This window comes from Bacillus sp. BR3(2024) (genome assembly GCF_039134555.1).
GTDB classification, from domain to species: domain Bacteria; phylum Bacillota; class Bacilli; order Bacillales; family Bacillaceae_G; genus Bacillus_A; species Bacillus_A cereus.
Map to the genome: position 1 here is coordinate 5095360 of NZ_CP152433.1, position 115343 is coordinate 5210702.

Below are 115343 nucleotides of genomic sequence, written 5' to 3' on the forward strand. Positions count from 1 at the left end.
ATCAACTACTTTTAACTTTCTATTACCGTTCACCGTAATTTGATCATCGTTCGTTTCAACTTGAACACCAGCTTCTCTTAGCTTTGCAGTAACTGATTCTAAATGCTGAGGAATAACGTTATCAACCGTTACTTCTCCTCCTGATGCAGCTCCTAGAATCATATACGTACCAGCTTCAATACGATCTGGGATGATAGTATGGTGACAACCATGTAAAGAGTCAACACCATCTATTCGGATTACGTCAGTACCAGCACCTTTAATACGTGCTCCCATGCTTGTTAACAATGTAGCTACATCAATGATCTCAGGCTCTTTCGCTGCATTTTCAATAACAGTTCTACCTTTCGCTCGTACAGCTGCTAGCATAATATTAATCGTAGCTCCTACACTAACAACATCTAAATAAATACGTGCCCCGCGTAGCTCATCTGCTCTTAAATAGATGGCACCTTGTTCATTCGTAACATGTGCACCTAGCGCTTCAAACCCTTTAATATGCTGATCAATCGGCCTCGGTCCTAAATGACATCCACCCGGAAGCCCAATAACAGCTTTTTTAAAACGGCCAAGCATTGCACCCATTAAATAATAAGAAGCGCGCAATTTTTTCACTTTTCCATTTGGCAAAGGCATTGCAACCATGTTAGAAGGATCGACTACCATCTCTTCCTCCTGTCCATAAGTTACTTTCCCTCCAATTTCCTCTAGTAAGTCTCCTAACATTTTCACGTCCGAAATATTAGGGACACCACCAATAGTTACTGGAGTATCTGCTAAAATTGTCGCTGGAATTAATGCAACGGCACTGTTCTTTGCACCACTTACTCGAATTGTTCCATTTAAAGCTCTTCCGCCTTCAATTAGCAATTTTTCCATATTGAGCTCCCTTCTTGTGAATGTATTTACTTTCTATCTTTTTATAGAAAGCTCCCCTTAAGAATCTCAATTACTCTTTCCATCCCAAAACTCAATAAATAGGAAACCATTATCTTCATTTCTCCTGTAGCACGAATAGATAAAGATCAACTATTCATCGAATTTACTTTATCAATTTAGATACGTTATCACATTTATTAATAGGACTATGCACATTATTTTCTATTTAAAAACCAAAAATGATAAAATCTTTAGACTTGTTCACGCTTTCATTATACAACGAAAGGAAACCGTCTAAAAGACTAGACGGTTTCCAAAACGGAATTTTATTCTTACGCTTTACCGTTAGAACCGAATTCGCGAATTTTACCAATAACAGTTGCTTTGATAGCGTCGCGGCCAGGTCCGATAAATTTACGAGGATCGTAAACTTCTTGGTCTTTGTTTAATACTTCACGAACAGCTTTTGTAAACTCGATTTGGTTCTCAGTGTTTACGTTGATTTTTGAAGTACCTAAAGAGATAGCTTTTTCGATATCAGCAGTTGGGATACCAGTACCACCATGTAATACTAAAGGTACGCCAGTGAAGTCACGAACTTGTTCCATTTCAGCGAATCCTAAGTTAGGCTCACCTTTGTAAGGACCGTGTACAGAACCTAAAGCTGGAGCTAGGCAATCGATACCTGTTGCTTCAACAAGGTGCTTACACTCTGCTGGGTCAGCGTAAATTACGCCTTCAGCGATTACGTCGTCTTCTTGTCCGCCAACTGTTCCAAGCTCAGCTTCAACAGATACGTTACGAGCGTGTGCGTATTCTACTACTTGTTTAGTAGTTTCAACGTTTTCTTCGAATGGGTGGTGAGAAGCGTCGATCATTACAGATGTGAAACCTGCATCGATTGCTTCTTTACATTTTTCGAAGCTTGAACCATGGTCAAGGTGAATCGCTACAGGAACAGTGATGTTCATTTCTTCGATTAAAGCTTTAACCATAGCTACAACTGTTTTGAAACCAGTCATATGACGAGCTGCACCCTCAGATACACCTAGGATTACAGGAGATTTTTCTTCTTCCGCAGCAGCTAAGATAGCTTGAGTCCACTCTAAGTTGTTCATGTTGAATTGACCAACTGCGTATTTTCCTTCTAGTGCTTTGTTTAGCATTTCTTTCATAGAAACTAAAGGCATGGTGAATCCTCCTAAAAAACGTTTTTTGTATCCGATAAGTTCTTATCGCTGGTAGTATGACCAGAATAAGGTAAAATATGTATATCTACATACCGGACTTTTTTCTACACTCAATAGGATAACAACTTGTACTCAAAAACTCAACCGTATTCACCTGCACAATAGTCCATGTAAACGCTTTTTTCCATATTTTTTATAAAAAATTCATTTTTATGCCTCTACAGCGAGCTCATTTCTCACAGCTTGACGAATTTCATCAATATCAAATGGTTTAGCAAAATGCATTAAAGCTCCTAAATCTTTTGCTTCTTGGATCATATCAAGCTCTCCATAAGCAGTCATTAAAATTACTTTAATACTCTCATCAATTTCTTTTACATGCTTTAAAATCTCTATACCATCCATGCCTGGAATTTTCATATCTAACACTACTAAATCTGGATTATCTTTTTTCACGATATCTAAAGCTTGAAATCCATTCGCTGCTTGGAATGTCTGATAACCTTCTTTTTGGAACACTTCATGTAATAACACACGAATCCCATATTGATCATCAACGATTAAAATTTTACCTTCCATAATTCCCAACCTTTCTGTGTAAGTACAAGATTTAAAGCTTCTTATATCTTAACGATTTAATTTCGCTATTCTTTGGCAAATTCCTTCCTATTCTTTCTTATTTTACCGTTTCCTATTTTGTTATGCTACCCTACGATTTCACCTTTCTAAAAAAATAAATTATAATGAAAGCCGGCAAACACGTACGAAGGGAGTAACATTATGTTAAAAATTTTTTCAACTCAATTAAGTGGTTATTTCTCCAGAGTTTCTCAAAAAGAAGAAATGAATATAGAAGATAGCGCTCGTTTACTTGCTCAAGCACTAGTTGGCGATGGTTTCATTTATTTACATGGTACAAATGAAATGGAGGGCGTTGTTGCCGAGGCACTATTCGGTGCTGAACCAATGAAGCAAGCAAAACGCTTATTTAAAAATGGTAAAGAAGCAGAAGTAACCTCTGCGGATCGTGTACTTCTTATTAGCCGTTTTTCAACAGATGAAGCGGTTGTAGAAATTGCAAAAAAACTACAAGAAGAGGGACACTCTATTGTCGGCATTTCTGCTCTTCAAGAAGGTACGGAATCACTCGAACGATATACAGACCTACATATTGATACAAAACTGTTAAAAGGTCTTATTCCAGATGATGAAGGTAATCGCTACGGATTCCCAAGTTTAATAGTAGCCTTATTTGCTTATCACGGGATCAAATTCACAATCGATGAAATGTTAAATGAATATTAAAAAAAGCGCCTTATTTCAGGCGCTTTTTTTATTACTTGCTCTCTTTATTCGTAATAGAAGCTCTTACGAAGTCATGGAACAATGGTTGTGGACGGTTTGGACGAGAAACAAGTTCTGGGTGGAACTGTGCTGCCACGAACCAAGGATGATCTTTTAATTCAATAATTTCAACTAGACGACCGTCTGGGCTTGTACCAGAGAATACAAATCCTTCTTTTTCCATATCCGGACGGAACTGGTTGTTGAACTCATAACGATGACGATGACGTTCATATACAACCGGCTCATTATAAGCATTGTAAGCATTTGTTTCTTCAGCAAGCTTACATGGGTATAGACCAAGACGAAGTGTACCACCTAGGTCCTCTACATCTTTTTGTTCTGGTAATAAGTCGATGATTGCATATGGTGTGTCAGGGTTGATTTCAGAAGAGTTAGCACCTTCTAAACCTAATACATTACGTGCAAATTCGATTGATGCAAGTTGCATACCTAAGCAAATTCCTAAGAATGGAACTTTGTTTTCACGAGCATATTGAATCGCAACGATTTTACCTTCTACACCACGATCACCGAAGCCACCTGGTACAAGGATACCATCTGTATCGCCAACTAATTCTTTTACGTTTTCTGCTGTTACGTGCTCAGCATTTACCCATTTTACTTCTACATCTGTGTCGAATGAGTAACCAGCATGACGAAGTGCTTCTACAACAGAAATATAAGCATCTTGAAGTTCTACATATTTACCAACAAGAGCGATTTTTGTTTTCTTAGAAAGATTACGCACTTTGTTAACTAGAGCAGTCCACTCTGTCATATCTGCAGCTGGATTGTCTAATTTTAAGTGGTCACAAACGATTTGGTCCATGTTTTGTTCTTGAAGAGATAATGGGACCGCATATAAAGTATCTGCATCGCGAGCTTCGATAACCGCTTTTGTATCGATGTCACAGAATAATGCAAGCTTGTCTTTCATATCTTGAGAAACAGGCATTTCTGTACGAACAACGATAATGTTTGGTTGAATACCTAAGCTACGAAGTTCTTTAACACTATGTTGTGTTGGTTTTGTCTTCATTTCACCCGCTGCTTTTAAGTACGGGATTAACGTACAGTGAATGTACATTACATTGTCACGACCGATGTCGCTCTTAATTTGACGGATTGCTTCTAAGAATGGTAGAGACTCGATGTCACCAACAGTTCCACCGATTTCTGTAATAACAACATCCGCATTTGTTTCACGACCAGAACGATATACGCGTTCTTTAATTTCGTTAGTAATGTGAGGAATAACTTGAACTGTTCCTCCTAAATATTCACCGCGACGCTCTTTTTGAAGAACTGAAGAGTAAATTTTACCTGTTGTTACGTTGCTGTATTTATTTAAGTTAATGTCGATAAAACGCTCATAGTGACCAAGGTCTAAGTCAGTTTCTGCGCCATCATCTGTTACGAATACCTCACCGTGTTGATATGGGCTCATAGTCCCTGGGTCTACGTTAATGTATGGATCAAACTTTTGAATCGTTACGTTTAAACCACGATTTTTTAAAAGTCTTCCAAGAGATGCTGCTGTAATACCTTTTCCTAAAGACGATACTACACCGCCTGTTACAAAAATATACTTAGTCATGAAAAAGCTCCCTTCTATTTTGCTGTTATATAATCACCGTTGCAAAGCGCAACGTATGTAGATAACACTGTATCCATCTTATTGTTAGACTCTTTTTATTTTCTAAACAAAAAACAAAAAAGAAAATTGCTCCCCTCATCACAAAAAGTAATAAGTAGGGAGCAATTTTCTTTTATATTTACACTTTAAAAGTATTATCGTCCTTTTTTAAAGAGCCCAAAAATGATTCTACATGGACGATAATGAAAAGTCAAGAACTACAGTTCTTCCTCTTCTTCTTCTTCAGTTTCGTCATACTCAAGTTCTTCTTCAGCGAAGTCGTCGTCATCTTCGTCTAAATCATCAAGATCGTCGTCATCTCCGTCTTCTTCTTCAAGAACCTTGTCCAAATCTTCTACATCATCATCTTCATCTTCATTTACATCTGCATCGTCGAAGTCATCTTCATCTTCTTCAATGTAGTCGTCAAAACCGTCTTCTTCAACTTTACGTTTCTTCTTCGGTTTTGGTTGAGGCAAGATTTCTTCATCAATTTGCTCGTATGGGTACCAGCTGCGTAGCCCCCAACGATTTTCTCCTAAATTAATGAAACGTCCATCGATGTTTAAGTCTGTATAAAATTGTGCGATTTTCGCATTAACTTGCTCTTGAGATAGTCCCAGCACTTGAGCGATTTCTTGAACCAACTCGTTGAATGTCGTTGCTTGTTTTTTATCCCCTAAAACGCTATGTACAACTTCAATCATTGAACATTCTTTTAGCTCTTCTGGTGAATATTGCTTAAAATCCACTTATGCGGCACTTCCTTTCATCAAATATAACCTTATATATAACGGCCTGCTTAAAAAAATCCATACTATTCATTATAAACAAAAGTCGCACAAATATGCTACAAAAAAAACGGGAAACTTTTATAGGGTAGTAAAATTATAATTTGTCTGTTCCTTATTTCGGAAGCATATGGGCCCCTTGCAATACATACCTAATTTGCATTTCTGTATATTCTTCGAGCGTATACAGTTTTTGCAGCGCCCAGCGTCTAAATCCCCACATCTGTCCTTGTATAAAAATATTATGGGCAAGAAGCTGTATTTCTTTTTTATTTAATGTAAATGTTCCATTTTCCGTACACTGTTCTAAAATATTCTCGAACATTCCTACCATTTGAAACTCCTTTTCTAATACATACGGAAGTGATTCTTTCGGTAAAAAGCGTACCTCTTGATACATTATCAATACTTCTTCCTGTAATTCATCCATCACTTTAAAGTAATTCGTTATTGCTATCTTTAAACTTTCTACACTCCCTTTTTCTGTACAAACTACTTCCTCTAATCTTTCTTTTACATGTTCATAAATACTATCACAAACTAAATACAAAACATCATCTTTTGTACGAATGTACTCATAAAGTGTCCCTATACTAAATCCAGCCGCTTTTGCAATTTCTCTCGTTGTTGTACGCGGAAATCCTTTTTGTTTAAACAGTTGCACCGCACCTTTAATCATTTGCTCACGTCTTAACGCAACTAATTTTTCATCTTTCACCGATGCATGTACATTATGTTTAACCATTCCCTTCACCTCTCTCTATTATTTTTTGGAAGGAAAAAGCGTAGGAAAATACCTACGCTTTCGTTCCTACTTCGTTAACATACGAGAAATTACAAGCCTCTGAATCTCTTGTGTTCCTTCATATATTTGTGTAATTTTTGCATCTCGCATATAACGCTCTACTGGATAATCTTTCGTATAACCGTAACCACCAAATACTTGCACCGCTTCAGTCGTCACCCTCATCGCTGTATCTCCTGCAAATACTTTTGACATCGCTGACTCTTTTCCATACGGAAGCCCTTCTGATTCAAGCCAAGCCGCTTGATATGTTAAAAGGCGTGCCGCTTCTACATCTGTTGCCATATCCGCAAGTTTAAAGCCAATCCCTTGCTGCGCCGCAATTGGTTTTCCAAATTGATGGCGCTCCCTTGCATATTCTACAGAAGCATCTAAAGCCCCTTGTGCAATACCAACAGCTTGCGCCGCAATACCGTTACGACCTCCATCTAATGTTTGCATCGCAACTTTAAACCCTTGCCCCTCTTCTCCAAGTAGATTCTCTACAGGAATACGGCAATCTTCAAACATAATTTCAGTCGTTGGTGAAGAGCGAATCCCTAGCTTGCTCTCCTTCTTCCCAACTGAAAATCCCGGTGTATCACTTTCTACAATAAATGCACTCGTACCGCGCTGCTTTGATTCAGGATCAGTTAGCGCAAAAACAACATAAATATCAGCAATACCGCCATTTGTAATGAAAATTTTTGATCCATTTAAAATATAATGGTCTCCATCTCTCTTTGCGATTGTCTTCATTCCACCAGCATCCGATCCAGATCCTGGCTCAGTTAAGCCGTATGCACCAATTTTCTTTCCTTCAGCCATCGGTCGTAAAAACTTTTGCTTTTGCTCTTCCGTCCCAAATTTAAAAATTGGCCATCCCGCAAGTGAAGTATGCGCGGACAGTGTTACGCCTGTTGAAGCACAAACGCGGGATAATTCTTCAATAGCGATTACGTACGCTAAGTAATCGCTTCCAATTCCACCGTACTCTTCAGGCCACGGAATACCGGTTAAACCAAGCTCTGCCATTTGATCAAATAATTCTCGATCAAATCGCTCTTCCTCATCACGCTCAGCTGCTGTTGGTGCCACTTCATTTTTAGCAAAATCTCGAACCATTTTTCTTATCATTTCATGTTCTTCTGATAGTTTAAAATGCATCTCCGTCTCCCCCTCGCCCTTTTATAAAGCACGGCTAATAACAAGTTTCTGTATTTCACTTGTTCCTTCATATATTTGCGTGATTTTCGCATCACGGAAAAATCGTTCTACTGGATAGTCTTTCGTATAACCGTAACCACCAAACACTTGCACCGCCTCAATCGCGACTTCAACCGCTGTCTTAGAAGCAAATAATTTCGCAATAGATGCTTCTTTACCGCATGGTAATCCCTGTGCCCTAAGAGATGCCGCTCTATATACGAGTAACCTTGCTGCTTCGACACTTGTTGCCATATCTGCAAGCTTGAAGCCAATCCCTTGCTGCGCCGCAATTGGCTTCCCGAATTGCTCTCTTTCTTTTGCATAATCAATTGCACAGCCAAGCGCCGCTTCAGCAATTCCTAACGCCTGCGCACCGATTCCAATTCGCCCAACATCTAAATTCGCCATCGCCACCTTAAATCCTTGTCCTTCTTCCCCAAGTAAATTCTCAGCTGGCACTTTCATATCTTCAAAAGTAAGTTGTACTGTACGAGAACCGAGAAGTCCCATCTTATGTTCATCTTTTCCGATGATTAAACCAGTTGTATCTTTCTCTACTATAAATGCAGAAATACCACTTTTTCCTGCCTCTGGATTTGTAGAAGCGAATACAATGTATGTACTTGCTTCACCACCATTTGTAATAAACACTTTCGATCCATTAATAATATAATGATCACCTTTTTTCACAGCTCTTGATTTCAAACTCCCTGCATCTGATCCTGCATTTGGCTCTGTTAAAGCAAATGCACCTAAATATTCCCCGGTCGCAAGTTTAGAAACATATTTTTTCTTCTGTTCTTCTGTTCCGAAATATAAAATCGGATTCATTCCAACTGACGTATGTACAGCTAAAATTACACCAACTGTTGCACTTACCTTTGAGATTTCCTCAATTGCTAGAATGTAAGATATAAAGTCCATTTCTGCCCCACCGTATTTTGCAGGCGCTGGAATACCCATTAATCCAAGCTCACCCATCTTTTGCAAAATCTCTTTCGGGAACACCCCTTGTTCCATACTAGGAACAAAGGGAGCTATTTCCTTCTGTGCAAAATCCCGAACCATTTTCCTCATCATTTGCTGCTCTTCATTAAAACGAAAGTTCATATATTCCGCCTCCATTTGCTATATATCCTTTAAATAATTTGGTAAGACCACTATGTTGTAACAAAGGGGGCATTTATTCGTAAACGTAGAATCCACGACCTGTTTTACGCCCTAACCATCCTGCATTCACATACTTACGTAATAACGGACATGGACGATATTTACTATCTCCTAATCCTTCATGCAACACTTCCATAATGTATAAACACGTATCTAAACCGATAAAATCGGCGAGTGTCAAAGGCCCCATCGGATGGTTCATACCAAGCTTCATGACTTCATCAATTGCTTCTTTCGTCGCTACACCTTCATATAACGTATAAATTGCTTCGTTAATCATCGGTAGCAAAATACGATTTGATACAAAACCTGGGAAATCATTCACTTCAACTGGTACTTTCCCAATTTTTTTCGTAATATCTTCAATTGCTTCATATACCGCATCATCGGTAGCCAAACCACGAATAATCTCAACAAGCTTCATAACTGGAACTGGATTCATAAAGTGCATACCGATTACTTTTTCCGGACGCTTCGTTACCGCTGCAATTTCTGTAATTGGCAGAGATGACGTATTCGTTGCTAAAATTGCGTGTTCTGGAGCAATTTCATCTAGATTCGCAAAGATTTTCTTTTTAATATCCATTTTCTCAACAGCTGCTTCAATAATAAGATCCGCTTCTTTCACACAATCTAAATCAAGCGTTACTGTAAGACGATTTAATGTGGCTTCCTTCTCTTCTTCCTTCATACGTCCTTTTTCTACTTGGCGTGCTAAGTTTTTCGTAATGATAGCCAATCCTCTATCTAATTGCTCTTGCTTTAAATCTTGTACCTTCACGTCATATCCTGCCATTGCACATACTTGTGCAATTCCTGATCCCATTTGTCCTGCACCAATTACAACAATGTTTTGTACACCCATTTTTTCTTCCCCCTTAATTGTTAATAAATTTTATACCCTCGAACTTTAATTAGTGAACTTCAATCATCACTGCGTCCCCTTGACCGCCACCGCTACAAATCGAAGCAATTCCAATTCCACCGCCGCGCTGCTTAAGTGCATGGATTAGTGTAACGATAATGCGCGCTCCGCTTGCTCCAATTGGATGTCCCATCGCTACCGCGCCGCCATTTACATTCAATTTTTCCGGATCAATTCCTGCGATTTCTGTACTTGCAATTGCTACCGCTGCAAAGGCTTCATTAATCTCGAATAAATCAATGTCTTCAATTGTCTTTCCTGTTTTTTCAAGCAATGCGTTAATTGCATAACCTGGAGTTCTTGGGAAATCTTTAGATTCCACTGCAATTGCTGTATGCGCCAAAATTGTCGCTAATGGCTTTCTTCCTTCTTGCTTCGCTCTGTCTTCGCTCATTAATACAAGTGCGGCACCACCATCGTTTAGTCCCGGCGCATTACCAGCTGTCACCGTCGCTGTCTTATCAAATACAGGTTTTAACTTTGCTAACTTTTCAATCGTTGTATCTTCACGTGGCGCCTCATCCTTTGCAACGACAATAGGATTGCCTTTTCTTTGCGGAATCGTTACTGGCACGATTTCCTCTTCAAAACGCCCTTCTTTATGCGCTGAAACCGCACGCTGATGGCTACGATATGCCCATTCATCTTGCGCTTCGCGAGAAATTCCATCTTCCTTTGCAACTTCTCCGCCATAAACGCCCATGTGTGTACCTGAAAATGCGCATGTTAAACCGTCAGCAACGTTTAAATCAATAACTTCGTTGTTGCCCATTCTGTATCCCCATCTTGCTCCACGTAAAATGTAAGGACTGTTACTCATCGACTCCATACCGCCAGCTACAATCAGTGATTGATCGCCAGTACGAATAATCTGATCCGCTAACGTAACCGCACGAAGCCCTGATGCACAAACTTTATTCACTGTTTCCGTCTGCACTTCCCAAGGGATTCCAGCAGCCCTCGCAGCTTGGCGCGATGGAATTTGTCCCTGCCCACCTTGAATAACCGTTCCAAATATAACTTCTTCAACATCACTAGCCGCAACATTTGCTCTTTCAAGCGCTGCTTTAATTGCAATTCCTCCAAGTTCCGTCGCTTTTACATCCTTTAAAGATCCTCCAAATTTTCCAACTGGTGTTCTTGCAGCACTTAAAATAACTGTTTTACTCATGTTTCTTTCCCCCATTTCATTTTTTAACACTGAGCGCTCGCTCGGTATCCCTACGTTGAGAAGAGGTGCAATCATTGCACCTCTTTCTAAAGTTGTATACATTCTTACAAACTACATTGCTTCTTTTTTCTGTCCGATAACAGATCGTTCTAAAATCTCTGTCACATCAAGAGTTTGAACTTTCTCTTCTACTTCTTTCGCTTTCGTTCCATCACTGATCATCGTTAAGCAATATGGACAACCTGTACCGATAATGGATGGCTGTACAGCTAATGCTTGTTCTGTACGAGCAACGTTAATACGAGAACCAGTTGTTTCTTCCATCCACATTAAGCCACCACCTGCGCCACAGCACATTCCAGTTTCACGATTACGTGCCATTTCTACAAGATTCACTCCAGGAATCGCTTTCAAAATGTCACGTGGCGCTTCGTACACTTCGTTGTATCTTCCTAAATAACAGGAATCATGGTACGTAACTGTTTCTTCAATAGCGTGAACAGGCTTTAAGCGCCCTTCTTTCACCCACTGAGCTAACAATTCTGTATGATGATAGACTTCTGCTTGCAAGCCAAAGTCCGGATACTCATTTTTAAATGTGTTATAAGCATGAGGATCAATCGTAACGATTTTCTTCACTCCTGCCTTTTCAAATTCTTCGATATTCTTTGTCGCCATCTCTTGGAATACAAATTCATTTCCGAGGCGGCGTGGTGTATCTCCAGAATTCTTTTCTTTATTACCGAGAATTGCGAATGAAATGCCTGCTTCGTTCATTAACTTCGCAAACGATATCGCAATCTTCTGACTACGATTGTCGTATGATCCCATTGAACCAACCCAGAACAAATACTCGAATTCCTCCCCAGCTTTTGATTTTTCTTTTACAGTTGGAACTGTTACTTCGTCATCACCTTGGCGCCATGTTTCACGCTCTTTACGGTTCAGACCCCACGGATTCCCTTGACGCTCGATATTTGTCATCGCGCGTTGTGCTTCCGCGTCCATTTTTCCTTCTGTTAAAACGAGATATCGACGTAAATCAATAATTTTGTCAACATGCTCATTCATAACTGGGCATTGATCTTCACAGTTACGACACGTTGTACATGCCCAAATCTCTTCTTCTGTAATAACATCTCCGATTAAACTCGGATCGTAAGCGAGCGTTGTAGACGCTGATTCTTGTTGTCCTTTTCCAGCTGCCATCATCGCTAACTGATTTCCTTGTGTATTATTGAAGGCAACTACTGGAACCCACGGTGCTTTTGATGTTACCGCAGCTCCTTTATCAGTTAAATGATCACGAAGTTTTAAAATTAAGTCCATCGGCGATAACATTTTTCCTGTTCCTGTTGCCGGACACATATTTGTACAACGGCCACACTCTACACAAGCGTATAAGTCAATAAGTTGATTTTGTCTAAAGTCTTCAATTTTACCAACACCAAATGTTTCTTGCGTTTCATCTTCAAAATCAATCTTTTCAAGCTTCCCTGGGTTTGAAAGACGACCGAAGAATACATTAGCTGGTCCTGCAATTAAATGCGCATGTTTTGATTGTGGAACATACACTAAAAACGTTAACAAAATTAGTAAATGCACCCACCAAGAAAAATAGAACACTGAAATGGCTACGGTTTCATTTATCCCGCTAAAAACGTAAGCGATTGCAGAAGCAATTGGTTCACTCCATGAAAGCTCCTCGCCATGCCATATAAGTCCCATACCGTTACCAAGTAGCACAGAAATCATTAAGCCACCGATAAAGATAAGAACAAGACCTGATTTGAAGTTACGTTTTAAACGAACAAGCTTTTCTACATAACGTCTATGAAAAGCCCAAAATACTGCAATTAAAATAACAAGTGTGACAATTTCCTGGAAGAATGTAAATGCAGGGTATAGTGGTCCAAGTGGAAGATGTGATCCTGGTGCGAGTCCTTTCCAAACGAAGTCAATTGCTCCAAATTGGACAAGAATAAATCCGTAAAAGAACATAACGTGAATGATGCCGCTTTTCTTATCTTTCAGCAGCTTTTTCTGACCGAAAACATTGACCTTAAGGAGATCCCAACGCTCTTTAAAACGACGGTCAAATTCAATTTTTTTTCCTAATTGTATGTAGGCCATTCTCGTCCGTATAAGATATACAAACAAATATCCTGCATAAGCAATAACAGCAATGGCAGCCAGCCAATTAATGATTAGTAAGCTATTCATTTTTATGCTACCCCTCTCTTTGTAAGCCCTCTTTCTTTTTTGAATCTTCAAAAATATATAATTTTCTGAATTATATCCCCTATCCCCATTATATAATGAGTGAGCATTCAGTCAACAGTTTTTTGTTATAGAACAACACATTTTTTCATAAAGCTGTTTATTTCGGTGAAACTATAAAGTGAAACTTTAATCAGCAGGGGTGGTTCATCCCCCGCTGATTATTAGTTGAACCAATCGGGCTTTTACGGGCAGTTGATTTCCAAACTAGCTTCTGCTTATTCATCAATTTTTGAAATAGGAAGCTTACTGCCCGTTAAAGCGGGGTAAAGTGAAACTTTAATTAGCAGGGGTGGTTCATCCCCCTCTAATTATTAGTTGAATCAATCGGACTTTTACGGGCAGTTGATTTTCAAGCTAACTTCTACTTATTCAACAGTTTTTGAGTCGAAAGGCTTACTGCCCGTTAAAGCGGGATAAAGTGAAACTTTAACCAGTACAAGATCTATCCTCTAAAGAAATTTATAATAACAGCCGTGCTACCCGTATCATTTGTAACACACTGAAGGTGAAAAGAATGCGAAGGAGGGAATTCACTAATGCTCTACTTATCTCTTTTGTTAATATCCGTTGCTCTTTGGATTACAATTGACCTTTCATACGGGAGACTTCTTCATTTAAAACGAGTAAGCTCTCGCACTTTCCCTTTACGTCAAAGTGATTTTCACCTTTATACATACGGGAAAGATTTGTATGACGCTTTATTTACTGATATAAAACAAGCACAGCATCACATTCATATTTTATTCTTCATTGTAAAAAACGATAAAATCAGTCGTGAATTTTTAAAATTGCTGATTGATAAGGCTCAGGAAGGAATTGAAGTACGACTTTTACTTGATCGATTTGGCAGCCATTCTTTATCAAACGAAGCTATTCGCTCCCTGCAAAAACATGGTGTATCTTTTTCATTTTGTCATAAGGTAAAATTTCCTCTGCCTTTCTTTTCTGCCAATCAACGAAATCATAGGAAAATTACAGTGATTGATGGGAAAACCGGCTATATCGGGGGATTTAATATCGGTGAAGAGTATCTAGGGCATAATGAATATTTAGGATTATGGCGAGACTACCATTTACGTCTTACAGGAGAAGGGGTTCAAGATTTACAAAAGCAATTTTTGCATGACTGGTTTGATGATACGAAACAAAATTTATTAGATGCTTCTCTTTATTTTCCAAAACAAAACCCAGGTACCATCCTGCATCAATTTATTCCGACTGATGGGGCTTATTTACAGCATACTTTTTTACATTTAATTAACGCGGCAAAAAAAGAAATCTGTATCGGTACACCATATTTCATTCCTGGAAAAAAAATTATGAATGCCTTATTAAAAGCAAAAGAAAGAGGGGTTCAAATCACAATTCTTGTTCCAGAAAAAGCTGATCACCCTCTTGTTCGAGAAGCCAAATTTCCGTACTGCCGAAAATTAATACAGGCTGGTTGCAATATTTATGCATTTCAACAAGGTTTTTTTCACGCCAAAATTATTATAGTAGACGATGATATTTGCGATATCGGAACAGCAAACTTTGATATGAGAAGTTTATATATTAACCATGAAATAAACTGCCTGTTATATAATAAACATTTCATTCAAACAGTAAAAAAGAAATTCCATGAAGATCTAGAGAATGCATCTGTACTTTCCTATAGCGATGTAAACCCGCCTTCTCTTATCGATAGAGGAAAGGAATGGATTGGAACAATATTTGCTTTCTTTTTATAGGAAAGACAATGAATAAAAGAGGTGTATCTCATATGCTTATACGGTTTGGATATGTCTCACATGCAATGGCACTCTGGGACTGTTCTCCTGCCAAAACAATGACGTTTACAAGCTTTAAGAAACTCAGCAAGCAAGAGCGAGAAGACAAACTGTACCATGTTATAAGGCAAAATTTAGAGCACACAATACGTATCCTTCATTACAATATAGCGCATGAAATCCCACTATATCGCCTATCGTCTTCCATCGTCCCACTTGCAACACATCCCGAAGTCGAGTTTGACTATATTGGGGTATTCACACCACTTTGGCGTAAAATAGGGGCTTTAATTAAAGAACACCATTTACGAATAAGTTTTCATCCAAATCAATTTACGCTATTTACAAGCGACAAGCCACATATTACTACTAACGCTATTACGGATATGACTTATCATTATAAAATATTGGATGCTATAGGCATTGCAGATTCTTCTTACATTAATATTCATGTAGGTGGAGCCTATGGAAATAAAGAAAAGGCAATTGAGCGCTTCCATGAAAACATAAAAAAACTTCCTACACATATAAAAAAACAAATGACTCTTGAAAATGATGATAAAACCTATACAACCGCTGAAACTTTATCAATTTGCCAAAAAGAAAATATTCCATTTGTATTTGATTATCATCATCATATGGCCAATCTTTGCGAGGAACCACTAGAAGAGTTGCTTCCTGCAATTTTTGAAACTTGGTCACATACAAATATCTCTCCTAAAGTTCACATTTCCTCCCCGAGATCGGAAAAAGAATTTAGGGCTCATGCTGAATATATCGATTTAGAGTTTATTAAGCCTTTCTTACACATAGCAAAAAAACACAATCATAATTTCGATATTATGATTGAAAGTAAACAAAAAGACTTAGCATTATTCCAATTAATAGATGAACTTTCTGCTATAAGAGGAATTAAAAGAATAAGTGGTGCAATGTTACAGTGGTAAATTGTAACTTTGCACCATTTTTTCAAAAAAGTAATTTTTATAGTAAAAAACATCCTATTTTATATGCTATTATTTAAATTAGCATTCCCTCGAGATTCAACTTTATTGAAACGGAGTCATAATATGATTAATCAAAAAAAATATGTACAATTTGTCATAATATACATATCTATATTTGCTCTTTGGATACTCTTTATTCCAAATGAGTCGCATATAAAGGAGATTGGAATTCTTTTCTTATTCTGTTTCGCTGCACTTTTTTCTTGTCACTGTTTATATAAAGCTATTAAGAGAATGAAACGCAGTGATAAACTATTTTGGATTTTATTACTATGTACTTGCCTATGTGGATTAGTTATGGAGATAACCCTATTTCTTAGTTCACTTTCTATACATGATCAATCTATATTTTCATATAAAGCATTACCTTTTTTTATCATACAATATATTTTGCTCTTTGTTGGATTTGCTATAAAGTTTATAAAAAATTATTCTATTAAGGGGCTTTCTCAATTTTCATTCGATAGCATCTTTATTATTATTATGAACATTTATTTCACCTTAACTTTTATCTTAGACCTTTCAAGCTTCCGCATGTTAACAAAGGATACTTGGATTTTAATTGGGTATTTCATTGCACAATCATTAGTAATTTACGCCGTTATTAGCCTATATAGAAGAGAACAATATTCTTCTAGTAGAATTGCATTAATTATCGGTTTCACTATTATACTCGTATACGGTTATATTCATCTGTTTCAATTGAATTTTGGGATGAAAACTTCTGCTGAAATTAATTATTTAATACACACTGCTTCTATTTTATTAATTGGACTTTCTTCCATACTATATATTTTAGATAAACCAATGCAGCATGAAACGAAAACAAAATATTATCGATTCGATTATATACGTTTTATACTACCTTATTTTAGTATAATTATTACTTTTTCTTTTATTATCATTCAACCTTGGGATGATAAATTCATGTTAATCGGTCTCGTATTATCACTTATTTTGTTATTCTTTCGGCAACTTTACATGTGGAAAGATAATCAAGCACTAATTCATACATATGAACAGTTGACTACACAACTTGAGGACGAAGTTGAAGAAGGTGCATTTGCATTATCAAAAAGTGAACAACGTTATAAATCTTTATTCGAGGACCATCCCGATGCCGTTTTCTCTTTAAATATGAATGGCATTTTTCAACAATCTAATAAGGCGTGCGAAAGCTTATTTACTGCCTATTATTGCGAAGTGGCAAGCTATTCTCTGGTACACTTCATTGATTCAAAAGACCACGAACTACTAAAGAAGGCTTTACAAATTACAAAGGAAGGTAGGCCACAAACGTTAGAAGTTCGTACAAAAGAACAAGAAGGCTATTATTATTATCTCCATATTACACTTATCCCTACTTTTATAAACAAAGAAGTGGTCGGAATGTTTGGGATAGCACGTGATATTACCACCTTATATGAAAAACAAAAACAAGTAGAACATTTAGCCTTTCACGATGCACTTACTGGATTACCAAATCGTCGAAAGTTCGAAAAAGATTTAAAAGCCATTTTAAATACAGCCCAAACTAACGCAAATGATGTCGCCGTCATATTCCTTGATTTAGATCGATTTAAAAAAATTAACGATAGACTTGGCCATGACGTTGGAGATTTATTATTAATTGAAGTAGCAAAAAGATTACGCGGTTGCTTGCGTTCAAAAGATATCGTCGCTCGCCAAGGTGGCGATGAGTTTACAATTCTATTACCAGAAATGTACTCAGAAAAAAGTGCAATTTTTATAGCTGAACAGATTTTAACTATTTTAAACAAACCATTCTTCATTCAAGGCGAAGAACTCTCTATTACACCAAGTATCGGAATTGCGATGTACCCTGATTATGGAACTGATGTAAATGAGTTAATGAAAAATGCTGATATGGCTATGTATCGTGCGAAAGCAAATGGAAAAAACAGATTTGTTTTCTTCTCAAAAGAAATGAGTATCGCTCAAAATGAAATTCAATTCTTAGAAGGTGAACTTTCAAAAGCATTACAACAAAATGAATTTTTCCTTGAATACCAGCCACAAGTAAGCACAAAAACAAAACAAATTATCGGTTTTGAAGCATTAATACGTTGGAAGCATCCAAAACTCGGTATCGTATCTCCTGCCCAATTTATCCCTCTAGCAGAGGAAACTGGTTTTATTATTGAACTTGGCAATTGGATTTTACGTACTGCTTGTTTAGAGGCAAAAAGATGGCATAATCAAGGTTTCTCTCACTTAAAAGTTGGTGTAAATTTATCTGTTGTTCAATTTAACCATGCAGATTTAATCCCAACTATTTCAAAGGTATTGGAAGAAACAGAACTGAAACCCGAAGCACTAGATATTGAAATTACGGAAAGCATCGCAATTAATCAAAATCAATCTGTAGTTGCAAAACTAGAACAACTTCAAAATCTCGGTATTCAAATTTCAATCGACGACTTTGGAACTGGTTATAGTTCTTTAGCTTATTTAACAAAATATCCAATCAACACATTAAAAATCGCTCGAGAGTTTATTTGTGGAATTACAACTAGCCCTTTAGAAGAAGCAATTGTCTCTTCCATTATTACACTATCAAAAGAACTAAATTTAAAAGTGATTGCAGAAGGTGTAGAAACGGAAGAAGAATGGGAATTTTTACATAAACAAAATTGTGATCACATTCAAGGATTCTTTATTAGCAAACCTGTCTCTAGTAAAGACGTTTGGATGTTACTCCATAAAAAAACAACCGTCTAAGTAAGACGGTTGTTTTTTAGAACTCAAAAGGTACTTCATTAGCTAATTGTACCTCTTGATTATTATGAGAAATTATTTGGTTTTTCTCTAATGCTGTATCTCCTAATGAAATACCCCATGCCATCGCTAACGTTAGTAAACTACCAATAAGTAGTTTTTTCATATTCCATCACCCGCATTTTTTTCTTTAAATATATCATGAAAAATTATCCAGACTTTATGCAATTATGCATATTTGTTCTTTATGTCTTTTTTATTTCTTCATTTTTTTTATAAGTGATTCTTTTAATTCATGGTTTCCTAATATATCAAAAAAGAAGCATGCTTTTTCGTAAGCATCTTCAATTTCTGCTCTATCACACCCAAGTTTTGCTAGGCATTCACCTTTTCGAAAGTATAACTGTCCAATCAATGTCATACTGTTAATTCGACACGATAGGTCAATGGCTTTATTTGCGTGACAAAGCGCTTCTTCGTATTGATTGTCTATGTATAATGCTTTTGCATGATTATGTCTCACCTTCACATCAAACTCTTTATTATCATGCAATGCCTCTAATTGTTTTAATATATTTTCAAACAAATCAATACCCTGCTTCAAATAGCCGTTTTCAGCATAAATGTTTGCAATTGCATTTTCAATATAAAGGTTCTGATATACATCTATTCCTACCAGTTGTTGATTGAGCAATTTCTTTAATTCTAAAATGCAATATTCGTAATCGATTTTTTTCAATACGTAAGCAGCTACATAATATTGCCATTGAAGAAATTGCTGAAGCTCGGGATGATATTCTTCCTTTTTCAATTCATTGCATACTCTATTATAAATTTCTTTATATTTTTTTTGCTTACAAAGTAGAATAATTTGATCTTTTAACTGCTTATTCCTCTCAATATCAGAATAAATGAGTACCTCATAAAAATGAATGATGGGAACTTGTAATTTTGCTGCAATACCTTGCAATATATCCATACTTGGGTATACCGCGCCCGATTCAATTCGACTTACTTCCGATTGATGACATATGTTCTCGGATAACTGTTTTTGTGTTAATCCTCTCATCACCCTAATTTTCTTAATTTCACTTCCTAATTTTTCTGCGTGCATACTTACTCACCATCCCATTATAACAATCTAGTTTTTTAAGTTGTCATACCACTACAATAATGTTAATTCGACAATTTTTGATATGAAATAATGCATAATATATATATAATTCGGCAAATTTTTCATACAATTCATCTCACATACAATAATAGATTAGGAGTGTTATAGATGAATTATAGAAAATTTGCTAGTGCTTTCGTTACGTTCGGTCTCCTTTGTCCTTTATCAACAAAAGCTATTCATGCCCAAGAATTAGATAAAAATGAAGTCAAAGTTGAAATTGCTCAGCCTGGTTTAACAATTGGAAAATTAACAGAACCTCAAAATGATACGAAAGAAAATATTGCGAAAAAGTATTTAAAAGGTGAGGTAAACGGGGCTAAAGCTCAACAAGAACAAGTCACTACTGAAAAAAATGTAGATTTCCAACCTACAAATAAAGAAACCAAAGAAAATCAAACCGAAGTTCGCCTTGCACAAACATATAAAAACTATAAAGTATATGGCCAAGATCTCATTGTAAAAGTAGATAAAAATGGAGTGATCACAACTGTTAGTGGTAAAGTTGTTCAAAATTTAAATCAACAACCTAATCTTACTATAACAAATTTTTTGTCGAAAAATGAAGTAAAATCTAAATTACGCGATATAGTTCAAATTCCAAGTGATGCAGTTGAGACAGAATTCTCTAGCGAAACCGTTGTTTATAAGAAAAAAGATGGCTATTATACATTCGCAACTGTTATTACATTTACTTATGAAAACAATGAACAAATTATAAACGGCAATGCTATCGTTGATTTAAAAACTGGCGAAGTACTTTTCCAAGAAAAATTCATTAAAAACAAAGAGAATAAGACTATAAATCAAGTAACATCACCTAGATTATCCCCTGCAAGTGAGCAAGGAACTGGGAAAAATGCACTTCAAGAAAACATCTCTTTCAATATTGCCAAAGGAACTGATGGGAAGTTTTATTTAGCAGATTTATCACGCGGAAATGGTATTTATATTTATAATGCAAACTACGCCGATTCTCTCGGAGGATATAGTCAAGCTGGTTATCCAGGGACACTAATTTCAAGTAGCAATCCTAATTTTGCAGATAAAGAAGCCGCGGGCGCTATGAAGAACATGAGTGATATTTACGATTACTTTAAGAAAGAACATAATCTAAAAAGTTACGACAATAAAGATTCAAAAGTTGTTGCTAGTGTACACGGTTTTGATTCTACTGAAGTTAGTGATGGTGTAAAAGAAGACTATGTAAATGCATTTTGGCATCCCGCTTGGAACCAAATGGTATTTGGTGATGGTTTAGACGGAAAACTAACATCCGCTCTTGATGTAACAGCTCATGAATTTGGACATGCTGTATTCAGTGGCACGACGAAAAATAAAGTCGTGAGATATCCAAGCGCTGAAACATCTGCACTAAACGAGGGATTAGCGGATTTCTGGGGTACACAAATCGAATATTACGTAAAGAAAGATAAAGGAAACTGGATTATGGGCGATACATTAGGTGGCCTAACAATTCGTGATATCCCAAGGGAAATTGGTGACGGCGGTCATAAACTATATACAAATTTACAAGATTTCTATAACGATGGTAATAATCAAGAATCACACGTGAATTCTGGTATTATCAGTCACGTATTATATCAATTAGCTGAAGGTAAAACATATAACGGTGTTGCTGTTCAAAAACAAGGAAATGAAAAAGTAAGTAAAGTTGTTATGCGTGCATTGCAAAATTATGCAACTTCCGCTGAAGACTTTGAATCACTTCAATCTCATATCGTACAAGCTGCAAAAGATTTATATGGCACTGCCGTATCAAATGAATTTGCAAAGGCATTTGAAGCACACGGTTACAAACCGTTACAAAAAGTAAATCAAGTAATAGAAGTACAATAATTATAAAAAGAAGGTTACCTCTCATAGGTAACCTTCTTTTTATATCCAACCCTTTTCTTCCGCAATTGTAATTGCCTCAATTCTATTTTTCGCATCAAGCTTCGCTAATACTTCAGAAATATAATTACGTACTGTACCCGGCGAAAGATAAAGTGCCTTCGCAATTTCGTTTGCCGTCTTTCCTTCTTTCGCAAGCAACAGTACTTCCTTTTCGCGATCTGACAACGGATTTTGCTCCTGCCATAAGCCAAACATTAAATCTTGGGAGACCTCTCGTTTCCCCTTCATTACATTACGAATTGCTGCCGCTAAATCTTCACTTGGGCTATCCTTTAATAAATAGCCGTGCACACCAGCTTTCATTGCTCTTTCAAAATATCCCGGCCGTGCAAATGTTGTTAAAATCATTACTTTGCATGATGATTTTTCTTTCTTTAAAGTCTCAGCGACATCCAATCCACTTTGAATCGGCATTTCAATATCCATAATACTTACATCTGGCTTTAACGATTCAATTAATTTTAACGCCTCTTCCCCGTTCGCAGCTTGCCCAATTACTTCGATATCATCTTCTAGATCAAGCAGGGCCCCTAATGCACCACGAAGCATCCGCTGGTCTTCTGCAATAATAATTCGAATCATGCCCTCACCTCATCTTTTCCTGTTCTAATAACAACTGGAACTTTTACCGTTAATAACGTCCCTGGATTGATTGTACCTAGTTCAACAAATCCATCAATAAGAGCAATTCGTTCTTTCATGCCGCGAATACCATTTCCATCATGATTTTGATCTGTTAAACCGATTCCGTTATCTTCTACTTTCAAAATCAGTTCACCTTGTGATTCTAATACAGAAACTGCGCACCGCGTTGCCTTACTATGTTTTACAACATTTGTAACGGCCTCACGTAAACACATCCCGACAATATTTTGTTCAATTGGTGATAACGAGCTCGATCTTGCTTCTTGCCTCACTTCTAATTCAATATTAGCTGCTTGTAAGATCGCTTTTATTTGCTCTAGCTCTTCTTCTACCGTAATCATACGCATATCAGAAATTAATTCTCTCAGCTGTTTTAAAGCTGTACGAGAAGTTTGTGTAATTTCCTTAGCTTCCGCACTTGCACGCTCTGGATTTTTCACAATTAACTTCTCAACGAGCTGGCTTTTTAAAGTAATAAGAGATAAGGTATGCCCTAATGTGTCATGAAGATCTCTTGCAATTCGCTGCCGTTCTTCACGTTTTACTAAATCTTTAATTTGCTCGTTCGCCTCATCTAATTGATTTCTTAACATCTTTTTCTGATTAAAATTACGCATACCAAATGGCGTAAGAAGCATTAAAATAAACATAGGAACGATATTTACTAAACTTGTAGTTGTTATTTGATTCATATTTACAAATAAAAATGCTCCAAGCATTATAACTAACGAGCATAACAGCACTCGAAATACTTTCTTATTTGGCGCAAACCCCATCGCACTTGCTGTGAAAAAGCCAAAAAATATCATAAAAGGATTATAAAATAAAGCAAATAAAAAGATGAGTATCATTTGAATGCATGCCCATAAAATAAACGTCTTCTGAACAAAATATAGCTGACGGTATGTGATAATAAAAAGTATCAACATACCGCTTCCTAGCACAAGCTTCCATCCTGATGCTTGTGCTAAATGATAAATTGGAAATAATAAATACACAAGCCACATGTACGGAAAAAATCCCATATGTTTCGGAAAAATCTCAATCCTCTTCTTCTCTATCATTTATACCGCTTCCTGTCTTTTTCTTATATATATTGATACTACAACAAATATAAGGAAATAACCTCCTAATACCGCGATATTTTCCCATCCAATTGATTTTCCAGCTACAATATCCCACGCACCACTTCCGAAATGGTATGTCGGTGTCCATTCACCAATCGTTCTTAATATTTTTGGGAATACTTCAATCGGCATCCACAACCCGCCAACTATAGCTAAACTCATATTTAAAATATTTGCTAAGCCAGCAGCTGCGTCCGCCTTCTTAATGGAACCTATTACTGTTCCTAACGCTAAAAATGGTGTTACCCCTAACAATAACCATAACCCCGCACCAATCCATTGCCCTACCGTTAACTCAACATGATTAATTAGTATCCCTGCAATAAAGATAACTAATATTGAAAAAGCATTTACTACTGTTTGAGCGATAATTTTTGCTGTTAAATATGCTCCCTCTGGAAGCGGTGTAATTTTTAGAAGATGTGTCCATCCTTGCCCTCTTTCCTGAGAAAGTCTCACACCGAAACTAAAGAGTGCAGTCCCTACAATACTGAAAGTTGCCATCGAAATTAAATAATGTGCTTTCCATGCATCTCCGTTTTGTGGTACTTGAACAACATTTGTGAAAATGTAGTAAAACATAACAGGCATTAATAATGAGAAAAAGATAAATAATTTATTGCGGAATGTACGTAAAATTTCTATTTTGCACTGCATCCATAACGCTCTCATGCGATTTCCTCCTTCTGATTTGCAACGAATTGTTCAAATGCCTCATCAAGACTTCCACGTTCAACTGAAACATCTGTTACAGGTAAACTCCTTTGATAAATGGCTTTTAAAGTTGCATCCGTATCCTCCGTTGTTAAAATGAAGCATCCTTCGTTTGACTTTACTTCTGTTACATTTGGTAATTCCTTTAGTAATTTTGTAGGAATGCTTTCCTTTGAGTAAAATGTGATTGTTTTTCTCGAAATTGTTGCTTTCATTTCGTCTGGTGTACCATCTGCGATAATCTTTCCATTCGCAAATAATAAGATACGATTTGCTAAAGCATCTGCTTCTTCTAAATAATGCGTCGTTAAAATAATCGTTTTTCCTTCACTTGCTAACTTTCGAATCGTTTCCCAAAACGTTCTTCGAGACGTAATATCCATTCCGACTGTCGGCTCATCTAAAAATAACAAATCCGGATTTCCCGCAAGTGCAAGCGCAAAGTTTAACCTTCTTTTTTGCCCACCTGATAATTTCTCACATCTTTGCTTTCGCTCTGATTCTAAATTTGATAACTGCAGTAACGTTTTTTTCTCTATAGGATTCGTATAATAACTACGGAATAACTCAATTGCCTCTTCCACCGTAATACTATCAATGACACTTACTTCTTGCAGCATCGCACCGAGGCTATTACGAACATCTCTATGCTTTGGACTCTTTCCAAATATAGAGACCTTACCTTCCGTTGGTTCCTTTAATCCAAGCATCATCGACATCGTCGTTGTTTTCCCAGCACCATTTGGCCCAAGCAACGCTACTATTTCCCCTTTATTTACATGAAATGAAACATTATTTACTGCGTTTTTATGTTTAAATGTTTTAGAAACACCATTTACTTCAATAATCTTTTCCATCTCTCCACCCCCGCTGTTTCTTATATTTACATTGTATTACTTGGAAAACTTAGGAAACAGTATGATGCGTCATGACATCGATATGACAATTGTCATGTATTCTTTATGAGAGGAATCAACCCCCATACCGCAAGCGAGTAGCAGGACGAAAATAAACATGATACAATCGGATAAGATATATATTCGAGGAAGGACAGTGGTTTTCATGATTATTCGTAATGAACAAGATTTAGAAGGCTTACGAAAAATCGGCCGCATCGTTGCGCTTGCACGTGAAGAAATGAAAAAACAAGCGAAGCCAGGTATGACAACGAAAGAGCTTGATTTGATCGGTAAAAAAGTATTAGATGAGCACGGTGCTATTTCTGCACCTGAAAAAGAATATGATTTCCCAGGTGTAACTTGCATTAGTGTAAATGAGGAAGTTGCTCATGGTATTCCAGGAGATCGCGTATTAAAAGAAGGCGACTTAGTAAACGTCGATGTATCTGCTGCACTTGATGGCTATTATGCAGATACAGGTATCTCATTTGTTCTTGGAGAAGACGAAGCAAAAGAAAAGCTTTGCCAAGCAGCGGTTGATGCATTTTGGGCAGCAATGAAAAAGGTTAGAGCTGGCTCAAAACAAAATCAAATTGGTCGTGCTGTTTCAAACTTCGCACATAAAAGTGGATACAATGTTATTCAAAACTTAACTGGTCACGGCATTGGTCTTAGCTTACATGAAGCACCAAATCACATTTTAAGTTACTATGATCCAATGGATAATGCGCTTCTAAAAGACGGTCTTGTTATCGCTGTAGAACCGTTCATCTCTATGAAAGCTGATCATATTATTGAACGTGGTGACGACGGTTGGACATTCGTTACACCTGATAAAAGTCTTGTTGCACAATGTGAACATACCATTGTCGTAACGCGCGGCGAACCAATAATTTTAACAGAAATCTAATACCAAAAACGGCTGTTTTGTAGATTTATTCCACATAAAACAGCCGTTTTTATTTTTGGGAAAATATGTGAACTACTGTTGAACTCTTTATCATTTAAGTATATAATCTTTAGCGGAGGTTACTTAAGCTTATCTTTACTAAAAAGATATTGTAACTAAGGAGTAAAACACCTTCTTTCTTATTGTTTAAACAGTCTCAAAAATGACCGCAGTAACGTGTTAGTCGAATATTCTGTAATTCTTATATTCCTCTAATAATGTAAGAAACTATCATCTTTCAACTTCGGTCCACTAATCGCACAACTCTCTTTAGACAAAATAAATGACTATTTTCAAAGTACATATTGTCTTCATTCTGACCAAAACCAACCCTATCTAGATTTTTATTTCCACATAACTTTAAGGCAACAATAAGCCTTCACAAAGGGATACACTACATTGGTTAGTATGTATCGTAAAACTTACCTTTATAACCATTCTTTTTTACTAGATATACATGAAAACTATCTCACATATAAAGGTCTGATATCATTCTTTATATCAGTATTTTTTTCGACATTTTTTGTCGAATTGTGTATATTTTCATAGAACTGTGTAAATATACATTTTGTTTTACGTTAAACAATTTTACTTTGAACATAATCCTGTTTGTCTGAGAACGCGTATAGAAACGGAGGGATAGCAAAAAGTAAATAGCTTATAACAAATACTTTTAATATTCCATTTGTTCATGTGGAATAAGTCCCCAATGGACAAATGAATGTTCAGAGGAGGAAAAATGAAAAAACTTTTCAATGTATGTTTAATTGTATTCGTACTATTTTCGCAACTTGCTAGTTTTCCATACAATCAAGTAAAAGCGGAAACCTTAACAGGAGATTCCTTATTTGACACTGTTGAAATGAAAGATGCAACGAATCATATTATTGACGAAGCATTAAATCCTAAAAACTTAATAAAGATAGGATCAATCATTCAAGTAGAATACGCTTGGTCAATAAAGGATCAACAAGCTGCACACGCAAATGATACAGCAGTAGTTCAAATACCACTTGCATTAAAAGTATCTAAAGATTTGCAAGGAGATTTAGTAACAGATCAAAAAAATATTGGTCAATATTTTATAACAGCTAAAGATAATAAATTAAAATTAATATTTAATAATCAAGTAGAAAATTTGAAAGACGCTAAAGGAAAAATTAAAGTTGATACCGTGTTTAACTCAACTTTAAAAACTGGAGAAAAATCAGTTCAAATCGCTTTTCCTTTAGGAACAATGGTTCAGCCTATATCAGTTCCTGTTCAAGTAGAAAACTCTAAAGAAGATGGCACCAAACAGGATACTAATAAACAAGCGCAAGATCCAGTAGCTAAACCTGTTACTGACAATCCGGAGCAAGATCCAGCAACTAAACCTGTTACTGATAATCCGGAACAAAACCCAATAACTAAACCTGTTACTGATAATCCGGAACAAAACCCAACAACTAAAACTGTTACCGATAATCCGGAACAAAACCCAGCAGCTAAAACTGCCACTGATAATCCGGAACAAAATCCAGCAGCTAAAATTGCTACTGACAATCCAGAACAAAAGCTAGCAAGCGACCCTGCTGAGAATACAAATTCAGGTCCAAGGCAAATAACAACAAACATTTTAACCAGTGTAAAGTTGACGGATAAAGACGGAAAACCATTTACAGAGGATAACCGTCCAAGTACAGATTCCCCTGCCAATATTGAGTTTACATGGGAACTTTTAAAATCAATGAATGTGAAAAATGGAGATTACTATATTTTTGATCTTCCTAAACATTTTAAGATTTACAATACAATTAACAGTCCTTTATATGATAGTGAAAACCATCAAATTGGTAATTTTACTGTTACAAAAGATGGAAAAGTCACGATGACATTCAACGATTATGTTGAAGAGCATCCAGATGTTGCTGGTAACCTACAATTAAAGACAGAATTTAATAAAGCTGAAATTAAAGGTACAACAACACAAGAAATTCCTTTCCCGATTAAAGATAAGGATGTTTCTATTACAGTTGACTTTAAGCCTAATGTACAAACAGCTACGAATAAAAAGGGTTTACCTGATAGACCAATTAATACAAATGAAATTAATTGGAAAGTAGAGATGAACAAAACGAAAGACCCCCTTAAAAACGCTGTTTTTAAAGATAACATTCCACAAGGTACAAGCTTAAATAAAGATTCTATTAAAGTTTATTATTTAGAAGTTGATGTTAATGGGAATGTAACGCGTGGTGCAGAAGCTGAGCCAACAGATTACAATATTATTTCATCAGATGGCTCAAAATTGGAGATTGCTTTCAAAGATTCTATCAATAAAGCATATCAAATCGAATATGCCACAAAAATTACTGATGAAAATATTAAAAGTTTCCGAAATAACGTTACGATAACGAGTGATAATCAAAAGCAACAAAACGCAAGTTCTACTGTAACGGTTTCTCGTGGTACACACTTAAATAAAACAAGTAAATATGATCCAAAGACGCAAACAATTGAGTGGACAATTACTTACAATGGTGATCAAAGAGAGATCAAAAAAGCTGATGCGATTTTAAAAGATATTTTTGACGATACACACGAACTAGATGCAAATTCTATTGTTGTAAAAAACGCTTCATATAATGAAAAAGGAACGCTTGTAACAGGAGACGCTGTTAATAATTACACTGTAAATAACAAGAAGAATGGATTCGATTTACAGTTTAATGATGATATTAATAGTGCTTATGTGATTACCTATAAAACCAAGCCAACTAATAAAGTTATAGAAGATGGAAAAGTAAAAAATAAAGTTACAGCTGATAATGATTCAAGTAAAGAAAATGAAGCTAGCTTCAAGCAGCAAAATATTATTAAATCTAATAATAAAGCTGAAACAAATTATAAAGACAAAACAACAACTTGGACAATTATAGTAAATAATAACAACTATCCATTAAGCAACGCGATTATTACGGACACCTTTGATCATGGTGGATTACAATTAAAAGATAAGAAACTAGAAATTAAAGACGGAAATTATACCCTTCAAGCTGGGACTGACTATATTTTAGATGTAACAGATAAAGGCTTCAAAATTACTCTTATAGGTACGTATCAGTCTAATATGACAAAGACATTAGTCGTAAAATATACGACAGACTTTGATTATACAAAGCTAGAAAGTGGTAAAACTTCATTTAAAAATACAGGTAACCTTTCTTGGATAGATACGGATTCTAATCCACAATCAAATAAAGTTGAAGCTAATTTCGATCCTGATACTTTCACAAAGGCAAATGGTTATAAATACGGTTCTTATAACGCCCAAACGAAGGAAATTACTTGGATAATAGGCTTTAACTATAATAATGTTGAGATTAAAGATCCTTATGTTATAGACGTAATACAAGATAAACAAAAATTAGTGCCTGGATCCATTGAAGTGCGCGATATGATTCTAAATGGAAATCCTGATAATGCACAACCTGGTAATGCTGTACCAACTGAGAAATATGAACTTGAAGAACCTACAGAGAAAAATAAAAACACCCTAAAGGTTCATTTCAAACAATCAATTAATTCACCTTACTATATTATCTTTAAAACAAGCCTTGATGGTGAACTTATCCAAGGCACCTACAAAAACGAGGCAGATTTAAAAGATGGCTCTAAAATCGTAAACACCCTTACAGGTGACACTCAAGTAAATAAAGGTGGCAGCTTCGTTACTAAAAAAGCTGTGCAAGACGACAACTATATTAATTGGAGTATCGCAATTAACGAAAGCCAATCAACCATTGCAGATGCCGTTGTAACAGATGATCCAACCGAAAATCAGGTAATTGTGGAAGATTCATTCCACTTATATCCTACAACTGTAGATCCATATGGAAATTTAACAAAAGATACAGTAAACGAATTAAAAGAAGGAACAGACTATAAACTCAAAATAACAACAGACAATAATACCGGAAAGCAACATTTCGAAATTGCCTTCTTGAAAAAAATTGATCGAGCTTATATTTTAGAATATCGCTCACTTATTAATGCAGACGATAAAGAAAAAGTAAGTAATAAAGCGAAAATCACAGGCAATAAGTTGACAGTTAAAAACACAGAAACTACTGAAACGATTGAAGTGAGAATGTCTTCTGGTTCAGGCGGAGGATCTGCTACTAAAGGCCGTGGAAACCTTGAAATTATAAAGGTAGATAACGACAATAAGAACGCACTATTAGCTGGGGCAGAATTTACTTTATACGATCGTACAGGTAAAACTGTTATCCGTAAAATTACAACAGACAAAGACGGTATCGCTAAATTTAATAATTTAAAACGCGATAAATATTTATTAAAAGAAACAAAGGCTCCTGAAGGCTATGTAATTAGCTGGGATTTAAAACAAGGGAAAATTGTTGAACTTGGTACACAAGAGACTACAACATATAAACTTGCAAATAAGAAGTTTGTCGGTAAAGTAGTTTTAACAAAGTCTGATGACCTGAATAAAAACGTCACACTGCAAGGTGCCGTTTTCACACTACTTGATAAAGACAAAAAAATAATTTCAGAACACGAAAAATTAACAACAAATAATCAAGGACAAATTACTGTAGATAATTTAAAACCAGGAACTTACTACTTACAAGAAACAACTGCTCCTGAGCATTATAAATTAGACAGTACACCTATACAATTCACAATCAAAGAAGATCAAACAACAGTAATAAACCGAACTGCAACAAACAGTTTGATTCCAGGATCGGCCATTTTAACAAAATTCGATAAAGATGGAAAAACTTTAGCAGGTGCGGAGTTCAGTGTACGCGATCGATATAACAAAGTAATTCGTGGATATGAAAAATTAACGACAAATGATCAAGGACAAATCGAAGCAAAAGATTTACGCCCTGGAGACTATCAATTTGTCGAAGAAAAAGCACCTAAAGATTACGACATAGATAAAAAACCAATTGAGTTTACAATTATAAAAAGTCAAAAAAAAGCAGTTACTGTTACAGCGACAAATCACCTCATTAAAGGTGGTGTCACTTTAACGAAAGTCGATGATGTCGATGGCACTGCCCTTGAAGGTGCTGTATTTAAAATTGTCGATGCGAATGACGAGAAACAAGTAATTCGTGAAAATATAAAAACAGGTTCAGATGGAAAAGTTACCGTTAAAGATTTAGAGCCTGGTGCTTATAAATTTATCGAAACAGAAGCTCCTAAGGATTATACGTTAAGTACAAACCCTATCGAGTTTACAATTGATAAAAGCCAACAAGCTCTTGCTACTGTTACGGCAAATAACAGCTTAAAAACGGGCGAGGTTGAATTATTAAAAGTTGATGAGTTTGGTGAGAAAAAACCACTAGAAGGTGCTGTATTCAAACTTGTCGATACAAATAATAATGACGTTTCCCCTCACACTAACTTAACTACTGATAAACACGGTAAAGTTAAAGTTAGTAACCTACGTCCTGGTACGTATAAATTTATTGAAATAGCTGCTCCTGAACATTACGTTTTACGAGCAGAACCTATTGAATTTACAATCGATAGAAGCCAGAAAGAAACTCTACTTGTGAAAGCTGAAAATGCTTTAAAACCAGGAGATGTTGAATTAACAAAAGTTGATGATATCGATGGTACAGCTCTTGAAGGTGCTGTATTTAAAATTGTTGATGCAAATGATGAAAAGAAAGTTATTCGCGAAAATGTAAAAACTGGTGCGGATGGTAAAGCTATCGCTACTGGCTTACGTCCTGGCGATTATAAATTTATCGAAGTAACAGCACCGAAGTATTACGACAAAAATACAAAACCAATTAAATTTACGATTACAGAAAGTCAAACAACTCAGGCTACTGTTACCGCTAAAAACAGCTTAACAAAAGGCGGTATTGAGTTAACAAAAGTGAATGCTGCAGATGAAAAGGAAACACTTGAAGGTGCAGTATTTAAAATCGTTAATAGAGATACTAATGAAGATGTTCGTACGGACCTTGTTACGAATAGTAAAGGAATGCTAGTTGTAGATGACTTACGTCCTGGTAACTATAAACTTATCGAAACAAAGGCTCCAACTTATTACGATGTAAATGTAGAACCAATTGAATTTACAATCGAAAAAGGACAACAAAAACTTCTTCCACTTACATTTAAAAATAGTTTAACGAAAGGAAAAGTTAAACTGATTAAAGAAGATGATGTGGAAAGTAGTAAAGCTCTTGCCGGCGCTGTATTCACATTGCAAGACGCAACTGGCAAAGAAATTATGAAAGATTTAACAACAGATGATCACGGAGTATTAGTTATTCCTGATTTAGCACCAGGGGATTATCAATTTATCGAAACAAAAGCCCCTGAACATTATAAATTAGACAAAACACCTATTAAGTTCACAATTAAAAAAGGTAGTAAGGAAGATCTTCCTATCCCTGTTACTGTAAAAAATAGTTTACTTACAGGTGGCGTCACTTTAACAAAAGTTGATGATATTGATGGCACTACTCTTGAAGGTGCAGTATTTATAATCGTTGACGCTCATGATACTAAAAAGGTAATTCGAAAAGGTTTAACGACTGATAAAAACGGTAAAATTTCTGCTTCTGATTTACGTCCTGGAGACTATCAATTTATTGAAGTAAAAGCTCCAAAAGACTATACCTTAAGCAAAGACCCTATTCCGTTCACTATCGAAAAAAGTCAAAAAGAGAATATTACTGTTACTGCTACTAACAGTTTAAAGAAAGGTGCAGTAACATTAACAAAAATTGATGACATCGATCGTACGATGCTCGAAGGTGCAATTTTTAAGATTGTTGATATGAATGGTAAGGAAGTTCATACGAATCTCGTTACAGATAAAAACGGTAAAATTTATGTTTCTGATTTACGCCCTGGAGACTATCAGTTCATTGAAACAAAAGCTCCTGAGCACTATGTATTAGATGAAACAACGATTCCATTTACAATTGAAAGAAGTCAAACGAAAGAGATCAATGTTACAAGCAAAAATGCTTTGAAAAACGGTAGCGTTGAACTAACAAAGATTGACGATATTGATATGAATACAAAACTTGCTAACGCCGTATTTAATTTATTAGATGCAGACGGGGAGCTAGTTGAAGAAGGCTTAAAAACAAATGATGAAGGTAAAATTGTTGTTGAAAATCTACGTCCTGGTACGTATCAATTCGTTGAAACAATTGCTCCTGAACATTACGATTTAGATAAAAAACCTATCGTATTTACAATTAAAAAGAGCCAAACTGAAACCCTTCATGTCACTGCTACAAATGCTTTAACAAAGGGTGCAGTTAAACTTTCTAAAGTAGACGATGTTGATGGCACTGTTCTTAAAGATGCAGTATTTAAAATTGTTAATATGAACGGTGATGTAGTTCATAAAAACCTTGTTACAAATGAACAAGGAATAATCGAAATTAACGACCTACGTCCTGGTGATTACCAATTCATCGAAACGAAAGCTCCTAAGCATTACGTTTTAGATGAAACACCAATCAAATTCACTATTGAAAAAGGACAGAAGAAAGCTATTTCTTTAACTGCTACAAATAGCTTAAAACAAGGTAGTATCGAATTACTTAAAGTTGATGATTTAAACACTCAAACAAAACTTGCCGATGCGGTATTTAATTTACTAGATCAAGATGGCAAAGTACTTAAAACAGATTTAAAAACAAACAGTGAAGGTAAAATCGTTATCGAAAACTTACGTCCTGGTACGTATCAAGTCGTTGAAATAACGGCTCCTGAACACTATGATTTAGACAAAAAACCAATTATATTTACAATTGAAAAAAGCCAAAAAGATATTGCTACCGTTACTATGAAAAATAGTTTAACAAAAGGTGGCGTGGAACTTTCTAAAGTGGATGATGTCGATGGCACTACTCTTGAAGGCGCAGTATTTAAAATTGTGGATATGAATGGCACTGTAATTCGCAAAGATCTTGTTACGAATCAACAAGGTAAAATTAGCGTTTCTGACCTACGTCCTGGTGATTATCAATTCATCGAGACAACGGCTCCGAAACACTATGATTTAAACAAAGAGCCAATTCCATTCACAATCACAAAGAGCCAAGCTGATCCTATCTCCGTTACAGCTACAAATAGCTTAACGAAAGGCGCTGTGGAACTTTCTAAAGTAGATGATGTAGATAGTACTGCTCTTAAAGATGCGATATTTAAAATTACTGATATGAATGGTAACGACATTCGCACTGAGCTTACAACAAATGTACATGGAAAAATTTATGTTTCTGACTTACGTCCTGGGGACTATCAGTTTATTGAAACGAAGGCTCCTGAACACTATAAATTAGATAGTACACCTATTAAGTTTACAATTAAGAAAAGCCAAAAAGAAAAGTTCCAAGTTACTGCTACAAATAGCTTAACTGAGGGTTCTGTAGAATTAATAAAAGTAGATGATATAAATCCAGATACAAAACTTTCTGATGCAGTGTTTAACATCGTCGATGCGAAGGGTAAAATTGTTCGTTCTGATTTAACTACTGATAAAGATGGAAAGATTTCTGTTTCTGATTTACGTCCGGGAGATTATCAGTTCATTGAAACGAAAGCTCCGAAAGATTACGATTTAAATAAAACACCTATCGATTTCACTATCGAGAGAAGTCAACTAACTCACGTTTCTGTTACTGCTAAGAACGGCCTAACAAAAGGTGGCGTGGAATTAACGAAAATTGACTCTGTAGATAAAAAAGAAATGCTAGAAGGTGCGGTATTTAAAATTGTTAATAAGGATGGACACGATGTTCGTACCGATTTAACTACTGATAAAAACGGCCGTTTAGTTGTGGATGAATTACCACCAGGAGACTATGAGTTTATTGAAACAAAAGCTCCTGAACACTATGACTTAAACGACACACCTATTAAGTTCACAGTTAAAAAAGGCCAAGAAAAAATCGCCTCTGTTACTGCTACTAACAGCTTAACGAAAGGCGCAGTTGAATTAACTAAAGTTGATGACATCGATGGTACTACTCTTGAAGGGGCTATCTTTAAAATTGTAGATATGGACGGCAAGGATGTTCGTTCTGATCTAACTACTGATAAAGATGGAAAGATTTCTGTTTCTGATTTACGTCCGGGAGATTATCAGTTTATTGAAACGAAAGCTCCAACTGGCTATGATTTAAACATTAAACCAATTCCTTTCACAATTACGAAAGGACAATCTCAGGTTACCTCTGTTACAGCTTTAAATAGTTTAACAGCAGGTTCAATTGAGTTAACTAAAGTTGATATTGATCACCATGGAACACTTGAAGGTGCCATTTTCAATATTTTAGACCAAGATGGAAAATTCATCCGAGAAGGTTTAAAAACAGATCAACACGGAAAAGTAATCGTAAATGATTTGAAACCTGGTACTTATCAATTAGTAGAAACAAAGGCTCCTAAAGGCTATCAATTAGATGCATCACCAATAAACTTTACAATTGATAAAGCCCAAGCTACGCCACTACAAATTACAGTTTCAAATAAAAAAATTGAATCTTCTTCAGGTGGAGATGACAAGCCAGTTACTCCTCCAAATAAAGAAGAAAACAAAGGCAATGAAATATCTGAGAAACACGAAAACGGAACTTCCGAAGAAACATCGAATAAAACAGATAACAAACAGCAAGATGATCGAAATACGGATAAACACCTTCCAAATACAGGTCATAAAGAAGACCCTACACAAACAGTAGGTATCCTTCTTCTACTAGCTGGATTATTAAGTATTTTGGCTACAAAACGCAAAAAAAATTATTAATAATTTTTTCACATCCAATCAATTTCTTAATTGATTGGATGTTTTTTTATACAAAAAGGACGATACATAAAGTATCGTCCTTTTAACGGGGTGAGGCTGCCCAAAAGTACGGAAAACCTTTGAACAGCCTCTTATTTTCATATGGATGCCTTACATATATCACTGATAATAATTATGAAATGCGGAAACATAATTACCATCAACTGATTCAAACATGAGAAATGAAACCCTACAGTGATTCCATTCCTCTACATAATCTAAAGTTTGGGTACACTAGATTCATGCAATGTAGGAGCTTTCAGAGTAGAAAGCGAACCTTCGTTTAAAATGATAGCATACATATCTCCCTCAAAAATATGCAAATATGCATATATCGTTTTTATTTCTCAATGTCGGAATATTGAAAAATAAAAGGTGCAAAGGTAAAATAAAGTCATTATCCGTCTTCTTTTGTCAGTCAGAGAGAATAGAAGAATAGGAGAAGAAAAAATGAGAAAATCATTGAAACAAAAAATAGTAAGCTCTTTGCTTGCTGTATCACTCGCTGTTAGCTTAGCTCCAATTGGGCAAGCAAAAGCGGATTCCACGTCAGAGGTTACACAAACTCCATCTATTACAAAACAGATTGATCCAAACCGCGCGATTGAACATGTTCGTTTCTTATCTGAAACAATTGGTCCTCGCCCCGGTGGAACAAAATCCGAAGAATGGGCTTCTCGTTACATTGGTATGCAGCTTAAATCAATGGGCTATGACGTAGAATATCAACCATTTCAGGTGCCCGATCAATACGTTGGATTCATTGAATCACCACTATCAACAAAACGTAATTGGCAAGCTGGTGCTGCTCCTAATGCACTCATTTCTACAGAAGCTGTTATAGCTCCCCTTATCTTTGTTCAAGGTGGGACAAAATTAGAAGATATTCCAAATGAAGTAAACGGTAAAATTGTTTTATTTGAAAGAGGAACGACAGTTACAGACTATAATAAACAAGTTGAAAATGCTGTTAGCAAAGGTGCAAAAGGTGTTCTTTTATACAGTTTAATTGGCGGACGCGGAAATTATGGACAAACCTTCAATCCCCGCCTAACGAAAAAGCAATCTATCCCTGTCTTTGGTCTTGCTTATGCGCAAGGAAATGCATTTAAAGAAGAAATCGCTAAAAAAGGGACAACAATTCTTTCCCTAAAAGCGAGACATGAATCTAAATTAACATCTCTAAATGTTATCGCCAAAAAGAAACCAAAAAAGAGTACAGGTAATGAAAAAGCAGTCGTTGTAAGCTCGCACTATGATAGTGTTGTCGGAGCACCTGGCGCAAATGATAATGCTTCTGGAACTGGATTAGTATTAGAACTAGCTCGTGCTTTTCAAAATGTAGAAACTGATAAAGAAATTCGCTTTATTACCTTTGGTTCTGAAGAGACTGGATTACTTGGTTCGGATTATTACGTGAATAGTCTATCCCAAAAAGAACGCGACCGTATTTTAGGTGTCTTTAACGCCGACATGGTTGCAACAAATTATGATAAAGCAAAGAATTTATACGCTATGACACCTGATGGTTCTACAAACTTTGTAACAGACGCTGCCTTGCAAGCAGGTAAACAACTAAATAATGACCTCGTCCTACAAGGTAAATTCGGTTCTAGTGATCATGTTCCATTTGCTGAAGCTGGTATTCCTGCTGCTCTATTCATTTGGATGGGTGTGGATAGTTGGAATCCATTAATCTATCATATTGAGAAGGTATACCATACACCTCAAGATAACGTATTAGAAAACATTTCACCTGAACGAATGAGAATGGCATTAGACGTTATCGGAACAGGAGTTTATAACTCGCTTCAAAAACCTGTTCCTCAAACTGAACAGAAAGCTGCTTAATCATTTAAAAGACCACTGATTTTATCAGTGGTCTTTTATTGAGAAAAAATATATATGCATAAAAGCATATTTTATCCTACCCATTATCGTATACAATATTAACTGTAACAACACCGATTACAACTAATAAGGAGGCTTTTTCTATTATGAAAAAAATGATTTTAGCAGGTGCATTAACTTTAGCAGGAATTACTGGAGCTACTGCGTTTATTCCTGAAACAAAAGTCGCTGCTGCCGCTCAAGAACAAAGCTTTACAAAATTTTATTCTTTGCAAACTGGAGGTAGTTCTGAACAAGAACCTATTTTCCTTCAAAAAGGACAAGAACTAACAATTCATCCTAACAGCAAAACTCCTAGTTACAGTGTTTATGACTCAAATCATAACCTAATTGGACGTTATTCTGATGGTTACGGCCGAATTTTCACTGCAAAAACAGATGGAAATATGTATGTTCAATTTCATGCACCTTACGTTTACTATAGTCCTGTTAGTTTTTCTGTTACTTATACTATTCAATAAAAAAGAGGTCCTTTATAGGGCCCCTTTTATTTCTCTTACCAATTCACTTTTACGAATCCATCTTTCACTTTTAATCCGCTTATATTCAATACATACTCTTCATTTGCTTTTAAAGTAACTGTAAAACTACCTTTTTTCGATTCACAGATTTCCTTTAACTCCTTTATCCACATAAGAAAGTTGGTGACTTGATGAAAAAACCTTTATCCACGTCTCTTGAAAAATATCTTCCGCATCTTCTTTCGTTTTCGCTAACTTATAGCATAAGGAATATATTTGCTTCTTATATATATATATCAATTAATTCTTCTACCTTTTCTTCCATCATAAGCCTCCTGTCATTTATATAAGACGACGCAAATTCCCTTTTTGTTTGATAAAATTTTATTTTTTTATTATCTCCACATAAAAAGGCAATCACAACATCGTGTGATTGCCTTTTATTTAAAAACGAAAGTCCGCTTCCGCTTTTCTTAATTACATTTTTTCTGGTGCAGATACTCCTACGATTGCTAATGCATTTTGAAGTGTAGTGCGTACTGCTTTCATTAACTCGTAACGAGCTTTACTTAATTCTAAATTATCTTGGTTTAATACTTTTTCTGCATTGTAGAAGCTGTGTAATGTTGCTGCTAATTCAAATGCATAGTTTGTAATACGGTGTGGTAGACGTTTTTGTGCTGCATCCGCAACTACCGCTGGGAATTCACCAAGTTTTTTCAGTAACTCTACTTCTTTTTCAGAAGTAACAAGTTTGTAGTTCACATCTCCGCCTGTAGCTAATCCTAATTCTTCACCTTGGCGAAGGATGCTGCATACGCGAGCGTGAGCGTATTGTGCATAGTATACTGGGTTTTCATTAGATTTTGATACAGCTAAGTCCATATCGAAGTCTAAATGAGAGTCACCGCTACGCATTGCGAAGAAGTAACGCATTGCGTCCACGCCTACTTCTTCCATAAGCTCACGAAGTGTAACTGCTTTACCCGTACGCTTACTCATCTTCATTTTTTCACCATTTTGGTATAGTTGTACCATTTGGATGATTTCTACTTCAAGCGTGTCTTTATCGTAACCAAGTGCTTGAATAGCAGCTTTCATACGTGGAATATAACCGTGATGGTCAGCACCCCAAATGTTAATTAACTTATCGAAACCACGCTCTAATTTATCACGATGATACGCGATATCTGGCGTTAAGTATGTGTAAGAACCATCATTTTTAATTAATACACGGTTTTTATCGTCACCGTAAGTCATTGAACGGAACCAAGTTGCACCGTCTTCTTCAAAGATCTCATCGCGCTCTTTTAATACAGCAAGTGCTTGATCAATTTTCCCGTTTTTGTATAATGATGTTTCTGAGAACCATACATCAAATTTAACGCGGAAGCTTTCTAAGTCTTTTTGAAGTTTTGCTAATTCATATTTTAAACCGTACTCACGGTAGAATTCATAGCTTTCTTTTTCATCAGCTTTCGCATAACGATCACCGAATTCTTCTGCTAAACGTTTACCAATTCCAATGATATCCGCACCATGGTATCCGTCTTCTGGCATTTCTTTTTCTAAGCCTAAAGCTTGCATGTAACGAGCTTCAACAGAAAGAGCTAAGTTATGAATTTGGTTACCAGCGTCATTAATGTAGTACTCACGAGATACATCGTATCCTGCTTTTGCTAATAGGTTACATAAAGTGTCACCTACTGCCGCACCGCGTGCATGTCCTAAGTGAAGGTCACCTGTTGGATTCGCAGATACGAACTCAACTTGTACTTTTTCACCTTTACCAGTATTCGTTTCACCGTAAGCTTCACCAGCGTTTACGATTGTTAGAATTAAATCTGTTAAGTAGCTATTATCCATATAGAAGTTAATAAAACCAGGACCAGCGATTTCGATTTTTTCAATAGAAGCTTTTGCTTTATCGAAGTTTGCAACTAGTTCTTCTGCAATCATACGAGGTGCTTTTTTCGCAACGCGTGCAAGTTGCATTGCCATATTTGTAGAGAAGTCACCATTTGTTTTATCTTTTGGAGATTCTAATACAACGTTTGGAATTTGTTCTTCTGTCGCTAATTCTGCCTTTAATACAGCAGCCTGAATTTCTTCTTTAATCAATCCTTTTACCTGTTCTAAGGAATTCATTATTTTGCCTCCTTCAAATTAATTGTAATAGTATATCTGCCAGCTTCTTGTTCACTTAGAAGCAATGCGTACGTTAAGAAGAGTTGTCCTTTTTTCTTTTCATCCGACCATTTAAAAAGAACGTTATCAGTCTTTGTTTGCAATGCAAACGTACCAAGTTCACTCGTATACGTACCAGTTGTCCATTCACCTTTCGCATGCGTCTGACGCATAGAAACAGCACCTGAACGCATAATGAGAACTTGTTCATCTTGAATTTTAATAATTGTTTTCACTTCGCCTTGTTCGTTCGGCTCCTGGAATGTTACATATGTACCTTGACCTTTTACATAGTATTGACCATTTGCTTCAAAAGCAACGGTTTCCTTCCTCGCCCCTTCACGGATTTCTGTTACGAAATGAACGTGTACCGGCAAGCCTGCAAGTTGTTTCTCCACGTCTTGCACACCTTTCAAATGTTATAGATATTAAATACTACTTATAATAAATCACTTTTCCTATCATATCAAAAAAAGACTCTGTCTGTCTGCTGAAAAATCAGGAAAACTCCATTTCAAAAAATAATTCACTTCTACTTTATTTCATATGATAAAATATTTTTTAAATCTAAATATTCTTTCAATTAAAGGGGTGAATGTAGTGATACCAACAAAGTTAAAAAAGGGTGCTGAAATACGAGTGATTTCACCATCGTGTAGTTTAAGTATTGTTTCAAATGAAAATAGAAAACTTGCTATAAAAAGATTAACTGACATGGGCTTTCAAGTTACATTCTCAAAATATGCTGATGAGATAGATCGATTTGCTTCCTCCTCTATTTCTTCCCGCATTCAAGACCTCCATGAAGCATTTCGAGACCCTAATGTAAAAGCTATTTTGACTACACTTGGCGGATACAACTCAAATGGTTTATTGAAACATCTCGATTATGATTTAATTCGTGAAAACCCGAAATTTTTCTGTGGTTATTCTGATATTACTGCCTTAAATAATGCAATTTACGCAAAAACAGGGCTTGTTACATACTCAGGACCCCATTTCTCTTCGTTTGGAATGGAGAAAGGGCTCGGGTATACAACCGATTACTTTTTAAAGTGCTTAACTTCTAATGAGCCTATTGAAGTCCTTTCATCTGAAACATGGAGCGATGATTCTTGGTATATAGATCAGGAAAATCGAGAATTTATTAACAATGAAGGATATGTTTCAATTCAAGAAGGAGAAGCTACGGGAGATATTATCGGTGGCAATATGAGCACATTTAACTTACTGCAAGGTACACCATATATGCCAAATTTAAAGGAGAAAATTTTATTTATTGAAGAAGATAGTTTAACTGGAACATCTACTCTTAAAACTTTTGATCGTTATTTACATTCCCTTATGCAGCAGCAAGGTTTTGAATACATAAAGGGAATCGTTATAGGAAAGATGCAAAAAGGTGCAGAATGTACGATAGAAGACATTCAAGAAATGATTGCTTCAAAACCTGAACTTGCACATATCCCTATCATTGCAAACGCAAGTTTCGGGCATACAACCCCGATTTTCACTTTTCCAATTGGTGGACGTGCAAAAATTATTTCTCACAAAGAGAAGACATCTATCACTATTTTAACGTACTAAAAAAGGAGCGAATGAGTCGCTCCTTTTATGGTTTTTCTATTTTTTCCAACGCTTTTTGCGGAATGGATTCTTTCGGGATTTCAGCCCATCCTTTTCCTTGCATACCTTTTGCATAAATTTTTATAAACGCCCCCGTATGCAATTCACGGTTCATCATTCTTTTAATAACCTGTAACTTTCCATCTTCTGTATATCCTTTAAAAGTATACAAGTATTCTCCGTCTTTTTTCTCACCTTTATCTATAACCGCATAATAATCTTGTATTTCTTTATTTGAAAAGAAGTTGTCTACAAAAGCATGTACACCTTCTGTTTTTGTGTTCAAATAATACGCTGTTCCACCTAGAATAATGGCGAATACAGCTAAAACTTTAATTACCAATTTCATACATGAACCTCCTGTTTGCACTTCTTTCTCGCTAGTATTATATCTATACTTGTATTATACGGAAAAGAGCATACTATACTCTATCTAAAAGTCTTACACTTTCCTTACATTATTGTAAGGGATTTTTTCTTACAACCAGTTCCCAAGAAAAAATTTTTCCGTTTCATACACTTTTATATTATTATTGAATGATACGAATTTTTATTACAAAAATCAAAGGAGACAGTTTTCAAATGGCTATCTTGCAAGGTTTAGCACTATTACTTGTTGTACTTTGTCTATTTACACTTTTCAGTTACCGTGCGCCTTACGGAATGAAGGCGATGGGCGCTTTAGCTAATGCAGCAATTGCAAGTTTTCTTATTGAAGCATTTCACCGTTATATAGGTGGAGAAATGTTTCATAATGACTTTTTACAATCAGTAGGAGAAGCTTCCGGTAGTATGAGCGGTGTCGCAGCAGCGATTTTAGTCGCATTAGCAATCGGTGTTTCCCCCGTATATGCTGTTTTAATTGGTATCGCTACTAGTGGATTTGGTATTTTACCAGGATTTTTCGCTGGATACGTTTGTGCCTTCGTCGTGAAATTTCTCGAAAAGAAATTACCAGCTGGTGTGGAATTTTTAGCAATCCTATTTATCGCTGCACCAATCTCACGCGGAATGGCAATGCTTATGGATCCGCTCGTTAACGCCACACTTGGTAAAATCGGTTCTATGATTTCAGTTGCAACTACAGAAAGTCCTATCATTATGGGTATTATGCTTGGTGGATTAATAACAGTTATTTCTACCTCTCCACTGAGTTCTATGGCACTAACTGCAATGCTTGGATTAACAGGTTTACCAATGGCAATTGGTAGTCTGGCTGTAGCAGCTTCAGCCCCAATGAACTTTATTTTCTTTAAACGCTTAAAAATTTGTTCAAAGAAAGATACAATTGCTGTAGCAATCGAGCCTTTAACACAAGCCGATGTTGTTTCAGCAAATCCGATTCCAATTTATGCGACAAACTTCGTTGGCGGTGCACTTGCTGGTATTATTACCTCTCTGTTCCAGCTCGTTAATAATGCACCAGGAACAGCATCACCAATCCCAGGACTTCTTGTCTTATTCGGATTTAATGACGTTGTAAAAGTAACAATTGCTGCTATATTATGTGGAATCGTTACCACTATTGTCGGATACATCGGATCTATTGTGTTCCGTAAATATCCAATCCGCTCTGCTGATGAAATTCGCGGAGTTACTTCGGAAGAGAAGGTTGCATAAGAAAAAGAGCTATTCCCATCGTTTAGGAATAGCTCTTTTTTGTGTCGCGTAACAGTAAATGAAATTATATCGGCGGTTTTTTAATATATCAGCGCAACTCGAATTATATCGGCGATTTTTTTAATATATCGGCGCAACTCGAATTATATCAGCGATTTTTTTAATATATCGACTTACCGACACATAACGAAAAAATAAGAGCCCTCTAATCATATAGAGGGCTCTTATTTTATCTAGCTACAGCGGCTAGAATGATCGGTGGCTTCGCTTCTTCCTTGGAGGCAAAAAGCGCCTTTTGCAGGAAAGAACCTTAGCCACCGGGCCTAAACAGTCGGCTTCACTTTTATTTCACCCAACCGAGCAGCATTTCCCGCACGAATTTGCTTGCTGCGACTGGTGTTTGATCACTATGGTCGTAGACTGGAGCTACTTCTACCAAGTCTGCTCCAACTACATTTATATTTGAATTTGCAATTGCTACGATGGAATCTAATAATTCTTTAGATGTGATACCGCCAGCTTCTAACGTTCCTGTTCCTGGAGCGTGAGCTGGGTCTAATACATCAATGTCGATTGTGACATAGACTGGGCGGCCAGCAAGTTTCGGTAATACTTCTTTTAACGGTTCTAATACGTCAAATTTGTATAAGTTCATACCTACTTCTTTCGCCCATTCAAATTCTTCCTTCATTCCAGAACGAATTCCGAAAGAATATACGTTTTCCGGACCAATTAAATCACACACTTTACGAATTGGTGTAGAGTGGGATAAAGGCTCCCCTTCATACGATTCACGTAAATCAGTATGAGCATCCATGTGGATGATTGCTAAATCCGGATATTTTTTTGCCATTGCCTTAAAAATTGGCCAAGACACTAGGTGCTCACCGCCGAGACCTAGTGGAAACTTATCGGCATCTAAAAGTTTTGATACATACTCTTCAATCATGTCTAAGCTGCGTTGTGCGTTTCCGAATGGTAATGGGATATCACCCGCATCAAAATATTTTACCTCTTCTAGTTCACGATCTAAATACGGGCTATATTCTTCAAGACCGATTGATACTTCACGAATACGTGCAGGGCCAAAACGAGATCCCGGACGGTAACTTACTGTCCAATCCATAGGCATCCCATAAATAACTACCTTTGACTCTTCAAAACTTGGATGACTTTTAATAAATACTTTACCTGAATAAGCTTCATCAAAACGCATATTCTTTTCCTCCTTATGTGGAACTTAAGGTATCCCAACCTTTCACTATTTCTCAAATTTGGAGCGAATTGCTCCTCTTTCTCGATTTACCGGGTCTTCTTTTTAACAACAAGAAGACGATTTTCTCTACAGAAGTGTAAGTAGCTAGCATGTTCAAGTCTTCTGGACAAACACCTTAAATGAGCTACTTACACTTTATTTGTTTGATACAATTCTCTTACTTAATTAAATCGCCAACAAATTTCGGTAATGCGAATGCTGCATTGTGTAATTCTTTTGTGTAGTATTTCGTTTCGATTTCGTGGAAACGCTCTTCACTTACTTCTAATGGATCATGTTTTTTAGATCCAATTGTGAACGTCCAAAGACCACTTGGGTAAGTTGGAATGTTTGCTGTGTATAAACGAGTGATTGGGAAGATCTCTTTTACGTCTTTAAACACAGTTGTAATTAACTCTGGTGTGAACCAAGGGTTGTCCGTTTGTGCAACGAAAATACCATCTTCTTTTAACGCTTTTGAAATTCCAGCGTAGAAGCCTTTTGTAAATAGGTTTACTGCTGGTCCTACTGGCTCAGTAGAATCTACCATAATTACATCGTATTCATTTTCGCTTTCTGCGATATGTAGGAAACCGTCTCCTACTTTTACTTCTACACGCTCATTATCTAATGCGCCTGCAATTGATGGTAAGTATTGTTTAGAGTACTCAATTACTTTTCCATCGATTTCAACAAGAGTTGCTTTCTTTACACTTGGGTGTTTTAACACTTCACGAATAACACCACCATCACCGCCACCAACAACTAATACGTTTTCAGGGTTTGGATGTGTAAATAAAGGTACGTGCGCTACCATTTCGTGATAAACGAACTCGTCCTTTTCTGTTGTCATAACCATGCCATCTAAAATAAGCATGTTTCCGAACTCTTCCGTTTCAACCATATCAAGTTTTTGGAATTCTGTTTGCTCCGTATGTAATGTGCGGTTAATACGCGCCGTAATCCCAAAATGTTTTGTTTGTTTTTCAGTGAACCATAGTTCCATCGTACAATCACGCCTTTCAATGCAAATTTATAATAGGGACATCATTAATGTCCCCTAACAAAAATAAAACAAAACATCCAAAATGTATAGTTAAAAGTACAAAAATACCGAAAATATATTTTAGTCAGAGGGTTCTAACATATGTGCGGAAAGGGTTTGCACCGTAAAAGGAAAGAAAACCCTTTCTTAAGAAAGGGCTTTTGTCTCTATTTCTACTGGTTTACGAATTGGAATTAGGATCATAATACAACCAACTAACACCACAATTCCACCTACTAAAAACGGACTTTGTGGTGAAACAGTATGACCGATAATTCCTGATAAAATCGGAGCAATCGCACCACCTAACCAACGAACAAAGTTATAAACACCTGACGTAACAGATCTTTCATAAGGTGAAATATCCATTACATAACTTGTGTATAATGCATTGTTTAAGCCAGACGCCAATCCTGATAAAACGATAAGAGTAATTTGTAACCACATAATTTTCACAAAGAATAATGCAATTAAGAAAATCGCAAATACGAGTAAACTACCCTTCAATAATGTTTTTGGTTCATATTTCCCTTCTAGCTTATGTGCTAAAATTGCAGAACCGTAAGCTAACGCGAGTCCCCATCCGCAAAATACAAAGCCTAATTGAATAGCTGATAAATGGATAATAAGTGGTGAATATGCTAACACGACAAAAAATCCGTAGTAGTATAGCATCCCTGAAATGGCACCTTGCATAAATGGTTTATACTTCACCAGGTTAAGTAATTCCCCTACGCCAGCAGCCTTACGCTTCACTTTTCGTTCTGGTTCTTTTACAAAAAAGAATACTAAAATAAATGCTAAGAAAATTAAAATACTCGTCGCGAAAAACGGATAACGCCAAGAATGACCACCTAATATCCCGCCTAATAACGGTCCGCCAGCCATACCTAAGCCGATAGCTGCTTCGTATAATCCTACTGCTTCATGAACTTCTTTACTTAATGCAATCAATAAAGTCATCGCCGTCGCGAAGAACATCGCATTCCCTAATCCCCATCCAGCGCGGAAAAGAGATAATTGAGCAATCGTTTGTGACATACCACATATAAACGCAAATACAGTCACAATCGCAAGACCGATTGTCATCATCCGTTTATCACCAAATCTCGATGCAAATATACCAGCTGGTAACATCATAATTGCCATCGTTAAAATATAAGCGGTAAATAACATTTCAACTTGCCAATGCGATGCACCAATTTTCTCTGCAATAATCGGCAAAATTGGGTCGACTACTCCTATACCCGAAAAGGCAAGGAAGGTAGCCACCACTGTAATCAATCTCCCTAGTTTTTGTTTGCTCTCCATTTTGATTACTCTCCTTTTGTGCTCTCTAAAAATGTTACTGCACGATGTAAACTATCTTCTAGTTCTGCCTTTACACGTTGCATTTGCTCCATTTTTTCGTCTAACGTTTGCACTTGTTTTTCAAGCATATCTTTAATTTCTTGAATCACTTCACGATCACGAGGATTTTCGCTATTTCTTCTTTGCTCCATTCTTTCTTTTAGTGATAAGAAATGCTGCATTTCTTGAAGTGTGATTCCTAGCACTTCTTTCGCTTCTACAATTCTTTTAATTCTGGCAATATCCTCATCCGTATACAGACGGATATTTCCCTCACTACGTTCTGGGGGATGAATTAAACCAATTTCCTCATAATAACGAAGTGTACGTTTTGTTAAACCGACTTGCTTTGTTACTTCATCAATTTTATACATGTTTATTCCTCCCTTCACTTGATTATTACATTTTACGTTAACGTTAACTTTTCTGCAACTGTTAGACTTTTGTAAATGTTTGTCATATTCAATTGTATTTTCCCTAAAGCAGTTTCATAATAAAAGAAAAGAGATAATAAGGAGAATTTCACATGAGTAAACCACTTATTTTCGCTCACCGCGGAGTAAAAGGAACACATCCCGAAAATACGATGATTGCCTTCCAAGAAGCAGAACGCATTGGTGCTCACGGAATTGAACTCGATGTCCACTTATCAAAAGATGGTGAACTTGTCGTAATTCACGATGAAACCGTCGATCGTACAACAAATGGCGTTGGACTTGTTTCTGAAAAAACGGTAGAGGAACTACAATTATTGGACGCTGGTAGCTATAAAGACCCTTCTTTCCATGAAGCAAAAATCCCAACGTTGCGTGAGGTTTTCATTTGGCTTTCCACAACGAACTTACAACTAAATATTGAATTAAAGACAGATGTTATTCATTACCCAAATATTGAGGAAAAAGCTGTTGCACTTGTGCGTGAATATCATCTTTCTAATCAAATTGTATTTTCATCATTTAACCATGACTCTGTTTCATTATTAGCAGAAATTGCTCCTGAAATCCCAAGAGCAATTTTATATGATACACCACTTACTGATCCAATTTCCGAAGCAAAACATAGAGAAGCAAGTGGATTACATCCAACCTTCCAGTTATTAACGAAAGAATTTGTGCAGTTAGCACAAGAGCAAGGATATGTTTTCCGTCCATATACAATTAACGAATACAAAGATTTACAAACTATGATTGATTATGGTGTAGATGTCATCATTACCGATTGGCCAGCACGTGCCTTTGAGCTCCTTTCTTAATGGAAGGAGCTTTTTATTTTCGAAATTTCATTGTTTAAAATAAACGAAAACCCTCAATACTAATACAATAACGCTTGTATTAATGAGGGGCTGAAAAAAGATGGATCAGACTATGAATCCAAAACTTAAAAAATATAAACGTCTTTTCTTCACCGCAATGTTTTCGTGCGTCCTTTTCTTCGTTTTTTCTTTTTTTGTTATTATTATAGTTGCAAAAATTATGGGACCTCCTCCTGTTGCGGTCCCGCAAACAAGCGTCTTTTACGCAAACGATGATACTGTTATTGGACAAAGTAACGAAATTCAAAAACGTTACAATGTCTCTCTTAATGAAATTTCACCTTATGTAAAAGAAGCGACCCTTTCTATTGAAGATCAAAGATTTTATAAACATCACGGCTTCGATGTGAAACGGATTGCAGGTGCAATTGTTGCTGATTTAAAAGCGATGGCAAAGGTACAAGGAGCTAGTACAATTACACAACAATACGCGCGTAATCTGTATTTAGATCATGATAAAACGTGGAAACGAAAATTATTAGAGGCAATGTACACTATCCGCCTTGAAGTAAACTATAATAAAAATCATATTTTAGAAGGATATTTAAATACAATTTATTACGGACATGGCGCTTATGGCATCGAAGCTGCGTCCCGTCTATATTTCGATAAAACGGCAAAAGAGTTAACATTAGCAGAAGCTAGTATGCTGGCAGGTATCCCGAAAGGGCCAAGTGTCTATTCTCCCTTTTTGAAAGAGGATCGCGCTAAAGGACGACAAGCTCTCATATTAGATGAAATGGTGAAGCAAGGATATATTACGAAGCAACAAGCAACCTTAGCGAAGAAAGAGACACTAACTTTTGCCTCATTAGATACAAAAAAAGTAGCAGAGGTCGCACCATATTTCCAAGATGCTGTGCAAGCTTCGCTTCTTCGTGATGTTGGATTAGACGAACAAGCTTTACAACGAGGTGGCTTACGAATTTATACAACGCTAGACCCTAAACTACAAGCTGTAGCAGAACAAGCTGTAAAAGATCATATACCTGACACAACAAACATACAAACTGCTCTCGTCTCTATGAATCCAACGACAGGTGAAGTGGCTGCTCTTGTTGGTGGAACTGATTATAATATGAGTCAATTTAACAGGGCTACACAAGCCGTTCGTCAGCCTGGTTCTACATTTAAGCCATTTCTATATTATGCGGCATTAGAACGAGGATTCACGCCTGCTACGCGCTTAAAAAGCGAATATACTGTATTCACCCTAGGTGACGGCGTTTCAAAGTATAAACCGAAGAACTATAAAGATTATTATGCAGATGATTTCGTAACGATGGCACAAGCTCTCGCAGTCTCTGATAACATTTATGCTGTGAAAACGAATTTGTTTTTAGGAGATGACACGCTAGCAAAAACAGCGAAACAATTTGGAATTAAAAGTGCATTAAAAGATGTGCCTTCTCTAGCTCTCGGTACATCACCAGTAAAACCAATTGAAATGGTTAACGCTTATAGCATGTTCGCAAACGGTGGAAAAGAAGTAAAACCTACTTTCATTCGCCGCATTATGGATCATGAAGGAAATATATTATACGATGCTCATTTAGAGAGTAAACAAGTTCTCGACAAGAGCAAAGCGTTTGTAATGGAAGAAATGATGACTGGTATGTTTAATAAGAAACTAAGCAGTTATGCTGCTGTAACTGGCCAATCGATGTTATCAAAATTATCAAGAACATATGCCGGCAAATCTGGTTCTACTGAAACGGATAGTTGGATGATCGGATTTACTCCGCAAATCGTAACAGGTGTATGGGTCGGATATGATCAACCTAAATCTATTTCAAACGTAGCAGAACAGGGGTATGCGAAGAAAATATGGACTGATACGATGGAGAAAGGCTTAGATGGACAGCCTAAAAAAGAATTTAAACAACCAAGTGACGTCGTAGCGGTTAATATCAATCCAGAGAACGGTAAAATTGCTACAAAAAATTGTCCTATTTCTGTGAAAATGTATTTCGCTAAAGGTACCGAACCGACTGAATATTGTATGGATCACGTCGATGATAAAGAAGAATTTGAAAAAACGACTGAAGAAAAGAAAAAAACAAGTTGGTGGAAAAAATATCTTCCTTGGTAAAAAAAATAGCTGACGGGCATCCGTCAGCTATTTTTTATTCACTTAATAATGCACGGCGCAATTCTTCACTAGATTCGTTCCAAATCGCTTCATTATGTTCTTTCAAGAACGTACCAAGTACCTTTTTAGATGATTCATCCATATGGTCAACCATAATGTGACGCTTCAATGATTTATCCATTTTATTTACGTGTTCTGGAAGTGATTTATATCCGCGGCGAATCTCACGGTCAACTGTCATTTCACAAGCTGTTACACCTGCGTAATACGCACCTGTCGCAGTTCTTTCAATTGTTACCCAAACAAGCCAAAATGGTTTTCCATTTGGAACTTCATCTTTATTTGTTAAAAACTTAATACCTTTTTCTACTGTACTACGCGCATGCATCGCACCGATATCAACGAATGCAGTCTTCTCTAGTACATCAACAAATACGGGTGAAATGTTTTCTAAGCTTAATGCTCCAACACCAAATCCACCATGTCCATCTGTTGAATCATTTTTCACGATATTAAAACCGATTTTTTTCTTTTTCTCTGTCATATGTAAAATCCTCCTCACTTAAAAATTATAAAAGGCCAAAAATAGGCGCAATGATGCTGTCTAAAAATACAAATACATGCGGAATAACTACCTGGAAAATAGGTTGAATTGTGTAATTACTAAGCGGTGTAATAACGAGAATTAATAACGCAATTGCCCCGTATTTTTCATACTGTGTCATTTTCGCGCGAATATTTGCTGGCGCTAAATCTTCCACAACTCGATATCCATCAAGTGGCGGGATTGGTAATAAGTTAAATACAAGTAAAACGATATTCAGCATAATAAAAATCTGGAAAAATTGAGCTAACGTATCTGCCACTGCAGATGGAATTGAGTATAATACACCAAATTTTAATAAGCTATACCAAATAATTAAACCAATTGCACTTAAAATTAAGTTACTAATCGGCCCTGCAATTGACACTAATATACCTGCCAGACGCGGTCTTTTAAAGTTATATGGATTAACAGGAACTGGTCTTGCCCAACCGAATCCAAGAATTAATACTGCAATCAAACCGATAGGGTCTAAATGGGCCATCGGTGATAACGTTAAACGCCCTTGTCTCTTTGCTGTATCGTCCCCAAATTTATATGCAACATATGCATGTGCAAATTCATGAACGGATAGTGCAATAATAATTGCCATTGCTACTAACGGAATTTCGTGCAATGGATATCTAAATAACTGATCCATACTTCATCTCCTCTTCCATATGTCAAAAAAAGAAATTATTTGTTTTTTCGATTGTTCTTCCCCATAATCCGCTATAATAAGAGTGTAACTTACATAAAAGGAGCGATTGTACATGCCATACGTAACAGTGAAAATGCTAGAAGGACGCACAGAAGAACAAAAGAAAGCTCTTGCTGAGAAAGTAACAGCAGCAGTAAGCGAAACAACTGGTGCTCCTGAAGAAAACATCGTTGTTTTCATCGAAGAAATGTCTAAAAACCATTATGCAGTTGGCGGAAAACGCTTAAGCGACAAATAATTTCAAGTTTTTTCATAAGAAGCAGCCATTAGCTGCTTCTTATTTCTTTCCTTCTAACAACTCAATAATTCTCTCTTTATATTTTCCTTTTCTTCCATCTTCATAGATTAAATCATGTGGATAGAATAGCTTTTGATCCGTTCTTTTCTTACCTGTAATCGCCTCAACAATATCCGACTCACGTGAAAGCTCTCTAAGCTCTCCGTTTGGCATAAGAAGTAGGATTGGTAGACGCTCTTCTTCTTCTCCTGCACGATAAAAGTCATACGGTAAGTCTGATGTTGAATCAACTACTAAATAATACTCCGGATCAAGTCCAATCTTTTTAAATAAACTACTTAATTCCATCCAATTATCTAAACCGTGTTTATCTGTAAACTCTACATATTTAAATAGATTTCGATTCATAAAACGGCGGCATAAATCGCTTAAAATTGGATCTTCTTCTTCCTGCCATACTTGGAAGTAGTAATACATAACGTTCTCGTCTAACTTTAAATAATCCTCTACTGTTACTTCTTCTTCAAATAAAGAATAGAAATGAACAGGATGATTTTTAAATGTATAATACTTCTCGTGCAGTGATTTCGCACGGTGTAAAATCTTCGTTAAAATAACTTCTGCACTTCGCGTTACCGGGTGGAAATATACTTGCCAATACATTTGATAACGACTCATAATGTAATGCTCAACAGCATGCATACCACTATTTTTAATGACTACTTGATTCCCATACGGACGCATTACACGCAGTATACGTTCCATATCGAAGTTTCCGTACTTTACGCCTGTAAAATAAGCATCTCTTAATAAATAATCCATACGATCCGCATCAATTTGACTCGAAATCATACTAATCGCTAATTTATTAGTAGACGTTTTTGCAATTACATCTGCTACCTTTTGTGGAAACTCCTTATCAACACGACTTAATACATCATTAATCTCCGTATCGCCAACGATAATCTTTTGCGTAAATTTCTCATGATCTAATGAAAATACTTTTTCAAACGAGTGAGAAAATGGGCCGTGGCCGACATCATGAAGTAATGCCGCACATAAACATAACAATCTATCTTCAGCATTCCAATTTGGTCTGCCATCAAACACATCATCAATCATACGACGAATAATTTCGTATACACCTAACGAATGAGTAAAGCGACTATGCTCTGCACCGTGAAATGTAAAAAATGTCGTTCCAAGCTGCTTAATACGGCGCAAGCGTTGAAATTCTTTCGTTCCGATTAAATCCCAAATAACACGATCACGCACGTGCACATATTTATGTACTGGGTCTTTAAACACTTTTGTTTCGCTGAGTTTGTCGTTTAAATATACCACTTTCCGACATCCCCCTTTCTTTACTACATTCTTACTTTATATTATAAACGAAATGAGAAACAGAAAGAAATGAAAGACTGTATTAATTCCCTTTATAAAAAGAAAAAATCACCTTTACCGAAGTAAAAGTGATTTCCTTTATACATTATTTACCTAAAACGAATTCAGCAACTTCGTCTAAGATCATATCTTTCCCAAGTGGGAAGTAACCTTTGTTTAAGTCTTCATTTTTAATTGTAAATACGTGGTTGTTTTTAACAGCGTTCATGTTTTTCCAAATTGATTCTTCTTGGAATTCTTTCAAGCGCTGAGAACCGTCACCAGTTGTAAACACGAATAAGTAATCTGGGTTGTAATCAATTAAAGCTTCTTTTTGTACTTGTACTAACGGTTTATCAGTTGGTGTACCTTTAACTGCTGGTAGTTTTAAATCATTAAAGATTACGCTACCGTAACCGTAGTCACCGTATACACGGAAAGCATTTGGATATGCAGCCATTTTCATAAATGTTGCTTCACCAGTTTTAGCGACGATTTTGTCATGTAATTTGCTTGCTTTTTCATCATACTTTTTGAACCATTCTTTTGTTTCTTTTTCTTTACCAAAGATTTGACCTACTTCTTCAAATTTTGGACGCCATTGATCTAATGGAGTGTTTAACATAACTGTTGGTGCAATTTTAGATAATTGATCATAAATCTTTTCTTGACGATTATTTACAAGAATTAAATCTGGTTTTGCAGCAGCTACTGCTTCGATGTTAATTTTATCGCCCCAAGCAGAACCAACTGGTTTAACGTCTTTTAGTTTCTTTTCAATATGTGCATCAATTTTTTCTTGAGATGTATTAGCAGTAATAACCGGTTTCATACCGAAAATTAATAATTCTTCTGTTGAACCACTAAGGTCAGCAATTTTCTTTGGGTTTGCAGGAATTTTAATTTCCCCTTTTGCATGTTTTACAGTGCGCTCTTCAGTCTTTGCATCTGCTTTCTTTTCTTCTTCTTTGTTAGAACAAGCTGCAAATAGTACAGAAGTCACAACTAGTACCATTGCTAATAGTGCCATTTTAAAATTCTTCATGTTCCCACTCCTTCTAGCTGTATTTATCTTATAAGTTACAACGAACTATAAGAAACAAAGATAACAATTAATTAATATATATTTATTAATTGTTGTTAATAACCCATTCTAACGGGCGTTCAACTTCCCATTCTTATATAAGAAGCTCAACGTCCATTAGAAGTCCCCCTCTTCACGAGGGGGTTCTACTTATGCTTTTTTACGCAATTGATTACTAATCATCGCTAAATCATATGTTAAACAAATTGGCTTACAGTTTACTGGACATGGAACGATTTGAGCTTCAATCTCAAATACGTTACGAAGTGTTTCACTTGTCATAACTTCATCTGGCGTTCCTTGTTTCATTAACTTACCTGCTTTTAATGCAATCATATGATCTGAGAAACGGGAAGCGTGATTTAAGTCATGGATAACCATAACAATCGTTCTACCTTCTTCTTCATTTAACTTTTTCAATAAGTTTAATACTTCTAATTGATGAGCCATATCTAAGTACGTCGTTGGTTCATCCAATACAAGTAATTCTGTTCCTTGTGCAAGAGCCATTGCAATCCAAACACGTTGACGTTGACCGCCTGATAGCGCTTCTGCTGGACGATTCGCAAATTCTTTCATTCCTGTCACTTCAAGTGCCCAGTTAATATAGCGATAATCCTCTTCTTTCAACGTGCCAAACCCTTTTTGATGAGGGAATCTTCCATATGACACAAGCTCAAATACAGTAAGACCCGTTGGCACTTCTGCAGTTTGTGGTAAAATCGCCATTTTCTTTGCAATTTCTTTCGTTGGCTGTTTCTCAATTGCTTTTCCGTCAAGATAAACAGTACCTTGCTTTGCCTTCAAAATACGAGACGCCGTTTTTAATAATGTGGACTTCCCACAACCATTTGGTCCAATAATTGTTGTAATTTTCCCTTCCGGAATTTCAACTGTTAATCCATCAATAATTAAACCTTCATTATAGCCAACCGATACCGCATCCACCGCTAAAGTTGCCATACGAAAAGCCTCCCTTTATTTTGTCCTCATAAGTAAATAAATAAAATACGGTGCACCAATTACAGAAATAACAAGACCGACTGGTATTTCTGAAGTTGTTAGTACACTTCTTGAAATTACGTCTGCGAATAAAAGTAAAAACGTTCCTATTAGCGCAGCTGTGGGCAACATAATTTGATGTTTACCACCAACAAGGCGCCTTGCTAAATGCGGGGCCATTAAACCGATAAAGCCAATTCCGCCGGCAACAGCAACAGATGCCCCTGCTAAACAAACTGCAATAAATAATAATTTACGTCTTTCTTTTTCTACGTTTACACCAAGGCCAACTGCTGTAGAATCGCCTAGGTTCATTACATTTAATATGTGTGCTTTACTTATAGCAAGCGGTAAGAAAATAACCATCCATGGAAGTACACTTAATACGAATTTCCAATCTGTACCCCATAGACTTCCCGCCAGCCAAATCGTAGCAAAACGAAAATCGTTAGATGTCATCTTCATAGAGAAAATTAAACTAACAGCTCCAAATCCAGCTGCAACGGCAATACCGACTAGTATTAATCGAGTCGATGAAACGCCGTCTTTCCATGCTAGTAAATAAATAATTACCGCTGCTAATATCGCTCCAACTAGTGCGAAGAATGGGAGAATGAATACAGATAAAAATGTACCAGTCCCTACTTTCCCGAAGAAGAAGTAGACGAATATAACAACTGTTAATCCCGCTCCAGCATTAATACCTATAATACCTGGATCAGCAAGAGGATTTCGTGATAAACCTTGCAAAATTGCGCCTGACATAGCTAAAGCAGATCCGACTAGTATAGCAATTACCATACGCGGCATACGGAATTCAAATAAAATAACAGACTGATCTTCAGCCCCTAGTCCAACCAATGACTTTAATACGTCCATTGGCGGGATTTTAAAAGTTCCTGTATTTAAACTAATAAGAAATATAGAAACGATTAGTCCTACTAAAATCGTTAATATAGAAATGTTCTTTTTTGTTAAGACACTCGTCCTCACATCTTTCCTCTCCCTTCATTACGTGCTAAGTAGAGGAAGAATGGAACCCCAATTAGCGCTGTAATTGCTCCAATTGGCGTTTCAAATGGCGGGTTAATAACGCGAGATAACATATCTGCACATTCAATTAACAGCCCACCTAAGACCGCAGAACATGGAATAACCCATCTATAGTCCGAGCCTACGAGGAAACGAGTCATATGCGGAATTACAAGACCAACAAATCCAACTGATCCTGCCATGGAAACTGCGGAACCCGTTAAAACAAGAACAAGTACTGTTCCGATAAATTTAATCAATGTCGTATTTTGACCAAGTCCAATCGCAATTTCTTCACCGAAGCTCAAAATTGTAATATATCTCGACATCATAATTGCGATAAAAAGACAAATAAGGCCAATTGGCACTAACATATTAATACTTTGCCATTTCACTCCAGCGACTCCGCCTGCATTCCACATACTCACCTCTTGGGCAAGATTGAAATACAATGCGATTCCAGATGAAATTGCCCCTAATAAAGCACTAATAGCTGCACCTGCTAAAGCTAATTTCACAGGTGTTAATCCACCTGGTGAAGAAGATCCAATTCCATATACAATGCTTGCACCAAACGCAGCTCCAATAAAAGATGCGATAACAAACATTAAATAAGGTGAATTAGGGAAAAATGCATACATAATTGCAATTCCAAATACAGCTCCATCTGTAATCCCCATTAACGATGGTGAAGCAAGTGGATTTCGCGTCATACCTTGCATAATTGCTCCTGATACCGCTAAAAAGGCACCTGCAACTACGCCCCCTATTGCTCTAGGCATGCGAAGCTCTTGAATTACGTTATGATGTGTAATAGATCCATCAAACTGAAATACAGCTTGCCATACAGTCTTTAAACTAATATCTGCAGCCCCAAAAGAAATAGAAACTGCCATGCTTAAAGCTAACAAAATTGTACCCGCTACTAAAATAATAGAAGCGATGAGCGGTCTGCTCTTAATCTCTTTAACATTCTCTTCTTGCTGTTCTATACTGCTTGCGCTCGCTTCCATCCCTCAACCATCCTAACCAACAACATATATTTATTGAAATGAAATTTATTCTCAAATAGTAATAAAAAAATTAGGTGAATTGTTATTTCCCTGATAATGATTCTCAGAATCAGACACTTCTATTCTACCTATCGCTTTAAAAGACTGTCAACCATTATTTTGAAATATAAATTTATATAAATTGGAATTTTAATACAAAAGTTATGTCCATCCTTTAGAAAACGTTCATCCACACAAGATTATTTTCGCAGAATAAACCATTCCTCTTATGGGCATAAAAAAAGAAGAGGAATCTTTTCACTCTTCTTTTTCTTACTTATTTAACTTTGCTTCAATTTTCACGATTAACTCATCTTCTGTTGGAGCCGCAACTGGACGGTTATTTACAAATGCGAATGATTTTTTACGACCAGGACCACAGTAAGACTGACATCCAACTTCAATCGTTGCACATGAATCTACTTTTTTTAACTTCGGAACTAACGTTTTAATGTTCGTTGCCTGACAGTCATCGCACACGCGAAACTCGTTTCCCATTACATAACACTTCCTCTATTTTAAACTTTTCTCAAGTACATTTAAAAATAAACACTAAATGGTATTTTACCGCTCTTTGAAGCTCGTTGCAAGTTTCCCTACAAAGCCTATTCTCTACATAATGATACATATTTATATGCTCTCCTACAGAAGCGCTCACCATTCATGGGAAAATTTTTACCTTTCATCGAAATCTACCATATTTTTAAAAGCTTTGTATAAAAGTTTATTTTTTTGCCCATTATAAAAATAGGAAGTTCATAAAAAGAAAGGGAGTTGAATCTATGAAAGTAAGACAAGATGCTTGGACAGATGAGGATGATTTATTACTTGCTGAAACGGTACTTCGTCATGTTAGAGAAGGAAGTACGCAATTAAATGCATTTGAGGAAGTAGGGGATCAGTTAAATCGTACATCTGCTGCTTGTGGTTTCCGCTGGAATGCTGTTGTTCGCTATAGCTATGAACAAGCTCTTCAACTAGCAAAAAAACATCGTAAAGATAAAATGCGTGCTGCAAGCGGTGAACAAGCGAAAAAACGTTTACTTTATACACCACCAGCTTCAGATTCGATAACTGATTATGAAGAATTAGTACAAGAAGAATCAATCGTACAATATAAAGAAGCTATTCCATATCAAGAATCTACTGCTCCTGCTGCAAGAAGCTCTATGACAATGCAAGATGTTATTTATTTTTTACAAACAGTCGGAACTTCAAATATAAAAGTGACAGCTCTTGAAAACGAGAATACGAGATTGAAACAAGAAATTAAAGCACAAATCCTTCGGAATGAGGAACTAGAAAAGAAACTAGAAAAATTAGAAAAGCAATCTCATACTGTACAAGAAGATTACGAAACACTTATGAACATTATGAACCGTGCTCGTAAATTGGCAGTCATGGATGACGAAGAACGTTCTCAAACATCTTTCCGAATGGACCGAAACGGTAATTTAGAAAAAATTGCAGAATAAGAAGGATGCATGCAATGCATCCTTTTTATTATTTCACCTTTAAGCTCCCCCTTTATATGTGAGAAAACTCCATTCTTCATTTTTTGCTATAATAGAGATTGTCATTTTAAAGATAAGGGGTTAGTTATATGAGCAATTCCCGTTCCATTTTATCTCAGCCAGAGTGGCGCATTGTAGATCAGTCTAGTTTGGGACCAACATTCCATGCACTTCAGTCATTCGCAATGGATGACACATTATGCACAAGCATTGGAAATGGCAAGTCAGCCGCAACAATGCGTTCTTGGGTTCATCACAATACAATTGTCCTTGGCATTCAAGATTCACGCCTTCCGCATTTAGAAGAAGGTATTTCTTTTTTAAAACAGCACAACTTCAATGTTATTGTTCGTAATTCTGGCGGGCTTGCAGTCGTGCTTGATGAAGGTGTTTTAAACGTATCACTTTTATTCCAAGAAACAGAAAAAGGTATCGATATTGATCTTGGATACGATACGATGTGGCATTTAATTAAGGAGATGTTAAAGGATTACAACGTTACTATCGAGGCAAAAGAAATTGTTGGCTCTTACTGTCCTGGTAGTTATGACTTAAGTATTCGCGATCAAAAATTCGCTGGTATTTCACAACGTCGTATTCGCGGCGGTGTCGCTGTCCAAATTTATCTCTGTGCTACCGGAAGTGGCTCTGAGCGTGCCGCACTCGTTCGTGATTTCTACAACCTAGCAATTCAAGGGGAAGAAACACGCTTTACGTACCCTGAAATTGTACCAAGTACGATGGCCTCACTCTCAGAATTACTTGGCGAAACCATTACAGTACAAGATTTAATGATGCGTCTTTTAAAAACATTGCAGCAATTCGCTCCAAAGTTAACACCATCTCAATTAACAATAGATGAGATTCCTTTATATGAGACGAATTTACAACGTATTATTGATCGTAATAATAAAGCACTTGGCTTAGAAAAATAAAGACCGTCGCTATTATAGCGACGGTCTTTATTTCAATTCATTATAGAATTAAAGTGCTTGAGCTGCTGTAATTAAAGCTAACTTGTACACTTCTTCTTCGTTACATCCACGAGACAGATCATTTACAGGCATGTTTAAGCCTTGTAAGATTGGTCCTACTGCTTCGAAGTTACCTAAACGTTGAGCGATTTTGTAGCCAATATTACCAGCTTCTAAGCTTGGGAATACGAATACGTTAGCATCACCTTTAATTGTAGAACCTGGAGCTTTTTTCTCAGCTACAGATGGTACGAATGCAGCATCGAATTGGAATTCTCCATCTAAAGTTAACTCAGGAGCCATTTCTTTTGCAATGCGAGTTGCTTCTACAACTTTTTCTGTTTCTGAAGATTTCGCAGAACCTTTTGTAGAGAAGCTTAACATAGCAACGCGTGGATCAATGCCGAATAACTCAGCAGTTTTCGCACTTTCGATACCGATTTCAGCTAAATCTTGGCTGTTTGGTGCAATGTTAATTGCGCAATCAGCGAATACATATTTCTCTTCTTCACGTACCATGATGAATACGCCAGAAGTTTTTGTAACGCCTGGTTTTGTTTTAATAATTTGAAGTGCTGGACGAACTGTATCAGCTGTAGAGTGAGCTGCACCACTTACTAAACCGTGTGCTTTGCCCATGTATACAAGCATTGTACCGAAGTAGTTTTCGTCTTTAAGGATTTTGCGAGCGTCTTCTTCAGTTGCTTTACCTTTACGGCGTTCAACGAAAGATGCTACCATTGCATCCATTTCTTCGTATGTAGCTGGGTCGTAAATATCAACGCCTGCTAATGTTAAATTCATGCTAGCAGCTTTTGCGCTAATTTCTTCCTTATTACCAACTAAGATTGGTTTTACTAACTCTTCTTTTGCTAAACGCTCTGCAGCGCCTAAAATTCTTTCATCAGTTCCTTCAGGAAGTACGATAGAAATGCCTTTTCCTTGAACTTTTTCTTTTACTGTTGTAAATAAGTTGCTCACGAATAAACCCTCCTACATATGTTAAAAAAACTCTATCTTTAAGAATACTGCTTTTCTTCTATATTTTAAACTTATAGCTCCCAAAAAATAGATAAAATAAAAATGATTATATTTTCATAAAATTCAGCCGTTAAATTCACCTTGCTTAAACACTTAAATGTGACAATTTTATGCGCCAAGGTTTTATATAGATGATTTTAAAACTATATATGCTATAGTTAACGTGTAAAACTATCATTAACTGAGGTGAATAGAATGAGTGAAGCAACAACAACGTTAGATGGCTGGTATTGTTTACATGATTTACGTTCTATTGATTGGGCTGCATGGAAAACATTATCTAGCGACGAACGCGGACAAGCAGTGTCTGAATTTTTAAATGTCGTTGAAAAATGGAACGAAGTAGCTACTGCGAAAAAAGGTAGTCACGCAATGTATACAGTTGTTGGCCAAAAAGCTGATATTATGCTTATGATTTTACGTCCAACAATGGAAGAGTTAAATGAAATTGAGACAGAATTGAATAAAACAACTTTAGCTGAATATATGGTTCCTGCATATTCTTACGTATCTGTTGTTGAATTAAGCAACTACCTTCCAGCTGATGAGGATCCATACCAAAACCCGCAAATTTTAGCTCGTTTATATCCTGAATTACCGAAAGCAAATCATATTTGCTTCTATCCAATGGATAAGCGTCGCCAAGGTGATGACAACTGGTACATGCTTCCTATGGAAGAACGTAAAAAAATGATGTACAGCCATAGTAAAATTGGTCGTCAATACGCAGGTAAAGTACGCCAAGTGATTTCAGGATCTGTTGGATTCGACGATTTCGAATGGGGCGTAACATTATTCGCTGACGATGTTCTTCAATTTAAGAAACTTATATACGAAATGCGCTTCGATGAAGTAAGTGCTCGTTATGGTGAATTTGGAACATTCTTCGTTGGAAACATTTTACCAGACGAAAAAGTAGAGAAATTTTTACACATATAAATGGTGAAAAGGAACGAAATTCGTTCCTTTTTTTATTCTTCTCTATATTTATCCTCAAAAATCTCCTTTTTTCTGTACTTTTGAAGAAAAACCAACATTTTTTCAAATTTCTTGTAAAATTGTAACCTTTTTATATGTAAAGATATGCTAAAATGATACGAGCTATATGCTAAATAACGATGCGAAGGTGATAATCTATATGAAAAAAATCTTGTCTATTTTACTATTGCTTGTATTGTCAATTTCTTCCTTAGGAGTAACAACATCCCATACGGAAGAAAAAATACATATTGAGGCGGCTGCTGCACTTTTATTTGATGCAGATACAGGAAAAATACTTCACGAGCAAAATCCAGATGAATTGCTAGCTATTGCTAGTATGTCAAAATTAATTGTTGTTTACGCTGTTTTAGAAGCAATTAAAGAAGGAAAAATCACATGGGATACGAAAGTAAATATTTCTGATTACGCTTATGAAGTCTCTCGTAATAATGAATTCTCTAATGTACCGTTCGAAAAAGGACGTCAATATACTGTAAAAGAATTATATCATTCTATTGTTATATTCTCTGCAAATGGATCTAGTATTGCTTTAGCAGAACTTCTTGCAGGAAGTGAGAAAAACTTCTTAAATCTTGCAAATGAACATGCTAAAAAGCTAGGATTAAAGAAATATAAATTTGTAAACGCTACTGGCTTAAATAACGCTGACTTAAAAGGAAAACATCCTGAGGGTACTGATCCAAATGCAGAAAACTCTATGTCAGCTCGTGATATGGGTATGCTTTCAAAAGCAATGATTACAAAGTATCCAGAAATGCTAGAGGATACAAAACAAAGATTTAGAAACTTCCCAGACAATCACCCAAAACCAATTCGTATGGAAAACTGGAATTGGATGTTACCAGGAGCTGCTTTCGCTTATGAAGGTACTGATGGTTTAAAAACCGGAAGTTCTGATACAGCTGGATACGGATTTACCATTACTGCTAAACGTGGTGATGTACGTCTTATCTCGGTTATTATTAAAACAAAATCAATGGATGAACGTTTCACGGAATCTCGTGAATTAATCGAATATGGATTTAATAACTTTGAAAAACAAAAACTAAAAGTTAATAAAAACAATACAATCTCTGTAGTAAAAGGGAAAGAAGACCAAGTAACTGTTGCACCCGAAAAAGAAATAACAGTAATTGCGAAAAAAGGTAGCAAAGAGCCTTATAAAATTGGAACTGAATTAGATAAATCTCTTTCTGAAGATGGACATTTAGTTGCTCCTATTAAGAAAGATACCAAAGTAGGCTCAATTACTTTAGAATCAACTGATAAATATGGTTTCTTAGACGGTAGTAAAAGTATGAAAGTTACTGCAAAAACGACAGAGGAAGTTGAAAAAGCAAATTGGTTTGTGTTAACAATGCGCTCTATTGGTGATTTCTTCTCAAACTTATGGTCTAAAGTTTTTTAATAAAAAAGCTGGCTCACGCTAGCTTTTTTTATTTTCCACTCTCAATGTAAAACTTTGTTTGGTTGTCATATCTGAGTCCTTTTCCTCATACGTATGAACTAGTAATTGTTACACACTTCATCTAGAGATAAAGTAAAACTTTAATCAGTGGGGGAATCCCCCGCTGATTATTAGTTGAACCAATCGGGCGTTTACGGGCAGTTTGATCTCCCATCTAATTTCTTTACTTCAACCAAATTTTAGGGCAGGAGTCTTACTGCCCGTTAATGCGGGATAAACCTCTTTCCAAAAGGTATTACAAAAAGAGAGGTGACACATAATGGGCGTTATTGCTTATAACGAAGAAGATGTAAAGTTGTTGGCTAGACTGATGCGTGCTGAAGCCGAAGGAGAAGGACAACAAGGAATGTTAATGGTCGGAAACGTTGGGGTAAATCGTGTCCGCGGAAATTGTTTAGACTTTAAAAGCATTCGTAATTTACGTCAAATGGTTTATCAAAACCCCGGCGGTTTTGAAGCAACGCAAAAAGGATATTTTTATCAACGGGCACGCGAACAAGATATTGCCCTAGCGAGACGGACCATTCAAGGGCAACGTTTTTGGCCTGCCAACTTTGCCTTATGGTTCTTTAGACCTGAAGGTCCTTGTCCACCAACTTGGTATAACCAACAAAACTCTGGTCGCTTTAAAAAGCACTGCTTCTTCCAGCCATCTGCTGGAGACTGCCCTAGCGTATATTAAGGAATAAAAATGAGGAGGGATTTTTGAATGGCACAGCAACAAAATCCATACTATGGAACAGGTTTTTATCAACCATCTGGAACTTATGTACAACCGCAACAAATGACTCAACAACAGCAGCAAGCGATGCAACAACAAACAGCTCAAGCTGCGCAAGCTCAATATGCAATTTCTCAAGGCATGTTACCTCTAGAGCAATCCTATATTGAAAATATCCTTCGTTTAAACAAAGGTAAGCAAGCTACGGTTGTAATGACCTATGAACGTGGCAGTTCCCTTGGCACACAATCTTATACAGGTATTATTGAAGCAGCTGGCCGTGACCATATCGTTATTAGTGAACCGCAATCAGGAAAACGCTATTTACTACTAATGATCTACTTAGATTACGTAGAATTTCCAGAAGAAATTACGTATTTACCTAGTCAACAAGCAACTTATACTCCAAGACCATAAAAAAAGCTGGCAAATGCCAGCTTTTGTTTTTTTATAATCCTTTTACAACTGCAGTCCCTACTAGGATCCACGCCACAATAAACGCTACACCACCAAGAGGTGTAATTGGACCAAAGAACTTAATACCTGTCGTACTTAATGCATACAAACTACCTGAGAACATAATAATTCCAGCTACCATTAGCCAACCAGCAGTAGTTAAAAGTGATGATTGAACCTTATCCATCAATAAAGCAACTACGAATAGTCCACCTGCATGAAACATTTGATATGTAACGCCTGTTTTCCACACTTCTAACATTTTTGCAGAAATTTTATTTTCTAAACCGTGTGCTCCAAAGGCCCCTAATGCAACAGATAGCCCCGCTGCAATACAACCTAGTAAAAAGAAAATTTTCATCTTAATTCCCCTTTTTTACCTTTATCATAAGCAATTTTTGCATATAAGCCAAACGATTTATCTTCTAAAAATCAAATAAAGAATTACCGTTTGCATCACTTTCTTTTATATATACTGGCTCCCCAGAAACAGGTGCAATTGGCTGCATAGTTGTTACTGGTTGTGATCCAATTACTTGCGATGGAATTTGTGGTTCTCTATATGTAGATGTTTCAACTTGTTCATCTAATAATAAGTCACATAAAGCACGCACAACTAATAAATGTTCTTTTGACTTTTGTCCTTCACTACTTTTTGCCTTCGCAATTTCATTCGCCATTTTATTTAAAATCTTGTCGCTAGATATTTGCATTCCTTCTCACCTCGTACTTTGTAATTCTTTCTCGAATTGCCCCAATTTCTCTACTGAACCAAATACTATTATCATATCACGTTCTTTCAATTTTTCCTGCCCTGCTGGATTATGTATAATATCCCCATTTCTTGAAATCGCTAATATTGTTACATCAAACTGATTCCTTACATTACTCTCTAGTAATGATTTACCAACTAATATTGAATCTTTTCCAACTAGAATTTCTTCAATGACAAATGACTGTTCTATTCCATACAACACTGTATCAATATAATGAACGGTTAATGGATTTGCAATACCTTTTGCGATATGAATACCCGCCATACTAGATGGATTAATAACCTTATTTGCACCGGCACGCCTTAATTTCTCTTCAGTTTCTGGCTTTTCAGATCTCGCCACAATTTTAATCGTATCGTTTAACCCTCTTGCTGTTAATGTAATAAATACATTTTCGGCATCATTTGCAACAATAGCAACTAAACCAGCTGCTTTTAAAATTCCGGCATTATGTAATACTTGATCTTCCGTTGCATCTCCATGTACAAATAAAAGCTTTTCCTGCTCCAATATACTTTCATCTTTATCAACAACGACAAATGGAATATTCTTTTCTTGCAATTCATGTACAACTTGAAGCCCCACTCTACCGCAACCACATACTATAATATGATTTTTCAACTGCGCTATTTGTTTATCCATCTTCTTCCTCCGTACTGCATGAAATAAATTCCCTTCAATAATCATAGCTGCCACTACCCCAATTGCATACGTAACAATACCTACGCCAACAGGAATAATAAGAAGCGCAAATACTTTCCCCGCTTGCGTTACAGGAACAGCATCTCCGTATCCAACAGTCAATACAGTAATCATTGTCATCCAAAATGCTTGAAACAAACTAATCTCTTCAATCGTCATAAATCCTATCGTTCCTAGAATTACCACAAAAGTCATACATATAACTGCTATCCATAATTGCTTACGTGCATTCATACCGTGTTTCAACTCTTTTCTCTATCTACAATCTTTGCCAGTGGAAATAAAATACGTATATACTAGATACGGAATCTATGAAAGAGGTTGATATAATGAAGACATTTCTTTCCGCCTTACAATGGGCACTATTTATTTTAGCTGGAAGCCTTATTGTACCAATTAGTGTCGCAACTAGTTATGGTCTTGATGGCGCTGAAGCCATTGCATTCGTACAAAGAACATTATTTGTTCTAGGCTTTGCTGGTCTCTTGCAAGCTATATTTGGGCATAAACTTCCTATTCAAGAAGGTCCTGCTGGCCTTTGGTGGGGAATTTTCTCCCTTTATGCGAGTTTAGGCGTCGTATTATTTGGATCAAGCAATGAGACACTTAAAGTTCTTCAATATGCTTTCTTATTAAGCGGTATTATTTGTATTATTCTTAGCGTTTTTGGACTTATTGATAAACTCGTTCGCTATTTTACACCGACAGTCATTGGAACGTATTTATTTCTTCTTGTCGCGCAGCTTAGTGGCTCCTTCTTAAAGGGAATGTTTGGCCTTGATGGAAAACATACAGAAGTACAACCTAACGTATTTATTCTTTCACTCATTGTTATTTTACTATCCTTTTTCATCATGAAGCTACCTATTATTGGACAATATTCCGTTCTTTTCAGTATCGTATGCGGCTGGATATTATTCGCATGTTTCGGATTATCTAATCCAATAACACCAGTGACAGACATAATCCGTTTTCCATCCTTATTTGTTTTCGGAATGCCTCGTGTTGAATGGAACATGGTAATTACGGTCATTTTCGTTACACTCTTACTTCTAACAAATATGTTAGCAAGTATTCGCGTTGTACAAAAGGTTGTCTCTAAATATGAAGAAAACGCTGCATCAGATCGTTTTAAACAAGCTGGCATTATAACAGGAATCAACCAATTGCTAGGCGGCCTATTTTCAGCTATTGGGCCTGTCGCTATTTCTGGATCAGCAGGTTTTATTGCAACGACTAATATTTATAAACGTCTCCCGTTTATATTAGGGTCAAGCTTTATTATTGTCGTTAGTATATTTCCAAAGATTACTTCATTCTTTGCAGCAATCCCTGTTGCAGTTGGTTATGCCGCTATTTATCCTGTATTCGCAAGCATGATTGGTCTCGCCTTTCGAGAATACGAAACTGTCCAGGATAAAGAACGATTATTTAAAGTAGCCGGTCTTTCAATCTTTACAGGAGTCGGAGTTATGTTTGTTCCAGCAGGAGCATATTCCACACTTCCACCATTTCTAGCATCGTTTTTAAGTAATGGTCTCGTTCTTGGATCTGTAATGGCAATCTTGCTAGAAATACTATTTTCTCGTTCCGCTGCAAAACAAATATCGTAAATTGGAAAACTTCCATTATTGCACTCTACCTTTAGAGTTGTTACGATAAAATCAAACTTTAATCATTGGGGTTTTATTCTTCCCCAATGATTATTAACCAATATTATGAGCAACAACTCATAATAATTTATCTACTTCTTTTCAAAGAGGTTTGATGTCTTACTATTATTCCTCAACATCTTCATGAACATGTATTTTGATTTCAATTAAAGAAAGGAATTTTCTATATGACTTATAAAATGATTGTTTTAGATTTAGATGATACTTTATTACGTGATGACCATACTATTTCACCTCGTACGAAAGAAGCGTTAATGACTGCACAAGAGCAAGGGGTAAAGGTTGTACTTGCTTCTGGACGTCCAACGTTTGGTATGCGCAATGTAGCCAAAGAACTTCGCTTAGAAGAATACGGCAGTTTCATTCTATCTTTTAATGGCGCAAAAATTATTAACTGTAAAACAAACGAAGAAATCTTTAGTAGTACACTATCTCCTGAAATCGTTCACAACCTATTTGAAATTAGTAAAACTGAAGATGTATGGATTCATACTTATATGGGCGATGATATCGTAACGGAAGAAAATAATCCTTATACTGAAATTGAGGGCGATATTACTGGTATGCCAATTGTTGTAGTAGATGACTTTAAAGCCGCAGTTAAAGAGCCTGTAGTAAAAGTATTAATGAATAAAGAAGCTGAACGCCTTGTTGAAGTTGAAAAGAAACTTCAACAACAACTAGAAGGCCAATTAAGCGTGATGCGTTCGAAACCATTCTTCTTAGAATTTACTGAAGCCGGTGTTACAAAAGGAACGAGCTTAAACAAACTGATTCAAAAGCTTGGCATTAAGCGTGAAGAAGTTATCGCAATGGGCGATAGCTATAACGACCAAGCAATGATTGAATTTGCTGGTCTTGGCGTTGCAATGGGCAATGCACCTGATGATATTAAAGAAATTGCGAACTACGTAACAAATACAAATATGAACGATGGTGTTGCAAAAGTTGTAGAGAAATTCGTTTTAAAAACGGATGTACTTGTTTAATATTTTCATTCACAAAACCTATTTGAAGTCAAATACTTCAAATAGGTTTTTATTTAAATTCTCATGCTTTTGTGACTATATTTTGAACTTTGCACTATTCTCGTAGTGTAAACTTTCTTTTTGTATATAATGAAACAAAATAGACTATTTTATTTTGAAAAAGAATACAAATTTACTATATACAAGCATACGTTAAAGGAGGCTACTTTATGTTATCTACACCAATCGGACGATTAAGAGCAATTGGACTAGTTGAGGGTATTTCTTTCCTATTACTATTATTTGTAGCAATGCCATTGAAATATTTCGCAGGATTTGCAACAGCTGTTAAAATTACAGGCATGGCTCATGGTGTTCTGTTTATTCTATTCATCTTTGCAGTAATTCAAGTAACAATCGTACACCGTAAATCAATTTTATGGGCACTTGGAGCATTCGTTTCATCAGTTATCCCATTTGGTACTTTTGTACTAGATGCAAAATTAAAGAACGAGCAATAATGATAATAAAAAGGTAGTTAACAACTGTTAACTACCTTTTCTATTTATAAATTTGGAATTTCCCAATCAATTTCTCTTTCGCCCATATTAGCTAAAATCGTATTTATTTTAGAATATGGCTTACTACCAAAGAAACCACGTCTTGCCGATAATGGGCTTGGATGTACAGATTCGATAATATGATGATTCGGATTCGTAATTAATTTCTTCTTCGCCTGCGCATGGCGCCCCCACAATATGAAAATAACTGGCTTTTCACGTTCGTTCAACAGTTCAATTACACGATCTGTGAAGTGCTCCCATCCTTTTCCCTTATGAGAATTTGCTTCGCCTTGACGAACTGTTAATACGGTATTTAGTAATAATACTCCTTGTTCCGCCCATTTTACTAAATAACCGTTATTCGGGATTTCATAACCATATTCATCTCGAAGTTCTTTATACATATTTAACAATGACGGTGGTGTTTTAACACCAGGTTGCACAGAAAAGCTTAAACCATGCGCTTGATTCGGTCCATGATATGGATCTTGCCCTAAAATGACAACCTTTGTATTTTCATAACTTGTATACTGAAGAGCGTTAAAAATATCTTCTACCTTCGGATAAACAACATGCGTGCTGTATTCTTCTGTCAAAAAACTGGATAGAGTAAGATAATACTCTTTCTCGAATTCTGGTGCCAATAGTGGCTCCCAATCATTCTTTAAAACATTTTCCATACTGTCACTTCCTGTCTAATTAATTCACCATATCCTGTCTTGTAAATACTACGAACGAAATAACAAGAGAAACAACTGCCCAAACAGTTAAATTCATCAAAGAAAATCCCATCGATAAACCTTGTAATGCAGGTAATTTTCCTGATAAATAATCCGTTAATGATAAATTCACACTAAAAATATATTTGGCGCCTTCCCAAGATGTTGCGAACGAGCTTAAAATACCGCCTGCAATTAATGCAGCTAGCATAACGCCCATACCAGCTGGTGTATTACGAATTAAAATAGAGACCATAAATGATATAGTTCCGACAACGATAGCAACAAACCAGGCTAGTCCATACGCCATTAAGATGTATTGCCACTGCGGAATAAGATGTACAAAGTTCGTATTTAACGTTTCCTTATCAATGACGAATCCTGTTAAAACAGGTAAATTCCATCCCGAGTACCCAAATACAAGCCCTGATAATATGTAAGCAAACAAACCTACAAGAAACAGTATGAGCGAAATGAAAAATAACATCGTCACGTATTTACTAAGGAGTATTTTCCAGCGCCGAATCGGCCGCGTAAGTAACATCTTCATCGTCCCATCACTTCGTTCTCCTGAAACGATATCAATGGCGACAATCATTACGAGAAGCGGAATAAATAATGTAATTCCTTGTTCAATAAATGCTCTGACAAAAGTCGGTGCACCCGGTGCCATCGGATTAATATCATGATCTAAATAATATTGTTGTTGCTCAACTCTTACCTTTAACCAATCACGCCATTCTTCTGGCAACCTAGAATTGTTCAACCGGTTCTGAGAATCAACAATTTGCTGTTGCAATGAAACCTTCCAATCAGTTGTACCGAGTCTTTTTTGTGTCGTTTCTATTTCACGATACTGCGCGTACACAAAAAGCGGGATCAAGATTGCTAAAATAAGCATGACAACAAAAATACGTTTCTTGCGGTAAATCTTTTCTGATTCATTTAAAACTAGATTCGCAAATTCACGCATGCTGCTCACCCCTTGTGAGTTCAATAAATAAATCTTCTAGCGTAAATACAAGCTCCTTAACGCTATGTACATCTATTTCATTTTCTACAAATTTTTTATTCCAACTACTTATAGATGCAATATCCATGCGGCATAGTAATCGCTCGCCTTTTACACTCACTTCTCTTATTTCCTCGGCCGCTTCTAGCATATCTTTCGCCTTAGAAATCGGTGTAACAATCCATTCTACACGATCACTTGCTGTTTTAATTAATTCTTCAACCTTGGCAACTGTTATCATCTTTCCTTTATGAATAATAGCAACGCGATCGCATATCATTTGCACTTCACTTAGCAAGTGACTTGAAATAAACACGCTCATATTTTCTTCTTTCACAAGCTTATGTATAAATTCCCTAAGTTCTCTAATCCCTGCTGGATCTAAACCATTCGTTGGCTCATCTAATATGAGCAATTTCGGATTCCCAAGGAGCGCCTGTGCAATTCCAAGGCGTTGTTTCATACCAAGTGAGTACGTTTTTACCTTGTCATGAATTCTTTCATCTAAATGAACCATTTCAGCAATTTCAATAATACGTTCATCTGATATATCACCTAACATACGAGCAAATTGCTTTAAATTTTCCCATCCTGTTAAATATGTATACAACTCTGGGTTTTCAACGATACTCCCAATTTGACGCATCGCTTCTCTGAAGTTTTCCTTAATCGAATAACCACCGATAAAAATCTTACCTTCTGTCGCCTTAATCAATCCGACTAACATTCGAATGGTAGTCGTCTTCCCAGCACCATTTGGTCCTAGGAACCCGAACACTTCTCCTTGCTTTACATCAAAGGAAATATTCTCTACAAGAGTCTTCTTTCCAATTACCTTCTTCAAGTCTCGTACGGAAAGTATCGTCGTCATTTTACCCCTCCTTGTTCTAGTTTTAATTTACTTACAACATTTTGAACTAAACGTTCTGCCATATACGTATAACCTACTTCGTTCGGATGAAAATGATCAGAGTATAATAAATCTTTCCCGCGGTTTTGGAATAAATCAAATGTCGGTGTAATATACACATTTTTATCGTTTAGCGCTAATTTCTCTAAAGATGCATTCCAGTCCACAACAATGTTTGAAGACCCTTTTAAATCTTCTACATCTTCAAAAGGATTGTATAAACCAAGCCAAAAAATCGGACTATCTGTATTTAATTTACGAATTTCTTCTATAATTTTCTTTGCTTCATTTTGAAACGTCTCTGTGTCAGGACGATACGTCTCTAAATCTATTTTCCCAAGTGATTCCCAGCCTGGGAACAAATCATTTCCACCAATCGTTAACACAATTACATCTGCTTGCTTAATTGAATATTGAGCGCCATTACTTTCAATTTGTTTTAATAAATCGGGCATTTTTGCACCACTAACTGCTAAATTTGTTAATGCAATTTTTTGCTTATAATCTTTTTGTAAATCCTCTTTCATTCGCCCAACATAGCCAATTCCTTCTTTATCACCAACGCCACGCGTTAATGAATCACCTAAACTAACGATTTGTAACGTTCCCGTTTTCTTTTTCTCTTTTGCCACTACATCGGTCTTTTTAATTAAATTTGAAGCTTTCGGATTTAATACATCATTTACACCTGAAACAAAGCCATATGCAAATAAACAGAAAGATGCAATTGTAATGAGTAGAATTACTTTTACTACTTTTGATCTCATATCAAAACCCCTTTTAGCCCTCATAGATTGTCCATAATTATACCAAACGAAATTTTGAAAAGCGATTTTCACACCTTCTCAATTATGTCGTTTCTCTATCTACTAACTCTGGTAATAACTCTATATGCTTCACATCTAATTTCTCTTCATTAATCTTTTCATATAATAATTCAAACGCTTTCACTCCAACGTTTTTACTAGAATGCGAAATCGTCGTTATACCCAATATATCTGCCACCTCTTGATCATCACACCCGATAATCGTAATATCCTCTGGAATACGAACTCCTTGTTTTTTTGCTTCTGTAACCATCCCCGCTGCAATATGGTTACAAGATACAAGGAACGCTGTCGGTTTTACTGACATATGAGCCCATTCTCTAATTACATTGCGTCCATCTTCCACTGTAAAACATCCCTCAAATTTCCAGGTCTCTAACGATGTTACGATACTCTGTTGAAGCGAATCTTCGTACGCCTTCTTTCGTCTTTGGCTATTAACGCTATTACTTCTTCCAATACAATATCCAATACGTGTATGACCGGCATCTATTAAGCTTTTCATCCCACGTGAAAATACTTTGTAGTAATCGATATGGACACTTGAAATATACTTCGAATCTATTTCTTCACACATAACAATCGGGCCGAATTTCGTATATTCTTCAAGCTTCTCCTTACTATTTGTCCGAGAACAAATAATAACCCCATCAAGCTTTTTCATTTTTAACATATTCAAAATTTCTAGTTCTCTTTCTTCACTATAATTCGTCTGGCAAAGCATCATATTATAATTATTCTTTGCTGTCTCTTTTGATATCCCCTCGATAATAGCGCTATAATATTGATCATTTACGTGTGGCAATAAAACGCCAATTACATTCGTTTTTCCTTTCACTAAATGAATTGCATTCACGTTTTGCGTGTAATTTAATTCTTCTATAATCGCTAAAATTTCTTTTCGTTTCTGTTCATTTACGTACGGATGATTATTTAGTACACGTGAAACAGTTGAAACAGATACTCCAGCAAGTTCAGCAATCTTTCTTATATTTGTCATCTCATTTTCCCCTTCTCACAAAAATTCTTCCTTGACCTGGTAAGCTTTCCACAATATATCCTTTCCTAGCAAATACATTTAGAAAGGATATACAACTATGCTTCGATTCAAATTAGAATATATATTTTTCATTGGCGGTTTACTCATTCTTGCCATCGGTATTAATATGATGACGACAATTACTTCCTTTGGACTTAGCCCTTATGATTCCTTCTTTATTGCACTATATCAAAATTTTGGGATAAGTATTGGTTTTTGGATTTTCATGATTAACTTTGCCTTTACACTTATCGTACTCTTTTGGAATAGAAAACAAATTACAATCGGTACAATTGTAACGATGGTTCTTATTTCTCTTTTTGTTGATTGGATTGGTTCCATTACAACTATTATGGACGCTATCCGCTCTCTTCCAAAATATATAACACTTATTTGCGGAAATCTATTCGTTGGAGCTGGAATTGGTCTTTACGTCTCTACAAACCTTTGTGCAGCGCCTCAAGAAGCTTTCGTTTTAACGGTTGCCGAGAAGAAAAAATGGACGTTTAGAAGAACAGAGATTTCATTAGCCTTTTTATTTTTAACGTTAAGCTTTTTATTAGATGGACCTATCTATTTTGGAACAATCATCTTATCCTTTACAACAGGCTGGATTATCCAAGCATTTATTCAAGTTGGTACGCAGATTTTAAATAGAAAAGAGCCTATTAAGCAAGCTGCTTAATAGGCTCTTTCTGTTTTATGGTAAGAGATACTACTTAGCATCCCCTTCAATTCGATAGTTCGCTTTCAAACAATCTATTTCTTCATACCCTTGCAACGTATGTAGAATATAATCATAATCAGCAAGAGACGCACGATGCGTTACAATTACAATTTCAGCCTTTCCTTTCTCTTCAAGCGGCATTTGAATAATTTTCTCAAAGCTAACTCCGCGCTCAGAGAACAATGAAGTAATTTTTGCAAATACACCAATTTCGTCTTTTACATGCAGTCTTAAAAACTTTTTCACGACAATTTCGTCTGGCTCTTTTAATACTTTTTGATATTGTGGGACTACAGCACTATTTCCTGTTACCCCTAATCTAATATTTTGCATTACAGCAACTAAATCCGAAACAACAGCTGTAGCTGTCGGTAAACTTCCTGCGCCTGGTCCATAAAACATCGTTTCCCCAACTGCTTCACCGTACACATACACAGCGTTATATTCATTTTGTACTGCTGCAAGAGGATGTGTATTTGGAAGTAAAGTTGGTTCAACTGTAACCTCCAATTTTTCACCATCTCGTTTTGCAAGACCGATTAATTTAATTGTATAACCTAAGCTCTTACTGTATTCAATATCTTCCTCTGTAATAGAGGTAATCCCTTTTACTTTCACATCTCCAAGCTCTACATTTGTAGAGAAACCGAGGGTAGCTAAAATCGTCATTTTTCTTGCTGCATCTAAACCTTCTACATCTGATGTTGGATCTGCTTCTGCAAATCCAAGTTGTTGGGCTTCTTTTAACACGTCGTTATATGCTCTCCCTTCGTCTGACATTTTCGTCAAAATAAAATTTGTTGTTCCATTTACAATTCCCATTACTTTCGTAATAAGATCTGAAGAAAGTCCTTCTACGATACTGCGTAAAATTGGAATTCCCCCTGCCACACTCGCCTCATAGAATAAATCAGCCTTATTATCTTTTGCTGTCGCTAATAATTCAGCTCCATGTAATGCCATTAAGTCTTTATTTGCAGTTACAACATGCTTTCCGCTTTTTAAAGCTTGTAAAATATATGATTTGGCATCATCAATGCCACCCATCACTTCAATAACAACATCAATATTTGGATTATCTAAAATTTCATTTGCATCTTGTGTTAATAGAGTAGAAGGTACCTCTACCTCTCTCTCTTTCTCAATGTTTTGCACTAATACTTTCGTTACCTTCACTGGGCAACCTACTTGGTGTATGAGTCGTTCTTGATGATCCGTAATAATACGAACCACACCACTGCCAACTGTCCCAAGACCTAATAACCCAACTTGAATTTCTTTCATAGTACTGTCCACCCCTCAAAAATTGTGTTTAGATGAAATTATATGAGTAAAAAATCTGAAAAACAATTTATTTTGAACATTCGGAAAAATAAAGGTTAATCTTTACAAGGAAAACGTTGCCACGTGTTACACAATCTTTCTTTACAATATATAAGGGGTTTCTTGATACACGTAATAATTCAACCAATTAGAAAACAATAAATTACCATGACTCCTCCACCTAACAAGCGGCTTTTCATCTGGATTATTATGTTTAAAATAGTTTTTTGGCACATCAATATTTAATCCCTTGTCACGATCTCGTTCGTATTCTTGTTTTAACGTCTCACAACTATATTCGCTATGTCCAAGGGCAAACACTTGCCTTCCTTCTGGCCCAATAACAAGGTGAACACCTGCTTCTTCAGAGTTTGCTAACAATGTTAATTCTTTCACTTCTCTAATATCATTCTCTCGTACTTCTGTATGACGAGAATGCGGAGCAAAAAACAATTCATCAAATCCTTGTAATAATTTCACATGTTGCTCGCTAACTTCATGTTCAAATACACCAAACATTTTTTCCTTAAGGGGATACTTTGGAACACCATAATGATAGTACAAGCCAGCCTGTGCCCCCCAGCAAATATGGAGCGTAGATGTTACATTCGTTTTTGAATACTCCATAATATGTTTAAGCTCTTCCCAATAATCTACCTCTTCAAAAGCAAGGGTCTCCACTGGCGCTCCTGTAATAATGAGCCCATCAAACTTTTCATTTTCAATATCACGAAACGTTTTATAAAAGCTTGTTAAATGTTCTTGCGTTACATTACGCGATAGATGTGATTCCATATGAAGCAAATGAACATCTAATTGTAACGGTGTGTTTCCAATTAAGCGAAGTAATTGCGCCTCTGTGTCTTGCTTCGTTGGCATTAAATTTAATATAGCAATTTTTAAAGCACGTATATCTTGTGTTTCTGCCCGCTCCTTCGTCATTACAAAAATATTTTCTTTTTGCAACACTTTGCGAGCCGGTAAATCTTTATCAATTATGATCGGCATGTGTTTTGCCTCCAACTAGAGCTGCTTCCAAATCTGCAATAATATCAGAAACATCTTCTATACCAACCGATAAACGAATTAAATCAGATGTAACACCCGCTAAACGCTGATCTTCAGCATTTAATTGTCTATGCGTCGTACTAGCAGGATGTATAACGCAAGTTCGTGCATCAGCTACGTGCGTTACAAGAGTTGCTAGTTTTACATTTGCGATAAATTCTTTTGCTGCTTCTAATCCGCCTTTAATACCGAAAGTTAAAACACCACTAGCACCTTTTTTCAAGTACTGTTGTGCTAATGAGTAATTTTCATTACTATCTAAGCCTGGATAATTCACCCATTCAATACGTTCATGATTAGCAAGCCACTTAGCAACTGCAAGAGCATTTTCACTATGACGTTCCATTCGTAAATGCAATGTTTCTAAGCCAATATTGCTAATATATGCATTGAATGGGCTCATACAATTTCCATAATCTCTTAATAGCTGAACACGTGCTTTCACAATATACGCTGCTGCACCAAAGTTTTGAACGTAACTTACACCGTGATAACTTGGATCTGGTTCAACAAGCTCAGGATACTTTCCATTTGTCCAATCAAAGTTTCCACCGTCAATTACAATACCGCCTAAGGAGCTCGCATGCCCATCGATATATTTAGTAGTAGAATGAACAATAATATTTGCCCCATATTCAAACGCTTGGCATAAATAAGGAGTTGCTAATGTATTATCAACGATAAAAGGTACCTCTAATTCTTTAGCGGCAGCTGAAAATTCTTTGAAATTTAAAACATTCATCGCTGGATTTCCTAATGATTCTGCATAGATAAGTTTCGTCTTATCGTTAGCAAGTGCCGTAATTTCATCTGCCGTTAAATTTGGATTAAAGAACGTAACATCAATGCCAAGCTTACGTAAACTCACCCCAAATAAATTAAACGTTCCCCCGTAAACAGTTGAAGAGCAAAGTAAATGGTCTCCACTACTACAAATATTTAAAACTGCGAGCATAATAGCTGCTTGCCCAGAAGCCGTTGCAACAGCTCCTACACCGCCTTCTAAATCTGATAACTTCTGCTCAAATGCTGCTAAAGTAGGGTTTCCAATACGTGTATAAATATATCCTTCTGCCTCTAAGTTAAATAGAGCTGCTAAATCATCCGAAGTATCGTATTTATACGTTGTGCTTTGATAAAGTGGTAAAACACGTGGTTCACCATTCTTTGGCGTATAGCCACCTTGCACACAAATTGTTCCTTTTCCCCATGATTCTCCCATCTCTCATTCTCCTTTCTTTTATACAAAATAAAAAACTGCCCCTTTCCTGAAAACAAGAAAGGAGCAGTTTGAAAACACGCTCTAAAGGCTCTTTCTTATCTCTCAGGATTACTACCTGCAGGATTTGGCACAATTCCGTTATACGGCTGTTGCCAAGGTTTCATCGGGCCTGTCCCTCCACCTTTTCTTGATAAGACTATGCAATTACCGTTGATTTTATAGCAATAATTTCCTAATGTCAAACAGTTTTTCTGAATGTTCTAAAATAAATGTTAACAGTTTCATATAAAGCAACAAAAGAAATATATTCTAGTCTATTTCAAAAAAGACCTTTAAAAACCTCAAATCAGTCTATAAAATTAAATAAGTAATTTAACCTATAAATTCAAATTCCCCAAAAGTTAGCCTATATGTTGAATAGGCCATCTTCTCAAAAAGATACTATATATATTCAATCCATTTTTCACTAGTATATTTCACTTTTTTCCCTACTAAGATTTACATAACGGAGGTATAACATGACAAATAAAAAAGATATGCATTACATACTTGCTCTATATGGCATTCTTCTAGGATCTATAGTAGGAGCTACAGTCTGGTTATTTTTAGTCACAATAAATATTGGAATCCACTTTATTTGGGGATACTTGCCTGAAGTTCTCTCTTTTCCCTCTTATTACACCCTTTGCGTAACAATAATTGGCGGGGTCCTTGTTGGTCTATCACAAAAACATTTCGGTACATACCCACGCCTTATGCCTGAAGTAATGGCTGAATATAAAAAAACTGGTCGAATCGAATATCGCTTTGTCCATCGGGCTACTTTAACAGCGATTATTGTTTTAATTTTCGGTGCTAGTCTTGGTCCAGAAGCCGCACTAGTTGGAATTATAGGCGGACTGTGCACATGGGTAGGGGATCGCTTTAAATTTGCCTTAAAGGGTATGAATGAGCTAACCGAGATCGGAATTGGCGCTACTTTAAGTGTCATTTTTAACGCACCATTATTCGGTTATTTAGCACCAAATGAAAATGAGGGGGAAGAAATTGCTGCTTTTTCTAAAGGAAAAAAAGCGATTGTATACTTAGCTACTACTTTCGCAGGTTTTTCTGTTTATTTACTACTGAGTAAACTTGATAATCGTGGATCCTTTATTGTTGATTTCGGAGAAGGTACACTTTCTTTCAATGAATGGATTGCATTTCTTCCACTTGCTAGTATCGGTGCTATAGTTGGTTTCTTTTATTTCAAGTTAGAATTCACATTAGAAAAGTTAATTCACCCTTTTAGAGAATACAAGCTGACACTCGGAATTATCGGTGGTATTTTATTAGGAATTGCGGGAACCTTTCTTCCGTACACATTATTTTCAGGGGAACATCAATTAAAAGAATTAGTTGTTGAATGGAGCCATTTATCTTTTTGGATACTACTTCTTTCAGGGATTTTAAAGTTGTGCATTACTGCCGTTTGTTTGAACACAGGGTGGCGAGGTGGACATATCTTCCCAATTATATTTTCTGGGTCAAGTATCGGATACGCTGTAGCATCTATTCTTCCTATAGATCCAGTAGCATCTGTTGCCATCGTAACAACAGCAATTTCAAGCTATGCGTTACGAAAGCCAATAGCTATAACATTACTATTACTTATGTTTTTCCCGCTTAATTTACTATTGCCCATGCTTGGTGCAGCTGCTATCGGGAATGCCTTTCCACTCCCAAAACATAACGAAAATAAAAATTAATAAAAATAGGCAGTGGGGACGAAAGCTCCACTGTCTATTTTTTTATTACACATGCTGCTTCAATAACGCTTCTAACTCCTCAAAATTATGCACTTCATATGTCGGTATAATCCCACTATCATTTAATTTCCTTTCTGGATTAAACCAACAAGTATCAATTCCCGCTACATATCCACCTTTAATATCAGCGCTTAATGAATCCCCAATAATCAGCCCTTCTTCAGGTGCAAAGTTAGGAATCCGTTCAAAAACATAATCAAAATACTCTTTCATCGGTTTTTGAAAACCTGTATCTTCCGAAACAAAGACATCTTTAAATAATGAATGTAACCCTGCATTGCGCAAACGTTTATCTTGCGTCTTAGAAACACCATTTGTCACTATATACAATTCATACTCCCCTTGAATTTGATTTATAAATTCAAATGCACCTTGCATGAGTTGATTTCCTTCTTCTAAGTAGTTACGATAATTATTTTCGAATAATATTCCATTTACTTCTTCTCCATACTCTTTAAACAACAGAGAGAATCGTGTATTTACAACTTCATTGCGTGATAGTTCACCTTTTTCAAAAGCATCCCAAAGACCTTTATTTATTTTTTTATAACGAGCCTCTATCTCGTCTGTTAAAGGGATTCCCTTCTCTTCAAAAAGTACCCGTAAAGCCACTTTTTCAGCCTTTTGGAAGTCTAGTAATGTATCATCTACATCAAATAACAATGTTTTATATTTTTTCATAAATTCATCACACTCTCTTTTCTACAAAAACAAATTTACATAAATCGTATCATTCCTTCTTGTAAAGATAATAGGAGATATCTCATACTATACATAGGGGTGAAAATATGAAAATCAGCAAAAATGAGGAAGAAATTTATCAATACATGCGAATCCATCAATTCCATACCCTATTTTCATTTCATGTCTTGCCATATGTAGAGCTGCATTCTTTTCAAACGAAAGAGATGATATGTAGTGAAGGAAATGCTCTCCCTTATCTCTATTACTTAATTTCTGGGAGAGCCAAAATATATATGAGTCATAAAAACGGGAAGGTTTCATTAATTAATTTTATTCAAGCACCATCTTTTATCGGGGAATTAGGATTAATAGGGGTAGAAAATATTACTAAGTCCGTTGAAGTACTAGAAGATTGTGTGTGTTTGGCACTTCCTCTTAAAGATTGTCAGCAACTTTTATTACAAGATGCAACGTTTTTACAGCACTTATGTAAATTTATTGGAGAAAAGACAATTACTCGCACTGAAAATTACGCAAAAAACTATAGTTATCCTTTTGAAAATCGATTAGCTGCTTTTATTTTATTAACAGAGCAAAATAATTGTTATATAGAAAAGCATACCGAGGCCTCGGAATATTTAAATGTCAGCTACCGTCATCTTTTATATGTATTAAATCAGTTTTGCCAACAAAATTATTTAAGAAAAGAAGGCCGAACATATTATATACAAGATCGAAATACATTAGAAAAGCTTGCTGATGAACTAAAAATATAAAAAAACAGCATTAACATATAAACGTTAATGCTGTTTTTTCGAGTGACGAGTATCATTTTAATTAAAATTTACTTGCTACTTTAGCTGCTTCTTCAAGACCTGCAGCGATGATTTCTTCTGCTTTATCTGGGAATTGGTTATGCCCTTCAATAACTACTGTTTCCATGTTTGTTGCGCCGAAGAAGCCCATCATACTTGCTACATATTTAACAGCCATTTCTACCTCAGCTGCTGGCCCTTCTGAATATACGCCGCCTCGTGCATTTAATAATGCAATCTTCTTATCTCCGATTAGGCCAACTGGACCCTCTGGCGTATATTTGAACGTTTTACCAGCACGGTTTAAATAATCAATATATGTGTGCAATACTGCTGGAATCGTTAAGTTCCATAATGGGAAGCCGAAAACAACTTTATCAGCTTCTAGGAATTGATTTAAATACTTATCAGCAACTGCTACTGCTTTTGCTTCTTCTTCTGTTAAATCAAATCCTTTACCTACCTTGAATGTACCATTGATCATGTCTACGCCTACGTATGGTAATTCTTCTTTATATAAATCAAGTTCTACTACTGTATCATTTGGGTGTGCTTCTTTATAGTTTGCTAAAAATGCCTCATATAATTTTACACTAACTGCTTGTTCCGCTGGACGGTTATTTGCTTTAACGAATAAAACTGTTGCCATTATTTATTCCTCCTAGTACTCACTCTTATGTTGTTATATGCTTTCAAAAAAGGTATCCCTTGTAATTGTTGTTTTGTTGCTTACAAACATATTTTATCTTTATATAAAGACAATTTCGTCCTCACATAGACGTATTTTTCCATAAAAAAAGTCCACCTTCTAAAGGCGAACTTGGTCTTACGACTTTCGTCTTATACAATTCCATTTTTAACTGCATATAATGCCGCTTGCGTACGATCAGATAAATTCAACTTACTCAAAATACTACTTACATGCGCCTTAACCGTCTTTTCTGTAATAACTAAAACAGATGCAATTTCCTTATTGCTCATCCCTTTCGCTAATAGCTGCAATACTTCATTTTCTCTCGCTGTTAGCACATCCACTTGAATAGAAGATTCTTCTTCCTTTTCTTCTACAGGTAATGTTTGAGAGAGAAGAGCATTTGCTATATCCGGATGTAATTGAATATTACCTTTATATGCGCTTCGAATAGCCTCAACAAGCTGATCTGGTTCTACATCTTTTAAAATATACCCACTTGCTCCAGCCCTTAATGCAGGTAACACATGCGCCTGATCAGAAAAGCTAGTTAATACAATTACTTTCACATTTGGATACTCTTTTTTTATATATGCCGTCGCCTCAACACCATCCATTTCAGGCATATATAAATCCATTAATATAACATCGGGATTTGTTTCTCCTACTTTCACTAACGCTTCTTTCCCATTATTCGCTTCTCCAACTAACTCTAAATCTTCCTGTGTACTTAAGAAAAATGCTAATCCTTTTAAAACGACTGTATGATCATCAACTAACAATACTTTTATTTTCACAAACTTCCCTCATTTTCACATCATAATGGTACATTTACTTTTACGCTCGTTCGTTTATTACTACTTACAATTTTAATTGTTCCACCAACTAATTCTACTCTTTCACGCATCGTAGTCATACCTAGTGATTTCTTTTCTTTTATATTCTTTTCCACAAAGCCCTTTCCTTGATCAACTATTTCTAATGATACATTTTTCTCATTCACTGTAAAATAAATCGTCGCTTCTTTTACACCTGCATGCTTACTTACATTGTTCAGTGCTTCTTGGCCTATGCGCCACAAAGCTTCTTCTACTACACGAGGTAAATCACGAACACCCGTAACTTGCTCCCTAATTTTCAGTCCCAAATTTTCACCGTACTGCTTTAGAGCTGGCAATAATCCTTTTTCTAATCCTGCCGGACGAAGCTGCCAAATTAATGTCCTCATTTCTTTCAAAGCTCCTTGCGCAAGTTCACGCATCTCACGCAAAGATTGATCTACCTTTTCATTTTTACCTTTTAAAACTGCCTCGGCGCCTTTTGTCATGAAGGTTAATGAAAATAATTTTTGCGAAACAGAATCATGTAAATCTCTTGCTAACCGATTTCTTTCTTCCATTCGTACAAGTTCACGGCGCTGCTCGTTTAACCTCAAATTCTCTATTATTAACGAAACATGGTTCGATAATGCTTGAATTACGTCTATTGTATTAGCATCAAACTCTCCATTATTCAAACTAACACATAAAACACCAAATATATGGTTTTGAATATGTATTGGTGTAGCAATAACAGTTTGATTTAGATGCACATTATGCCCTATTTGATGTTTTATTAGAACTGGTTCATCTTGCTCTAACGCCTTGTTGGCCGCCTCTTTTACATCCTCTTGTAACTCTTCCTGAACGTAAGACGCTCGCAGAGATAATTCTTTTTCCTCCCTAATAAAAAGCGCTACTTGATTCCATTGAAATACTTCACCTACGTGATTTACCACCTTTTCAGGTAGTACATTAAACTTATGAATCATTTTTAAATCTTGAATGAAACGCTCTAATTTCACATAATAATGTGCTCTTCTCTTTTCATTTTCATATAATTTTGTTCGCTTTAAAGCCGTACCAATTTGGAAGGCAACCGATTGGAGTAATACTAATTCTTCTTCTGAAAAATGTGTTTTACCCGGACTTGCAACATTTAACACCCCAAATTTTTCTCCCCCAGCTTTTAAAGGAACCGTAGCATGATGAAGAATGCCCTCCGTATCCCCCCAATTATATTCAATTGCATTATTAATTCTTTTACATTCAATAATATTAACGGCTCTCTCTAATTTTCCATCTACAAAACCTCGTAAACACCAACATTCACCTTCGCACATCGGGCGTTTATTTTCATATGTAAGTGCCTCTGGTAATTGATAATCAATTAACTTCGTATACTTCCCATTTTCATCCGCAAGAAAAATCCATCCTGTCGTTAAACCTGTTACACTTAGCAATTTCTCGAGGACAGCTTGCAATACATGATATGTATCATTTGATGTATTTAATGTTTCTGCAATTTCCTTTAATATAACTAATTCATTCGTACGATTATCTCGAAACATACTCATTCTCCTGCATACAAGATTTTAAATAGCTCTTAAAATAAATCATCTACTTTTCACTTTGTACTTATTCGTAACATTGATATAATGGTGAAAACATAGTTTTCATTATATCACTCGAGGGGGCTTTCATAATGACATTAAATAAAGCACTTACTATCGCTGGTTCTGACACAAGTGGCGGTGCTGGTATACAAGCAGATTTAAAAACATTCCAAGAACTGGGCGTATACGGAATGACATCTCTTACAACAATCGTAACGATGGATCCACATAACGGTTGGGCACATAACGTATTTCCAATCCCAGCTTCTACATTAAAACCACAATTAGAAACAACAATTGAAGGTGTTGGCGTAGACGCTTTAAAAACAGGTATGCTTGGATCAGTAGAAATTATTGAAATGGTTGCAGAAACAATCGAAAAGCACAATTTCAAAAATGTAGTAGTTGACCCTGTTATGGTATGTAAAGGTGCAGATGAAGCATTACACCCTGAAACGAACGATTGCTTACGTGACGTTCTTGTGCCAAAGGCATTAGTTGTAACGCCAAACTTATTTGAAGCTTACCAATTAAGCGGTGTGAAAATTAATTCTCTTGAGGACATGAAAGAAGCAGCGAAGAAAATCCACGCTTTAGGTGCCAAATACGTACTAATTAAAGGCGGAAGCAAACTTGGTACGGAAACTGCAATCGACGTCCTATATAATGGAGAAACATTCGATCTTTTAGAATCAGAAAAAATTGATACTACAAATACACACGGCGCAGGTTGCACATATTCTGCTGCAATTACAGCAGAACTTGCAAAAGGAAAACCTGTGAAAGAAGCAGTAAAAACTGCTAAAGAATTCATCACAGCTGCTATTCGTTACTCATTCAAAATTAACGAATACGTAGGTCCAACTCACCATGGTGCATATCGTAAATTCGTTGTATCAAAAGAACTTGTCTAATATATAAATAAAAACACTCACAAGGTTCATACATTGCCTCTGTGAGTGTTTTTTATAAGCTTTATGTCTTCCGGTCATCTTATCTTTAAGATGCAGAGCTGACCTTATTTCTACCATTTCGTTTCGAGTAGTATAACGCATCATCCGCCGCTTGAATAAATTGCTCTGATGCCCCTTCATACTCTGAAACCCCTACCGAAACTGTAATTTTTATTTTTGTTCCATCTAACAATTCAAATGAATGTTTTTCAACAGCTATACGAGTTTGTTCCCCAACATGAATTCCATAAGCTATTCCTTTCCTTGGTATCAAAAGCGCAAACTCCTCTCCACCCTTTCGAAAAACCAAATCCGGAAATGCTGACATTTCTCGCAAAATATGCCCTACTTGTTTTAACACTTCGTCTCCCGCTGGGTGCCCATACGTATCATTTACATGCTTAAAATGGTCAATATCTATAAGTAGTAAACAAAGTGAATCATTTTTCAACTGTTTATTACTTATATGACGATTCATCTCTAAATCAAACTGTCTTACGTTTCCTAGACCTGTCAATGCATCTATCGTTGCGTATTGCTTCATCGTTTGAAATAGCTCATTGGATTGTAAAACATAATTTGCACTTATGAATGTTATGTAACCTGTAATAATACTAGAAATTAAATATAATCCCACTATGTGGATCTCTTTAATTAACCATATATATAACGCTGGGATTAGAATAGATAAAATATATGCGTGTAACCATACCCACTTTTCCCCTAAAGAAAGCTTCATACGCGAAATAAAGATACTCCCTATTCCTATCGCAATGATTGTATAAAAGGCCACTTGAGAAGCTAATGAATAATCCATAAACAACAGTCTAGTTACTAAAATCATAATAATTGTTATGGTACTCGCTATCGGCCCTCCAATAATAACAGCTAGAATAACAGCTAAGTAGCGTAAATCCAATAGGATGGTACCAACACGAACACCGAAATACATTAGTAATATACCTAGTATCCCAGTAAAAATGCCTACTACACATTTCTGTCCAAAAGAGAATCCTTCTTTTAACGGCTTATCTCTTAAAAGCTGACCTCCAACAAAAATAAAGGAAAGAATAATTGTTGTATTTACAAATAAGTCCTTTAACATAAAATGATCTCCTTACTTTTCTATCTATCCCTTTCCTTACTTTATTGTATACGAAATCCCTATAATTCCCAAAGTTTTTATTTATTTTTTGCTGTTCCACGTGAAACAGCAAAAAATAAAAAGGGCGAAAACTCGCCCTTTTCATTAACAACAGCGTGATATTTTTCCACCCTTTGCGTTAAATCTTGCTTCTTGTGCCTCAGCAAAAAATTGCTTTTGACATAAAACCTCTTCTTCAGGATGATGCTTTTTCATATGCTCCACATATACTTCATAACTTGGTACCCCAACGAGCAAACTAATAAAGCGTTTTCTTTCCCTCCATACTTGCCACAGCTTTTTAAGCATAGTTCCTCGACTCACTTTCATCTCTCGGAATATATGGTGCCTCCTTTAACGGCATTGGCTTATTTCTTAATACTTGTATCCAAATTCGAAGTGCTGAAATTAACACAGCGATTACAACTATCATAAAAATTCCGCAAAGCGCTGCATCAATATAATCATTGAAAATAATTTGCTTCATTTGAGCGACATTTTTAGCTGGCGCTAACACTTTTCCCTCATCTAATGCTCTCTGAAATACCTTTGCATGCGATAGAAATCCAATTTTAGGATTTTCATGAAATAGCTTTTGATAACCTGCCGTCATTGTTACAATCAGCAACCCGACAGTTGGAATAAGTGTTACCCAAACGTACGCCTTTTTTCTCATTTTGAACAAAATTGTCGTTCCAAGTAATAATGCAATACCTGCTAGCATTTGATTTGCAATACCGAAAAGTGGCCATAATGTATTAATTCCACCGAGCGGATCTATTACCCCTTGGTATAAGAAATATCCCCATCCTAATACACATAATGTTGTAGCGATTACATTCGCTAATGTAGAATCCGTTTTCCCAAATGGCTTATATACATGCCCTAAAATATCTTGAATCATAAATCGGCCGACACGCGTTCCGGCATCAATCGTTGTTAAAATAAATAGGGCTTCAAAGAGAATCGCAAAATGATACCAAAATGCCATCATGGCCGTTCCACCTATTACTTGTGAGAAAATATATGCCATACCTATCGCTAGTGTTGGCGCACCACCTGTACGTGATAAAATCGTTTGCTCTCCAACATTTACAGCGAGATCTTTTAGTTCATTTGGTGTAATAGCAAATCCCCATGAGGAAATAACTTGAGCTGCCTGCGAGACATCTGTACCGATAAGTGCTGCGGGACTATTAATTGCAAAATACGTTCCCGGTGTTAATACACAAGCTGCAATCATCGCCATCGCTGCTACAAACGACTCCATTAACATTGCTCCATAACCGATTGGCTGTGCGTGTCCCTCTTGCTCAATCATCTTCGGCGTCGTACCTGATGAAACAAGAGCATGGAATCCAGACACTGCACCGCAAGCAATAGTAATAAATAAGAATGGGAATAAGTTTCCAGAGAACACAGGACCAGTTCCATCAATAAATTTCGAAACTGCTGGCATTTGTAAATCTGGTGCTACAATTAAGATACCGATTGCTAACCCTACAATTGTTCCAACTTTTAAAAATGTACTTAAATAATCACGTGGTGCTAAAAGCATCCAAACTGGTAATGCAGATGCAATAAATCCATATACAATAAGCATAATAGCAATTGTTTCACCACTAAATGTGAACATACTTGCAAGTGTTGGATTTTCTGCTACATACTGTCCTCCAACAAGAGATAAAATAAGTAGGATAATACCGATTACTGATCCTTCTCCAACACGACCAGGCCTAATATAGCGCATATAAACTCCCATTAAAATAGCGATAGGAATCGTTGCTGCTATCGTAAACATTCCCCAAGGACTTCCGATTAGTGCCTTTACTACGACCAACGCTAATACTGCTAATAAAATAATCATAATTCCTAAAATACCTATCATTGCAATTAGTCCTGTAACAGGTCCAATCTCATCTTTAATCATTTCTCCTAACGATTTACCATTACGTCTCATTGAAGCGAATAAAATAACAAAATCTTGGACAGCCCCCGCAACAACTACCCCAACAATAATCCAAATGATCCCTGGTAAATACCCCATTTGTGCCGCTAAAATCGGTCCTACTAAAGGTCCCGCTCCAGCAATCGCTGCAAAGTGATGTCCAAACAATACCCACTTATTTGTTGGAACATAGTCTTTCCCATCATTTAATGTATGGGCTGGTGTTTGCCGATTATCATCTAAATTAAAAACCTTTCTCGCTATAAATCTACTATAAAAGCGATAAGCAACTGCATATACACATACGGCAGCTACTAAGAGCCATACAGCATTAATGGTTTCACCTTGTGATAAAGCTATTACCCCAAAAGCACCTGCTCCTACTGCTGTAATAACGCCCCAAAGTAAGATCGATTTCAATGTCTTCACATACAATTCCCCCAATACTATTTCTTAGTGGAGATTGTACTAAATTTTCTGAATATTTAACTTGAATCCTCCCTATCATGAAGGATTTTCAGTTTATCATGTTAAAATACTCTCATTATCTACTATAATTCAATGTTATTTCGAAGGCGTTTTACATAATTACGACTGACTGGAATCGGTTGCTCATCATACCTATCTAAATACAAATTATACGTGCCATTATAATAAGGTTTCAGTTCTTTTACATATGACATATTAATTAAATAGCTTTTATGTACACGTAAAAAATCATATGCATTTAGCTTATTTTCTAATTCCTGAAGTGTATATGTTGAAATATACTGATTATTCGTTGTGTAAATTGAAACAGTTTTATTTTCTTTATTTTTACTTACATATACGATATCTTCTGGAAGAATATATCGTATGCCCTCTTGACTTTCTATCGGTAGTTTTCGCAAATAACTCTTTGCTTTCTCACCTTGTTCTTTACCTATTTTATATAAAAGAAATTGTAAATCTTCTTCACAAAATGGTCGCAATAAATAATAAAATGCTTGGAAACGAAAAGCTGTAATAGATTCTTCTATGTTTTCACCTACAAAAATAAATTTTGTATAGCAATTTATTTCTCGTAATAAACTTGCATATTCAAAACCAGTACCATCTAGTAATTTGGAACTTAAAAAAACAAAGTCTGGTATATGTTTTTTCATCATAAATAAAGATTCTGTTCCTGTCTTTGCTTCAAAACATTCTACATTTCTCATATTTTCAGTGAAATTTTCAGCTAACTCTCTTCTCTCTTCTGCCTCTTCCATAATCAGTAAAATTTTCATTTCTTCAACCACCTAATTCTTTGTCCATATGTCCTGTTGTATACATTCGCTTTTATAAGAAATAATCCCTTTTTCTTACTATACCATTATTTATCTAAAAAAACAGAAAAAAGGAAACCACTTCGGTTTCCTCTCCCCCTTTATCCCGTACTAACTGCCTATAAAGAGCCGAGTAGTGTAGGATGATAAACGATCCAGGATACGTTTAAATTTTCACTTTATACTAATTCTCGTTGCTTCGTTTCCTGTCCAAGTATTATTACAGCGAATACACCAATTAAAATTGATCCACAGAAAATCGTAAATATTAATGATAGTGAAGCTTCTGAGGCAACTAAATATCCCACTAATAGTGGCCCAAGAATACCACCAATACGACCAAATGCTGCTGCCATTCCTGCACCTGTACCACGAATAACCGTTGGATACTGCTCAGGTGTATAGGCGTATAATGCTCCCCAAGCACCTAAGTTAAAGAAGGATAGTAACATACCTGCCACGATTAATACTGTTAATGAATCCGCAACCCCAAACAAATAAGCACTGCAAGCTGTCCCGATTAAATACGTAACCAAAACAAATTTACGACCGAGACGTTCAATAAACCAAGCAGCTGTGAAATATCCTGGAAGTTGAGCTAACGTCATAATAAGTACGTATTGGAAACTTTTTATTAAACTAAATCCTTTTAGCACCATTACACTCGGTAACCAAAGGAACATTCCATAATAGGAAAAAACAACACAAAACCATAGAATCCATAGCATAATTGTTGCTTTACGATATTCCCCAGACCAAACTGATTTTATATTTTCAATAACAGATGGCCTTTTTTCAACTTTTTGGAACCTTGGGGAATCCGGTAAATTCCATCTTAAATATAAAGCATATAATGCTGGAGCTGCACTCAATACCATCGCAACTTCCCAACCATATTTAGGAATAACAAAATACGAGATAAGAGCTGCAATTAGCCATCCACCTGCCCAAAAACTTTCTAATAAAACAACAATTTTCCCACGCTCATGCGCTTCAACACTCTCTGATACTAGTGTAGAGGCAACCGGAAGCTCTCCGCCAAGCCCCATACCAATTAAAAAGCGTAAAACGAGAAACATCGCAAGTGTTGTTGTTAATGCAGTTAAACCACTACCGATAGAAAATAATAATAATGTAATAATAAAGACTGATTTTCGCCCTATTTTATCTGATAGTATCCCAAAAATAAGCGCTCCTACTGCCATACCGATTGAGTTAATACTGCCTATCCAGCCCATTTCTTGCGTACTTAATCCCCAATCCTTTTGCAAGGCTACCATTACAAATGAAAGCATTCCAACATCCATTGCATCAAATAGCCATCCAAGCCCAGCTATACCAAGTAGTTTGCGCTTCGAAATTTCTTTTACCTTGCCCACTAGAAGTCCTCCTCACACAGGTGTCTTTACACATCATTTTACATGTGTGAATTGTATAAGTAAAATACTTTTGTGTAAAAAATTCTCCTTCATCATTCCCAAAAAGTAAAACGTCTATCCCGATTGGTGAGAGCTAATAATCAGTGGGGATGCCTCACTGATTAAAGTTTCAATTTATTAAAAATGAACAAATAAAAAAAGCAGCGATATTTCGCTACTTTTTCGAACGCATTACTTCTTTTAAAAATTCCGCTAATACTAACTGACGACGCCAGCGTGTTGGATTACTGCATAATCTATAAAACCACTCTAAATGAATCGCTTGAATCCATTTTGGTGCACGTTTTACCTCTCCAGCCCATACGTCTAAACTTCCACCCACTCCAACAGCCATTTTCGTTTCTAAACGATGCTTATTGTTTTGGATAAAGTTCTCTTGTCTCGGGAAACCAAGTGCAACAAGTAATAAATCTGGTTTTGCTTCTTGAATGCGAGAAATAATATTCTCTTCGTCTTCTTGTTTAAAATAACCATCTTGTATACCAGCGATGGATACAGCTGAATATGTCTTTGTTAAATGATCTGCTGCAGCTTGTACAACATGCGGCTTTGCACCTAATAAGAAAACAGATACCGGCTTACTATCTTCTGATAACTTCGCAAGTAAATTACACATTAAATCAAAACCTGCTACACGTTCTTTTAAAGGTGTACCAAGCATCCCGCTTGCCTTTACAACCCCAATACCATCAGGTGTAATTAAATCTGTATTCAATAATGTTTGATAGAACTTTTCATCCTTTTTTGCGCACATAACAATTTCAGGGTTTGCTGTTACTACCTGAAACGTATGAGTTCGCTTCGCTTCTAGTTGTTCTTTTAAATATTGGACCGTTTCATCCATTGTCATTGTAGAAAAAGGAACGCCTAGAATATCAACTGTTTGTACTGCCATTGTTAACTATCCTCTCTATCATTACAAGTTTTTCGCTATTAATTGCTTATATGTTTCCTTTGTATCTTCATATAGTTTTTGAAGTGAGAAGTTCATAGTAGCATGCTCATAAATATGTTTACCCATTGCTGCTAACTCTCCAGTTTTCCACTTATCATACGCTTCTTCTAAAGCTAATGCTAATGCCTTTCCATCACCTGTTGCCACAATCCATCCGTAAGTTTCATCTACGATTAATGGTTCAATTTCTCCAGCCCTAGTCACAATTGATGGTACGCGTTGATTTGCCGCTTCTAATAAAACTAGTGGGAACCCTTCACTATGGGAAGTTAATAAATTTACATGTGACGACGCAAATAATTGTTTTACATCTTGACGATGTCCTAAAAACTCTACTTTATCGTTAATCCCCTTTTCAGTAGCTAATGACTTTAGATTTTCTTCTAATGGGCCATCGCCAACTAATAATACTTTAATTTTCTCTAATTTTGTTTGTTGTAACGCATCGAATAAAACTTCATGTCCTTTGACAGGATGTAATCGTGCTACTTGGATTGCCGTAAATACATCTTCATCAATATTGAACATTTCTTTTTTATTATAGCCTTTTGCTTTTTCCTTATCGTATTCAATTCCATTATAAATAACATGCATCTTTTCATTTGAAATACCTAATGCTGCCAGGCTTTTTTTCAATCTATTTGTTACAACGAAAAATAAGTCTATATTTTTTAAGGCTTTCAAATTTAATTTCGTAAAAATCCAACCTTTTAAGCCCTGTTTAGTAAAGTCTTGAAATGGATCACTATGAATAGTCGTTACCCATTTTGCCTTTATTCTCTTTTTCATTAAAGAAACATAGAAATTAGCCCTAGGGCCATGTGTATGAACTACATCAAATTTTTCTTTATTAATAAATTCACTTATATTCTTTAAAATGGATAAATCATAGCGCGATTTTTGTGAAAACACATGGACTTTTATCCCTAACTCCCTTGCTTCCTTCGCAACAATTCCATCTTCAAATACTGCTAATTCTACTTCACCAGTTGGAAACTGATCGAGAAGTGAAATAATATGTGTTTTCCCTCCCCCATCTTCTGCTCCTGCATTCATATGCAATATTCTCATATTTTTTCCTCCTTTAAATCCTCGCTACGTTTCCATCTATTTTTATTTTACTGTACTAAAAAATAAAAGCTAACAAAAGTTAGCTTTTATTTTTATCATTCAATTTCTAGGTCTACTATTAGATAAGCTAACACCACTACAAAGTAAATCCCAACTCCTGGTGCTGTTAAAATATGTCCTGCAATATAAGCAATACCTAACGCTAACAATAAGCTTGCTGAAATCATTCCATATTTTATATTAAATATGTCCTTAAATCTCGTAGCAAATGCTAGTAGAATTCTTAGCCCGTAATAAATAAATGGAATCATTAGTAATACAAAGCCAATAATCCCGAAATCATAAAACCAATCATGGAAGTCCATTTCAATTAGTTTTGGATCTGGCTGCTTTTGTTCATTGTATTTAAAGTTACCTGCATAACCCATTCCTAATAACTTTTGTGACGTTGGCGCTTCTTTAAAGAACTGCTTATGTCTTTCTTCATATACTTGACGTCCACTGAAAATAAGATTTTCTTGATTTTCTTTCTTTTGCTCTTTCTCAAGCTCTTTCTTAACTTCCTCTTCTATCTTCGCCTTTTCTTCTGTCTTTTCACCTTTATGATGCTTTTCTTCTTTTGCTTTAAGTTCTTGTTCTTTTTTCAGCTTCTCTTTAATTTCTTTTTCTTTTTGACCTTGCTGTGCTACATTTTGCTCTGATAAATAATTATTGTGAATACCCATATTTTGTGCTAATGGCGTTTGTTTAAACGTTCCAACTACACCAGCTAATAGGACAATAGCAATTACTGCATTAAGCGCAAGGGATTTTTTGTTCGGATTTTTTCTATCAAATAATAATTGTAGTACAATGATCCCGATTACTGCCGCTAACGTAGCACCAATTGAGCCCATTCCTACTTTTGTACCAACTTGAATTAGCGAATAAATCATTAAAAGTGATGGAATCCAATATAAAATGTGTTTCCAGCTCTTTGTTTTTTGAATAGAATATAGTACCACAATAGGGAAAATAATAGCTAAGATTGAACCTAGTTCATTCCCTGCATAGAACCAACCTCGAGAACCAACCTTCATCCATTCATAACTACCAAAGTCAGTAGATGTTGAAATAGAAATAACCATAATTGCGTTAATGATTAATGTAGAATATACAATACTATTTCGAACCTTATCACTAATATTAACCTTCTTTTTCAATGATTTTAAAGCTAAAATGTATGATCCCAGCATGATATATATATATAATGCTTTCGCAACGAATTTAACCTCTTCACTAAGTACAATAGGATTTTTGACTAGTTTGTTATTAATAAATCCTATCCCTAAAACTCCGGCTAATAATATAAGATAAATTAAAAACTTTCTATTTTCCTTCTCTTTTGCCTGAATTAAAATGTAAATACCACCAACAGCCATAATAAGGAATCTTACTAAAATTCCAACGGTAGCATTTGACTTTAATAAAGTGATGCTAAGAGACGTTAATAAATCTAAAACAGGCTGTAAAATAATAAAAAAGAGCAAAAAACGCTCAAATCTAACCCTAGCTTGATTTGCTAACATTCCAAGACCTCCATACAAAATCTTAACATTATCTTTTAATCATAATTTTTATCTTCAAAACACACCTAGCAATTATAACATAACTCATATTTAAATTGAGAACTTATTTTTATGCCGAAACTAACCAAATCTAGCGTAAGTAGTACTAGAAAACATTATCCTTTAGCTATCCTTCCCTATCTCTATAAAAACTATCTAACACTCTTCCACTTATTATCGGCATTATAGTAACATTTATTAATTTATTTATAAAAATATAATTTAATAATTACACACAAACACCCACTCGGCTATCCTACAACTAAAGATTAACCTTGCTTCGTTTTCTCCTAAACATTTTCAAACGCTTTCTTTATGTATTTTATCCGTTTTTCTACATGTAACGAAAAGTAATTGTTATTTCCAATACTTTAGTGTATATTTTTTCTCTGGAACATCTTTAAGAGGAAGGGATTAAGGCCATGTTATTAATCGATATATTTACGTTTCTTGGCATTATCGCCGCTGCCATTTCTGGTACATTAGTTGGTTTAAAAAAAGATTTAGATTTATTTGGTGTCCTTTGTTTAGCTGTAGCTACTGCGCTCGGCGGCGGTATTATTCGTGATATTATGATTGGTAACCTGCCCCCTGTCGCATTTGTAAAACCCATTTACTTTTTCGTAAGTGTATTATCAGCATTATTTACTTGTATGTTTTTTGAGCGCATCAATAAACTTCAAGTCGTTATTATGCTTTCTGATGCTGTTGGCTTAGGCGTTTTTACAGCTATTGGTGCAAATGCGGCAATGTCACATCATGTTGACGCCTCATTTCTAGTTGTTTCAATGGGAGTCATTACAGGTATTGGAGGCGGTATTTTGCGTGACATTTGTGCTCAAGATATCCCTTACGTATTCCGAAAAGAAATTTACGCAATCGCTTCTATCTTAGGAGCAATTAGCTTCCTAATCACACACGCTATGGGGGCGCACGTATTAGCTTTCTATGTTTGTTTATTAGTAACATTCGTTATTCGTGTCGTCACTGTAATATATAATGTGCATTTCCCTGTTTTCTTTAAAACACATGCTAAAATTAATAAAGGCCATTAAGAGAATTCTAGATAGAATTCTCTTAATTTATATACTATTCAACGAACTAATATAGAGTAATTATATATAAGCATATATAATTACTCTATATTAGTTTTAAAATTGAAAACGTTTTATATACAGGGGGAAGAATGATGCTTGGGGTTTTCAAAAAAAATATTAATAAAACAAATGCCAGTATAATCGAATTAAGTAAGGACCAACAAATAACTTTTAATGTACCTACTAATTCTGAATTGAAAATTCAAATGGATATGCTGCATATTTCAAAAGAAGATTTACAAGTTGTAAAAGTACTACAGCCTTTTATTTATGCAGAAATTGATTGGATTACTGAAAAATTTTATGCCAACATTACAAAACAACCTAATTTAATTACTATTATTGAGCGTTACAGCTCTATTCCAAAACTAAAACAAACTTTAAAAACACATATTAAAGAATTATTCAGCGGCAATATGCATGAAGATTTTATTGAACAGCGTGTTAGGATTGCCAAAAGGCATGTACAAATTGGTTTACATCGAAAATGGTATACTGCTGCTTATCAAGAATTATTCCGCTCTATCATGAAGATTTTACAAACAAAATTAACAACAATCGATGATTTTTCCTATTCTATAAATGTCATAAATAAATTATTCACTCTTGAACAAGAACTTGTTCTTGCAGCTTATGAATCTGAATATGAAAGAATGCAAAAAGAGCATGAGAAAGAAAAAGAATTAACTGCTATGACAATTACGCATATCGCAACAGAACTAGCTGCTGTATCTGAAAAGACAAGCTCTTCTATTCAAAAACTAACCGCTAAGTCTGAAACTATTGTAGAGATTGCTAAAACAGGTACATCATTAGCTACAACATCTGAAGAAAAAGCGAATAAAGGGAAAGAACAATTAAACCAGCAAAACAAACGAATGGGATCTATTCAAATGAATATGGAAACAATTATTACAGATACTCATGAACTTCTTGATATTTCTAACAAAATTAACGAAATCATAGATATCGTTAAATCAATCGCGGAGCAAACAAATTTACTCGCACTAAATGCTGCTATCGAGTCTGCGCGTGCTGGAGAATTTGGGAAGGGGTTTTCTGTTGTTGCTGGTGAAATACGAAAATTATCAGAGCAAACGAAAGAATCTATCTTTAACGTTACAAAGCTCGTCGAAAAAACAAATGAACAAATTATCCGTGTCTCGTCTTCCGTGAAACAAATTAGCTCTCTCGTATCAGAAGGAACGGATAGTATGTCGGCAACAGATCGATACTTCGAAGAAATTGTAAAAGATATGTCTAACTCAAAAGAACAGAATAAGAAAATTGAACATGAGCTACAAGCTATTTCACAAGTAATGAAAGGAATTCAAGATGATTCCTCACAAATGGCTCTAACAGCCGATAATTTACAACTAGAACTAAATCGATAAGATAAAGTGAAACTTTAATCAGCCCTCAACAATCGGGCTTTTCCAGGCAGTCCGCCCCCACCTAACTTCTTTGCTTTCGCTGATTTTGAGGTGGGGGGCTTACTGCCTGGAAAATAACGGGATAAAATTCAGGTCCGGCATACTTTCCATTTTGCACTGACTACTAAGTTTCATCTTCCATCAAAAAAAAGAATCCAGAATGGATTCTTTTTATTTTCTGAAAAATATTTTTTGACAATACACATAACTCATATAAACACCAAAGCTCTGCAAAATAAACAATGCCGGCATAATTACATTGTAATATGCCATATCTACTTGGAAAAGCTTTAGCAATACGTAGCCACTAATTAAAAATAAGAACAACATATATCCCTCATTTTGTTGTTTCTTAATAAGGAAGTGTAATAGAGCTATAGTCATAAACAATGTTACGGCTATATATATCAGTTTTTCACATTTGAAAAGAATAGAATTTATCCCCTCATCTGAAAACTGATTTATCATCGGTTCTAAAAGTTTAAATCTTTCTCCCTCAATCTCTTTTAACTTTTGATCAATATGCTCTGTTACACTTTGATTTTCCGATATTTTTTCCTCATGTTTCGTTTTTCCAATTAAGACAGATTGAACATACGTCTCATTCGAAATCGTATATTGTGACAATCCCATTGCCTTAATTCCATAATTCACACCAAAATGAGTACTATAAAATAGAATAAGTATCCCTACCATCTTTAGTAACACTTTTTGTTTCGTTGCTGATTGAGACACTTCAATTAATAATACATATACAGTGATAAAAATAGGAAGAAATAATCCCATTGGAAAAATCATATTACTAAATGCAAATAAAACCGCTGAAAACACCCACATATAAGGATGATCTAACCCTTTATATAAAAGTATGTAACAAGCAAAATAAAATAAAAATATTGCAAGTGACTCAGGAGTTAATACGGAACTCAGCAATATATTTGGAATATACAGAGCATAAAATATAGAAGCAATACGACCGCATTCTTCTCCAAAAACCATTGCCGCAATACGATAAATAAAAAATGCGGTTCCTGCGCAAAATAACACATTAAATAGTTGTAAAGCGAATAATGAATAACCAAATATACGAATAATTACCGACTCATATATAATAAAAGGTAAATGAGTTACAGTCCCTATATTATTACCAATTGCAATCTGCTTTGCAGACTCATACATCACTTTCATATCACCAATTATTGGAGCATCTACAAATAACAGCATACTAAGCCTCACAACTATAGATATACTTATAAGAAAAACAAGAAATTGTTTATCTGTAAAACGATATTGTAGAATTGATGCCACTAACAAAATGAGTATGACGAAAATTGCCAATATGATTGTTACACTTGTTGTACTTCCTCCAAAAAATTGCTTACTTGTCTCAAATGCTGCCCAACAACTATAAACAAAAAATGCGAGCATCGCACCGATTGTAATTTTATTGAAGAAAGATGAAAAATTTGTTTGTATATGATTCATATGTCCATTGCACCTCTATTTCCATTCATAACAAAACGATTCTATCATGAATGGGTACACGGCTGATAGGGAATTTCTATAACAAATACATAGTCATTATTTTTTACTTGCAATGTAAGCGAATCCTCTTTTACACTACATTTTAGATAAAATAAATTTTCTTTCAGTTACATGAATACAAATACAGAAGTTTAAATAATCCTCTTTTGGAATACACTTTACTTCATTAAATATCTAATATGAGTAATCCGCTTACACATATTATTCTGATTGAAAACAGACTATAGGGGCTGAATATATGGAAAAGAAATTCATGCGAGAATCTAAAGCAATTAAGACAACACGTGTTTTTCCTAACGATTTAAATAATCACCAAACACTTTTTGGAGGGAAATTATTAGCAGAGATTGATAGTATTGCTTCAATTGCGGCTGCAAGACATAGTCGTAAACATTGCGTAACAGCATCTATTGATTCAGTTGATTTTTTAACTCCAATTCACCAAGCTGATTCTGTTTGTTATGAAGCATTTGTATGTTATACAGGTAAATCTTCAATGGAAGTTTTCGTAAAAGTAATCGCAGAAAATTTATTAGCAGGCGAGCGTAGAATTGCCGCTACTTGCTTCATTACATTCGTAGCAATAAAAGATGGAAAACCTTCGTCCGTACCACAAGTACTTCCTGAAACTGAGGAAGAACATTGGTTACACACAACCGGTTCAGAACGCGCGGAAAATAGAAAAAAAGGGCGTTTAAAAAGCAAAGAAATGGCTGAGGTTTTAACTTTAAATAAACCTTGGAATATTTAATACGATACTCTTCCATATACATGCACAGATTTTTTCTTCCTTGCATGTATTTTTTTATACAAAATATCACCTCTTACCATTTTATTGTCAATCTGTTCTCCTAAATCATGCACCAGCTTTTCCTTTATTTTGTTATACTATTAATGGTATATTAAATAAAGTTCGTTTAAAAATAACCATAATATGATTAAGTATATAAGGGATGGTGCGGTAATGACTATTGAAGTACCAATTTCAATACCAAAAACGTTAATTATTATTCCAGCGTATAACGAGGAAGAAGCAATTGCAGATACATTAACAAGATTATTAAAACTAAAACAGCATTTCACAGGATTAAGCATTTGTGTTATTAATGATGGATCACACGATAAAACAGCTCAAATCGTACAAGATTTTCCTGTTCACCTTGTGAATTTACCATATAACCTAGGTATTGGCTCAGCTGTACAAACTGGATATAAATACGCATATGAGAACGGATATGATATTGCGATTCAGTTCGATGCTGATGGACAACATAATCCAGATGATTTATATAAAATTATAAAGCCAATCGCTGAAGATGAATGCGATATGGTGCTAGGGTCACGTTTTACAGAAAAAACAGCATATAAAGGTAGTATTTCCAGAAGAATCGGTATTTTTTATTTTACTGCCCTATTGAAAGTACTAACAAAACAAACATTTATGGATCCAACTTCTGGATATCGTGCTATCAATCGAGAAGTAATTAAAATTTTTGCACACAACTATCCAAAAGACTATCCAGAACCAGAAGTTCTTATTCATTTAAAAAAGAAAAAACTTCGCATTAATGAAATATCTGTAAATATGCAAGAGCGACAAGGTGGACAATCTTCCATCACACCTTTTAAATCTGCATATTACATGATTAAAGTAAGCCTTGCTATATTGATGCAAAAAATCGTGAAAGGTTGATAATAAATGCCTATAATTACCTTTTCATTCATCTTTATTTTATTATTATTATTATTAATTATTAATTCCATTCGCCGTGGAACTTTAGAAACAAAATATGCTGTTTTATGGATTTTTGTTTGTATTGCAATGGCTATTTTAAGTTCTACCGATAAAATTATAAACTGGATTGGAAAACTATTAAAAGTAGAATATCCCCCTTCCATTTTATTCTTATTTGGACTATTATTCTGTTTCATTTTAATTTTTGACCTAACAAGAAAAATTTCTAAACAACATCATCAACTTGTAACATTAACGCAAGATTATGCGTTACTAAAGCAAAAATTAAATGCAACTGAGCCAGACAAAGACTAACCTAATATTTCAAAGCTAATATAAAAAACCTCTTAATTTATTTCAAAAATTAAGAGGTTTTTTTATTCTCAATAATAATTTGTTCGCCTTCACAACCCTTACGATAAATATATCCTACTTACTAATAAGTTAAAATGGTATAAATAAGAATTTATAAGCAATAGACATGTTAAAGCTGTTTAAAATACGAGAATTAACCATAAGAATCTCATTTCCCGCTACCTTTTTAATAGAAAGTTGATTTACAAAGTTTATATGCGTTAAACTTATACAGATGTTCTTGTAATCTTCTTCCTTTCAAAAGGCTTGTATATATGATGCAAGACATAAAAAACTTGAGGAGATAAAAATTCTATGATGGAACAAAAGCAACTTGTTTCTGTTGTCATACCTCTGTATAACACAGAAAAATATATTGAAGAAACGATGCAGTCAATACTAGATCAAACATATAAAAATATCGAAATTGTAATTGTAGATGATGGAAGTAAAGATCAATCACCTTCTATTGTGAAAAACCTTGCTGAAAAATATCCAGGGCAAGTAAAATACATTCATCAAAAAAACCAAGGTGTTTCGGTAGCCCGTAATACAGGTATCGAAAATGCTAGCGGAGAATATGTCGCTTTCCTTGATAGTGATGACTTATGGCATCCAACCAAAATTGAGAAGCAAGTCGAAAGTATGCATAAAAATGAAATGAACGCGTGCTATTGTGGTTATATGAATTTTTACGAAGAAACAGGCGAGAAGGTTGAACATACAACAAACTTTATTAAAGGTGATATGGCAAAAGCATTCCTAACACATCAAGTTGTTGCTCAAACAAGTACTTGGATTTTCAAACGATCCATCGTAATGGATCATAACATTCGTTTTACACCAGGATGTAGTTGGGGCGAAGATTTAGAGTTTTTATTTAAACTAATGAGTGTGACAAATGTATGCTATATCGATGAATATTTAACATATTATAGAATCTTATCAGAAGGAAATCTTTCTTCTAAGTATAAAGATTATGAATTAAAAACGACAAAAGAGTTGGAAGTATTCAATCGTATGAAAGATTGGGTACATAATAAATCTCAAGATTTCATTACAAAAGACCCTCAGTCACTTATTGAGATTCTTGAGACTTATTTATTCCCTTATACAGTCATCAATAACGCTTGTATATATATTAAGGGAAACTCTCAATTAGATAAATCACAAGTTCAATTAATCAAAAAAGATATAAAGAAATATTGCCGTAAAATCTATTCAAAGAATGGAAAACGTAGTAAAAAACTATATGCAATGCTTTGGTTTGTACGAATTAAATTTCTGTTTTCTTAAACTGAAAATATAACGATACTCTCTCTTTCTGTGAACAAATCAAATTTACAAATAGGACAAGCTAACCGGGTCCTAAAGAATAGAAAGGTCTTTTCCCATGAAAACAAATAAAATTCTAAAAAACGCATCCTACCTCTTTGTAGGAAACATTACTGTCCGTTTTGTACTGGCTATTGCAACAATTTTCTTTGCAAGATATGTTTCTCCAAGTGATTACGGTATGTTTACAACTGCGTTAGCAGTTTCAGCTGTTATTTGTTACTTTACAGATGCAGGTTTGACACATACGTTTATGCGTGAAGGAACGAGAAGCGATGCTAATATTAGCGTGCTAATAAGTAGTTATTTACGTATTCGTTTAATATTAGCTATCGTAATTTCTGTACTTTTCGCTATTTTTGCCCAGTTCTTCTATCCCGATGCTTACTTACGTGCGATGGTATATTGGGTTGTTCTGCCAACAATGTTTGGAGCAACTTTACAAGGTGTTGGAATGGCTTACTTCCAAGTAACAGAACGCATGCAATTTACAGCTATTATTTCTGTACTACAAGGTGTAACAGCTGCTGCTGCCCTATTACTAGGGATGTCTTTCCAATGGTCACTTATGATGGTTGCTGCCATGTATGGGGTATCTAGTCTTGTAACAGGTGTTATCGCCTTTATAATGACAATACGTTACACGAAAGTCCATAAGGGTTGGGATAAAGGCATTTTAGATCAACTACTTATTTTCACAATCAATGGAATCATCATTATGCTCTTACCACAATTGGGCCCTATTATATTAGAAAAGGTTTCAACGTATAATCAAGTTGGATTCTTTGGTGCTGCATCTAAAATACCTGCTGTACTATATCAAATACCTGGGGTAATTGCAGCTGCCTTTTATCCAAGGCTGTTTGCTTTTGGTAATGAGAAAAATATTGAAGAACATAGAAAATTATCAAGTTTTGAATTAAAACTTATGTCTTTTTTAGGAATGGGAATTTCTATCCCCTTTATTGCTGATCCAAGTTTCTGGATTGTTAGTTTATTAGGAGAAGAATACGCTCCCGCCGGTGACGCTCTTGCTATTCTAGCGTTTATGGTTATTTTACAATCAATTAACTATCCACTAGCCGATAATTTAACAACGATTGGCCAGCAATGGAAACGTGCAACAACAATGACTATTGGATTAGTTGTTGCCATCATAGGTTATATTGTATTAGGTAGTAAATATGGAATGATGGGGGCAGCTGTCGCAGCTATCCTTACCGAAATTACACTATTAATCGGATTTACCCTCTTTATTCGTAAAGGCATGCAATTATTAGTTAAAGGAATTATATTTAATTCCTTGGCCTTTATTATTAGTTACGGTATATACCGAATTGCATTAATCAACTTACCGCCACTAATTGCTTTAACTCTTACTGGTATACTATACGGTATGATTGGAATTGTAATTGATCCTCAAATACGTGGATTCGTTTTAGGGTTTATAAAACAAAAATTAGGTAAAAAGGTAGTATAAAGTTAAGTTCCTTTTCAAAATCATGAAAAGGAACTTAACTTCTTTATTTACATCTGTTTTTCATATACATAATTATTTCTTTTAACCCATCATAATAAGAAGTTTTGGTAACTCTCCAATACATTTCTCGTATTTCTCTCCACTTAATACAACTAGTTTTTCCGTCAAATATAGCCTTTCCACAAATTCTTTCATCTGCTTATCAAACAGACCAATGAACTAGATCATTCCTCTTTTTACAGTTATTATTCATTTGGTATATCCCGTTAATTCCCGTATGTGTTGAATCATTTCCTCACCTGTAATGACACCATAACCTCGTATGTTCCAATTTTGTCCATAGGCCTCATCATGTGAAGCTAATTCAACCATTGCTTTTGCACCATCTGGTGTGAAAATATATTCACGGGCAATCTTTTTATCTCCAACAAAGCTAGATATTTTATTTGCAAGTATTGCCTTTAATGTATGATGGACAAGTGTGCTTTCTGCATTTGGACCATAAAGGTCTGGGAAATGAGCAATAAACATTTGTACATTAGCTTGTTTTGAAAATATATACATTTTGAAATGATAGCATTATATGAAAGAATTTAGTATCATGATTCAAGGTACTATTTCAAGTTGGACGGAGGATACTATGAGCTTATTAACAGTTGAAAAATTAGGACATACATTTGGCGATCGTACATTATTTAAAGATGTATCTATGCGATTATTAGCAGGTGAGCACGTTGGATTAGTTGGTGCAAACGGTGTTGGTAAATCAACATTCATGAATATCATTACTGGTCAGCTTATTCATGACCAAGGTCGCGTAGAATGGACACCGGGCACACATTACGGCTACTTAGATCAGCATACTGTTTTAACGCCTGGGCGTACAATTCGTGACGTACTAGCGGATGCATTTTTACCGTTATTCGAAAAGGAAAAAGCTTTAAATGAAGTTACAGAAAAAATGGGAACTGCTACACCAGAAGAACTAGAAGAACTTCTTGAGCAAATGGCAGAAATACAAGATGCACTTGAAGCAGGTGGTTTCTACTTACTAGATATGAAAATTGAAGAGGCTGCACGTGGTCTTGGAATTGATGCAATTGGTTTAGATCGTGATGTTTCAGCACTAAGTGGTGGACAACGTACAAAGGTATTGCTTGCAAAGCTATTACTTGAACAGCCAGAAGTGTTATTGCTTGATGAACCTACTAACTATTTAGACGTTGAACATATTCATTGGTTAACAAATTATTTAAAAGAATACCCACATGCATTCTTATTGATTTCTCATGATACGGAATTTATGAACAAATGTGTTGATGTTATTTTCCATCTAGAATTCACAAAAATGACACGCTATACAGCGACATATGAAAAATTCCTAGAACTAGCAGAAATCAATAAAAATCAACATATAAATGCTTATGAAAAGCAGCGTGAGTTTATCAAAAAGCAAGAAGACTTCATTGCAAAGAACAAAGCTCGTTATTCAACGACAGGCCGTGCAAAGAGTCGTCAAAAACAACTTGATCGTATGGAACTTATTGATCGCCCCGAAACAGCAATTAAACCTGAATTCTCATTTAAAGAAAGTCGTGCAAGTAGTCGCTTCGTCTTTGAAGGTGAAAATGTAGAAATCGGATATACACATCCGCTACTACCAAAGCTCTCAATGACAATCGAACGTGGTGAAAAAATTGCTATTGTTGGATGCAACGGTGTTGGTAAATCAACGTTACTAAAAACAATCTTAGGTAAAATTAAACCTTTAAGCGGTAAAACAAGCCTTGGGGACTTCTTAGTGCCTGCATACTTTGAGCAAGAGGTTAAAGCTGACAATATAACACCAATTGATGATGTATGGAATACATTCCCTGGCCTAGACCAGCATCAAATTCGTGCGATGTTAGCAAAATGCGGATTAAAAAATGAACATATTTCTCGCCCATTAAGTCAATTAAGTGGTGGAGAACAAGCAAAAGTTCGTTTATGTAAACTAATGGGTGAAGAAAGTAACTGGCTACTATTTGATGAGCCGACAAACCATCTTGATGTTACAGCAAAAGCGGAACTTAAGAAGGCTATGAAAGCATATAAAGGAACAATCCTCCTTGTATGTCACGAACCGGACTTCTATGAAGATTGGATTACAAAAGTTTGGAATGTAGAAGAATGGTCTCAAAATAAAAATTAATAGATATAAGATTTTTATCCATATTTTATGCTATACTATACCTTGCGTGACAACATCTTGTTCTGTTGTCACGTTTTTTATAGAGTAAGATTTTATTAATGCTGGGGGCTATATTATGCTTTTTAATTCTTTTGAATTTATGCTTTTATTCTTGCCTATAGCAGTAATTGGATATTTCCTATTGCAAAAAGTTAACGAGAATTTCGCAAAACTTTTTTTAGTAGGTATGTCCCTTTACTTTTATGCATATTTTGAGGTGAAATACCTATTGCTAATAGGAGTTTCATTATTTACAAACGCATTTATAGGCCAACAAATTATACAAAAAATTAATCAAAAAACCCGAAAAGTATTTTTAATAGTTGGTTTAGTATTTAACATATCATTACTGGGGTACTTTAAATACTCTGACTTCTTCTTAGATAATATAAATACCCTATTTGGAACTGATGTACCTTTATTAAAGTTATTACTGCCTTTAGGCATTAGTTTTATTACCTTCCAAAAGATAGGTTTTTTAGTAGATTGTTATAAGAGGGAATTAACAAAGTTTAATTTTATTGATTTTTGCTTGTTCGTAACGTTTTTCCCGCAACTTATTGCAGGACCCATTGTCCATCATAGTAAGGTACTTCCTCAATTTCAAGATGAATCCAAAAGGAGACCGAATATTGAAAATATTGCAAAAGGACTTTACATATTCGGAATTGGTCTTACTAAAAAAGTAGTAATTGCTGATTCACTAGCACAATGGGCTGATTTTGGCTTTAGCAATGTAAATCAACTATCTACGACCGATGCATGGGTTTCATCACTTGCATATACATTACAACTGTATTTTGATTTTAGTGGATATTGTGATATGGCAATAGGTGCAGCGTTGTTATTCAACATTATACTACCAATTAACTTCTTTTCTCCTTATAAATCTTTAAGTATTCAAGATTTTTGGAGACGTTGGCATATGACATTAGGAAGATTTTTCACTCAATATGTATATATTCCATTAGGTGGGAGTCGAAAAGGGCAAATTCGTACTTATTTAAATTTATTTACAATTTTTCTTATAAGTGGAATTTGGCATGGCGCTGGATGGACGTTTGTTATTTGGGGCGTTTTACACGGATTAGCTATTGTAATACATCGATTATTTAAAAACTTAGGTGGAAAAATGCCTAAATTAATTGCTTGGATTTTAACAATGGGATTTGTACATGTAACATGGGTGTTCTTCAGAGCTACTTCTGTAGAAGATGCATTAACTATGTTAAATCGCATGTTCAACGTAAATTACTTACACATCCAAACAGCACTTATTCAATTCCGTCCAGAAACATTAACTGGTGTGTCTATAATGGATAATTTAATTTATTCAATTTGTAATTTATTCCCGTTCCAAGTGACTGGTGATCACTTTAACTTCCAAACTATTTTATACCTAGCAATTGGAACCGCTATTGTATTATTTACAAAAAATTCCATAGAAAAATTAGAATCTTTCCATCCAAAACCGATTTATGCTCTTGCATTAGCTAGCATGTTTATACTTTCTTTGATGTATTTAAATCGTGTAAGTTCATTCTTATACTTTAATTTCTAATAACCGTAGGTGAAAAATATGTATAAACGTTTTATATGTTGGTTTATTATATTCCTTTTCATTTTATCTGGAATAGTTTGCTCTATTGTTTATAAGCTTGACCCATTATATGTATATAAATTTAAGAAGAACGATTATTTTTATGCTACTGAACGCTATCAAATGCCTGGACTTATTAAACATATGGATTATGATACCTTATTTGTAGGAACTTCTATGGGAAGAAACTTCCTTGAACCTGACGCTAACAAATTACTTCATACTACCAGCTTTAATGGCTCTCTTCCAGGTTCAACAGCTAGGGAACAAAATATGACAGCCCAGTTAGCTACTCATTCAAAAACTGTTAAAAATATTATTTGGGAACTTAATTTATATTCATTCTCTGGAAAACCTGAATGGGTATCAGAAGGTGCTTCACCATTTCCAACTTACATGTATGATACAAATAAGTTGAATGATATCCAATATTTAATTAGCCCGTATTCTCGAAAAGTAGCATTACAGAATATGAAATTAAAACTAGATCCAACAAAATCTCCACAGGATCCCCATTGGCTATACAAATTTGGAGATGACGAGCCAAAATTCTCAGCAGATATAGCTAAAAGGGTTGTTGATGGAACATCTCATCAATCAATCAGCGATGGTTGGTATCATGAACAAATGCTTAAATCTTTTGATTCTAATATTATTGAACTTGTAAAACAAAACCCGGAAGTGCAATTTACATTTTTCTATGCGCCATATCCAGTAACATATCACGTAGTTATGGATAAAAACGACTCAAAGCATACAAAGGAAAATATGTTATTTAAAAAAGAAGTATACACTAAATTAGCACAACTAAAAAATGTAAAACTCTATGATTTCCAAGACCAAAAAGAAGTTACGTATAATCTTTCTAATTATATGTCTGACCAAACGCATTATTACAGATATATAAATGATTGGATTGTAAAACAATTAGCAACAACTGAACCGATTACTAATAAACAAGATTACGAACAAAGATTAACTAACTTCTCTAATGAAATACGGAATTTCGATACTTCTAAGCTAGTGAATTCAGATGAAAGACCTAAATAATGAAAAAGGTAACAATGATAAATATCATTGTTACCTTTTTATATTGTAATAGTCCATAAGCCTCAAACGAAATTCTTTTAAAGTTGGATATGCCTCTAAATTAAACAACATCCCTTGGATAACTGGAATTCTTGTATTTCGCATCCTCATTTCTGCCTCCAAAACATCTAATGTAACAAGCAATTCCTCATCTTCTAATTGATCCGCTAATGTACGTTTAAACACAATAATTTCTTTTAAAAAATGTTCCTTAATCTGTTCCTTAATGAGCTCTGATTTACAAAGGAATTCTCCAAGCTTTTCTTCATGTAAAATAGGTTCTTCCGAAGATTCTACTAAGCCATCTACTAAATGATCTACTCTTTTTAAAATAAAAGCAGCGACATACGATAAATCAATTTCTGGTGCTTGTAAAATAATTAACTCTAAATAACCACGGCATATGCCTTCTACTATAATTACTAAATCCAATAAATATGGCATAACCTTTTCACCATAAATGGACAATAAACTATTCCAATAAAATGCATGAGACTCTAACTTCATCCGCATCATAAATTCTTCTACTTCTTTATTAAACGGAATTGCATTTTCTCTCGCATGCATAATAATAAATTCTTTATGCTTTTGTATATCATTAAACTGACAATGTAATTGTTTTGCAAATTTTTCACGTGGTAATAAAGACTCTTGTTCAATATCCAGCATTTTCTTTTGGATTTTGTCATAATAATATCGAAGTGTCGCTAATAAAAGCTCATCTTTCGATTTAAAATATAAGTAAAAAGCTCCCTTAGATATACCACTAGCTGTCACAATTTCCTGCACTGATGTCGCATTTACACCCTTAGTAGCAAATAACTTCATAGCCGATTCTATAATTAAACGCTCTTTTTCTTTCATATCTTCTCTCCTAAATTTAATCTCGCATCTTATTATAAATGTATTATACCATCCCTTTTTATTGACGATTGACCGAACGGTCAGTTATATTATGTATTAGACTGACCAGTTGGTCAATATAATACAAAGGGAGCGCAAACATGAACAAAATCATCAATTTCTCGTTAAAAAATAAGTTCGCAGTTTGGCTACTAACCATTATTGTTACTATTGCGGGGATCTACTCTGGACTCAATATGAAGCTGGAAACAATTCCTGATATTACAACACCGATTGTGACAGTAACTACGGTCTATCCTGGTGCTACACCAGAAGAAGTAGCTGATAAAGTTTCAAAGCCGATGGAAGAACAACTACAAAATTTAAGCGGTGTTAACGTTGTGAGTTCATCATCTTTTCAAAACGCATCTTCTATTCAAGTAGAATACGATTTTGACAAAAATATGGAAAAAGCAGAAACAGAAATTAAAGAAGCTCTCACAAATGTAAAACTCCCAGAAGGTGTTAAAGATCCTAAAGTTTCACGAGTAAACTTCAATGCTTTTCCCGTTATTTCGTTAAGCGTAGCAAGCAAGAATGAATCTTTAGCTACTTTAACTGAAAATGTAGAAAAAAATGTTGTACCGGGATTAAAAGGACTTGATGGTGTTGCATCTGTCCAAATTGCTGGCCAACAAGTAGATGAAGTACAGCTTGTCTTCAAGAAAGATAAAATGAAAGAACTAGGACTAAGTGAAGATACTGTAAAAAATGTTATTAAGGGATCGGATGTATCTTTACCACTTGGCTTATACACATTTAAAGACACGGAAAAATCAGTTGTTGTAGATGGCAATATTACAACGATTAAAGCATTAAAAGAACTTAAAATCCCAGCTATACCTTCCTCACCTAACGGTCAAGGTAGTCAAAATGCTGGCGCTGGTGCACAAACGCCGCAAATGAATCCAGCTGCTATGAACGGGATTCCAACAGTTACATTAGAAGAAATTGCTGACATTAAAGAAGTTGGGAAAGCAGAATCTATTTCTCGAACAAATGGAAAAGAAGCAATTGGAATTCAAATTGTGAAGGCCTCTGATGCAAATACAGTTGATGTTGTAAATGCAGTAAAAGATAAAGTAAAAGATCTTGAGAAAAAATATAAAGATTTAGAGATCATTTCAACATTCGACCAAGGTGCACCTATTGAAAAATCAGTTGAAACAATGCTAAGCAAAGCAATTTTCGGTGCTATCTTTGCGATCGTTATTATTATGCTGTTCCTACGAAATATTCGAACAACGTTAATCTCTGTCGTTTCCATACCACTTTCTTTATTAATTGCTGTTTTAGTCATAAAGCAAATGGATATTACGCTTAACATTATGACCCTTGGAGCAATGACCGTTGCTATAGGCCGCGTTGTCGATGACTCAATTGTTGTTATTGAAAATATTTACCGACGTATGTCGTTATCAGAAGAGAAATTGCGCGGAAAAGATTTAATTCGTGAAGCTACGAAAGAAATGTTTATCCCAATTATGTCTTCTACCATCGTAACAATTGCTGTATTTTTACCACTTGGACTAGTAAAAGGTATGATTGGTGAAATGTTCTTACCATTCGCCTTAACTATCGTCTTCGCTTTATTAGCATCATTACTAGTAGCAGTTACAATCGTACCGATGCTAGCTCATTCCTTATTTAAGAAAGAGAGCATGAGGGAAAAAGAAGTACATCATGAAGAAAAACCAAGTAAATTAGCAAATGGGTATAAACGCATACTTGCATGGGCTTTAAATCACAAAATTATTACATCAAGTATCGCTGTCCTTCTATTAGTTGGTAGTCTTGCACTTGTACCAGTTATCGGTGTAAGTTTCTTACCTTCTGAAGAAGAAAAAATGATTATCGCAACATACAACCCTGAACCAGGTCAAACGTTAGAAGACGTTGAAAGAATTGCAACAAAAGCTGAGAAGCACTTCCAAAATAATAAAGACGTCAAAACAATTCAATTCTCATTAGGTGGCGAAAACCCAATGAGTCCTGGTCAATCAAACCAAGCAATGTTCTTCGTGCAATATGATAACGACACGAAAAACTTTGAAAAAGAGAAAGAACAAGTCGTTAAAGATTTACAGAAGATGTCTGGCAAAGGCGAATGGAAAAACCAAGACTTCGGAGCAAGTGGCGGTAGTAACGAAATTAAACTATACGTTTATGGAGATAGCTCAGAAGACATTAAGCCTGTCGTAAAAGATATTCAAAATATCATGAAGAAAAATAAAGACTTAAAAGATATAGATTCTAGTATTGCAAAAACATATGCAGAGTACACTTTAGTCGCAGATCAAGAAAAGCTGAGTAAAATGGGCTTAACGGCTGCTCAAATTGGAATGGGACTTTCTAATCAACATGATCGCCCTGTTCTGACAACAATTAAAAAAGACGGTAAAGATATCAATGTATATGTAGAAGCTGAAAAACAAAATTATGAAACAATCGATGACTTAACAAATCGCAAAATTACAACACCACTTGGTAATGAAGTAGCTGTGAAAGATGTTATGACTGTAAAAGAAGGTGAAACATCGAATACAGTAACACACCGAGATGGACGTGTTTATGCAGAGGTTAGTGCCAAATTAACATCTGATGACGTTTCAAAAGCATCTGCTGCAGTACAAAAAGAAGTAGATAAAATGGATCTTCCTTCTGTTGTAGATGTTTCTATGGGCGGTGTTACTAAAGATATTCAAGAATCATTCAAGCAACTTGGCCTAGCGATGTTAGCTGCGATTGCCATTGTATACTTCGTTCTTGTCGTTACATTTGGTGGTGCCCTAGCACCATTCGCAATTTTATTCTCGCTACCATTTACAATTATTGGGGCTCTTGTTGCCTTATTAATCTCTGGTGAAACATTAAGTGTATCTGCAATGATTGGTGCGCTTATGTTAATCGGTATCGTTGTAACAAACGCAATCGTGCTTATCGACCGCGTTATTCATAAGGAAAATGAAGGACTATCAACACGTGAAGCTTTATTAGAAGCTGGTGCAACACGCCTTCGTCCAATTTTAATGACTGCAATTGCAACAATCGGTGCTCTTATCCCGCTTGCATTAGGATTTGAAGGTAGTGGCTTAATTTCTAAAGGACTTGGCGTAACGGTAATTGGTGGACTAACAAGTTCAACGTTATTAACACTTCTTATTGTTCCAATCGTTTATGAAGTATTAAGCAAATTTAAAAAGAAAAAAACAAAATAACAAAAAAATAACCTCGCTAACTGCGAGGTTATTTTTTATTTCCAAACAAGATTAGGAAATCGCCATAGCCTTCTTTCTCTAATTCCTCTTTTGGAATAAATCGAAGAGCTGCGGAATTAATACAGTAACGAAGGCCATTTGGTCCTGGACCATCTGGAAATACGTGCCCAAGATGTGAATCTCCTTCTTTACTTCTCACTTCTGTACGTGTCATATTATGACTCACATCCATCTTTTCTTTCACACTTGCTGACATCACTGGTTTTGTAAAACTAGGCCATCCACATCCACTATCAAATTTATCTAGAGAAGTAAACAACGGCTCACCTGAAACGATGTCTACATAAAGACCTTCCTCTTTATGGTTCCAATACTCATTTCGAAATGGTGGTTCTGTACCATTTTCCTGTGTTACATAATACTGCATCTCATTGAGTTTTTCTTTTAAATGAGCATTATCCTTTGGCCAATGTTGCTTAATAAAAGCATCTCGTCCTGAGCCTTTACGATATAACTCATAGCGGAATGTATTTTTCTTATGGTATCCTTGGTGATATTCTTCAGCTGGATAAAATGTAGCTGCTGGTAGTATTTTTGTCGCAATTGGTTTTGAAAAGCGTCCACTCTGCTCAAGCTCTTCTTTTGAGGCCTCTGCTTTTTTATGTTGTTCTTCATTATGATAAAAAATCACCGTTTCATAAGACTGTCCGCGGTCGTGGAATTGTCCACCAATATCGGTCGGATCAATTTGTCTCCAATATATATTTAACAATTCCTCATACGGCATTTTATTTGCATCAAATGTAATTTGTACTGCCTCATAATGTCCCGTCGTTTCTGAACATACTTCTTTATACGTTGGATTCTCTTTATGACCACCTGTATAGCCAGAAACAACCTTTATAATCCCTTCCATCTCTTCAAATGGTGAAACCATACACCAGAAGCACCCTCCAGCAAATGTAGCCAATTCTACCTTTTCATTTACAGCCATTACTTCACCCCTATTCTATGTTCTGCTTACAGTATGGCATAAGAAACATCATATTATAAAAGAAAAAGCACCGAACATCGATGCTTTTTCTTTACTTCACTTTATTTTTTCCAACATCCTTCTCCATTTCATCACTTGTCACGTCTAAAACATCTAATAAGAAGATGAAGATTGGAATACCGATAATTAATCCCCATACACCTAAGAAGTGTTCTGAGAAGATTAATACCATAAATGTATAGAAAATCGGTAAATTTGTTTTTTGCGACATAAACTTCGGGTTTAATACGTAACTTTCAAGCGCATGAATCACTGTTACGATAACCAAAATATAAACAACGTACATGATACCGCCAATATTGTAAGCAATCATACAAAGTGGGAATAACGAAATGATAACCCCCGCTACTGGAATTAAGCCAAGCAAGAAAATCATTAACGCTAAACCTAATAATTGCGGGAATCCTAATATCCATAATGCGATAACTGAAAGAACGCAGTTAACAACAGCAATTAAAAATTGCGCTTCGATTACCTTTCCAAATGAACGTGCAAATTTCTTTCCGAAGTACTCAATTTCAGTATAGAAAATTGCAAGCCTGCTTTCTTTAAACTTTGCAGTAAAACCGACAAT

The 115343-nt window shown here is 35.6% G+C and carries 99 protein-coding genes, 3 pseudogenes and 1 riboswitch (2 of these 103 only partly in view); of the genes and pseudogenes, 38 read left to right on the forward strand and 64 right to left on the reverse strand.

Going from position 1 to position 115343, the window contains the following annotated elements; genetic code table 11:
* From murA to spo0F, 3 genes are all read right to left on the reverse strand, one after another.
* Window positions 1-879: the 5' portion of a UDP-N-acetylglucosamine 1-carboxyvinyltransferase gene (gene murA, locus V7S45_RS26335; RefSeq protein ID WP_000413254.1), read on the reverse strand. 411 nt of this gene lie to the left of the window's left edge; 879 of the gene's 1290 nt are visible here — the first part of the coding sequence; it begins with the start codon at window positions 877-879; its stop codon lies beyond the left edge, outside the window.
* A 332-nt stretch (window positions 880-1211) separates the two neighbouring features.
* Window positions 1212-2069, reverse strand: a complete 858-nt coding sequence (locus V7S45_RS26340) for a class II fructose-bisphosphate aldolase (protein WP_001131855.1) — start codon at window positions 2067-2069, stop codon at window positions 1212-1214.
* Between the two features lie 210 nt (window positions 2070-2279).
* Window positions 2280-2648, reverse strand: coding sequence for a sporulation initiation phosphotransferase Spo0F (gene spo0F, locus V7S45_RS26345; protein WP_000398594.1), 369 nt, complete (start codon window positions 2646-2648; stop codon window positions 2280-2282).
* A 201-nt stretch (window positions 2649-2849) separates the two neighbouring features.
* Between spo0F and V7S45_RS26350 the strand changes: the two genes are divergently transcribed.
* The gene (locus V7S45_RS26350; RefSeq protein WP_342761592.1) at window positions 2850-3374 is read left to right on the forward strand and encodes a DUF2529 domain-containing protein; all 525 of its coding nucleotides are present in this window, start codon (window positions 2850-2852) and stop codon (window positions 3372-3374) included.
* 31 nt (window positions 3375-3405) lie between these two features.
* On the opposite strand, the gene pyrG is transcribed toward V7S45_RS26350, so the two are convergent.
* From pyrG to V7S45_RS26390, 8 genes are all read right to left on the reverse strand, one after another.
* A complete protein-coding gene (gene pyrG, locus V7S45_RS26355) occupies window positions 3406-5013 on the reverse strand; it encodes a CTP synthase (RefSeq protein ID WP_000170460.1) in 1608 nt (535 codons plus the stop codon).
* A gap of 257 nt (window positions 5014-5270) precedes the next feature.
* The gene (rpoE, locus tag V7S45_RS26360; protein ID WP_000346278.1) at window positions 5271-5804 is read right to left on the reverse strand and encodes a DNA-directed RNA polymerase subunit delta; all 534 of its coding nucleotides are present in this window, start codon (window positions 5802-5804) and stop codon (window positions 5271-5273) included.
* Between the two features lie 154 nt (window positions 5805-5958).
* Entirely contained in the window at window positions 5959-6588 is a 630-nt protein-coding gene (locus V7S45_RS26365) for a TetR/AcrR family transcriptional regulator (RefSeq protein WP_000238605.1), read from the reverse strand.
* Between the two features lie 66 nt (window positions 6589-6654).
* Complete coding sequence (gene acdA, locus V7S45_RS26370) at window positions 6655-7794, reverse strand: acyl-CoA dehydrogenase AcdA (protein ID WP_000545544.1); 1140 nt, start codon at window positions 7792-7794, stop codon at window positions 6655-6657.
* A gap of 21 nt (window positions 7795-7815) precedes the next feature.
* Window positions 7816-8946 carry an acyl-CoA dehydrogenase gene (locus V7S45_RS26375; RefSeq protein WP_342761593.1) on the reverse strand — a complete coding sequence of 377 codons (1131 nt, stop codon included), beginning with the start codon at window positions 8944-8946 and terminating at the stop codon, window positions 7816-7818.
* Between the two features lie 73 nt (window positions 8947-9019).
* On the reverse strand, window positions 9020-9871 hold the full coding sequence (locus tag V7S45_RS26380) for a 3-hydroxybutyryl-CoA dehydrogenase (protein WP_000538874.1): 852 nt from the start codon (window positions 9869-9871) through the stop codon (window positions 9020-9022).
* Between the two features lie 49 nt (window positions 9872-9920).
* Complete coding sequence (locus V7S45_RS26385; RefSeq protein WP_025688609.1) at window positions 9921-11204, reverse strand: acetyl-CoA C-acetyltransferase; 1284 nt, start codon at window positions 11202-11204, stop codon at window positions 9921-9923.
* A gap of 9 nt (window positions 11205-11213) precedes the next feature.
* Complete coding sequence (locus tag V7S45_RS26390) at window positions 11214-13325, reverse strand: (Fe-S)-binding protein (RefSeq protein ID WP_001086776.1); 2112 nt, start codon at window positions 13323-13325, stop codon at window positions 11214-11216.
* Between the two features lie 596 nt (window positions 13326-13921).
* On the opposite strand from V7S45_RS26390, the gene cls reads away from it, so the two are divergent.
* The 3 genes from cls (at window position 13922) to V7S45_RS26405 (ending at window position 18903) form a co-directional block, all read left to right on the forward strand.
* The gene (gene cls / locus V7S45_RS26395) at window positions 13922-15115 is read left to right on the forward strand and encodes a cardiolipin synthase (protein WP_000966419.1); all 1194 of its coding nucleotides are present in this window, start codon (window positions 13922-13924) and stop codon (window positions 15113-15115) included.
* A 32-nt stretch (window positions 15116-15147) separates the two neighbouring features.
* Window positions 15148-16101 carry a UV DNA damage repair endonuclease UvsE gene (gene uvsE, locus V7S45_RS26400; protein ID WP_025688605.1) on the forward strand — a complete coding sequence of 318 codons (954 nt, stop codon included), beginning with the start codon at window positions 15148-15150 and terminating at the stop codon, window positions 16099-16101.
* A 123-nt stretch (window positions 16102-16224) separates the two neighbouring features.
* Window positions 16225-18903, forward strand: a complete 2679-nt coding sequence (locus V7S45_RS26405; protein WP_025688603.1) for a DUF4084 domain-containing protein — start codon at window positions 16225-16227, stop codon at window positions 18901-18903.
* Window positions 18904-18919: 16 nt separating this feature from the next.
* Here the strand turns inward: V7S45_RS26405 and V7S45_RS26410 are convergent, their stop codons facing one another.
* Both V7S45_RS26410 and V7S45_RS26415 read right to left on the reverse strand, forming a co-directional pair.
* Window positions 18920-19066: a quorum-sensing peptide PapR gene (locus tag V7S45_RS26410; RefSeq protein WP_000734727.1), complete on the reverse strand. Its 147-nt coding sequence runs from the start codon at window positions 19064-19066 to the stop codon at window positions 18920-18922.
* 90 nt (window positions 19067-19156) lie between these two features.
* The gene (locus V7S45_RS26415; protein ID WP_000542925.1) at window positions 19157-20014 is read right to left on the reverse strand and encodes a helix-turn-helix domain-containing protein; all 858 of its coding nucleotides are present in this window, start codon (window positions 20012-20014) and stop codon (window positions 19157-19159) included.
* A gap of 168 nt (window positions 20015-20182) precedes the next feature.
* Here V7S45_RS26415 and V7S45_RS26420 point away from each other — a divergent pair, with 168 nt between their 5' ends.
* On the forward strand, window positions 20183-21934 hold the full coding sequence (locus V7S45_RS26420; RefSeq protein WP_089607761.1) for a M4 family metallopeptidase: 1752 nt from the start codon (window positions 20183-20185) through the stop codon (window positions 21932-21934).
* A gap of 39 nt (window positions 21935-21973) precedes the next feature.
* Here V7S45_RS26420 and V7S45_RS26425 read toward each other — a convergent pair whose 3' ends face one another.
* The 4 genes from V7S45_RS26425 to V7S45_RS26440 are packed head-to-tail and all read right to left on the reverse strand — an operon-like array spanning window position 21974 to window position 25337.
* A complete protein-coding gene (locus V7S45_RS26425) occupies window positions 21974-22576 on the reverse strand; it encodes a response regulator transcription factor (RefSeq protein WP_000619259.1) in 603 nt (200 codons plus the stop codon).
* On the reverse strand, window positions 22573-23703 hold the full coding sequence (locus tag V7S45_RS26430; RefSeq protein WP_000570624.1) for a sensor histidine kinase: 1131 nt from the start codon (window positions 23701-23703) through the stop codon (window positions 22573-22575). Before V7S45_RS26430 ends, V7S45_RS26425 begins: the two co-directional genes overlap by 4 nt.
* Window positions 23704-24438: an ABC transporter permease gene (locus tag V7S45_RS26435; protein WP_001202431.1), complete on the reverse strand. Its 735-nt coding sequence runs from the start codon at window positions 24436-24438 to the stop codon at window positions 23704-23706.
* Window positions 24435-25337: an ABC transporter ATP-binding protein gene (locus V7S45_RS26440; protein WP_025688592.1), complete on the reverse strand. Its 903-nt coding sequence runs from the start codon at window positions 25335-25337 to the stop codon at window positions 24435-24437. The genes V7S45_RS26435 and V7S45_RS26440 overlap by 4 nt, the downstream gene beginning before the upstream one ends.
* 157 nt (window positions 25338-25494) lie before the next feature.
* Between V7S45_RS26440 and map the strand changes: the two genes are divergently transcribed.
* The 4 genes from map (at window position 25495) to V7S45_RS26460 (ending at window position 38550) form a co-directional block, all read left to right on the forward strand.
* Complete coding sequence (map, locus tag V7S45_RS26445; protein WP_342761594.1) at window positions 25495-26289, forward strand: type I methionyl aminopeptidase; 795 nt, start codon at window positions 25495-25497, stop codon at window positions 26287-26289.
* A 778-nt stretch (window positions 26290-27067) separates the two neighbouring features.
* Window positions 27068-36139: a SpaA isopeptide-forming pilin-related protein gene (locus V7S45_RS26450; RefSeq protein WP_342761595.1), complete on the forward strand. Its 9072-nt coding sequence runs from the start codon at window positions 27068-27070 to the stop codon at window positions 36137-36139.
* Window positions 36140-36628: 489 nt separating this feature from the next.
* Window positions 36629-38029, forward strand: coding sequence for a M28 family metallopeptidase (locus tag V7S45_RS26455; RefSeq protein WP_342761596.1), 1401 nt, complete (start codon window positions 36629-36631; stop codon window positions 38027-38029).
* A 146-nt stretch (window positions 38030-38175) separates the two neighbouring features.
* Window positions 38176-38550: a hypothetical protein gene (locus V7S45_RS26460; RefSeq protein ID WP_000738221.1), complete on the forward strand. Its 375-nt coding sequence runs from the start codon at window positions 38176-38178 to the stop codon at window positions 38548-38550.
* 35 nt (window positions 38551-38585) lie between these two features.
* On the opposite strand, the pseudogene V7S45_RS26465 reads toward V7S45_RS26460, so the two are convergent.
* The 4 genes and pseudogenes from V7S45_RS26465 to V7S45_RS26480 form a co-directional block, all read right to left on the reverse strand.
* Window positions 38586-38717, reverse strand: a pseudogene (locus V7S45_RS26465) (anti-sigma factor); the annotation flags it as partial.
* Complete coding sequence (locus V7S45_RS26470; protein ID WP_342761597.1) at window positions 38692-38850, reverse strand: sigma factor; 159 nt, start codon at window positions 38848-38850, stop codon at window positions 38692-38694. The gene V7S45_RS26470 and the pseudogene V7S45_RS26465, both read right to left, overlap by 26 nt.
* Window positions 38851-39027: 177 nt before the next feature.
* Window positions 39028-40698: an arginine--tRNA ligase gene (gene argS, locus V7S45_RS26475; RefSeq protein WP_342761598.1), complete on the reverse strand. Its 1671-nt coding sequence runs from the start codon at window positions 40696-40698 to the stop codon at window positions 39028-39030.
* Window positions 40698-41135, reverse strand: coding sequence for a DUF1934 domain-containing protein (locus V7S45_RS26480; RefSeq protein WP_000414865.1), 438 nt, complete (start codon window positions 41133-41135; stop codon window positions 40698-40700). The genes argS and V7S45_RS26480 overlap by 1 nt, the downstream gene beginning before the upstream one ends.
* A gap of 202 nt (window positions 41136-41337) precedes the next feature.
* On the opposite strand from V7S45_RS26480, the gene V7S45_RS26485 reads away from it, so the two are divergent.
* Window positions 41338-42324: a S66 peptidase family protein gene (locus V7S45_RS26485; RefSeq protein ID WP_088343981.1), complete on the forward strand. Its 987-nt coding sequence runs from the start codon at window positions 41338-41340 to the stop codon at window positions 42322-42324.
* Window positions 42325-42349: 25 nt separating this feature from the next.
* Here the strand turns inward: V7S45_RS26485 and V7S45_RS26490 are convergent, their stop codons facing one another.
* Entirely contained in the window at window positions 42350-42712 is a 363-nt protein-coding gene (locus V7S45_RS26490) for a YxeA family protein (RefSeq protein WP_000779921.1), read from the reverse strand.
* A gap of 233 nt (window positions 42713-42945) precedes the next feature.
* On the opposite strand from V7S45_RS26490, the gene V7S45_RS26495 reads away from it, so the two are divergent.
* Window positions 42946-43983 (forward strand): PTS sugar transporter subunit IIC, encoded by a 1038-nt coding sequence (locus tag V7S45_RS26495; RefSeq protein WP_000996319.1) that lies wholly within the window; start codon window positions 42946-42948, stop codon window positions 43981-43983.
* Between the two features lie 343 nt (window positions 43984-44326).
* On the opposite strand, the gene speB is transcribed toward V7S45_RS26495, so the two are convergent.
* The 4 genes from speB to V7S45_RS26515 form a co-directional block, all read right to left on the reverse strand.
* A complete protein-coding gene (speB, locus tag V7S45_RS26500) occupies window positions 44327-45199 on the reverse strand; it encodes an agmatinase (protein WP_001209831.1) in 873 nt (290 codons plus the stop codon).
* Between the two features lie 217 nt (window positions 45200-45416).
* Entirely contained in the window at window positions 45417-46244 is an 828-nt protein-coding gene (gene speE, locus V7S45_RS26505) for a polyamine aminopropyltransferase (protein WP_000424696.1), read from the reverse strand.
* A gap of 186 nt (window positions 46245-46430) precedes the next feature.
* On the reverse strand, window positions 46431-47594 hold the full coding sequence (locus tag V7S45_RS26510) for an MFS transporter (protein WP_342761599.1): 1164 nt from the start codon (window positions 47592-47594) through the stop codon (window positions 46431-46433).
* Window positions 47595-47599: 5 nt separating this feature from the next.
* A complete protein-coding gene (locus V7S45_RS26515) occupies window positions 47600-48007 on the reverse strand; it encodes a MerR family transcriptional regulator (protein ID WP_000276560.1) in 408 nt (135 codons plus the stop codon).
* A gap of 152 nt (window positions 48008-48159) precedes the next feature.
* On the opposite strand from V7S45_RS26515, the gene V7S45_RS26520 reads away from it, so the two are divergent.
* Both V7S45_RS26520 and V7S45_RS26525 read left to right on the forward strand, forming a co-directional pair.
* Window positions 48160-48885, forward strand: a complete 726-nt coding sequence (locus tag V7S45_RS26520; RefSeq protein WP_025687500.1) for a glycerophosphodiester phosphodiesterase — start codon at window positions 48160-48162, stop codon at window positions 48883-48885.
* A 100-nt stretch (window positions 48886-48985) separates the two neighbouring features.
* Window positions 48986-51037 (forward strand): PBP1A family penicillin-binding protein, encoded by a 2052-nt coding sequence (locus V7S45_RS26525; protein WP_000372958.1) that lies wholly within the window; start codon window positions 48986-48988, stop codon window positions 51035-51037.
* Window positions 51038-51071: 34 nt separating this feature from the next.
* On the opposite strand, the gene V7S45_RS26530 is transcribed toward V7S45_RS26525, so the two are convergent.
* Both V7S45_RS26530 and V7S45_RS26535 read right to left on the reverse strand, forming a co-directional pair.
* A complete protein-coding gene (locus V7S45_RS26530; RefSeq protein ID WP_000136678.1) occupies window positions 51072-51581 on the reverse strand; it encodes a YwhD family protein in 510 nt (169 codons plus the stop codon).
* Window positions 51582-51606: 25 nt separating this feature from the next.
* Window positions 51607-52281, reverse strand: coding sequence for a site-2 protease family protein (locus V7S45_RS26535; protein WP_000372445.1), 675 nt, complete (start codon window positions 52279-52281; stop codon window positions 51607-51609).
* Between the two features lie 112 nt (window positions 52282-52393).
* Between V7S45_RS26535 and V7S45_RS26540 the strand changes: the two genes are divergently transcribed.
* Window positions 52394-52579: a 2-hydroxymuconate tautomerase gene (locus V7S45_RS26540; protein ID WP_001147171.1), complete on the forward strand. Its 186-nt coding sequence runs from the start codon at window positions 52394-52396 to the stop codon at window positions 52577-52579.
* Window positions 52580-52618: 39 nt separating this feature from the next.
* Here V7S45_RS26540 and V7S45_RS26545 read toward each other — a convergent pair whose 3' ends face one another.
* The 6 genes from V7S45_RS26545 to V7S45_RS26570 all read right to left on the reverse strand — a co-directional run bounded on the left by V7S45_RS26545 (window position 52619) and on the right by V7S45_RS26570 (window position 58630).
* Window positions 52619-53923 (reverse strand): HD domain-containing protein, encoded by a 1305-nt coding sequence (locus tag V7S45_RS26545; protein WP_000262730.1) that lies wholly within the window; start codon window positions 53921-53923, stop codon window positions 52619-52621.
* A 145-nt stretch (window positions 53924-54068) separates the two neighbouring features.
* Window positions 54069-55007, reverse strand: coding sequence for an ABC transporter substrate-binding protein (locus V7S45_RS26550; protein WP_000787724.1), 939 nt, complete (start codon window positions 55005-55007; stop codon window positions 54069-54071).
* A 189-nt stretch (window positions 55008-55196) separates the two neighbouring features.
* A complete protein-coding gene (locus tag V7S45_RS26555) occupies window positions 55197-56009 on the reverse strand; it encodes an ABC transporter ATP-binding protein (protein WP_000212068.1) in 813 nt (270 codons plus the stop codon).
* Window positions 56010-56024: 15 nt separating this feature from the next.
* Window positions 56025-57041, reverse strand: coding sequence for an iron ABC transporter permease (locus V7S45_RS26560; RefSeq protein WP_001260757.1), 1017 nt, complete (start codon window positions 57039-57041; stop codon window positions 56025-56027).
* Entirely contained in the window at window positions 57038-58093 is a 1056-nt protein-coding gene (locus tag V7S45_RS26565; protein WP_000388293.1) for an iron ABC transporter permease, read from the reverse strand. The genes V7S45_RS26560 and V7S45_RS26565 overlap by 4 nt, the downstream gene beginning before the upstream one ends.
* A gap of 312 nt (window positions 58094-58405) precedes the next feature.
* Complete coding sequence (locus V7S45_RS26570) at window positions 58406-58630, reverse strand: DUF1450 domain-containing protein (RefSeq protein WP_000526071.1); 225 nt, start codon at window positions 58628-58630, stop codon at window positions 58406-58408.
* A 284-nt stretch (window positions 58631-58914) separates the two neighbouring features.
* On the opposite strand from V7S45_RS26570, the gene V7S45_RS26575 reads away from it, so the two are divergent.
* A complete protein-coding gene (locus V7S45_RS26575; RefSeq protein ID WP_025687499.1) occupies window positions 58915-59607 on the forward strand; it encodes an RsfA family transcriptional regulator in 693 nt (230 codons plus the stop codon).
* A gap of 128 nt (window positions 59608-59735) precedes the next feature.
* A complete protein-coding gene (locus tag V7S45_RS26580; protein WP_000071944.1) occupies window positions 59736-60581 on the forward strand; it encodes a biotin/lipoate A/B protein ligase family protein in 846 nt (281 codons plus the stop codon).
* Window positions 60582-60629: 48 nt separating this feature from the next.
* Here the strand turns inward: V7S45_RS26580 and pta are convergent, their stop codons facing one another.
* The gene (gene pta, locus V7S45_RS26585) at window positions 60630-61601 is read right to left on the reverse strand and encodes a phosphate acetyltransferase (protein WP_000067217.1); all 972 of its coding nucleotides are present in this window, start codon (window positions 61599-61601) and stop codon (window positions 60630-60632) included.
* A gap of 255 nt (window positions 61602-61856) precedes the next feature.
* Between pta and hemQ the strand changes: the two genes are divergently transcribed.
* The 4 genes from hemQ (at window position 61857) to gerQ (ending at window position 65269) form a co-directional block, all read left to right on the forward strand.
* A complete protein-coding gene (gene hemQ / locus V7S45_RS26590; RefSeq protein WP_001287595.1) occupies window positions 61857-62600 on the forward strand; it encodes a hydrogen peroxide-dependent heme synthase in 744 nt (247 codons plus the stop codon).
* 199 nt (window positions 62601-62799) lie between these two features.
* Complete coding sequence (locus tag V7S45_RS26595; RefSeq protein WP_342761600.1) at window positions 62800-64071, forward strand: serine hydrolase; 1272 nt, start codon at window positions 62800-62802, stop codon at window positions 64069-64071.
* 319 nt (window positions 64072-64390) lie between these two features.
* A complete protein-coding gene (gene cwlJ, locus V7S45_RS26600) occupies window positions 64391-64813 on the forward strand; it encodes a cell wall hydrolase CwlJ (protein WP_000538168.1) in 423 nt (140 codons plus the stop codon).
* 27 nt (window positions 64814-64840) lie between these two features.
* Window positions 64841-65269, forward strand: a complete 429-nt coding sequence (gene gerQ, locus V7S45_RS26605) for a spore coat protein GerQ (RefSeq protein ID WP_000068652.1) — start codon at window positions 64841-64843, stop codon at window positions 65267-65269.
* A gap of 31 nt (window positions 65270-65300) precedes the next feature.
* On the opposite strand, the gene V7S45_RS26610 is transcribed toward gerQ, so the two are convergent.
* From V7S45_RS26610 to V7S45_RS26620, 3 genes are all read right to left on the reverse strand, one after another.
* Window positions 65301-65669 carry a DUF423 domain-containing protein gene (locus V7S45_RS26610; RefSeq protein ID WP_000688315.1) on the reverse strand — a complete coding sequence of 123 codons (369 nt, stop codon included), beginning with the start codon at window positions 65667-65669 and terminating at the stop codon, window positions 65301-65303.
* A 64-nt stretch (window positions 65670-65733) separates the two neighbouring features.
* Window positions 65734-66021, reverse strand: coding sequence for a YwdI family protein (locus tag V7S45_RS26615; RefSeq protein ID WP_001167352.1), 288 nt, complete (start codon window positions 66019-66021; stop codon window positions 65734-65736).
* Window positions 66022-66027: 6 nt separating this feature from the next.
* Window positions 66028-67020, reverse strand: a complete 993-nt coding sequence (locus tag V7S45_RS26620) for a potassium channel protein (RefSeq protein ID WP_000993980.1) — start codon at window positions 67018-67020, stop codon at window positions 66028-66030.
* 95 nt (window positions 67021-67115) lie between these two features.
* Between V7S45_RS26620 and V7S45_RS26625 the strand changes: the two genes are divergently transcribed.
* The 3 genes from V7S45_RS26625 to V7S45_RS26635 all read left to right on the forward strand — a co-directional run bounded on the left by V7S45_RS26625 (window position 67116) and on the right by V7S45_RS26635 (window position 69948).
* Entirely contained in the window at window positions 67116-68399 is a 1284-nt protein-coding gene (locus tag V7S45_RS26625; RefSeq protein ID WP_000847034.1) for a purine/pyrimidine permease, read from the forward strand.
* 227 nt (window positions 68400-68626) lie between these two features.
* Window positions 68627-69448 carry a Cof-type HAD-IIB family hydrolase gene (locus tag V7S45_RS26630; protein WP_342761601.1) on the forward strand — a complete coding sequence of 274 codons (822 nt, stop codon included), beginning with the start codon at window positions 68627-68629 and terminating at the stop codon, window positions 69446-69448.
* A 209-nt stretch (window positions 69449-69657) separates the two neighbouring features.
* Window positions 69658-69948: a DUF3817 domain-containing protein gene (locus V7S45_RS26635; RefSeq protein ID WP_000953395.1), complete on the forward strand. Its 291-nt coding sequence runs from the start codon at window positions 69658-69660 to the stop codon at window positions 69946-69948.
* 44 nt (window positions 69949-69992) lie between these two features.
* On the opposite strand, the gene V7S45_RS26640 is transcribed toward V7S45_RS26635, so the two are convergent.
* From V7S45_RS26640 to V7S45_RS26660, 5 genes are read right to left on the reverse strand one after another with little or no spacing between them, the layout of a single operon-like run.
* Window positions 69993-70670 carry a uracil-DNA glycosylase gene (locus V7S45_RS26640; protein WP_000432519.1) on the reverse strand — a complete coding sequence of 226 codons (678 nt, stop codon included), beginning with the start codon at window positions 70668-70670 and terminating at the stop codon, window positions 69993-69995.
* Window positions 70671-70689: 19 nt separating this feature from the next.
* A complete protein-coding gene (locus tag V7S45_RS26645; protein ID WP_025687497.1) occupies window positions 70690-71682 on the reverse strand; it encodes an ABC transporter permease subunit in 993 nt (330 codons plus the stop codon).
* A complete protein-coding gene (locus tag V7S45_RS26650) occupies window positions 71675-72592 on the reverse strand; it encodes an ATP-binding cassette domain-containing protein (protein WP_025687496.1) in 918 nt (305 codons plus the stop codon). The genes V7S45_RS26645 and V7S45_RS26650 overlap by 8 nt, the downstream gene beginning before the upstream one ends.
* The gene (locus V7S45_RS26655; RefSeq protein WP_002022849.1) at window positions 72589-73470 is read right to left on the reverse strand and encodes an SGNH/GDSL hydrolase family protein; all 882 of its coding nucleotides are present in this window, start codon (window positions 73468-73470) and stop codon (window positions 72589-72591) included. The genes V7S45_RS26650 and V7S45_RS26655 overlap by 4 nt, the downstream gene beginning before the upstream one ends.
* A gap of 10 nt (window positions 73471-73480) precedes the next feature.
* A complete protein-coding gene (locus tag V7S45_RS26660) occupies window positions 73481-74458 on the reverse strand; it encodes a LacI family DNA-binding transcriptional regulator (protein ID WP_000181979.1) in 978 nt (325 codons plus the stop codon).
* Window positions 74459-74555: 97 nt separating this feature from the next.
* On the opposite strand from V7S45_RS26660, the gene V7S45_RS26665 reads away from it, so the two are divergent.
* Window positions 74556-75182, forward strand: coding sequence for a YitT family protein (locus tag V7S45_RS26665; RefSeq protein WP_000943416.1), 627 nt, complete (start codon window positions 74556-74558; stop codon window positions 75180-75182).
* A 30-nt stretch (window positions 75183-75212) separates the two neighbouring features.
* Here the strand turns inward: V7S45_RS26665 and V7S45_RS26670 are convergent, their stop codons facing one another.
* From V7S45_RS26670 to V7S45_RS26680, 3 genes are all read right to left on the reverse strand, one after another.
* Window positions 75213-76508: a homoserine dehydrogenase gene (locus V7S45_RS26670; protein WP_000659109.1), complete on the reverse strand. Its 1296-nt coding sequence runs from the start codon at window positions 76506-76508 to the stop codon at window positions 75213-75215.
* 141 nt (window positions 76509-76649) lie between these two features.
* Window positions 76650-77555 carry a homoserine O-succinyltransferase gene (gene metA / locus V7S45_RS26675; protein ID WP_342761602.1) on the reverse strand — a complete coding sequence of 302 codons (906 nt, stop codon included), beginning with the start codon at window positions 77553-77555 and terminating at the stop codon, window positions 76650-76652.
* A complete protein-coding gene (locus tag V7S45_RS26680; protein ID WP_000504787.1) occupies window positions 77539-78837 on the reverse strand; it encodes a bifunctional O-acetylhomoserine aminocarboxypropyltransferase/cysteine synthase in 1299 nt (432 codons plus the stop codon). The genes metA and V7S45_RS26680 overlap by 17 nt, the downstream gene beginning before the upstream one ends.
* A gap of 92 nt (window positions 78838-78929) precedes the next feature.
* Window positions 78930-79034, reverse strand: a riboswitch (SAM riboswitch).
* A 321-nt stretch (window positions 79035-79355) separates the two neighbouring features.
* On the opposite strand from V7S45_RS26680, the gene V7S45_RS26685 reads away from it, so the two are divergent.
* Window positions 79356-80585 carry a chloride channel protein gene (locus tag V7S45_RS26685; protein ID WP_000182456.1) on the forward strand — a complete coding sequence of 410 codons (1230 nt, stop codon included), beginning with the start codon at window positions 79356-79358 and terminating at the stop codon, window positions 80583-80585.
* A 45-nt stretch (window positions 80586-80630) separates the two neighbouring features.
* Here V7S45_RS26685 and V7S45_RS26690 read toward each other — a convergent pair whose 3' ends face one another.
* A complete protein-coding gene (locus V7S45_RS26690; RefSeq protein WP_000760196.1) occupies window positions 80631-81326 on the reverse strand; it encodes a YjjG family noncanonical pyrimidine nucleotidase in 696 nt (231 codons plus the stop codon).
* Window positions 81327-81433: 107 nt separating this feature from the next.
* Here V7S45_RS26690 and V7S45_RS26695 point away from each other — a divergent pair, with 107 nt between their 5' ends.
* A complete protein-coding gene (locus V7S45_RS26695; protein WP_000703327.1) occupies window positions 81434-82105 on the forward strand; it encodes a transcriptional regulator YeiL in 672 nt (223 codons plus the stop codon).
* A 61-nt stretch (window positions 82106-82166) separates the two neighbouring features.
* Here the strand turns inward: V7S45_RS26695 and V7S45_RS26700 are convergent, their stop codons facing one another.
* The 3 genes from V7S45_RS26700 to V7S45_RS26710 all read right to left on the reverse strand — a co-directional run bounded on the left by V7S45_RS26700 (window position 82167) and on the right by V7S45_RS26710 (window position 85224).
* Window positions 82167-82793 carry an FMN-dependent NADH-azoreductase gene (locus V7S45_RS26700; protein ID WP_000246735.1) on the reverse strand — a complete coding sequence of 209 codons (627 nt, stop codon included), beginning with the start codon at window positions 82791-82793 and terminating at the stop codon, window positions 82167-82169.
* Between the two features lie 191 nt (window positions 82794-82984).
* A complete protein-coding gene (locus tag V7S45_RS26705) occupies window positions 82985-83632 on the reverse strand; it encodes a response regulator transcription factor (RefSeq protein ID WP_000695801.1) in 648 nt (215 codons plus the stop codon).
* A 20-nt stretch (window positions 83633-83652) separates the two neighbouring features.
* The gene (locus V7S45_RS26710; RefSeq protein ID WP_342761603.1) at window positions 83653-85224 is read right to left on the reverse strand and encodes a GAF domain-containing sensor histidine kinase; all 1572 of its coding nucleotides are present in this window, start codon (window positions 85222-85224) and stop codon (window positions 83653-83655) included.
* 134 nt (window positions 85225-85358) lie between these two features.
* On the opposite strand from V7S45_RS26710, the gene pdxK reads away from it, so the two are divergent.
* Window positions 85359-86183 (forward strand): pyridoxine/pyridoxal/pyridoxamine kinase, encoded by an 825-nt coding sequence (pdxK, locus tag V7S45_RS26715; protein ID WP_342761604.1) that lies wholly within the window; start codon window positions 85359-85361, stop codon window positions 86181-86183.
* 85 nt (window positions 86184-86268) lie between these two features.
* Here the strand turns inward: pdxK and V7S45_RS26720 are convergent, their stop codons facing one another.
* From V7S45_RS26720 to V7S45_RS26755, 8 genes are all read right to left on the reverse strand, one after another.
* Window positions 86269-87327, reverse strand: coding sequence for a diguanylate cyclase (locus V7S45_RS26720; RefSeq protein WP_342761605.1), 1059 nt, complete (start codon window positions 87325-87327; stop codon window positions 86269-86271).
* Window positions 87328-87471: 144 nt separating this feature from the next.
* Window positions 87472-87675, reverse strand: coding sequence for a YbdD/YjiX family protein (locus V7S45_RS26725; protein ID WP_000914505.1), 204 nt, complete (start codon window positions 87673-87675; stop codon window positions 87472-87474).
* The gene (cstA, locus tag V7S45_RS26730; RefSeq protein ID WP_342761606.1) at window positions 87668-89743 is read right to left on the reverse strand and encodes a carbon starvation protein CstA; all 2076 of its coding nucleotides are present in this window, start codon (window positions 89741-89743) and stop codon (window positions 87668-87670) included. The genes V7S45_RS26725 and cstA overlap by 8 nt, the downstream gene beginning before the upstream one ends.
* Window positions 89744-89865: 122 nt before the next feature.
* Complete coding sequence (locus V7S45_RS26735) at window positions 89866-90582, reverse strand: LytTR family transcriptional regulator DNA-binding domain-containing protein (RefSeq protein ID WP_342761607.1); 717 nt, start codon at window positions 90580-90582, stop codon at window positions 89866-89868.
* Window positions 90583-90800: 218 nt separating this feature from the next.
* Window positions 90801-92000 carry an MFS transporter gene (locus tag V7S45_RS26740; RefSeq protein WP_342761608.1) on the reverse strand — a complete coding sequence of 400 codons (1200 nt, stop codon included), beginning with the start codon at window positions 91998-92000 and terminating at the stop codon, window positions 90801-90803.
* Window positions 92001-92214: 214 nt separating this feature from the next.
* Window positions 92215-92955, reverse strand: a complete 741-nt coding sequence (locus V7S45_RS26745; RefSeq protein WP_086408449.1) for a WecB/TagA/CpsF family glycosyltransferase — start codon at window positions 92953-92955, stop codon at window positions 92215-92217.
* Window positions 92956-92976: 21 nt separating this feature from the next.
* Window positions 92977-94086, reverse strand: coding sequence for a glycosyltransferase family 4 protein (locus V7S45_RS26750; protein WP_001221228.1), 1110 nt, complete (start codon window positions 94084-94086; stop codon window positions 92977-92979).
* A gap of 95 nt (window positions 94087-94181) precedes the next feature.
* Window positions 94182-95654 (reverse strand): O-antigen ligase family protein, encoded by a 1473-nt coding sequence (locus V7S45_RS26755; RefSeq protein ID WP_342761609.1) that lies wholly within the window; start codon window positions 95652-95654, stop codon window positions 94182-94184.
* Window positions 95655-96115: 461 nt separating this feature from the next.
* On the opposite strand from V7S45_RS26755, the gene V7S45_RS26760 reads away from it, so the two are divergent.
* Together V7S45_RS26760 and V7S45_RS26765 are read left to right on the forward strand one after the other, a co-directional pair.
* Window positions 96116-96748: a trimeric intracellular cation channel family protein gene (locus V7S45_RS26760; protein WP_000924371.1), complete on the forward strand. Its 633-nt coding sequence runs from the start codon at window positions 96116-96118 to the stop codon at window positions 96746-96748.
* 134 nt (window positions 96749-96882) lie between these two features.
* On the forward strand, window positions 96883-98184 hold the full coding sequence (locus tag V7S45_RS26765) for a globin-coupled sensor protein (protein ID WP_000901889.1): 1302 nt from the start codon (window positions 96883-96885) through the stop codon (window positions 98182-98184).
* A gap of 210 nt (window positions 98185-98394) precedes the next feature.
* Here the strand turns inward: V7S45_RS26765 and V7S45_RS26770 are convergent, their stop codons facing one another.
* On the reverse strand, window positions 98395-99708 hold the full coding sequence (locus V7S45_RS26770) for a glycosyltransferase family 39 protein (RefSeq protein ID WP_342761610.1): 1314 nt from the start codon (window positions 99706-99708) through the stop codon (window positions 98395-98397).
* A 298-nt stretch (window positions 99709-100006) separates the two neighbouring features.
* Between V7S45_RS26770 and V7S45_RS26775 the strand changes: the two genes are divergently transcribed.
* The 5 genes from V7S45_RS26775 to V7S45_RS26795 all read left to right on the forward strand — a co-directional run bounded on the left by V7S45_RS26775 (window position 100007) and on the right by V7S45_RS26795 (window position 104672).
* Window positions 100007-100519: an acyl-CoA thioesterase gene (locus V7S45_RS26775; protein ID WP_000412121.1), complete on the forward strand. Its 513-nt coding sequence runs from the start codon at window positions 100007-100009 to the stop codon at window positions 100517-100519.
* Window positions 100520-100732: 213 nt separating this feature from the next.
* Window positions 100733-101461 (forward strand): glycosyltransferase family 2 protein, encoded by a 729-nt coding sequence (locus tag V7S45_RS26780; RefSeq protein WP_000151539.1) that lies wholly within the window; start codon window positions 100733-100735, stop codon window positions 101459-101461.
* Window positions 101462-101467: 6 nt separating this feature from the next.
* Entirely contained in the window at window positions 101468-101818 is a 351-nt protein-coding gene (locus V7S45_RS26785; RefSeq protein WP_001121774.1) for a DUF2304 domain-containing protein, read from the forward strand.
* Window positions 101819-102172: 354 nt separating this feature from the next.
* Window positions 102173-103153, forward strand: coding sequence for a glycosyltransferase (locus V7S45_RS26790; protein WP_000970515.1), 981 nt, complete (start codon window positions 102173-102175; stop codon window positions 103151-103153).
* 97 nt (window positions 103154-103250) lie between these two features.
* A complete protein-coding gene (locus V7S45_RS26795) occupies window positions 103251-104672 on the forward strand; it encodes an oligosaccharide flippase family protein (protein ID WP_000856133.1) in 1422 nt (473 codons plus the stop codon).
* Window positions 104673-104715: 43 nt separating this feature from the next.
* Here the strand turns inward: V7S45_RS26795 and V7S45_RS26800 are convergent.
* Window positions 104716-105224: pseudogene (locus V7S45_RS26800) on the reverse strand (short chain dehydrogenase); the annotation flags it as partial.
* 88 nt (window positions 105225-105312) lie between these two features.
* Between V7S45_RS26800 and V7S45_RS26805 the strand changes: the two are divergent.
* The 3 genes from V7S45_RS26805 (at window position 105313) to V7S45_RS26815 (ending at window position 109555) form a co-directional block, all read left to right on the forward strand.
* Window positions 105313-106866, forward strand: coding sequence for an ABC-F family ATP-binding cassette domain-containing protein (locus tag V7S45_RS26805; protein WP_000055412.1), 1554 nt, complete (start codon window positions 105313-105315; stop codon window positions 106864-106866).
* 115 nt (window positions 106867-106981) lie between these two features.
* On the forward strand, window positions 106982-108466 hold the full coding sequence (locus tag V7S45_RS26810; RefSeq protein ID WP_049106895.1) for an MBOAT family O-acyltransferase: 1485 nt from the start codon (window positions 106982-106984) through the stop codon (window positions 108464-108466).
* 18 nt (window positions 108467-108484) lie between these two features.
* Complete coding sequence (locus V7S45_RS26815; protein WP_000278074.1) at window positions 108485-109555, forward strand: hypothetical protein; 1071 nt, start codon at window positions 108485-108487, stop codon at window positions 109553-109555.
* A gap of 30 nt (window positions 109556-109585) precedes the next feature.
* Here the strand turns inward: V7S45_RS26815 and V7S45_RS26820 are convergent, their stop codons facing one another.
* Complete coding sequence (locus V7S45_RS26820) at window positions 109586-110458, reverse strand: helix-turn-helix domain-containing protein (protein WP_342761611.1); 873 nt, start codon at window positions 110456-110458, stop codon at window positions 109586-109588.
* Window positions 110459-110598: 140 nt separating this feature from the next.
* On the opposite strand from V7S45_RS26820, the gene V7S45_RS26825 reads away from it, so the two are divergent.
* A complete protein-coding gene (locus tag V7S45_RS26825; RefSeq protein WP_342761612.1) occupies window positions 110599-113715 on the forward strand; it encodes an efflux RND transporter permease subunit in 3117 nt (1038 codons plus the stop codon).
* A 28-nt stretch (window positions 113716-113743) separates the two neighbouring features.
* Here V7S45_RS26825 and msrB read toward each other — a convergent pair whose 3' ends face one another.
* The 3 genes and pseudogenes from msrB to V7S45_RS26840 form a co-directional block, all read right to left on the reverse strand.
* Window positions 113744-114196, reverse strand: coding sequence for a peptide-methionine (R)-S-oxide reductase MsrB (gene msrB, locus V7S45_RS26830; protein WP_224201069.1), 453 nt, complete (start codon window positions 114194-114196; stop codon window positions 113744-113746).
* A gap of 45 nt (window positions 114197-114241) precedes the next feature.
* Window positions 114242-114709, reverse strand: a pseudogene (gene msrA, locus V7S45_RS26835) (peptide-methionine (S)-S-oxide reductase MsrA); the annotation flags it as partial.
* 91 nt (window positions 114710-114800) lie between these two features.
* Window positions 114801-115343: the 3' portion of an AI-2E family transporter gene (locus tag V7S45_RS26840; protein WP_001166010.1), read on the reverse strand. It continues 501 nt past the right edge of the window; only the last 543 of its 1044 coding nucleotides appear in the window; its start codon lies beyond the right edge, outside the window; the stop codon is at window positions 114801-114803.

Excerpts from the sequence above, each read along its gene's own strand:
- V7S45_RS26635 (WP_000953395.1), top strand. The coding sequence starts at position 69,658 with ATGTTATCTACACCAATCGGACGATTAAGAGCAATTGGACTAGTTGAG.
- V7S45_RS26550 (WP_000787724.1), bottom strand. The coding sequence starts at position 55,007 with ATGAAGAATTTTAAAATGGCACTATTAGCAATGGTACTAGTTGTGACT.
- V7S45_RS26415 (WP_000542925.1), bottom strand. The coding sequence starts at position 20,014 with ATGCACGCAGAAAAATTAGGAAGTGAAATTAAGAAAATTAGGGTGATG.
- V7S45_RS26825 (WP_342761612.1), top strand. The coding sequence starts at position 110,599 with ATGAACAAAATCATCAATTTCTCGTTAAAAAATAAGTTCGCAGTTTGG.
- V7S45_RS26460 (WP_000738221.1), top strand. The coding sequence starts at position 38,176 with ATGAAAAAAATGATTTTAGCAGGTGCATTAACTTTAGCAGGAATTACT.
- V7S45_RS26575 (WP_025687499.1), top strand. The coding sequence starts at position 58,915 with ATGAAAGTAAGACAAGATGCTTGGACAGATGAGGATGATTTATTACTT.
- V7S45_RS26420 (WP_089607761.1), top strand. The coding sequence starts at position 20,183 with ATGAATTATAGAAAATTTGCTAGTGCTTTCGTTACGTTCGGTCTCCTT.
- V7S45_RS26375 (WP_342761593.1), bottom strand. The coding sequence starts at position 8,946 with ATGAACTTTCGTTTTAATGAAGAGCAGCAAATGATGAGGAAAATGGTT.
- V7S45_RS26725 (WP_000914505.1), bottom strand. The coding sequence starts at position 87,675 with ATGCTTAAAAAGCTGTGGCAAGTATGGAGGGAAAGAAAACGCTTTATT.
- V7S45_RS26615 (WP_001167352.1), bottom strand. The coding sequence starts at position 66,021 with ATGCAAATATCTAGCGACAAGATTTTAAATAAAATGGCGAATGAAATT.
- V7S45_RS26720 (WP_342761605.1), bottom strand. The coding sequence starts at position 87,327 with ATGTTAAAGGACTTATTTGTAAATACAACAATTATTCTTTCCTTTATT.
- V7S45_RS26670 (WP_000659109.1), bottom strand. The coding sequence starts at position 76,508 with ATGAAAGAAATTCAAGTTGGGTTATTAGGTCTTGGGACAGTTGGCAGT.
- V7S45_RS26640 (WP_000432519.1), bottom strand. The coding sequence starts at position 70,670 with ATGGAAAATGTTTTAAAGAATGATTGGGAGCCACTATTGGCACCAGAA.
- V7S45_RS26765 (WP_000901889.1), top strand. The coding sequence starts at position 96,883 with ATGCTTGGGGTTTTCAAAAAAAATATTAATAAAACAAATGCCAGTATA.
- V7S45_RS26745 (WP_086408449.1), bottom strand. The coding sequence starts at position 92,955 with ATGGCAGTACAAACAGTTGATATTCTAGGCGTTCCTTTTTCTACAATG.
- V7S45_RS26620 (WP_000993980.1), bottom strand. The coding sequence starts at position 67,020 with ATGAATGCACGTAAGCAATTATGGATAGCAGTTATATGTATGACTTTT.
- V7S45_RS26650 (WP_025687496.1), bottom strand. The coding sequence starts at position 72,592 with ATGACGACGATACTTTCCGTACGAGACTTGAAGAAGGTAATTGGAAAG.
- V7S45_RS26750 (WP_001221228.1), bottom strand. The coding sequence starts at position 94,086 with ATGAGAATATTGCATATGAATGCAGGAGCAGAAGATGGGGGAGGGAAA.
- V7S45_RS26735 (WP_342761607.1), bottom strand. The coding sequence starts at position 90,582 with ATGAAAATTTTACTGATTATGGAAGAGGCAGAAGAGAGAAGAGAGTTA.
- V7S45_RS26790 (WP_000970515.1), top strand. The coding sequence starts at position 102,173 with ATGATGGAACAAAAGCAACTTGTTTCTGTTGTCATACCTCTGTATAAC.
- V7S45_RS26645 (WP_025687497.1), bottom strand. The coding sequence starts at position 71,682 with ATGCGTGAATTTGCGAATCTAGTTTTAAATGAATCAGAAAAGATTTAC.
- V7S45_RS26565 (WP_000388293.1), bottom strand. The coding sequence starts at position 58,093 with ATGGAAGCGAGCGCAAGCAGTATAGAACAGCAAGAAGAGAATGTTAAA.
- V7S45_RS26450 (WP_342761595.1), top strand. The coding sequence starts at position 27,068 with ATGAAAAAACTTTTCAATGTATGTTTAATTGTATTCGTACTATTTTCG.
- speB (WP_001209831.1), bottom strand. The coding sequence starts at position 45,199 with ATGCGTTTTGATGAAGCTTATTCAGGTAAAGTATTTATTAAAAGTCAT.
- V7S45_RS26385 (WP_025688609.1), bottom strand. The coding sequence starts at position 11,204 with ATGTATACAACTTTAGAAAGAGGTGCAATGATTGCACCTCTTCTCAAC.
- V7S45_RS26430 (WP_000570624.1), bottom strand. The coding sequence starts at position 23,703 with ATGATAGAGAAGAAGAGGATTGAGATTTTTCCGAAACATATGGGATTT.
- V7S45_RS26515 (WP_000276560.1), bottom strand. The coding sequence starts at position 48,007 with ATGTATAAAATTGATGAAGTAACAAAGCAAGTCGGTTTAACAAAACGT.
- V7S45_RS26435 (WP_001202431.1), bottom strand. The coding sequence starts at position 24,438 with ATGAGAGCGTTATGGATGCAGTGCAAAATAGAAATTTTACGTACATTC.
- pdxK (WP_342761604.1), top strand. The coding sequence starts at position 85,359 with ATGACATTAAATAAAGCACTTACTATCGCTGGTTCTGACACAAGTGGC.
- V7S45_RS26365 (WP_000238605.1), bottom strand. The coding sequence starts at position 6,588 with ATGGTTAAACATAATGTACATGCATCGGTGAAAGATGAAAAATTAGTT.
- V7S45_RS26775 (WP_000412121.1), top strand. The coding sequence starts at position 100,007 with ATGGAAAAGAAATTCATGCGAGAATCTAAAGCAATTAAGACAACACGT.
- V7S45_RS26455 (WP_342761596.1), top strand. The coding sequence starts at position 36,629 with ATGAGAAAATCATTGAAACAAAAAATAGTAAGCTCTTTGCTTGCTGTA.
- map (WP_342761594.1), top strand. The coding sequence starts at position 25,495 with ATGATACAATCGGATAAGATATATATTCGAGGAAGGACAGTGGTTTTC.
- V7S45_RS26520 (WP_025687500.1), top strand. The coding sequence starts at position 48,160 with ATGAGTAAACCACTTATTTTCGCTCACCGCGGAGTAAAAGGAACACAT.
- V7S45_RS26820 (WP_342761611.1), bottom strand. The coding sequence starts at position 110,458 with ATGAAAGAAAAAGAGCGTTTAATTATAGAATCGGCTATGAAGTTATTT.
- V7S45_RS26815 (WP_000278074.1), top strand. The coding sequence starts at position 108,485 with ATGTATAAACGTTTTATATGTTGGTTTATTATATTCCTTTTCATTTTA.
- V7S45_RS26425 (WP_000619259.1), bottom strand. The coding sequence starts at position 22,576 with ATGATTCGAATTATTATTGCAGAAGACCAGCGGATGCTTCGTGGTGCA.
- V7S45_RS26625 (WP_000847034.1), top strand. The coding sequence starts at position 67,116 with ATGAAGACATTTCTTTCCGCCTTACAATGGGCACTATTTATTTTAGCT.
- V7S45_RS26680 (WP_000504787.1), bottom strand. The coding sequence starts at position 78,837 with ATGGGAGAATCATGGGGAAAAGGAACAATTTGTGTGCAAGGTGGCTAT.
- V7S45_RS26700 (WP_000246735.1), bottom strand. The coding sequence starts at position 82,793 with ATGGCAACAGTTTTATTCGTTAAAGCAAATAACCGTCCAGCGGAACAA.
- V7S45_RS26595 (WP_342761600.1), top strand. The coding sequence starts at position 62,800 with ATGAAAAAAATCTTGTCTATTTTACTATTGCTTGTATTGTCAATTTCT.
- V7S45_RS26760 (WP_000924371.1), top strand. The coding sequence starts at position 96,116 with ATGTTATTAATCGATATATTTACGTTTCTTGGCATTATCGCCGCTGCC.
- V7S45_RS26780 (WP_000151539.1), top strand. The coding sequence starts at position 100,733 with ATGACTATTGAAGTACCAATTTCAATACCAAAAACGTTAATTATTATT.
- V7S45_RS26610 (WP_000688315.1), bottom strand. The coding sequence starts at position 65,669 with ATGAAAATTTTCTTTTTACTAGGTTGTATTGCAGCGGGGCTATCTGTT.
- V7S45_RS26695 (WP_000703327.1), top strand. The coding sequence starts at position 81,434 with ATGAAAATCAGCAAAAATGAGGAAGAAATTTATCAATACATGCGAATC.
- V7S45_RS26810 (WP_049106895.1), top strand. The coding sequence starts at position 106,982 with ATGCTTTTTAATTCTTTTGAATTTATGCTTTTATTCTTGCCTATAGCA.
- spo0F (WP_000398594.1), bottom strand. The coding sequence starts at position 2,648 with ATGGAAGGTAAAATTTTAATCGTTGATGATCAATATGGGATTCGTGTG.
- V7S45_RS26525 (WP_000372958.1), top strand. The coding sequence starts at position 48,986 with ATGGATCAGACTATGAATCCAAAACTTAAAAAATATAAACGTCTTTTC.
- argS (WP_342761598.1), bottom strand. The coding sequence starts at position 40,698 with ATGAATTCCTTAGAACAGGTAAAAGGATTGATTAAAGAAGAAATTCAG.
- V7S45_RS26340 (WP_001131855.1), bottom strand. The coding sequence starts at position 2,069 with ATGCCTTTAGTTTCTATGAAAGAAATGCTAAACAAAGCACTAGAAGGA.
- V7S45_RS26555 (WP_000212068.1), bottom strand. The coding sequence starts at position 56,009 with ATGGCAACTTTAGCGGTGGATGCGGTATCGGTTGGCTATAATGAAGGT.
- V7S45_RS26350 (WP_342761592.1), top strand. The coding sequence starts at position 2,850 with ATGTTAAAAATTTTTTCAACTCAATTAAGTGGTTATTTCTCCAGAGTT.
- V7S45_RS26440 (WP_025688592.1), bottom strand. The coding sequence starts at position 25,337 with ATGGAAAAGATTATTGAAGTAAATGGTGTTTCTAAAACATTTAAACAT.
- V7S45_RS26380 (WP_000538874.1), bottom strand. The coding sequence starts at position 9,871 with ATGGGTGTACAAAACATTGTTGTAATTGGTGCAGGACAAATGGGATCA.
- V7S45_RS26390 (WP_001086776.1), bottom strand. The coding sequence starts at position 13,325 with ATGAATAGCTTACTAATCATTAATTGGCTGGCTGCCATTGCTGTTATT.
- V7S45_RS26405 (WP_025688603.1), top strand. The coding sequence starts at position 16,225 with ATGATTAATCAAAAAAAATATGTACAATTTGTCATAATATACATATCT.
- V7S45_RS26710 (WP_342761603.1), bottom strand. The coding sequence starts at position 85,224 with ATGTTTCGAGATAATCGTACGAATGAATTAGTTATATTAAAGGAAATT.
- cwlJ (WP_000538168.1), top strand. The coding sequence starts at position 64,391 with ATGGGCGTTATTGCTTATAACGAAGAAGATGTAAAGTTGTTGGCTAGA.
- V7S45_RS26530 (WP_000136678.1), bottom strand. The coding sequence starts at position 51,581 with ATGACAGAGAAAAAGAAAAAAATCGGTTTTAATATCGTGAAAAATGAT.
- V7S45_RS26770 (WP_342761610.1), bottom strand. The coding sequence starts at position 99,708 with ATGAATCATATACAAACAAATTTTTCATCTTTCTTCAATAAAATTACA.
- V7S45_RS26795 (WP_000856133.1), top strand. The coding sequence starts at position 103,251 with ATGAAAACAAATAAAATTCTAAAAAACGCATCCTACCTCTTTGTAGGA.
- V7S45_RS26630 (WP_342761601.1), top strand. The coding sequence starts at position 68,627 with ATGACTTATAAAATGATTGTTTTAGATTTAGATGATACTTTATTACGT.
- metA (WP_342761602.1), bottom strand. The coding sequence starts at position 77,555 with ATGCCGATCATAATTGATAAAGATTTACCGGCTCGCAAAGTGTTGCAA.
- V7S45_RS26755 (WP_342761609.1), bottom strand. The coding sequence starts at position 95,654 with ATGTTAGCAAATCAAGCTAGGGTTAGATTTGAGCGTTTTTTGCTCTTT.
- speE (WP_000424696.1), bottom strand. The coding sequence starts at position 46,244 with ATGGAACTATGGTTCACTGAAAAACAAACAAAACATTTTGGGATTACG.
- V7S45_RS26660 (WP_000181979.1), bottom strand. The coding sequence starts at position 74,458 with ATGACAAATATAAGAAAGATTGCTGAACTTGCTGGAGTATCTGTTTCA.
- V7S45_RS26410 (WP_000734727.1), bottom strand. The coding sequence starts at position 19,066 with ATGAAAAAACTACTTATTGGTAGTTTACTAACGTTAGCGATGGCATGG.
- V7S45_RS26490 (WP_000779921.1), bottom strand. The coding sequence starts at position 42,712 with ATGAAATTGGTAATTAAAGTTTTAGCTGTATTCGCCATTATTCTAGGT.
- V7S45_RS26540 (WP_001147171.1), top strand. The coding sequence starts at position 52,394 with ATGCCATACGTAACAGTGAAAATGCTAGAAGGACGCACAGAAGAACAA.
- V7S45_RS26805 (WP_000055412.1), top strand. The coding sequence starts at position 105,313 with ATGAGCTTATTAACAGTTGAAAAATTAGGACATACATTTGGCGATCGT.
- V7S45_RS26580 (WP_000071944.1), top strand. The coding sequence starts at position 59,736 with ATGAGCAATTCCCGTTCCATTTTATCTCAGCCAGAGTGGCGCATTGTA.
- V7S45_RS26785 (WP_001121774.1), top strand. The coding sequence starts at position 101,468 with ATGCCTATAATTACCTTTTCATTCATCTTTATTTTATTATTATTATTA.
- V7S45_RS26535 (WP_000372445.1), bottom strand. The coding sequence starts at position 52,281 with ATGGATCAGTTATTTAGATATCCATTGCACGAAATTCCGTTAGTAGCA.
- gerQ (WP_000068652.1), top strand. The coding sequence starts at position 64,841 with ATGGCACAGCAACAAAATCCATACTATGGAACAGGTTTTTATCAACCA.
- V7S45_RS26495 (WP_000996319.1), top strand. The coding sequence starts at position 42,946 with ATGGCTATCTTGCAAGGTTTAGCACTATTACTTGTTGTACTTTGTCTA.
- V7S45_RS26690 (WP_000760196.1), bottom strand. The coding sequence starts at position 81,326 with ATGAAAAAATATAAAACATTGTTATTTGATGTAGATGATACATTACTA.
- V7S45_RS26685 (WP_000182456.1), top strand. The coding sequence starts at position 79,356 with ATGACAAATAAAAAAGATATGCATTACATACTTGCTCTATATGGCATT.
- uvsE (WP_025688605.1), top strand. The coding sequence starts at position 15,148 with ATGCTTATACGGTTTGGATATGTCTCACATGCAATGGCACTCTGGGAC.
- V7S45_RS26570 (WP_000526071.1), bottom strand. The coding sequence starts at position 58,630 with ATGGGAAACGAGTTTCGCGTGTGCGATGACTGTCAGGCAACGAACATT.
- acdA (WP_000545544.1), bottom strand. The coding sequence starts at position 7,794 with ATGCATTTTAAACTATCAGAAGAACATGAAATGATAAGAAAAATGGTT.
- cls (WP_000966419.1), top strand. The coding sequence starts at position 13,922 with ATGCTCTACTTATCTCTTTTGTTAATATCCGTTGCTCTTTGGATTACA.
- V7S45_RS26510 (WP_342761599.1), bottom strand. The coding sequence starts at position 47,594 with ATGGAGAGCAAACAAAAACTAGGGAGATTGATTACAGTGGTGGCTACC.
- hemQ (WP_001287595.1), top strand. The coding sequence starts at position 61,857 with ATGAGTGAAGCAACAACAACGTTAGATGGCTGGTATTGTTTACATGAT.
- V7S45_RS26665 (WP_000943416.1), top strand. The coding sequence starts at position 74,556 with ATGCTTCGATTCAAATTAGAATATATATTTTTCATTGGCGGTTTACTC.
- pyrG (WP_000170460.1), bottom strand. The coding sequence starts at position 5,013 with ATGACTAAGTATATTTTTGTAACAGGCGGTGTAGTATCGTCTTTAGGA.